Source organism: Bacteroides sp. RTP21281st1_H5_RTP21281_210402, assembly GCF_040918965.1.
GTDB classification, from domain to species: Bacteria; Bacteroidota; Bacteroidia; order Bacteroidales; family Bacteroidaceae; genus Bacteroides; species Bacteroides congonensis.
In genome coordinates, this window is the sequence record NZ_JBCOWR010000012.1 from 57672 (window position 1) to 173014 (window position 115343).

At 43.4% G+C, this 115343-nt stretch carries 97 protein-coding genes and 1 other RNA gene (1 of these 98 only partly in view); 24 read left to right on the plus strand and 74 right to left on the minus strand.

Going from position 1 to position 115343, the window contains the following annotated elements:
• Positions 1–28 carry the 3' portion of a site-specific integrase gene (locus AB5443_RS17160; RefSeq protein WP_117720571.1) on the plus strand. The gene continues 1139 nt to the left of window position 1, outside the view, so 28 of the gene's 1167 nt are visible here — the last part of the coding sequence; the start codon falls outside the window, past its left edge; the stop codon is at positions 26–28.
• 40 nt (positions 29–68) lie between these two features.
• Here the strand turns inward: AB5443_RS17160 and AB5443_RS17165 are convergent, their stop codons facing one another.
• The 45 genes from AB5443_RS17165 to AB5443_RS17385 all read right to left on the minus strand — a co-directional run bounded on the left by AB5443_RS17165 (position 69) and on the right by AB5443_RS17385 (position 43716).
• Positions 69–563 carry a hypothetical protein gene (locus AB5443_RS17165; RefSeq protein ID WP_347077358.1) on the minus strand — a complete coding sequence of 165 codons (495 nt, stop codon included), beginning with the start codon at positions 561–563 and terminating at the stop codon, positions 69–71.
• A 1-nt stretch (position 564) separates the two neighbouring features.
• Entirely contained in the window at positions 565–1860 is a 1296-nt protein-coding gene (locus AB5443_RS17170) for a reverse transcriptase domain-containing protein (protein ID WP_368113835.1), read from the minus strand.
• A 433-nt stretch (positions 1861–2293) separates the two neighbouring features.
• Positions 2294–9082, minus strand: coding sequence for a CotH kinase family protein (locus tag AB5443_RS17175; RefSeq protein ID WP_368113834.1), 6789 nt, complete (start codon positions 9080–9082; stop codon positions 2294–2296).
• A gap of 9 nt (positions 9083–9091) precedes the next feature.
• Positions 9092–10249: a hypothetical protein gene (locus tag AB5443_RS17180; RefSeq protein WP_368113832.1), complete on the minus strand. Its 1158-nt coding sequence runs from the start codon at positions 10247–10249 to the stop codon at positions 9092–9094.
• Positions 10250–10501: 252 nt separating this feature from the next.
• Positions 10502–12631: a hypothetical protein gene (locus AB5443_RS17185; protein ID WP_368113831.1), complete on the minus strand. Its 2130-nt coding sequence runs from the start codon at positions 12629–12631 to the stop codon at positions 10502–10504.
• Between the two features lie 9 nt (positions 12632–12640).
• Positions 12641–16942 carry a phage tail tape measure protein gene (locus AB5443_RS17190; protein ID WP_368113829.1) on the minus strand — a complete coding sequence of 1434 codons (4302 nt, stop codon included), beginning with the start codon at positions 16940–16942 and terminating at the stop codon, positions 12641–12643.
• A 505-nt stretch (positions 16943–17447) separates the two neighbouring features.
• On the minus strand, positions 17448–17843 hold the full coding sequence (locus AB5443_RS17195) for a pilus assembly protein HicB (RefSeq protein ID WP_195580787.1): 396 nt from the start codon (positions 17841–17843) through the stop codon (positions 17448–17450).
• Positions 17844–17931: 88 nt separating this feature from the next.
• On the minus strand, positions 17932–18114 hold the full coding sequence (locus tag AB5443_RS17200; RefSeq protein ID WP_007478400.1) for a type II toxin-antitoxin system HicA family toxin: 183 nt from the start codon (positions 18112–18114) through the stop codon (positions 17932–17934).
• Between the two features lie 124 nt (positions 18115–18238).
• Positions 18239–18649 carry a hypothetical protein gene (locus AB5443_RS17205; RefSeq protein WP_368113827.1) on the minus strand — a complete coding sequence of 137 codons (411 nt, stop codon included), beginning with the start codon at positions 18647–18649 and terminating at the stop codon, positions 18239–18241.
• A 4-nt stretch (positions 18650–18653) separates the two neighbouring features.
• On the minus strand, positions 18654–18830 hold the full coding sequence (locus tag AB5443_RS17210; protein ID WP_368113826.1) for a hypothetical protein: 177 nt from the start codon (positions 18828–18830) through the stop codon (positions 18654–18656).
• Positions 18831–18832: 2 nt separating this feature from the next.
• On the minus strand, positions 18833–19276 hold the full coding sequence (locus AB5443_RS17215) for a hypothetical protein (protein ID WP_368113824.1): 444 nt from the start codon (positions 19274–19276) through the stop codon (positions 18833–18835).
• Entirely contained in the window at positions 19273–19707 is a 435-nt protein-coding gene (locus AB5443_RS17220; protein WP_368113823.1) for a lysozyme, read from the minus strand. The genes AB5443_RS17215 and AB5443_RS17220 overlap by 4 nt, the downstream gene beginning before the upstream one ends.
• On the minus strand, positions 19704–20516 hold the full coding sequence (locus tag AB5443_RS17225; protein ID WP_368113821.1) for a hypothetical protein: 813 nt from the start codon (positions 20514–20516) through the stop codon (positions 19704–19706). Before AB5443_RS17225 ends, AB5443_RS17220 begins: the two co-directional genes overlap by 4 nt.
• A gap of 9 nt (positions 20517–20525) precedes the next feature.
• The gene (locus AB5443_RS17230; protein ID WP_368113820.1) at positions 20526–21476 is read right to left on the minus strand and encodes a hypothetical protein; all 951 of its coding nucleotides are present in this window, start codon (positions 21474–21476) and stop codon (positions 20526–20528) included.
• Positions 21460–22161 (minus strand): hypothetical protein, encoded by a 702-nt coding sequence (locus AB5443_RS17235; RefSeq protein ID WP_300916353.1) that lies wholly within the window; start codon positions 22159–22161, stop codon positions 21460–21462. Before AB5443_RS17235 ends, AB5443_RS17230 begins: the two co-directional genes overlap by 17 nt.
• Positions 22154–23518 (minus strand): hypothetical protein, encoded by a 1365-nt coding sequence (locus AB5443_RS17240; protein WP_368113818.1) that lies wholly within the window; start codon positions 23516–23518, stop codon positions 22154–22156. The genes AB5443_RS17235 and AB5443_RS17240 overlap by 8 nt, the downstream gene beginning before the upstream one ends.
• Before the next feature lie 4 nt (positions 23519–23522).
• A complete protein-coding gene (locus AB5443_RS17245) occupies positions 23523–23801 on the minus strand; it encodes a hypothetical protein (protein WP_117720252.1) in 279 nt (92 codons plus the stop codon).
• Between the two features lie 76 nt (positions 23802–23877).
• On the minus strand, positions 23878–24303 hold the full coding sequence (locus tag AB5443_RS17250) for a hypothetical protein (RefSeq protein ID WP_117720251.1): 426 nt from the start codon (positions 24301–24303) through the stop codon (positions 23878–23880).
• A gap of 20 nt (positions 24304–24323) precedes the next feature.
• Positions 24324–24671, minus strand: coding sequence for a hypothetical protein (locus AB5443_RS17255; RefSeq protein ID WP_055218043.1), 348 nt, complete (start codon positions 24669–24671; stop codon positions 24324–24326).
• 19 nt (positions 24672–24690) lie between these two features.
• Positions 24691–24918, minus strand: a complete 228-nt coding sequence (locus AB5443_RS17260) for a hypothetical protein (protein WP_070751260.1) — start codon at positions 24916–24918, stop codon at positions 24691–24693.
• Positions 24919–25072: 154 nt separating this feature from the next.
• Entirely contained in the window at positions 25073–25306 is a 234-nt protein-coding gene (locus AB5443_RS17265) for a hypothetical protein (protein WP_117720249.1), read from the minus strand.
• A 13-nt stretch (positions 25307–25319) separates the two neighbouring features.
• Positions 25320–25694 (minus strand): hypothetical protein, encoded by a 375-nt coding sequence (locus AB5443_RS17270; RefSeq protein ID WP_117720248.1) that lies wholly within the window; start codon positions 25692–25694, stop codon positions 25320–25322.
• Entirely contained in the window at positions 25691–26047 is a 357-nt protein-coding gene (locus AB5443_RS17275; protein ID WP_368113815.1) for a hypothetical protein, read from the minus strand. Before AB5443_RS17275 ends, AB5443_RS17270 begins: the two co-directional genes overlap by 4 nt.
• Complete coding sequence (locus tag AB5443_RS17280; protein WP_149942283.1) at positions 26044–26394, minus strand: hypothetical protein; 351 nt, start codon at positions 26392–26394, stop codon at positions 26044–26046. The genes AB5443_RS17275 and AB5443_RS17280 overlap by 4 nt, the downstream gene beginning before the upstream one ends.
• Positions 26391–26642, minus strand: a complete 252-nt coding sequence (locus tag AB5443_RS17285) for a hypothetical protein (RefSeq protein ID WP_368113814.1) — start codon at positions 26640–26642, stop codon at positions 26391–26393. Before AB5443_RS17285 ends, AB5443_RS17280 begins: the two co-directional genes overlap by 4 nt.
• A gap of 361 nt (positions 26643–27003) precedes the next feature.
• A complete protein-coding gene (locus AB5443_RS17290) occupies positions 27004–27522 on the minus strand; it encodes a hypothetical protein (RefSeq protein ID WP_368113812.1) in 519 nt (172 codons plus the stop codon).
• Between the two features lie 446 nt (positions 27523–27968).
• Positions 27969–29690: a hypothetical protein gene (locus AB5443_RS17295; RefSeq protein WP_055218027.1), complete on the minus strand. Its 1722-nt coding sequence runs from the start codon at positions 29688–29690 to the stop codon at positions 27969–27971.
• The gene (locus AB5443_RS17300) at positions 29650–30330 is read right to left on the minus strand and encodes a hypothetical protein (protein WP_004325866.1); all 681 of its coding nucleotides are present in this window, start codon (positions 30328–30330) and stop codon (positions 29650–29652) included. Before AB5443_RS17300 ends, AB5443_RS17295 begins: the two co-directional genes overlap by 41 nt.
• Positions 30311–30655: a helix-turn-helix domain containing protein gene (locus AB5443_RS17305; RefSeq protein WP_368113810.1), complete on the minus strand. Its 345-nt coding sequence runs from the start codon at positions 30653–30655 to the stop codon at positions 30311–30313. The genes AB5443_RS17300 and AB5443_RS17305 overlap by 20 nt, the downstream gene beginning before the upstream one ends.
• On the minus strand, positions 30630–31304 hold the full coding sequence (locus tag AB5443_RS17310) for a site-specific DNA-methyltransferase (protein WP_004303393.1): 675 nt from the start codon (positions 31302–31304) through the stop codon (positions 30630–30632). The genes AB5443_RS17305 and AB5443_RS17310 overlap by 26 nt, the downstream gene beginning before the upstream one ends.
• Before the next feature lie 156 nt (positions 31305–31460).
• Entirely contained in the window at positions 31461–32408 is a 948-nt protein-coding gene (locus AB5443_RS17315; RefSeq protein WP_149940044.1) for a hypothetical protein, read from the minus strand.
• A gap of 114 nt (positions 32409–32522) precedes the next feature.
• The gene (locus tag AB5443_RS17320) at positions 32523–33329 is read right to left on the minus strand and encodes a hypothetical protein (RefSeq protein WP_368113808.1); all 807 of its coding nucleotides are present in this window, start codon (positions 33327–33329) and stop codon (positions 32523–32525) included.
• A 58-nt stretch (positions 33330–33387) separates the two neighbouring features.
• The gene (locus tag AB5443_RS17325) at positions 33388–35592 is read right to left on the minus strand and encodes a hypothetical protein (RefSeq protein ID WP_368113806.1); all 2205 of its coding nucleotides are present in this window, start codon (positions 35590–35592) and stop codon (positions 33388–33390) included.
• Between the two features lie 24 nt (positions 35593–35616).
• Positions 35617–36483 carry a S49 family peptidase gene (locus AB5443_RS17330; RefSeq protein WP_070750866.1) on the minus strand — a complete coding sequence of 289 codons (867 nt, stop codon included), beginning with the start codon at positions 36481–36483 and terminating at the stop codon, positions 35617–35619.
• A gap of 61 nt (positions 36484–36544) precedes the next feature.
• Positions 36545–36979: a hypothetical protein gene (locus AB5443_RS17335; protein WP_182424848.1), complete on the minus strand. Its 435-nt coding sequence runs from the start codon at positions 36977–36979 to the stop codon at positions 36545–36547.
• An 87-nt stretch (positions 36980–37066) separates the two neighbouring features.
• A complete protein-coding gene (locus AB5443_RS17340; protein WP_070750864.1) occupies positions 37067–37555 on the minus strand; it encodes a hypothetical protein in 489 nt (162 codons plus the stop codon).
• A gap of 591 nt (positions 37556–38146) precedes the next feature.
• Positions 38147–38461, minus strand: a complete 315-nt coding sequence (locus AB5443_RS17345; RefSeq protein ID WP_070750862.1) for a hypothetical protein — start codon at positions 38459–38461, stop codon at positions 38147–38149.
• Entirely contained in the window at positions 38458–41361 is a 2904-nt protein-coding gene (locus AB5443_RS17350; RefSeq protein WP_368113804.1) for a hypothetical protein, read from the minus strand. Before AB5443_RS17350 ends, AB5443_RS17345 begins: the two co-directional genes overlap by 4 nt.
• Before the next feature lie 22 nt (positions 41362–41383).
• Positions 41384–41566 (minus strand): hypothetical protein, encoded by a 183-nt coding sequence (locus AB5443_RS17355; protein ID WP_070750858.1) that lies wholly within the window; start codon positions 41564–41566, stop codon positions 41384–41386.
• Positions 41563–41739, minus strand: coding sequence for a hypothetical protein (locus tag AB5443_RS17360; RefSeq protein WP_004325858.1), 177 nt, complete (start codon positions 41737–41739; stop codon positions 41563–41565). Before AB5443_RS17360 ends, AB5443_RS17355 begins: the two co-directional genes overlap by 4 nt.
• Before the next feature lie 25 nt (positions 41740–41764).
• Positions 41765–42031, minus strand: coding sequence for a hypothetical protein (locus tag AB5443_RS17365; RefSeq protein ID WP_007478431.1), 267 nt, complete (start codon positions 42029–42031; stop codon positions 41765–41767).
• Positions 42032–42055: 24 nt separating this feature from the next.
• Complete coding sequence (locus tag AB5443_RS17370; RefSeq protein ID WP_368113802.1) at positions 42056–42961, minus strand: phosphoadenosine phosphosulfate reductase family protein; 906 nt, start codon at positions 42959–42961, stop codon at positions 42056–42058.
• Positions 42958–43131 (minus strand): hypothetical protein, encoded by a 174-nt coding sequence (locus AB5443_RS17375; protein ID WP_368113801.1) that lies wholly within the window; start codon positions 43129–43131, stop codon positions 42958–42960. Before AB5443_RS17375 ends, AB5443_RS17370 begins: the two co-directional genes overlap by 4 nt.
• The gene (locus AB5443_RS17380; protein ID WP_368113799.1) at positions 43124–43339 is read right to left on the minus strand and encodes a hypothetical protein; all 216 of its coding nucleotides are present in this window, start codon (positions 43337–43339) and stop codon (positions 43124–43126) included. Before AB5443_RS17380 ends, AB5443_RS17375 begins: the two co-directional genes overlap by 8 nt.
• 125 nt (positions 43340–43464) lie before the next feature.
• The gene (locus AB5443_RS17385; RefSeq protein WP_117720234.1) at positions 43465–43716 is read right to left on the minus strand and encodes a hypothetical protein; all 252 of its coding nucleotides are present in this window, start codon (positions 43714–43716) and stop codon (positions 43465–43467) included.
• Between the two features lie 112 nt (positions 43717–43828).
• On the opposite strand from AB5443_RS17385, the gene AB5443_RS17390 reads away from it, so the two are divergent.
• From AB5443_RS17390 to AB5443_RS17420, 7 genes are all read left to right on the plus strand, one after another.
• Positions 43829–44131 (plus strand): helix-turn-helix domain-containing protein, encoded by a 303-nt coding sequence (locus AB5443_RS17390; RefSeq protein ID WP_117720233.1) that lies wholly within the window; start codon positions 43829–43831, stop codon positions 44129–44131.
• 450 nt (positions 44132–44581) lie between these two features.
• Complete coding sequence (locus tag AB5443_RS17395; RefSeq protein WP_022138773.1) at positions 44582–45145, plus strand: RNA polymerase sigma-70 factor; 564 nt, start codon at positions 44582–44584, stop codon at positions 45143–45145.
• 79 nt (positions 45146–45224) lie between these two features.
• The gene (locus AB5443_RS17400; protein WP_277132336.1) at positions 45225–46229 is read left to right on the plus strand and encodes a FecR family protein; all 1005 of its coding nucleotides are present in this window, start codon (positions 45225–45227) and stop codon (positions 46227–46229) included.
• A gap of 117 nt (positions 46230–46346) precedes the next feature.
• Positions 46347–49793: a TonB-dependent receptor gene (locus AB5443_RS17405; protein ID WP_277132338.1), complete on the plus strand. Its 3447-nt coding sequence runs from the start codon at positions 46347–46349 to the stop codon at positions 49791–49793.
• 13 nt (positions 49794–49806) lie between these two features.
• Positions 49807–51663: a RagB/SusD family nutrient uptake outer membrane protein gene (locus tag AB5443_RS17410; RefSeq protein WP_277132340.1), complete on the plus strand. Its 1857-nt coding sequence runs from the start codon at positions 49807–49809 to the stop codon at positions 51661–51663.
• Between the two features lie 94 nt (positions 51664–51757).
• Positions 51758–53317, plus strand: a complete 1560-nt coding sequence (locus AB5443_RS17415) for a beta-N-acetylhexosaminidase (RefSeq protein ID WP_277132342.1) — start codon at positions 51758–51760, stop codon at positions 53315–53317.
• Positions 53318–53329: 12 nt separating this feature from the next.
• Positions 53330–54820, plus strand: coding sequence for an arylsulfatase (locus tag AB5443_RS17420; RefSeq protein WP_277132344.1), 1491 nt, complete (start codon positions 53330–53332; stop codon positions 54818–54820).
• Positions 54821–54959: 139 nt separating this feature from the next.
• Here AB5443_RS17420 and AB5443_RS17425 read toward each other — a convergent pair whose 3' ends face one another.
• Positions 54960–56792 carry a von Willebrand factor type A domain-containing protein gene (locus AB5443_RS17425; RefSeq protein ID WP_277132346.1) on the minus strand — a complete coding sequence of 611 codons (1833 nt, stop codon included), beginning with the start codon at positions 56790–56792 and terminating at the stop codon, positions 54960–54962.
• A 191-nt stretch (positions 56793–56983) separates the two neighbouring features.
• Between AB5443_RS17425 and AB5443_RS17430 the strand changes: the two genes are divergently transcribed.
• The 5 genes from AB5443_RS17430 to AB5443_RS17450 are packed head-to-tail and all read left to right on the plus strand — an operon-like array spanning position 56984 to position 61021.
• Entirely contained in the window at positions 56984–57640 is a 657-nt protein-coding gene (locus tag AB5443_RS17430) for a CDP-alcohol phosphatidyltransferase family protein (RefSeq protein WP_277132348.1), read from the plus strand.
• The gene (locus AB5443_RS17435) at positions 57637–58593 is read left to right on the plus strand and encodes a phosphatidate cytidylyltransferase (RefSeq protein ID WP_195408334.1); all 957 of its coding nucleotides are present in this window, start codon (positions 57637–57639) and stop codon (positions 58591–58593) included. Before AB5443_RS17430 ends, AB5443_RS17435 begins: the two co-directional genes overlap by 4 nt.
• A gap of 26 nt (positions 58594–58619) precedes the next feature.
• Positions 58620–59276, plus strand: coding sequence for a lysophospholipid acyltransferase family protein (locus AB5443_RS17440; RefSeq protein ID WP_277132562.1), 657 nt, complete (start codon positions 58620–58622; stop codon positions 59274–59276).
• A complete protein-coding gene (locus tag AB5443_RS17445; RefSeq protein WP_277132351.1) occupies positions 59277–59849 on the plus strand; it encodes an RNA polymerase sigma factor in 573 nt (190 codons plus the stop codon).
• Positions 59846–61021, plus strand: a complete 1176-nt coding sequence (locus AB5443_RS17450) for an energy transducer TonB (RefSeq protein ID WP_277132353.1) — start codon at positions 59846–59848, stop codon at positions 61019–61021. Before AB5443_RS17445 ends, AB5443_RS17450 begins: the two co-directional genes overlap by 4 nt.
• A 4-nt stretch (positions 61022–61025) precedes the next feature.
• Here AB5443_RS17450 and AB5443_RS17455 read toward each other — a convergent pair whose 3' ends face one another.
• From AB5443_RS17455 to AB5443_RS17485, 7 genes are all read right to left on the minus strand, one after another.
• Complete coding sequence (locus AB5443_RS17455; RefSeq protein WP_022138762.1) at positions 61026–61898, minus strand: pyridoxamine kinase; 873 nt, start codon at positions 61896–61898, stop codon at positions 61026–61028.
• A 106-nt stretch (positions 61899–62004) separates the two neighbouring features.
• Positions 62005–62523, minus strand: a complete 519-nt coding sequence (locus AB5443_RS17460) for a methylated-DNA--[protein]-cysteine S-methyltransferase (RefSeq protein ID WP_044656500.1) — start codon at positions 62521–62523, stop codon at positions 62005–62007.
• A 68-nt stretch (positions 62524–62591) separates the two neighbouring features.
• On the minus strand, positions 62592–63173 hold the full coding sequence (locus AB5443_RS17465) for an LUD domain-containing protein (protein ID WP_022138760.1): 582 nt from the start codon (positions 63171–63173) through the stop codon (positions 62592–62594).
• A complete protein-coding gene (locus tag AB5443_RS17470; RefSeq protein WP_277132357.1) occupies positions 63170–64555 on the minus strand; it encodes a lactate utilization protein B in 1386 nt (461 codons plus the stop codon). The genes AB5443_RS17465 and AB5443_RS17470 overlap by 4 nt, the downstream gene beginning before the upstream one ends.
• The gene (locus AB5443_RS17475; protein ID WP_022138758.1) at positions 64552–65292 is read right to left on the minus strand and encodes a (Fe-S)-binding protein; all 741 of its coding nucleotides are present in this window, start codon (positions 65290–65292) and stop codon (positions 64552–64554) included. Before AB5443_RS17475 ends, AB5443_RS17470 begins: the two co-directional genes overlap by 4 nt.
• A gap of 49 nt (positions 65293–65341) precedes the next feature.
• The gene (locus AB5443_RS17480; RefSeq protein WP_073348490.1) at positions 65342–65887 is read right to left on the minus strand and encodes a radical SAM protein; all 546 of its coding nucleotides are present in this window, start codon (positions 65885–65887) and stop codon (positions 65342–65344) included.
• Positions 65888–65914: 27 nt separating this feature from the next.
• A complete protein-coding gene (locus AB5443_RS17485; protein WP_044655114.1) occupies positions 65915–66295 on the minus strand; it encodes a 6-carboxytetrahydropterin synthase in 381 nt (126 codons plus the stop codon).
• A gap of 128 nt (positions 66296–66423) precedes the next feature.
• On the opposite strand from AB5443_RS17485, the gene AB5443_RS17490 reads away from it, so the two are divergent.
• Positions 66424–66783 (plus strand): YbaN family protein, encoded by a 360-nt coding sequence (locus AB5443_RS17490; protein ID WP_008651167.1) that lies wholly within the window; start codon positions 66424–66426, stop codon positions 66781–66783.
• Here the strand turns inward: AB5443_RS17490 and AB5443_RS17495 are convergent.
• Positions 66753–67319 (minus strand): nucleosidase, encoded by a 567-nt coding sequence (locus AB5443_RS17495; RefSeq protein WP_277132361.1) that lies wholly within the window; start codon positions 67317–67319, stop codon positions 66753–66755. The two genes, AB5443_RS17490 and AB5443_RS17495, sit on opposite strands and share 31 nt — an antisense overlap.
• A 410-nt stretch (positions 67320–67729) precedes the next feature.
• On the opposite strand from AB5443_RS17495, the gene AB5443_RS17500 reads away from it, so the two are divergent.
• From AB5443_RS17500 to AB5443_RS17515, 4 genes are all read left to right on the plus strand, one after another.
• The gene (locus AB5443_RS17500; protein ID WP_277132363.1) at positions 67730–68023 is read left to right on the plus strand and encodes a hypothetical protein; all 294 of its coding nucleotides are present in this window, start codon (positions 67730–67732) and stop codon (positions 68021–68023) included.
• Positions 68024–68034: 11 nt separating this feature from the next.
• A complete protein-coding gene (locus tag AB5443_RS17505) occupies positions 68035–68325 on the plus strand; it encodes a cell division protein ZapA (protein ID WP_022138753.1) in 291 nt (96 codons plus the stop codon).
• 118 nt (positions 68326–68443) lie between these two features.
• Positions 68444–69979 (plus strand): ribonuclease Y, encoded by a 1536-nt coding sequence (gene rny / locus AB5443_RS17510; protein ID WP_022138752.1) that lies wholly within the window; start codon positions 68444–68446, stop codon positions 69977–69979.
• A 136-nt stretch (positions 69980–70115) separates the two neighbouring features.
• The gene (locus tag AB5443_RS17515; protein ID WP_277132365.1) at positions 70116–70865 is read left to right on the plus strand and encodes a copper homeostasis protein CutC; all 750 of its coding nucleotides are present in this window, start codon (positions 70116–70118) and stop codon (positions 70863–70865) included.
• A 14-nt stretch (positions 70866–70879) separates the two neighbouring features.
• Here AB5443_RS17515 and AB5443_RS17520 read toward each other — a convergent pair whose 3' ends face one another.
• The 4 genes from AB5443_RS17520 to AB5443_RS17535 all read right to left on the minus strand — a co-directional run bounded on the left by AB5443_RS17520 (position 70880) and on the right by AB5443_RS17535 (position 75875).
• Complete coding sequence (locus AB5443_RS17520) at positions 70880–72094, minus strand: sodium ion-translocating decarboxylase subunit beta (RefSeq protein WP_022138750.1); 1215 nt, start codon at positions 72092–72094, stop codon at positions 70880–70882.
• 17 nt (positions 72095–72111) lie between these two features.
• Positions 72112–72540, minus strand: a complete 429-nt coding sequence (locus AB5443_RS17525; RefSeq protein WP_277132367.1) for a LapA family protein — start codon at positions 72538–72540, stop codon at positions 72112–72114.
• Positions 72541–72667: 127 nt separating this feature from the next.
• Positions 72668–73048: a hypothetical protein gene (locus AB5443_RS17530; RefSeq protein WP_073347889.1), complete on the minus strand. Its 381-nt coding sequence runs from the start codon at positions 73046–73048 to the stop codon at positions 72668–72670.
• Between the two features lie 136 nt (positions 73049–73184).
• Positions 73185–75875, minus strand: coding sequence for a transglutaminase domain-containing protein (locus AB5443_RS17535; protein ID WP_277132370.1), 2691 nt, complete (start codon positions 75873–75875; stop codon positions 73185–73187).
• A 299-nt stretch (positions 75876–76174) separates the two neighbouring features.
• On the opposite strand from AB5443_RS17535, the gene AB5443_RS17540 reads away from it, so the two are divergent.
• Both AB5443_RS17540 and AB5443_RS17545 read left to right on the plus strand, forming a co-directional pair.
• A complete protein-coding gene (locus AB5443_RS17540) occupies positions 76175–76312 on the plus strand; it encodes a hypothetical protein (protein ID WP_004301914.1) in 138 nt (45 codons plus the stop codon).
• 97 nt (positions 76313–76409) lie between these two features.
• A complete protein-coding gene (locus AB5443_RS17545) occupies positions 76410–77588 on the plus strand; it encodes an aminopeptidase C (RefSeq protein WP_277132392.1) in 1179 nt (392 codons plus the stop codon).
• 91 nt (positions 77589–77679) lie between these two features.
• On the opposite strand, the gene AB5443_RS17550 is transcribed toward AB5443_RS17545, so the two are convergent.
• The 9 genes from AB5443_RS17550 to AB5443_RS17590 form a co-directional block, all read right to left on the minus strand.
• A complete protein-coding gene (locus AB5443_RS17550) occupies positions 77680–78381 on the minus strand; it encodes a DUF4627 domain-containing protein (protein WP_277132394.1) in 702 nt (233 codons plus the stop codon).
• Between the two features lie 50 nt (positions 78382–78431).
• The gene (locus AB5443_RS17555; RefSeq protein WP_044654922.1) at positions 78432–80366 is read right to left on the minus strand and encodes a heparinase II/III family protein; all 1935 of its coding nucleotides are present in this window, start codon (positions 80364–80366) and stop codon (positions 78432–78434) included.
• Between the two features lie 107 nt (positions 80367–80473).
• Entirely contained in the window at positions 80474–81565 is a 1092-nt protein-coding gene (gene dinB / locus AB5443_RS17560) for a DNA polymerase IV (RefSeq protein ID WP_277132397.1), read from the minus strand.
• A 246-nt stretch (positions 81566–81811) separates the two neighbouring features.
• A complete protein-coding gene (locus AB5443_RS17565) occupies positions 81812–84346 on the minus strand; it encodes a DUF5703 domain-containing protein (protein ID WP_277132399.1) in 2535 nt (844 codons plus the stop codon).
• Between the two features lie 34 nt (positions 84347–84380).
• Entirely contained in the window at positions 84381–86369 is a 1989-nt protein-coding gene (locus tag AB5443_RS17570) for a family 20 glycosylhydrolase (RefSeq protein WP_277132401.1), read from the minus strand.
• A 72-nt stretch (positions 86370–86441) separates the two neighbouring features.
• Positions 86442–88277 (minus strand): DUF4838 domain-containing protein, encoded by a 1836-nt coding sequence (locus tag AB5443_RS17575; RefSeq protein ID WP_277132403.1) that lies wholly within the window; start codon positions 88275–88277, stop codon positions 86442–86444.
• Positions 88278–88372: 95 nt separating this feature from the next.
• Entirely contained in the window at positions 88373–88852 is a 480-nt protein-coding gene (locus tag AB5443_RS17580) for a hypothetical protein (RefSeq protein WP_277132405.1), read from the minus strand.
• A 5-nt stretch (positions 88853–88857) separates the two neighbouring features.
• Positions 88858–90567, minus strand: coding sequence for a RagB/SusD family nutrient uptake outer membrane protein (locus AB5443_RS17585; protein ID WP_277132407.1), 1710 nt, complete (start codon positions 90565–90567; stop codon positions 88858–88860).
• 16 nt (positions 90568–90583) lie between these two features.
• Positions 90584–93784, minus strand: coding sequence for a TonB-dependent receptor (locus AB5443_RS17590; protein ID WP_366915943.1), 3201 nt, complete (start codon positions 93782–93784; stop codon positions 90584–90586).
• Positions 93785–94323: 539 nt separating this feature from the next.
• Here AB5443_RS17590 and AB5443_RS17595 point away from each other — a divergent pair.
• Complete coding sequence (locus AB5443_RS17595) at positions 94324–97281, plus strand: two-component regulator propeller domain-containing protein (protein WP_277132411.1); 2958 nt, start codon at positions 94324–94326, stop codon at positions 97279–97281.
• Between the two features lie 5 nt (positions 97282–97286).
• Here AB5443_RS17595 and AB5443_RS17600 read toward each other — a convergent pair whose 3' ends face one another.
• Together AB5443_RS17600 and ssrA are read right to left on the minus strand one after the other, a co-directional pair.
• A complete protein-coding gene (locus tag AB5443_RS17600) occupies positions 97287–98684 on the minus strand; it encodes an alpha-L-fucosidase (RefSeq protein ID WP_277132425.1) in 1398 nt (465 codons plus the stop codon).
• 113 nt (positions 98685–98797) lie between these two features.
• Positions 98798–99194: a transfer-messenger RNA gene (ssrA, locus tag AB5443_RS17605) on the minus strand.
• Positions 99195–99348: 154 nt separating this feature from the next.
• On the opposite strand from ssrA, the gene AB5443_RS17610 reads away from it, so the two are divergent.
• Together AB5443_RS17610 and AB5443_RS17615 are read left to right on the plus strand one after the other, a co-directional pair.
• Positions 99349–102189 carry a beta-glucosidase gene (locus AB5443_RS17610; RefSeq protein ID WP_277132427.1) on the plus strand — a complete coding sequence of 947 codons (2841 nt, stop codon included), beginning with the start codon at positions 99349–99351 and terminating at the stop codon, positions 102187–102189.
• A 23-nt stretch (positions 102190–102212) separates the two neighbouring features.
• Positions 102213–103364, plus strand: coding sequence for a lactonase family protein (locus tag AB5443_RS17615; RefSeq protein WP_277132429.1), 1152 nt, complete (start codon positions 102213–102215; stop codon positions 103362–103364).
• Between the two features lie 172 nt (positions 103365–103536).
• On the opposite strand, the gene AB5443_RS17620 is transcribed toward AB5443_RS17615, so the two are convergent.
• The 3 genes from AB5443_RS17620 to AB5443_RS17630 all read right to left on the minus strand — a co-directional run bounded on the left by AB5443_RS17620 (position 103537) and on the right by AB5443_RS17630 (position 111215).
• Entirely contained in the window at positions 103537–106818 is a 3282-nt protein-coding gene (locus AB5443_RS17620; RefSeq protein ID WP_277132431.1) for a DUF5107 domain-containing protein, read from the minus strand.
• Positions 106819–106975: 157 nt separating this feature from the next.
• Positions 106976–108358, minus strand: a complete 1383-nt coding sequence (locus AB5443_RS17625; RefSeq protein ID WP_277132433.1) for a sugar porter family MFS transporter — start codon at positions 108356–108358, stop codon at positions 106976–106978.
• A 40-nt stretch (positions 108359–108398) separates the two neighbouring features.
• On the minus strand, positions 108399–111215 hold the full coding sequence (locus AB5443_RS17630) for a sugar-binding domain-containing protein (protein ID WP_277132435.1): 2817 nt from the start codon (positions 111213–111215) through the stop codon (positions 108399–108401).
• A gap of 171 nt (positions 111216–111386) precedes the next feature.
• On the opposite strand from AB5443_RS17630, the gene AB5443_RS17635 reads away from it, so the two are divergent.
• The gene (locus tag AB5443_RS17635; protein ID WP_277132437.1) at positions 111387–112277 is read left to right on the plus strand and encodes an AraC family transcriptional regulator; all 891 of its coding nucleotides are present in this window, start codon (positions 111387–111389) and stop codon (positions 112275–112277) included.
• 102 nt (positions 112278–112379) lie between these two features.
• On the opposite strand, the gene AB5443_RS17640 is transcribed toward AB5443_RS17635, so the two are convergent.
• Together AB5443_RS17640 and AB5443_RS17645 are read right to left on the minus strand one after the other, a co-directional pair.
• Positions 112380–114602 (minus strand): beta-N-acetylglucosaminidase, encoded by a 2223-nt coding sequence (locus tag AB5443_RS17640; RefSeq protein WP_277132439.1) that lies wholly within the window; start codon positions 114600–114602, stop codon positions 112380–112382.
• 95 nt (positions 114603–114697) lie between these two features.
• Positions 114698–115336 carry a M23 family metallopeptidase gene (locus AB5443_RS17645; protein ID WP_277132441.1) on the minus strand — a complete coding sequence of 213 codons (639 nt, stop codon included), beginning with the start codon at positions 115334–115336 and terminating at the stop codon, positions 114698–114700.
• Positions 115337–115343 lie beyond the last annotated feature (7 nt).

Below are 115343 nucleotides of genomic sequence, written 5' to 3' on the forward strand. Positions count from 1 at the left end.
GACAAAACATTTTGAAGGACTTTTTTAAATCAGGGGAAACGTGTTTCCCGCTTCCCCCTTTCGCTTTTCTACTCCAACGTATAAACACTCCAGTCTATCGCCTTTTTAAGTTCCCAGCCTTCCTTTTGTGTCTCCTGTATATGTTTCACGGCACCGGTGTAAAACTCTTGTAGTTGCTGCATACTTGCAAACTCGTAAAACGTCGGATTGTCTTCTTCCCCGAGCTTGAAAGTAATAGGAAGGTTTTCCCCGCCTGTCTGCAAGGCAAGATCGTACGCCGTCTTATAATTTATCTGGTTCTCCATGGAAAGCCAGACTTTCAGGCCGTTCCATACGTACCCGCTCTCGATCGTGTCGGTTATCTGCCGGTTATACCATTCATTAATAACCGCCTTGATTTCTGCCAGTGCGGGTAGATGATCGAACGTTTCTTCCATGTAACTACGTTGCACTCCTTCGGGTGTCTCTGTTTCCTGGTAATCCCACGTAATACGCCAGATTCCCCGGCGGCGGTTGGTACATCTTACCGGTTCCGCCTTGCTGTCTGCATAAATCCGTATCATTTCAAGTAAAGTGTATAATTATCAATCCTTTTTCGCTTATTTCACCTTCGCAATGCGCTTCAAAAGGCAGTTCCCCGTCCCTTTCCGCTGATTCACAAATAAAAAGGGTTTCTTCCAGACTGGTAAAATACTTTCTCTCCTTGCCGTCGAGTTCCAGCTTTATAACAGTCCGGGGTCCGTTTTTCGTCTGAACGTCCTTTTCATAATCAAGTACGATCACATCCTTGTTCATCAGCTCCGGCGACTTAATCCTTGCTCCGGTAAATCTTTTCCGTCCGTCTTTAGGCTTATACTTGTAGCCCAAATCCTTTAATTTTTTCATTTTCTTTCCTGTTAGTTTATAAAATAAGTTCTTGCAATCAGCATGTTTTGTAAGCCCGTAAAATGAGGCGGTCAGCTCCTGCCTGCGTTTTCTGCTTCTAACCTTGTGCATCTTGCGGGCGAACTTTTGTTTGTTACGTTTCCTTAACCGCACATGATCCGGGCGGGTTACATATCCCAGAAAGTCGATACCTTCGGTGATCGGGAAAACGGTATCATTACTTTTAATCTCCAGGCGGGCCTTGCCGGCCTGTTCGTGAATGATATCCCTAACCTTCCAAAGATATTTCTTACTACCGGAAAGCACCAGACCGTCGTCACAATACCGGTAATAGTGTGCTACCGCCTCCTGATCCTTTAACCGGTGATCTAGGTAAATGGATAGAAGCAAATTACAAAGCCCCTGTGATGATCTTAGCCCAATACTCACGCCTTTAGGCATCATACGAATGCACTCTTCCAGGATTCCGATCAATATTTTATCCTTGAACATCTTTTTCACTGCATCCAGCAAAACGTCCTGGTCTACACTTTCATAGAATTTCGTTATATCGAACTGGTACCCGAACAGGGTTCCTTCGGGATCATCCTTTATATCTTTAACGATATACTGTAAAAGGTCATGCGTTCCCCTGTTTTTAATGGATGCGGAAGTAGTCCGGATAAAACGTACTTTCAAATGCCGGTCCACCACATTCATAACGGCGTTAAGAACGATCCTGTCTTCCAGGGAAACCGATTGTACGATCCTTACTTTCGGCCCGTCGTCTACGGTCATTTCCCGATATCCTCCGAGCTTGAACCGTCCACTCTTTATCCGCTGCCTGATCCTCTCTACTGCCTTCGGGACATCCGCCAGTATTCTACGCCCGGCAAAGCTGCGCTTTCGTCTTCTTTTGCGCAATACCGTTTTTATGGCGTCCTCTATATTGGAGTCCTCGACAATCTCTTCTATAATATTATCTTCTCTCCACATGATAATTAAATTAGCCTTCAATTCCCCGGGCCGGGCTTCTTCGAAAAAAGTTCCTACCAAACCCCATTGCCCTGCGCTTTATTTTTCCCCTTTCCAGTCGTAAACGGCTGCTGTTGGCGAGGCTCATTCCTCTTGGCTCCACGCCGGGGACACGTCCCCACTGTTGTACGCCAATTTTCAAGGCTTATGCGCTTTTTCTTTATTCTAATTGTTTGCAAGCCGAACACCGATGTTCGCATTCGTGTTCGATGAATCGTTATTCGCGTTCGCATACGAAACACCGCCTAACGCGTTCGCGTTGTTGTTCGACCGATACACCACACGAGTGTATATGAGGAAATCCGCCTTTGTACTTTTCGGAAGTACCGGCGCCCGTCTTACTTTCCGGACGCCCGCGCTACCCGCACAACGTTTTACGTTGCTGTTTTTTCTCTTAATCTGCCTGATTTATGGCTTTAAAGGCCGCGACGCTGCCCGCCCAGCGTATTATGCCCCTGAAGGCAAGCCGAACACCGATGAACGCAGGCGTGAACGATGAATCGTAACTCGCGACCGCATACGAAACACCGCCTAACGCGCTCGCGCTGCTGTACGACCGATACACCACACGAGAAAGACCGGTACCCACATAGAACCTATCGAACCAATGTGAGGAAGTGGAACCGCCTTCTTTAGCTGCAATCAAATCCATATACCGGCCCCAAACCATGTGGGTAGGATAAATATCCGCGTTATAAACAGTAATTCCCTGTACAATGCGTTCCGTTCCGTCCGGCATGGTAATAAACCACCTTCCGTCCGCCGCCGTCTTGTTTACTGTGACATACTGCAACCATTCCGCCTTGTTTCCCTGGAAATTCTCATATCCCAGCACATTGACGGACTGATAATTTACACCGTCCCGGTAAGCACCTTCCGCCTGTGGATTGGAACCGCCCTTTTCCTTATAATAAGAAACCGTATCACGCATCCCCAGCGCATTTGTAAGGCCTGTCACTTTCTGGTAATTGCTTGTTCCATATCCGCAAACTCCCTGCGAATCGGTATTACCGTATTTAAAGAAATGCAGATTACCCACATCCTTGTGCATCTCCCAGTCGAACAACTGGAAACCTTTACCCCGATTCTGGGCGTATTTGACGGCCTGGCTCTGTGAAATAGTTCCTACACTTGAAACACCACTGACAGAACGCAGCACATCATCAATCAGATAGGCTTCATAAGCACCGCCCAGGCATTCCGTATGCTCTACCCAGTCCGGCTCGATCGCTTCCACACTTTCCGATGTTGTGAGTAAAACGAAATCGAAGGCCGCCGAATTAAGGAAAGTAAAGGCCAGTTTCGTAGCCCCTACAGGAACAGCACAAAACAGATACATACCATTGATAAAACCGTTTGCATTTGAAATGCTGATCCGACTTACTATTTTCCCGGCATCATCTATAAATACAGCCCCGTAAAGAGTAGAAGCAAAACCGGGAAAACGAACCTGCTTGTAATTCCGGACGTCCACCAGGGCGAACGATCCGGATTCGTATTCATTCTTCGCCTCTTCAATGGTCGTGTAATCCGTATTCTTACGAATCCCGATCCCTTCCGTTACGTCCAGTTCCTCGCGGGTAAGTTTTACACTGGTGTACCCTGCCGCTGCCGGCGCATCCTCATTGCTTGAAATAAAACCGTAAAGACACTGATTCAGCACGTCCGTTACTCCCTTGTACCAGTAATGAGGCTCATATATGTAAACTTCACCTTCCGATCCGGTTAATACTGCATCCGTGGCGTTCTCCACGCTGTCACTATCCGCGTATTTATTCCGGTTCTCATCATGAAGCGGATAACAGGTCATTTCACCCTCCGCCGTCTTTTTAGCCAGAATACAACGTCTTTTCGACAACACTTCCAATATATGGGAAGACGGGGTAAATTCAGTATTATAGTCATATCCGGTAGAGTTATCCAGATTCGTAATCTTTTCCCCGTCTCCTACCGTCTGATCTATTTTTATACCGACAAACTGCGGCTGAATGATATTCAGTTCCGGGAAATGTGCACAAGTGGCGGCGTACTCTTCATCCGACATAGACTGGGTGAGCCGGTACGTACCTACCAGGCGGCACGTCTGCACGTTTCCCCCGTCTTCATCAACGCCGCCCATTGTCATAAGCCTGCGAAGCAAATTACCGTTCCCGTCCATATCTATACCGGTAATTCGTAGATAGCTGGTCGCACTGCATTGCTGTAATAACGTGTTCCAGTCGATCAGGCTACAGTTATCAATCACAAGGCGCGTGATATTTGCCGTACCTTCCAGCTGCAACCCTGCATTGGTTAATTTGTTCAGGTACCGGAGTTCGAGCGTCTGCAAAGTTCCGGGAAGGACGCAAACGGCCAGAGGCGCACCGCCGGCGAATGTCACACCGGTAAGGGATGTACCACCGGCCAGAAAGGTTTCAAGTTTGGTATTACTTGAAAGGTCCATACCGGTAAAGGAAGAAGATTTAAGCCCGGATATGTCGAGTTTTCGAAGATTACGGCAATTACCCACCAGAAGGGCGTTAAATGTCGTCTGTCCGGCCTCACAACTAACATTCAGATCACGCAAGGCCGTGCAGTTGTTCAGGTTCAACGTGCCGACAATGGCGTGGCTTACATCCGTCAGATCAAGCCCGCGAATACGGCTTGCACCGTAGAAATATTGCGGATCGTTTACAATCAAATCCGTGTCCATTGTCAGTTCCACCACAGCCCCGGCCATTTCTGCAAGTACCGCGCTTTGGTGCGGTGTTCCGGACGTGTACCCGTACCCATAATAATACCGTTCGGAGGCCGTAATCCGAATTTTCCGATTATCACTGCCGAACTTATACCCGAAATAAGCCGCGAAGCTGTCACGGCGGTAAGTACCGGCCACGTACTGACTGTCCAGAAGGGCAAAACGGTTCTGAATGGTATAAGTACGGTGTGCGTAACGGCTGCCCTGCAAGGCATACAGATAATTATAATAACTGGTTCCGCTGCTGGTTGTCACCCCTTCGGTAAGCGGAAGGATATATTTATATTCCGAATCCTTGTTATAAATCCGCTCGCACCAGTTACCCATTTGCTCCTCGTTAAATACTTGTAGAACATATTCAAGGCTCATATTGCTACGCAAGGTTTCCGCTACTTCACGCAATTTGTCCGGACAACCGCGTACCAGTTCCCATAAAACGGAATCATGTCCGGCAAACGAATAAGAACCTATACTGTCGTCAAAACTTTCGTGGGTAATGGTATATTCGTATTTCAGTACCGAATCATTACGCACACCGAACAAAGTGTCCATATCGTAAGGAAGGAAATACCAGATCAGAGAGTCCCAAGTTGCCAGCATCATATTTTTTGCCCGGTTATCCACGGCCATAAAGTAATCGGTAATCAGATACCATGCAAACGGGCTGTCATTACCGAAATACTGGTTATATTCCGCCAGGAACTTAGCAGAATTACCTTTACATGAATCTATCCAGTTCCAAAGCCTTGTAACTGCCGCCTTATCGTCCTCGTGTGCATCCGCCCAGGTAGTGTCCGCCTTGAAACGAAATTCCAGCGCATCATCAAAAGAAGACATGTCGGTAGTTCCGAACAAGCAAAGGGCCTCGGAGTTATTCAAGAACTCCAGACAGATACATTTGTTACGCTGCCCGTTCAGGGAGGCTTCGTCGTTGAATCCTTCAATTCCTTCAAAACCGTAAATAATCGCACTTTCCGATTTCTCATTATTGAAATTGTATTTTCCCAGATAAGTATTCGCACCGGTGCCGTCGTTGTCATAAAACAGGTCCATAGGGAAACCGTCTACGCCTATACGTACATCATATTCCCCCTTATATGCAGCCTGCGGCGGTGTCAGCCACCCGCACTTCTTCCAGATGTCATTCACAATACGCACCGCACCGGTATTATGTGTACCGGAAGAATCGGAAAAGTCCGCTTTCAGACAGAATATACTGATCGGTCGTGCTCCCGGTTTGAAACTGTATTCAAGAGACGGCACATCCACGCCGTTAACTTCCAGCGTGGTACCGTATTTCTCCAGGCGCAAGAAATAAAGACGGTAGTTCTTACGCGGATAAGTGGTGGATGATGTACCCTGTATTCTTAGACCGACATTCCTTGCTACAAAATCATACTCCTTACCGTACGGACTATAAAAATAGATATCGACCGGGACCTCGAATTTCTTGTTATTGGTGGCGTTGACAAGGTTCACATCGCCGACAATTCGCATAACCGCCTTTCCTTGGGCGCGTAGCTTGTCTATGTCGATATCCGTACCGTTGTCCCCCGTAACATCGTTCTTTTCAAATAACAGGACCATTTCATCCGATGTAGTCCGGTCTACCATATAATTGTTTAATTCTTCATCATCCGTAAGCGCACGGTTATAAATACGGAAATTCCTGATTTCCACATCCGCCGTATCACTGAACAAACGGATGTTCACCGGCTGTGCCTGCAGCAGTCCTTCGGTAGCTCCGTACTGCACCGCCCCGCAACGGATTCCGTTCACATAAAGTTCCAGCAACCGTTTGCCGGCCTTGGCCCCGACAATAAAGGCTATTTTCAGGTTCATATCACTTGCAAACTTCGTACTTACTTCCGTACCGCCGGAAACACGCATAAGTGCCTGCTCCGTTGTCATCTGGAAACCGATATCGCCGGCCATACAGTCCAGTATCACCCCCTGCCGATCCGTTACCGACGAACAAAGAATTTCCATTTCATAGGTAGCCCCGGTAGTGGTTGCATCCGTGGAGAAAGGCTGGTACCCGATTTCAATCTTCGCGCCTCCTGTAAGTTTCAGGGCGTCGCCCGTCCAGCCGTTGCTGTTCCAGTCGAAACCTGCAAACGTTGTGTGTATGTCGCCATAATCCCAGGCTCCCGGATCGGATTCACTGTTACTCCGACCGGCTGCCGAAAGTTTCAATACAAGCCCGGCAGTAGTTTCCTGCAAATCGATGTCACTTTCTCTCACGTCGATATAAAACGGGTATTCCGTGGCTCCCGTCTTAAATTTCATACAGATTTCGCCCTGCTGCGTGAAACGGTTGGTATATGTCTGCGTAGTACGGGCCACACTGACAGACTGCGTTTGCACCCCGTCCCGGTAAACGTCCACTTTGGCCGGCGTCGCGGCGGGATCATAAGCCACAAAATCAAATTTCACCTGTTCGTACTGCCCCGCTTCCAGGCGCGGAACAAGATGATCCTCCGGAAAAATACGGCCGTCCGGAAAACTCATCATTGTGCCGATAAACGGTGCCGATCCTCCGGATTTCAGGATGTCGATGTAGATACTTTCGGATTTTAACACGAGATCGGCGGAAGCCTCCATTTCGGCAACCATTTGAACGGTATTCCGGCCGGTTACAAGCGAAGAAGGGGACAAACTGAAACTGCCGTTTGTTGTTCCCGATCTTGTAATGGTGTGCGCGTTCTGTTGCTGGCCGTTCAGATACAGCGTGACGACCTTTGTTCCGGAACCGCTCACGGCATAAGGAATATTAATCGTATCGGCCAGCGTATAACCGCCGGCGGCTATGGCCCCGGCCAGATTGTAAGAGCTGGTAAGGGAAAGGCTGACAACCTTCACGGATGTAAACGCCTGCCGGGTTTGTTTCTTGCCGGTAGTCGGATCAGTAGTGGTTGCCACTACGTAAATATCCGTGTTTCCCACAAGCAAGTAACTTGAAAGGTCCAGTTCGTAACTACCTTTAGAAACATCGCTGACTGTTTGGGAATACATGGTAGTCGTTCCGCGCCTGATCGTAACGGTGATATCTGCCTTTTGCCCGGTGGATTCCCCTTTTTCGTCCCCCGTGGTGTACTGGTGATCGTACGTATAAGTAAGACGGGCGTTTCCGCCTTCCTTGATGATCGCATTATCTACAGCCGCATTTAATACAATTTTAGTAGCCACCGTTTCGCCGGAACCTCCACCAGAACCGGCCGGGATATCCACAGCGGTAATTTCCGCGCCGCTTTTGTTCTGGAAAGACAGGCGGACGGACGTTTCATCCTCGCTTACCTCCGCATTCACATTAAACAACGTGGAAGCGTCCACCTCGTTAAAACGGGCGGTTACAACCTTGTTTTCTACCGGATTGGTGGAATCTAAGGACAAAGTTTCGTCCACTTCCAGGATATCCACGTTTACATTCACATTACCGGTCGCGTCCGGCGTCTGCTTCTCGCCGTTTACCGTTACACTCTTTACCGTTCCTTTGCCGCCGAACTCTTCCCAGCTCGCCTCCTGATCCCAGACAGCCGGGTCGGTTCCGGTAAATTGCCACGTCTCCCATTTGCCGAGTGATGTTTCAAAGGTGATAACACGCCCCCGGCCGCGCCACTTCTCCGGTACCGCGGCAATGGCGGAAGCAAGAGTATAGAAACCTTCCGTTAGTGGCATGTTACCGGTTACGTTATAGGTATTTCCGCCGGCCGAACCGCCGCTGCCGAAATCCTCCCACTTTTCGGCATTCTCAAAATCTGTGTCCGGATTGCCTCTAAATTGCTTCGTCACCCAGCCGTCGGCAGTAAGGAAAGAAAGGATTATACCGTTTTTCCGGACATTGTTAATCTTTCCCGCCGTTTTCAATGCTGCAAATACCCCCGACAGATCACTATAAACGGTACCAGCGTTCAAAAGGTTGTTCACGTTGGTAAAAGTTGAAACCTGGAGTCCGGCCGTCTGCTGCAACTCCTGTTTTATTTTGTCACGGTCTACCTGCAATGTGCTTATGTCATCGGAACAACTGGTTATATCCTGAGACAAACTTTTCAGTTTTCCCCAAAGGGAACCGTCTTCACTCTCCGAACTGTCTTCGCTGCCGATACGGGCGTTGATATCGGCCAGCAATGCGGCAAGCGAATCACTGTCTTTAAGCCCGTTTAAGAAATTAAGAATCTCGTTAAAGTTGTCGATTGCCTGCGAAGCGTTGTTACCGACAAGTCGGTCGATACGTAAAGAAACGGCGTCTATAGCCTTCTGTAATGCTGCATCGGCGGCAATGCGGGCGGCTTCCTCCGCCTCGACTTCCTTACCCTGGGAAACCAGTTTCAGGTGTTCGTTCAAGAAGTCAAGAACCGCCGCCACCATTTGGTTAGTAACGCTTTCTGCGTCCTCTGCGGTTTCAATGACTATAATAAGATCATCGATATACTCCTGTGTTGCCATATAGATACATTAATTAAATTGTTTACTAAATTCTTTGGAATGAACCTTCGGTTTCCGGTAGCCGCTTTCCGTAATTTCTCCCGTCCAGTTGGACTCTTTGTCGGCAAACGTGAGTTTTAACGTCACGTTCTGCGGTGCGTCCGGACGGACACGGTAAGAAAACTCTTCCGCCGAAGGAATTACTTTTATCTCTTCCCGACCGTAACCGGACAGGTAGACATCATCAGAGGAAAGCAGATCAAGAAGAAAGCGTATTTCCTGCGGGCGTTTGAATCCCGTCTTAATCGTTACGGCTTCCTGTATCTCCGTCCGTATGCGATCCGAATAATAATCATCGGTAATTTCATCGTAACGCCGGAAAACAGCGTCTTCGTCTTCATCCATGCCGGGAGTTACGCTCGCCTCGCCTTCCAGGGAAAACACTTCGTAAGTCCCGTAACTGTTCAGGAACCGGAGCCGGTAACGCTCGCGGACCGTCGGGCTTTGCTCGATCCCGATCCGGAGAGCAAACGTATCACCGCTATACACGTCAAAAAGGTTGGCCAGTACCCCGTAATCGGTAAAGAATTTAAGTCTTACGGCCTCCAGGTTCAAGGCGTAGAAATTCCCTGCCGTGCCTGGTACTGTAAGGCTTTGACCGGTAAGAAGTTCCGTTATTTTCAGTTCGTGTCCCGGATAGATGAAACAAAGCGGGTAAAGTTCCGTCTCGCGCATCATTATACGCCAGTCGTTGCTCCGCGTAGTAAAAAAGAAATTGCAGGATTCATTCAAGAACTTCAAAGAAAATATATCAGTCCCCATATTTCGAAGACGTTTAAACTCCTTCTTGGAAATTCCCCCTTTCCAGGCGGTAAAAGATAGGTTATCCTCTTCCTCACCCTCATTTACCACATGTATAGTTACTTCTGCCGACAAACCGGAAACGGCAAGTATATGATCCGTGTTATCCGGTAAAATCCGTGCGCCTGTTATTCCGGTTTCGACAATCTCGGCTATATTAACACGAAATTCCCCGATTCCGTTTCCTTTGAAGATTTCTTCATTATTCATCCTGATACTGTATGTAGCCATAGAACAGGATGATACAGACAAAAAAATAGGATTACGTGTAAAAGCGTTTCCCGTCGGATATATATTCACCTTTAAAGCTTCGTCGCTGGCGCTCATTGTATTGCTATTTTAGTTACGATAAAACTGCCTGTTAACTCATTCTGAATCTCCAGAGAGGATATAAAGCGATCCCTGGCAGCCGAAGGATTTACCATAAACTTATAAAAGTCCGTAAGTCGGCCCGAATGGTTTTCCCTCCAGAGGTTATAAAGCTCCGTTACTTGTGACGTGGACGGAGCAAGTATGATATTATTCTGCTTTTCCATGGTGCAAAAGTTGGGGTTATGAAAGGAAGAATAAAGGACGGGATTAACCGGAATACACTATCGATATAAATTCCCCTATATAAGTAAGGGTAAATGTATCATTGTAAGTTCCAGTAGTAGCTTCCGGATCATTTTGTATATAATTTATATTCACTCTTAACTGAAACTGATAGTATCTTGTTAGGGTGTCATTTTCAGAAGTTGGTGGATTATCTATTATATAATCATCTGTATCGGGATTAATAAAACCGTCTGTTATGGTCCAGAAACGATCATTAACAATGGTAAAGCCTAAACCTGTCAAGTAGTTTAATACCTCTTGCTTTTTATTTTCTTGTACTTCCGCCTGGGTATTACGAACCAATTTCCAGACATATAAAATACTTCCAAAATCTTTAATATAATGTTCTTCATCAAGATTATAGGGGGCTATTAACCGAAGCGTTCTTAATGTCAGCTCGACAGGTACAATCTTATTTGCCGGAAGTGAATAAGAAAGCCCGTCAAAAAGCAAGTACTGCCCCCGAAGTGCTACAGGTGTCAATATATCCATACTCATAAGCTGGTGGACCGGTAACATGACATTCGTTTCTACCTGGTTGAAAGAGTGTCTTATTATAGCATCATATTTTTTCCAGAAGTTTATAAACAGACCGTTTTTATATTGAAACAAAAGTGATATCGTATGTTTACTTCCGTCTTTTAATACGACTTCCTCACCCTCGGAAGTATAGGGCAGTACGGAACCGAAAGGATATTTACTATTCTGTGAGGATGTAAAAGCAAACACAAACGATAAAGGCGTTTCTACTTTTTCCGAATCTTCATCATCATTATTAGAGGATGTTTTAAGATATGTATAACGGTGAACGTAATCGGCCAGATATTGAGGGGAAAGAATATCATTCGGGGCAAAATCCATTGGAACGCATTCGTCGTCGCTGGATAATTCGTTATCTTCGATATTGTCGGTTTTCCGATCCCAGGAAAAGAAACTCGATGAAGAATAAGTAAGGCGTTTGTTGTCTTCATCCCATTTGAACCACCGCCCCGTCGTTTCCTCATAATTTAGATGTATCACCCTTTTGGTAATGTCAACTTTCGCCAGTCTGGCCACTTCCTGATCCTTTAAATAGTCTTCAAACCGTTCAACGGAAGGAGCGGCTCCGGTAAAGGAAGTTTTAGCCGATAACTTCATTTGCCGGGCCGTTTCGTAAGTTATTAAAGGTTCGTCCGTCAGGCTACGGGACAAATCAATGTCCGGAACATCATCCACAATATCCCGAATCAGTCTTAACGTGGCTGTTTTCGTATCGGAAGAAACATTATAAACCAGCCCGAAACGCACATGCAAGGCATTTAAAAAGTCCTCTACTGTGCAATCCGGCATCAAATCGGCATAAGAAAGTTTCCCTTTAACACAACAGTCGGCAGCATTATTCAATATTACCAGGTTAGAAAGTTCCTTGTTCGTCTTAAAAGGATTTTCGGTTATGGTATATCCAAATTCGGAAAAAACAAGTTCCAGCACACGCCATACATATAAAAAAGCCGTTACGCCGTAACCTTCCGGAAGTGTTACTGCAGTCGGAGTACCATTTACTAAAAAAGTTTCTGTTCTTGCTTGATAACGTAAACGATATACTTTACTTCCTTCTGATACAGGTGTGATATAGTTCAAGTATTTAGGGTAAAGCTGATTATCTTTCGAATCGTTACCAGTCATAATCTGAAATACGGCATAATCAGTCTGATAACCTCCTAAAACTTGCTGCAAATGTGCGCAAAGAGAATTAACGCTGCTATACTCCTTCACCGGTAACGTAATAGCATTTAATTTTTTTGCTTTCCATGCGCTGTAGGCTTCCGAATTGTCAAAGCCGATATTAAGGGTAATACCTTCTTTTTTACCGGCGGAAACAATATTTATCTTCCCGGTACGTTTATATGCTCCGTCCAATACCGTACATGCCTGATCTTCATTCATCGGCTTTATACCCATGTCCAGACGGTGAGCAAAACCGGTTATTTTAGCATTATTGCCAGTACATGGAACCGTAACCGGTACGGTTTGCGATCCCCGGTCGTTCATGACAGGGGATTTTTCATCAATCTGTACGGTAAAGTCACCCCCTAAATCCAGATAACCTTTGTTCGTCTTAATCTTTAGCATAATGATTACTTATTTTCCGCGTGTAAAGGTGTCGCGGGCGTTATCTATAGTTTCTTTGGCCTTCTCCAAATCCTGATAAACGATATAGGCCTTTATCAATTTGATAGCCTCACAGGAGGCGCGAAGCTCCTTTGCCGCTTCCAGGAACTCCCGGTAGGAAGAATCACCTGCAGGGGAAGTAACGTAACCGCCTTCATAATATTCACCCGGATTCTGTGGTAACGGGTTGGCATTGGTGCGCTGCCGCCTGATCGCTTCGATAGTGCTGACGGCGTCGATCACTTTAGGATTGTTCATTTCCGGCTGTGGTACCACATATTCCCCCTTATGAACTACGCCGGCCACTTCATAGCGTCCACCCGGACCGGTGTAACCGCCTTCATACCACCCGCCACCGGAAGAACCGGAAACAACACGTTCAGCCGTGGCGGTCTTGCTGCCGGTAGTGTTTTTCAGGGACATGTTTTTAATTCTGTCCCGTTCTGCTTTGGCCGATGCAAGCTGGGCCACACCAGTAGCCGCAAGCATTGCTGCAGCAACGGTTCCGGCGATCGGTCCTAAGTCCGCGTACGCCTTCATAATCGAAACGGCTGTATCTGCTATGATCTGGGAACACTTGATAGCAAAGTTCACATCCGCATACTTCTTTTGAATCTCCAGTTTCTTATTTTCCTTCTCTTCTTCCAGGGCGGCAGTATCTTCCCCGTTGTTCTCGGCTTCTTGTATGAGAACATCGTATTTTGCTTCCACCTGGTCGATTTCGGCCTGCTGAATAGCTTCCACCATGGAAGAGGAAAGGCCGGAATAATAGTCAAAATATTTTTTAGCGTTATTCATCTGCATTTGCAGTTTTTTACGCTGGTATGTCTTTTCGTCTATTAATTCCTGATCGTGCAGATTCTTTAACAGGGCCAGTTCATTCTGGTATTCCTGCGCCCATGATACGCCGATCTGGGATTGAATCTGGTATAAACTATTCTGGTATTCAAATTCAAGCTGGCTAATTTCCTGCTGTTTCTGTTTCTCCAAACCAACGGTAGAAATTCCCGCCTGTCTCGCTATCTCAATTATGGCATTATAAGTCGTTTCTACATCCTGAACCTGCTTCCGGTGTACTTCCTGCATACCGGTTATTCCTACCGGAACGGAAGTTATTTCACGTACTTTTTGAGCAATGGCCGCCCGGTCACGTAATAGTTGCATCTCGGTTTCACGTACGGCATCGGCCGCTTCCGTAACGGTATCTATACGTTTTTGTCTGCTGGTGATCTCCAAGGCGTTTACATCATCCAGATAGGTACGGTTTATCTCCAGAAGTTCCGCCGTATGTGCCTGTTCAACTTCCAGCATATAGGCGTCGGCTGCTTCCTGCGTTATACTCTGGTTTAATACCGCTTTTTCCATGGTGTCCTTCTGGACATTGTAATAGGCGGTTTCAATCTTTATCCGTTCGTCCCGTTTCTCCTGTACCTGTTTTATACGGGCGTCTTCCTGCTTACCGGTTTCCGTAAAAATAGTTGCCTGGGCTTCCGTTTCGAGCTTGTGGATTTCATCGAGTAACTTCTTCTTTTTGGCCGGGGTCTTTGCTTCCAGCTTCTGGAGTGCGTCGATACGTTCCCGGTAATAGCGAAGATTTTCCGCCGTCCCTTCGAGAATGTACTGGGCTTCCGTCTTATTTTCCTTCTCCCGGTTCTGTTTGATAAAAAGCATACGTTTTTCGTGCTCGATCTCCAGAGGTTTTAATGTGGCGCCCGTTTCTGTATTTTTATACTCTCCGGCTTCCGCTTTCTTTTTGACTTTACCTAATTCATTCAAACGTTTTATTTCGGTGTCGATACGTTCTATTTCCTTGTTCTTCTTGGCGATATTCGCTTCGCTGTCTTCTGCCCATTGCTCCTGAACCTTTTTCTTTTCCGCCTCCAGTTTCTTTATGAGGGATGTTTCAGTATTTATATTTTCTTTATTGGTCCCGGTTAATGAAGTGGCCGTTGCCTCTGTTTTTAATATATCATTATTGATCTGGGCGATTGCTGATTCTATACCGGCCAAATCCTTCTGTGTTGTTTGTAGGGCTTTTAACTGGTTGGCCTCTTTTTCCGTACCAAATAAACGGCTTATTTTAGCGGTAAGGTTGTTCCGGTTATATCCTGACAGTGTATTTTGCTGGCGAGTGTCCCAGTAAGCATCGTTTTGCTCTGATTCCTGGCTTTCAAGGTTCCTTTTTTTCTTGTACAATTCTTCCAGTTCCTCCTGGTAAGCCTTCAACTTGATTTGTTTTTCCAAGGAAACCAAATATTGATCTATAGCCTCTTTGTTATTGTTAATGAGCCTGCCTTCTTCATTCAATTCCGCATTATAATCCGGTATCAGTTCTTTTAATTCCGCAAGCCTTTGTTTACGGGTGTAGTTGGAAAGATTTTCGTCATTGATAGCAGCTACAAGAGTTTTTATTTTTGCTTCCTGGCTGGAATATTCTTCATTCACTTTCTTTACGACTTCCTGGTGGGCCTTCATCGCGGCCGAAGCCTGTTCCGTCTTCTTTGCAAGCTGATAGATAGTAACCCCGGCTGCCACGAGTAATGCGAGCAGGGCCGTATATGGATTCTTTAAAAGTTCGATCCGCATTAACCGAAGAGCGGCGGTACATCTTTTAATATTCAGGTGCAGCAATGCCTGGCCCGCCGCATAAGCCAAAGTAGCCGCCCGGCTGATATAAAGCTGTACGGCGTGCGCTTTCTCTGTAACAACCGAAGCAAGGGTCGCCGCTTTAAAACGGGCGTGCCACATGGTAGCGATTTTCAATGCTCCGTAATAGCCAATCAAATAGGCCGTAACGGTATAAGTGACAACACCCCATTTATTAAACATGTCGATCATACCTCCCACACCTTCCACCATAAGCGTAACAAGATCTATTAAATCCCGGAGAATACCCTTTGATTCATAGAAACGTAAAACTACTCCTTCAATAGTTGAACTTAGCCGGTTTAATGCACCCTGAACGTTATCACCCATTTCTTCGGACATGGCGTTAAAATCGTCTTCCGCACCTGTTACCGCGTCGCAAAGTGCCAGCACGGTATCGGTACCGTTAAGGAAAGTATTAAACGCTGCAACGGAACGTTTATCGGTCAGTTCAAGGGCCTTGTTCAAGTCTATTCCTTCGCTGTTTAATTTTTTAAGTCCCTTTACCAGATCATCCAGGTTATCAACCGGACCGCCAAGAGCAAGCGCGAGTTTGCCGCTACTGTCAGCCAGGTTAAGCAAAATATTACGTGTTGCCGTTGCTGCCGATGAAGCGTCGAAACCACTGTTTGCCAAAGCTCCCAAAAGGGCGGTCGTTTCCTCGATCGTGAATCCGAAAGAATTAGCTACCGGGCCGACGGTAGACATTGCACTATTCAGGTATTCAAAATTCAGGGCCGAAGACGTTGTACCTATTGCCATGGTAGAAAGTGCCCGTTCCGTATCTTCCGCATCAAGGTTGAAAATACGCAATGTTGCACCGGCAAGCGTAGCAGCCGAGGCAAGATCCGTGTCCACCGCCTTAGCGAATTTCAGCACGGAAGGCGTCATCGCTTTAATATCCTCCTTGAAAAATCCCAGCTTGGCAAGCTCTATCTGAAGTGCCGTTACTTGTGCGGCCGTATAAGAAGTAGTGGCACCCAGCCGGCGCGCTTCATCCGTTAAATCTTTGATACTCTTTTTCGTGGTTCCCAGGATAGCCGCCAAAGTACTATTTTTCTTCTCAAACTCTATAATAGTACTGATCGCATCCCTTAGCCCCCCGACAATCTGCCCGGTTATCATTGCGCCAATAGTGACAAACACACCAGCCAGAACCGTTTTTATCTTATTCAGGGAAAGAAGGGAACCGCCGAAACCTTCCGCCTTTTTCGTGGCCTGCCCGTACGCCTTTTCAACTTCTTTCAGTTCCTTCTCCAGGGCGGCATACTTTTCCGGTTGCAAGGATTTCACCGTATCGCGAAGCTCTTTCCGCAAGGCGTTTGCTTTCCTTGCCAGCTGGTTGGCACTCATGGTGGTTTTATCCAGCCGTTTCTCACATTCGGCAATCTTCTTGTTATTCTCGGATATAGCCTTATTATTGGCATTTAATCTATCCGTAAGATTCTTCCACTGTTTACCGCCAGCCTTACCGGTAGCAATAAGTTCGGTCATTTTCTTTTTAAGGTCCTTATTGCTGTCCCGGAGTTCTTTGTTCTTTTCCGAAAGATTATGTATTTCTTTCTGTGCATCGGTGGCGTTCAGAGTTAACACCCATTCGATATAGTCAGGTTTTAATTTTGCCATAAGAGTAAATTTTATAAGGCAAAATTATCCTGGTGTAAAGTGGCGGAAAAGGACATTAAAAAAGCCCGTAGAATCATTCTACAGGCTTATTATACAAGAAGAGAACTATTTTTATTTCTTGAAGGTAAGGTCCGAAGGATCAAAATATCCTTTATCCTTAATTGTTACCCGATCAAGCCTCCGGCAAACGTACCAGGTTAAAGGAACCGATATAAGAGGCGTCACGGTAAAGGAAAGAAAGGCAAAAGCAAGCCACCCGGATAAAGTAGTCGGTTTATGCTTACATCCAACGAAAAAGGCTATTACCAGGAAAAAGCCGATCAGAAATAAAATATCTTCGTATATCATACAATTACTATAAGATACAAATAATAAATAATCGGAAATAAGCCCGCCCGAATTGGGCCGGGCTTAATTGATATATCATTTCTCACGAAATAATACATCGGGTGTATTAAGTTCTTTTTTATGAAATATAATAGAAACCTTATAACAGGTTGTATTATCAAAATTGAGCGGAAACTAATTCATTTCCTATTTTATTTATTGCTATCCTTATTTTATCATACTGTTTTTCACCGACATTCGCCACTCCAGACGCATACTGACGCATAAGAGACGGATTTATACCAGCAACCTCTGCTATTTTTGAAATATTGAGAAACGAAAAATAATTAAAGAATGATTGTAGATCATATTTATAAGAAAATTCCAATACTGGAACCTCCTTACCTTCTTCCGCTAACATCTCTTTTATTTCCTCGTATGATTTCAGAAAATCAGCCTTAGCCGCTTCCGCTGTATCTCCGTAGCCGGCCAATCCAAAATCCGGTAACTCTTCTTCCATAAAACAGGAATAATAACCGTCTTTCGCACGTTCAAACAAAACATTCACTTTCATACTATTTATTTTTTAAATGTGGCAGGCAATATTACCTGCCACTATCGTACCTAAAAGTCTTAAATTATGAAGTAAAGAAGTGCGGGGATTAAATCCCCAGCACTTTTCTTGCGTTACGTTCTATGTGAAGAGAAACCTCTTTAGACCCGTGACGGGGTATCGAAAACTTTTTGCCAGTCTTGGGACTGAACCAAACATCGTGTTCTCCGCCATGTCTCACAACGTAACAACCTGCCGCCTTTAATTCGGCGTAAAGTTGATTGTACTTCATAAAATAAAAGAACTTTTAAATACAATGCAAATATAGCAAATATGCTACAATTATACAAGCAATATAAATATATTTATTGCGATTTTGCTATATTTTAACATCGTTTTGGAAGGTAGCAATACGATTATTTTAGCGAACTGGCAAACATTTCTTTTACTCTTTCCCTTATATAGTCCTGATATTCATATTTAACCTTTCCAAGTGTATCATGATACAGAATCCCGTATATCTGCCGGTTATAAATCTGGTAATTACCGTGTCTCTTCATATCAAGGAAGCGAGTATATAATGGAAGGTTAGAACGGGCGATTACCCCCTCGCCGTCTGGAATGACCGAATAATTCGGGTTCTGCAATGCGGCCATTAATGCACCGGACCGCCCTTGTACAAGTGTTCCATATCCTTGTACCTTCTTCCGCGCACGGCCTTTCTGGTAAATCCGTTTGGTAGCGATATCCAGTTGGGCCTGAAATATATCCTGTATTCCACGCCCGATCCGATCGGTAAAGAAATCCGTTTTAAAATTCTCGGCCATTCAGTTATTCATTTTTTGAAAATCCGGAAATAATGTGCCTTTTCCCGGATTCGTCCTTAACAGTTTCATTTTTCTTGTTTGAGGTATATTTATATTTCCAATAGGTGCATAACGCATCATTTACACCTATTGTAATAATACCTGCTATGACAGCTAACCAAAACCACGCAAAAGCATCCATTATCATCTTGTTTTAAATGAGAAAGCCAGGCTCCACCCTGCAAACGTCCGGTAAAAGCCGGATTCCGGAAGAGTGGAAAGACTGGTTAAATCCAGTTCCTTAGTGACAGGGCAACCGGTCGCAGAATCTTCTATCAGCATTTGTTTGATACGCTCCATAATCGGCTGCACCTCTTCGATAGTCTCATAAGCTCCTTTACGTTGGGGATCGTACTTGCTCATAAGGAAAATAACGCATAAATTATTTTCCCTCACATTATCAGCCGAAAGGCTGGCACCCGTTCCCGACGGGATCAGAATAAAGAGCACCGGACATTCTCCTTTAGATAGTCCCTGTATCGTCTTACTCATTTCCTCATCAATGGTAACGGGCAGCACCTTCTTTATTTCAGGAATACGTTTTTGCACGCCTTCCCAGTATTCGCGGTAAACCTTTATATCTATCATATCGTCAATCCCTGATAACGTTTCGCCTCCCATTCACGGCGGGTGACAAGCCCCGGAAGAATCTTACCACCCCCGTATATCCATTTTTTAAACTCTGCCGGTATGGATGAATCGTACGCATCCGCTCTAATCTTCTTATAAAGCGTTGATTTTTTGAATTTTCCGATACCTACATTAAAGCAAAAGCTTACTACTGCGTCAAACTGGTACTGCCCCAGATGAAGGGGAAGCGCGTTCACCTGGTTTTCTACTGCCCTGATATCCGATTCAAAGAAGGCGTCGGCCTGGTCCTCGGTTATAACATCACCCGGTTTTACGCCGGTCGTGTGACCGTAACCGATCGTACATACTCCCGCGGCACATACATACGCTTTCAGGCGTAACCCCTCAAATTTCTTAATCTTGTTTTTTGTTCCTGTTGTCGTTCTCATTTCTTGTTACGTTTTTGGTGTAAATACTCAAACTTACATTTATACAGATAAAGCAATACATCCCAAAAGGGTGTATCGTCCACCTCCTTCTTATTGCCGAACACGCCGGAAGCCGCTACCTCAAAGACTATCCCGGTCCAACCGGTTTTATCGTCTGCCTTCCGGTCCTCGGATGCCAGCTTCTGAAACAATATCCGAAAGTCGATAGCTTCACCACCGATATAAACCGGTCCGGAAAGAACCATTTCCCAAACAGCGGAAAAGAAGTTTACCGCATGAATGGCAAGCAAGGAAGGAACGGCCGGCATCTTCTCCGGGTCCTTGTACCGGTAAAGCTTTAATGTAATATCCTGGAAGATTTCATTTATAGCCGGATCGTCCTTTTCTGCCGCCGCCTGCTTGCTTTGCTGCAACAAATCCAGGCAATCACAAAAGTTACCGAAAGTAAGACCGTTCAGCATATCACCGACACCATGCCAGCCCCCGAAATCCTGCATCAGGTTACGCCCGGTTTTCAGAATGGGCGTAACGATCCGCTCGCCCTCCTTACCGGTTGTATAAGAGAAAAAGCCGTCCAGCTTTTCCAGTTGACAGTCCAGCTCCCGGATGATCTCACGCCGGTACATGGTGTAATCCGCTTTCATGCCCAGAAGGAAAGAAAGCCATTTTACGCGGAACTGTCCGGGGCTGATCGTACCGCGGTTCATCAGTACCGACAATATAAGAAACTGTTGGTACTGCTCACTGCTGACTTCATCCAGGCAGGAAGGAACCTCCGCCGTCTTACTATTATATGTAAACTTCTCCATGTCCGGACATTAAAAGGTTATTCCTTTGGATTGTACGGTGACACCCGGTATATAGTAATCCACCGTTTCCGACTGCGCATCCAGTTCCCTGATGATATCCTGTAATACATCCAGGTAAGCCGCCGCGTCCTGCTCCAAACTGTTAGCAACCGATTGCCGGGCCTCTTTTTCCGCCCGCAATTTATCCCGTACGGTTGTACTCTGCTGTACCTGTACGATTCCATTGGGTAGAACTTCCACCGGTAAACGTTCAACGGCCTTTTTTATGGTGAGAAGTGCAAGCGGGCGGCGTACATACTCCAGCAATTTCTCCGTTAAAACGGTATCGCCTTCAATCAGTTTATTATAACGGTTCCGGGTGATAACAGGTATTATCTGCCCGTCCTGGACTTCCCGGATCATAGGAATAAGCACCAGGAAAAGCCGGTGACTGCCGATATTATAATATTCATCGAACGTTTCCTTATTCTGAATAAGAAGCCGGTTTATAGCCTTTTTCTTAATGCCGTTCATCCAGAAATCAAACTTTTCGCGATCCAGTAGCTCCACCAACGCGTCTACGGCTTCATAAGCCAGGTTCCGGATATTCTCTTCATCCTTGAACTCCTGTAAGGCAGTCATGCCCGTTTCATTCTCTCCAAGATGTTTGCCACGTCCGGCCGTTCCGTGTTGTGCGTCCAAAGTGGGAATAACCTTTAACCAGGTAAACATCGCCACCGCCTGCTGCATCAGCCGCAAAGTTTCCGCCATGCCGTCCGATTCCGTGCCGTCCGCATGATCTTCACGGTAATACTTATCTACCGCGTCTATGGGTTCCGTTCCGATGATAGCCTGTAAATCCCGAATACCCAGCGGTAAGATAGGTTCCCACTTGGTAAAATCAAGATCATTATCGATCAATCCCAGAACACGGACTATTTCACCGGCACCGTCACCGCCTTTATTAAATAACTTCGTCATTTGCTCGATCTCTTTTTAGTGTATATGGTTTCCAATTATCAAAATCCTTTGTGAAATTGTTTATTTCATCGTAGAACTCCTTATAAAAGCGGGCCAGCCCGGTATCTATCGTTATACAGGTCTGCTCCGTGCGCGGATTGGTGTTTATATTGGCCGAACTTTCTATTACAAAATCAAAAGCGTTACCAAAACCAGCCATTACTTTAGCATGGTTACGGAAAATACAGACACGTGATCCGAAACGTTCCGCCACCTTCTTTAGGTATAAATAAACATCCGCGTAGGAACCTTGAAAGATTTCACCTACATAAAAATCCGCGTACCCTATGTCTTTCCTCTCCAGCCATTTCTCCACCTCCTTAACATCGGTAATTGCCATACACCAGGTAGAAATCAGAACATATTCCACCGGTTGTTGCTTCACGATCACACGAAGATAAGTAAGGCTGTCAACGTCCCCATGACTGATACAGTGATAAGCCGCCCCTTTCTCAAAATGCCAGGGCAAACACTCTTCCAGGTGCAGCTCCGATTTTATCCGCCGGTCAAAATGAACGTTTTTCGTCCGGCGGGCCTTTATATGCTTGTCCGGGGTGTTATCGGCACGGTTCTCTTCCGGTTGCCGGTCGCTTACCGGTTCTTCCGGTACATCTTCCGGTTTCGATGTAAAAAACAGACTACGCATTTTCTTTCATACGGTTAGAGGGTGAAACGTTCTGTTCCGCTTCCACTATGGTACGATAAAGCCCTACTTTCGTTGCGGTACCCGGAAAGTTGGCATTAATATACTGCTGTAACGGCTTACAAAGGATCATGTCCGGAATAGCCGTTTCAGAAGCGTTATACACTTTCAGGCTGTATAATTTCTCCGATCCGGAAGAAAGTTTGTTTTCTATAATCAGGTTTGAAAGTACCGGATCAAGACCGAAGCCGGAAGTGGCGGCAGCGTCCGCCTTATTGGATATTTTAATCTGGGCGTCCACATAATCCTTTATCTTCTTATCCAGTGGTTCCACCGTCCAGCCCTCAAAGTTATTCGCTTCCGGATTCCAGAATTTGGTCGTGTGCATGTATTTCCCGGCGTTCTGCCTTCCGGTAATGTTGGAGGCGAATTTCTCCATAGCTTCGTCCTTGAAATCTTCCAGCATTTGGGCCGTGTATTTCTCGCCCGTACGGTCGCAAACCTGTTTAATACGCGCTTCCGCACGGTCCCAGTAAGACTGCGGCGATTCGATGTGTAGGGAAATAGCCGAGGCGTTCTCGTTATAGGCGATAAGGATAGCGGCCAGACCGCCGGCAAGTTCCAGCCAGTCAAGCGCACCCAGAAAACGCGGTGTACTCATGAAATCCTTGCAAAAGGAATAGATATTATAGTATTTCACGGAAACCGGATATTTGAACGGGTGGGCCGGATCAAAGACCGGGTAACGGTAAGTATAAGCCGGATCAGGATAAGGAAAGTCGCCCACAAGTACTTCCTGCGGTTCATCCTCGCCCTCGGGCGGATATACCAGGCGGGCTTTCTGGTAGGGAATGTGTTCCAGCCGTACCAAACGCCCGGGATTGCCCACACGCGGCGCACGGTTCCGGACAAACTTTATAAAAAAGCCCTGCATGTGTGTCAGGTCTACGAGTGAGCGGTGAAGAACCGTCGTGTAATCCCATGACTCCAGGTCGGCGGTTATTTCCGGATCGAGTTTCCAACGCCGGTAAAAACGGTTATTCTCTTCGTCGATCGCATCCTCATACAGCCGCGGGCCTTCTCCCCACTGTAAACCGGCTATTTTACCCATAATGCCTTCACCGGCATAGAATTTATCCAGTAAGCGCATGACCTCGCCCGGCATGTCGTTATTGTCACCCATGGGAACGATAAAGGTACCGTTTACGCTGATCTTACGTGAAAAAAAGGCACCCCGCCGGTTCAACTGGATGCTGGAGGGCTCCCAACCTTTACCGCGGCCACCGATAGAAAAGGAGATCAGACCCTTATCACTGCCGGTATCTATAATTCCAAAGTTGCCACTTCGTCTTATTTCCATACTCTTAAATCGTTATTCTTTTCCCGTTGAACTCCATTACCAGGCATTCCCAGCAATTCAGGGGACGGCCCGTTGTGGTGTCCGTCAGGAATAGTTTATAGCTTGAATTTTCTATTTTTTCATCCGTCGCCTTTTTCCTCAAACGGGCGGCCGTGAGTATTACCATGTCGCCGCCGTCCCGTGTCTGCCGGTTCCATTTCCGGAACTTGATAGAAAAGGTTCCTCCGGAAATGGTAATCCGCTTCATCTGTTCTACCGCTACATAAAGGTTTATTTTTTCCATAGCCGGCGGATAAAATTTTTAATCCTGCCCCAGTTATCATGTACCAGGCAGAAGGATAGAAAGAAAAACATGAATTTTAGGAACGTCCATAAGCTACACCCGTTTGTAGTCTTTTCTTTTTCCTGGCTTTGTTGCTTAACGTCGGATTTACGGGTAACGGTTGTTTCCTGCTGACTGGTAACTTCCTTATGATCCTGGAAGGAGCTGCTTTGATTCTTTCCAGTTCTTTTTTCAGTTTTTCGGTTGCTGAAATCAATTTCTTTAATCCGTCCAAGGCTGTCATAGTTGATTCGGATATGCGTGCTATCTTCCCGGTGAACGTGAAGTGTGTGTTTGTCATTGCTTGAATCTCTTCGCGCAAGTACGATAACTCCGCCAGTAGTAGTTTGTTTTTCTTCTCCAATTGCTTCTGTAACCGTCTCTCGTATAACAGAGCGAGAAGAACGACAACCGTAAAAACAAGCTGCAAAACAAATAAAAATAAGTAAGTGTATGATTCCATGTTTCATGTTTATTAAGTCGTTAATTATTAGTAGTATCAAAAGTGATTGATTTACGGTTCAGGCAATTTTTCACCCCGCAAAGGAATGGCTTCATAATATCCATTACACGGGCGTTCTGCCTGATATCCTTTTCCATTTCGTTACATTTCTGCTGGAGTTCCCGGTACTGGTTCTCTACATCGTCGATCCGCTGTTTCAATTCTTTACGGTCATTCTTCATGTCTTCGATCAGTTCCTGGTAAACCTCCTGTACTGACTTCATGGCGTCAGCTTCCGCCTGTTTACGGGTATATCGGAGGGTGAACAGCCAGGTCAGACCACCCGTACAAAGAGCCGTAATAATCGCTGTAATTATCGTTTCCGTCATATTGATAGAGTTGAAAATTTTACATTATAATCCGGAAGATACATACATGCGTCAAATAACCCGCCACGATCCCGGCCAGGTCTGCCAGAATATCCTTCCAGTCCCATTTATTGCAGGGTGACATTTCATCCCCGTATTCTTTACCCAGTGAAACACCCAGGGCAAAGGGAACACCATAATCACCCAACAGGGCACATATAGCGTAATTAATTCCGAAATGCTTCCATTTGTCTGTTCCTATTTTCATAACTTGAATAATTGGTTACTGCAAAGGTGGGAAGAACGGACACCGACGAAAAGGACATAAAAAAGAGTGCCGGGAACCACCCCGGCACAAACAAACCCTAACCTGGGACTTAAACCCAACGGCTGCCTTTTCAGCCGGTATATTAAAATTAATATTAAGGATTAGACAACTTTTCGATGTCTTTTTTCATCATGCGTAAAGTTCTGATTCTTTCTACTATTTTTTCAGCGGAAAGCGGTTCCCCCCCTTCATCGGTCAAATCGTCGATAGTTTCCTCTATTACCCGTATGTAACAAGCGGAAACCGCTTCCGTCTTAACTTGCCACTGTTTCAATATTTCGGCACTTTCATCTGTGATATGTGCGCCGTTTACTTCTATATCTTTCATAATAATTCTTTCTTTAGACGTTTTTAATCGGTGTAGTCTCTAAGGTAGTGAAATCAATTATTCCGGCCTGCCGGTATATTCCGAGGGCGACTTTTCTAAACCGTTCGTAATTACGTCTGTCAATGGGTGATAACTGCCACCTCTTCATGTCTTTCATCAAATCCGGTATATTATTAGCACTATTATACAAACAGTTGTTTTTACCGTATTCGTGATGAAGTGATACAGACTGAAAATCACCGGAAAAAACAACCAGCCGTAAACGTTCAAGTTCGAGGAAAGCAAATTCTTCGTTTACCTTCTCCACCTTATAGGCTCTTAATTCAATGGAAGGCGCACCGTATTCACGTCTAACGAAAAATAGGATATCAGGATTATTTGTATTCATTTGGCACCTCCTTTTAAATCTTCTAATTTAATATGTGAAATGCTTGTTATATTTTCCAGTACCCCGTCACATATACTTTTAACCCTTAATCCGCGGGAACCGTCTTTCTTGGGTAAATTCAGGTGATAATACGGACAATTCTTCCAGAATGTAATCCGGGAAATCCAGCCACGAACTTTAAAAGTAGCATTGCTTATTTTATAATCAACCTGTATCAGATCACCCGGTTTAAATTTACTTTCCTGTAGAAACATATTCTGTATTTCTTCCTGCTCTTTCTTTATTTCCTCAATCCTTTTATCATTGTTTTGTAATTGGGTAAGTAACACTTGCTGATATTCAGTATATATCATTCGGCACCTCCTTTCTTTTCTATTTGGGGACGCTCTGAAAACCTATATATTCTTTTAACCCGGTAAATGAAAAAATAGGCTACCGGCTTGTCACAGCCGTTATTATGTGTTTTAGTGTCCTGGTCTATGTGAATAAACCCGCTACCGGAAGATATCTTCAGCGGCATTGTTTTAGGGTATTTCTCGTTCAACTCCTTTACTTTTGCTTCCAGTTCAGTTTTAAAAGCATCAAAGGAAATTTTATCAGGGCAAAGCGTACTACCAAACTGGTTTGCAAACTCTGCCATTTCAGCACATTTTCGATTCTGTGGCTTATACTCGTTAAGCTCTATAAAATAAGATGTCATTTTCGGCCTCCTTTCTTTACTTTTTTGGCACGACACACACAAATGACTGCACCAACGACGGCCGGTGGAAAAATAAAGGTTAAACAGAACCATGCGATAGCAGATAAGTAATAGGCATCAGAAGTCGAATTTACGGAACAATCTTTTTCCAGTTTCTGAAAATAACGATGTTGGATCGTGTTTACGTCCGTGCTACCAGTACGGAACGAAGGTACATAGCTTGTACCAGTTTGAAATTCATTTTTCATAACAGTGTGTTTTTGACTATTTTAAAATGAGAAAGGCGGCTACCATTTCCCTGTTCTGTCAAAAACACACTGCTAACCGTCCGAAAAGCCGGGTAATAGTATAGGGAAAGGCAACCGCCTTATATTATATAAATATCAATCGGGCATAAAAAAAGCCCATTGTTTATTTGAGCCAATATCCATGACTCACGGAACTGTATTAACAGCATGTTTTTGACAGGGGCAAATGTCGGTATTAAAATCTGAACAAAAAAAAAAAAACGTTAATAAAAGTTTATCAGAAAAAGAAAATTTATCGACTCTATAATTCGTTACTTCGTAGCAAAAACGCCCGCCAGAATTGGCGAGCGTTAATCTATTCTTATGGTTCATATCTCTTTTGAGTTTCACCCTCTTCATCACTTTCCTTTTTCATATTTCGCATAAATAAAGGAACTTTCTTTTCAACCTCTTCATTTTTATTCTCTTTATCTTCCATGACCGCTTTCTCCATGTCTTCAAAATCTTTCTGTGTTATAATACCTTCGCGTATTTCATCATCAGAAACTATATCTTTACTTAATAACCAATGATATACATTTTGATTCGTGCTCTCATTTGTAACAACATACGCTTGCTCAAATTTCCACCGAAATTTTGCTAAATAATTCATGGCGTCTACCATAGAATTAAATTCAATTTTTTTTCCGGAATCATCTACCATAAACGTTTTGTATTTTCCGAAATAAGATGTTTTTTGTCCGAAGTCTATTTGTATTTTGACTTTAGAACTCAAAACTTTCCCGGTACCTACAATTTCACAAAACGTTTTTCGAGTTTCTTGTGCTGCAGCTGCTACTACTAAAACAGCCAACACGATAGTTAATAATAATTGCTTCATATCAGTAACTTAAAATTAGTGTGTACTTTCGTGTGTACCACCCGTAAGTTCTGACGGTTATATATGCAGTGTAATTTTGACAGTTGCAAAAATACTTAAATATGTACATTTATAAAGAATATTATCCCCAAAAATGAAAGGCAACCGCCCAAAAATACACGGTAATTCACCCAAAAACGGGCAAAAAACGAGTAAAAACGCATAAAAAACACGCTTTTTCGCGTAAAATTTTGGTCTAAATGCAGATAAACGACTGAAAAACAATCAAAAACCGGAGAAAATTTCAAAAACTTAAAAAATGACACCTTCCGAAGACCGAGCCGCTCAGAAGTCGGAAAGCAGTTGCCCTCCCCCTAAAAGGTGAAATATGACCTTTTGGACGGGGTACCCGTAACCTGGTAACACAAAAAACGCCGGAAAACCGAATTTCCAGCGTTACAAGGCAATTACCTTTTGTGCCTGTTCTCTATCCATTGATCTACAAACGAATCGGCCTGCAGCGTCCGCTTGCCTCGTACTAAAGCTATCCAGCCGGGGCGCATCAGTAAGTATTTGAAAGCGTCGGAGAAGTTGGTGGATAACATCGGTAGTTTTTTCGGTGCCAGCTTTTCGGACTTCTTCACTTTGAACACTACTTTAGAGTTACCCCGGTATTTGATTTCTGCCTTTGCCTTTTCTACGGAACTAACCATTTCTTTACAGTTCAACGCATCAACCAACAGGATAGGCAGGTTCTTGTTGGTACCGCCCATAAGTTCCTGCATAAAGTCGTATTCCGCATCCTGCCGGATAACTGCCTGTTTACGGCTTTTCAGGTTTACGATCCAGCCGGTACGGTTCCCGCTGCCGTCTTTTTCTATGGCGTCTTTTATCTTACCCGCGTAATCTTCCTTTTGCTTCTCAAAGTTATTACCTGCACGGTCATAATACAAATCAAGTTCTTTATACTCATGGTTCTGGAAGAAAGTAAGGAACTGGTCGGCGATCTCCCGGAACCAGCCCGGCGGTATCTCAAAAAAGTTCTTATGTACCCGGTAATAAGCACCGTCCGGCTGACCGATCACCAAAGAAAGCATATTACCAAAGTCCATACCGCCTTCAATCGCTTTATCATGGTGCAAGTACCGGAGTTCCCGCGAGCTGTAAGCGGCTTCCCCGGACATGGTACCGTTATAATACTTATGTCCTTCACCGAACAACACATAGAAACGTAAATCCCTGCGAAGACCGGGACGCATACCAACCACCGACTTTTTAAATTCGTGAAGCTCCAGCGTACCATTATACAACCGCTTTAAATACTCTATCGTAAGTATCTCAACATTAGCGAATGAAGAAGCGTTAAGAAAGAACGTCTGCCCTTTTCTCAACTTCAACAAAGCACGATCGTAATATTCAATATCCCGCTTCAAACGTTTCAGTTTCAAGGGGGAAGGCCTGTTCTTTCTTTGTTCCCGTAAAAGGGAAATTATCAAGTCATTACGTACACTTGCCGCCTGCACTATCTTAATGATCCGTTCCGGGTCCATTTGCTTGACATACCGGAAAAACCAGTCGTACTCGTTTTCGTCGATATCCGGCATATCGGTAGTAATGGTTATTCCCAGGAACAAATGGGAATGTCCGTAAGTGATCGCATCACCGCGAAGAATAGGCATAGCGCGGTTTACTTTCATTTCCTTATCGTACTTCGCTTCATCATAAAACAGATGTATTACAGACTTTCCGGCAAGCAATGAAGGGTTATCCAGTGATCCCATGAAAATAACACATCCGTTCCAAAAGCTATAAACATGCTTGTAATCATCTACGATAACCGAACATTTACGCCGCCAGGATTCAGGCGGGCGGGTATCTTTTACATAGTGTACCCCTTCGATCAGGCCCATAAGTTGCCAGCCCTTCTGTACGGCCGGCATTATATTATCTTCCAGGTTACTGTAGGTATTGGCAACAAAAGCGAACGCACCGCCGGGCATTTCTTCCACACACCGGGCGGAACGCCTGGCTTGTATAACGGTAGATTTAGCCATACCGCGGCCGTCAATAGATACAAGGATAGTAGTATCGATCCAGTCCGTCAGAACCTGGATTATATGACCGTATTTTATTTCTACATCATCGGCGTTACTCACCTTCGTTATCTTCCCCGAACTCTTTGATATCATACAACATACGTTTTTTCAGATCAAAAGCTTTAATACGCGCATCCTCTTTTATATTATCACGTACAATAACAGGAATTTCCGGTATCGCGTCGATAAACTCTTCCAATTCCTTACGGTCGATTTCAGGAACACCCAGATCCTTACGGCTGGTAGTATAAATAACCGTGCTTTTCTGTGAAAGTAGTTCCTCCGGTATTTCGGTCTGTTGGTCCTTATAACATCCGCGAAGTTCCGCCGCCAGTTTCAGAAGGTTCTTAGCCTCCTTTACATTACCCATAAGAAAGACGGTATTCGCCCAATTTTCGGCCTTTTCCGCATACAGGTTGGCGAAAGCCTGCGGGCGTACGTTATCCTGTGTATAAAAGAAATTGAGACTGTCGGCGTACACCTGGCGGGCCATCCAGTCCGAAAGGCCGTAAGGCTCCGACTTTAAAAGGCGGATGATACCGGCCTTTGTCACCAACTTGCCATTTATACGCATACGGGCACGAAGGCCCCGTACCATTTCCATAAGGCTGTAATATTCCCTTTCATCGGGCGCGAGTGCTTCCAGCGTACCGGTAGAAAGAATCCTTTGAATCTGGTTGATATCCACCTTGTCAAAGTCTATTCGTGAGGGCTTAATTAAATTCGTCGTCATCCATTTGTTCGATTAAACGTTCAAAAGTATGTCTTTTCCGTACGGCCTCCAGCTGTTTTATAGCTTCCACGTTTCCACCTTCCGCCGCTTCATGGAGTTTTATTTCAGGGGCGGCACGTGCTACGAGAATCCCTTCCCGGATCAGGAAGTTAACAGAAGTTCCCACCGTTTCCGCATCCTGGACAAAAAGCCCGGCATTTTCCGGAGAAAGCCCCAGGGAAACGGCTATGTCTTTCGGGGAATACCCTAAAGAAGACAAACGCCGTACATCCTCTTTTTGCTGCGCATCCAGGTAAATACTATCCACCACCGTTAAATCGTTCATACGCATCTTTTATTCGTTTCTGTGCCGTGAAATAATAAATTTCGTCCTGTTCCATTAAAACAAAGTTCCGGCCGCTTTCAATGGATGCCACGGCCGTAGTACCGGAACCGCCGAAAGTGTCCAGGATCAGATCGCCCGGCTTTGTACTGTCTTCAATCAGTTTACGGATCAACGCTACCGGTTTTTGCGTGGGATGAACCTTTTCACCTTCTACCAGTTTAGCACCGGACGCAAAAGAACGGATATTATCTATTATGTTTGTGGCACCAATAGAAACACCCTTTCCACAATGAAACAAAATAAGTTCATGTATAAAGGCGTAATGATTACCCGGCCCCGACTGTTTATTCCAAACGAGCATGTTTGACGCGCCTAAATACAAGTCAAACAACGGATAATAAAAAGCATATCCGCGCCAGTCCGTAAAAAAATACACGCAAGCACCGGGTTTCTTCACCCGGTTAAACTCCTGAAACAAATCCCGGTAAAAGGGTTTACAGATAGACAAATCTTTAAAACTGCCTTTCTGCCCGTTATGTGTCATTCCCAGGAAATAAGGCGGATCGGTTATTATACAATCTACAGAATTGTCCGGAACACGTTTCAACGCCTCCAGGCAATCCTCGTTATAAATTTGGTTTGTTATCATTGGAAAGTTGTTTAAGCCGGCTTTCTTCTTTTTCTATCCGGAGGGTTAATGTCTTGAGCTGGTGCCCCAGCTCCGAGCGGTCGCAAGGGTGAGAAAAACGGCCCCGGTCCTTCATGAGCCGCTGCCGTTTTCCTGTCAAAGTGGCAATAAGTTCAACTACTTTTTTTTTCGCGCCTCGATTTCTTCCTCTATGGCCTTTTGTGTAGTCTCCCACTTTTGGATCAGTGCAAGGGCACTCGCTTTCTTCTTCTCATCATCTCCGGCCTGTTCCAACTTCGCCTTGTTCTTTGAAAGGTTGGCACGGGCGTTATTCAGTGCCTTTTGTATGTCGATATCCGAAAGGTTCTCGACACCCTTACGGACGGACAAACTTTTTACCTTCTCACATTTACCCAGAATCTTTCCGTTTTCCCGGTAATATTCCAGCTCGTCCCACATTTCGCGGTTAGCAATGAAGTTTTCCACAACCGCCTGCGCTTCCTGTGCTGTAGAAAGTGAACTGACATCATCCGGCGTAGCCTCCAGACAGGCGAAAGCCTCCTTATACTTCCCGTATGCGGTGAACATGTCGGAAACAAGTATTTTCAGAATGTCGGGGCAATCCGAAGAGTTCAGGAAGGTAAATTTCTCGCGGAAACGTATCATTTTGGTTACGGTTTCCGGAGCCGCCTTGTATCGTTTCTCCGCCTCTTCCAGTTCCTCTTCCAGCTCTTCCACACGGTCGGCATTTTCATCCATGGAAAGAACCTTATCCCGGAAATCGGACGAAACGAGTTCTTCCACGCTGACACCGAAAGATTCGGCAAGTTCCAGCAGCAAATCATCGCTGTATTTTACCGGCATTTTTGGGGGTTCCTGTCGGACGGGTTCCATTTTTACCGCGGCCGGCTGTTTGGAGTTGCGCCGGATCGTCTTAAATTCACGTTCGGAAAGCCCGGCCAGCTTCCGTAGTTCCTCTAAAAGAATGGCCTTCATCGTTTCCGTTTCTCCCTGCCGGCGAAATGACTTCTTTAGCATACGGTTGATACCGTATTTCTCGTACAGTTCCACGCCTTGAATAAAGTTACGCGGACCGGCCAGATAGGTAATAATTTCCTGTTTCATACTATATAAAATTTGATGATACAAAGAAAAAAAAGGCAATTACCCCCAAAAAGGACAAAGGGTGGCCGGGCATGTGCTGCCGGTCACCCTTTGAATGATATGAAAGCCGTTTACTTACGCCTCATAACGGCTTTGTTCAATCCATTTCATAGCCTCCGAACCGTCGTTAAACGCCCGCAATGTCAGTTGGGAACCTTCGGAAGCGGTAAACGTCTTACCGCCTTTCAGAAGGAAATTACCGCCTTTTTCCACTGTTGGCGCAACGCCCGAACATCCCATAAGGGTAATTACCGATCCATGACTTCCACCGGTAACACCGGCTATTTTGGCCGCACCTGCGGAAAGCTGGTACTGCCCGTCTGTCTGGTAATCTATATCTGTGGCCCCGGCTTCCACTACGGCCACCGGTTCTTCCAGGGTGTCAGTACCCCGGTAAATGGCGATATCATCCCCCTTGCTGATCTGGGTGAAAGTAAGTTCGTTCGTATTCGATTCATTGGAACCGGTATAAGAAACGGATAACTTACACGGGTTACAGGGCGTTCCGATTAGATCGGCAGGCTTTCCGCTACAATAACGGAGAACAACGATACATTTCTTAGACAGCCAGTTTGTCTTAAACTCACGGATTTCCTGTTCGTTACCGGGATGATTGAACTTAACGGAAGGCGTATAACCTTCGGCGTCGGTTTCCCCGTCACTGTTGGAACTGATTTCAGCGGTACCGGGTGTCAGGTAAATACCGATCGCATAACGTCCCGCCTTCATTACGATATCCTCCTCGATAACCACGCCGGCCTCGTTTCTTGGCGGAAAAGAAAGAATATCGTCAACGTCGTAAATTACGAGCTGATCCTTGGGCTGAATACCATTACCGGGATTGCCGGCCGGCCTTCTTACGCTTGCTTTTACGTATGTCATAACTTAATGATTTATAAGGTTATAAAATGGAAGGGATAAAGTACCCCTTCCGATTAATTTAGCCTCTTGCCACTTCGTAGAATTTACCGTCAGCGGCTTTCGCCAATTTGATGAACTTGCCTTCGGAAAGCGTTATAGCTTCGGTTAAAACAAAGTTTCCACCGCTGGCAATGGTAGAAGCATTTTCAGAACCGTTTCCGTAAATCGTGTAAACGATTCCGGCTTCTGCATCGGTAAAGTTAGTGATTGCCGTTGCTTTTGTATTTACACCGGTAACGAATACTTCACCGTCAAGCAAGGAAGGTGTCGTTTCATCCGGCGCAAACTGCAACGCATCGGAAGAAGCGTTTTCGCGACCAATCTCGATAAATTTACCGTCGGCACGTTTCATCAGTTTGATAACGTCCCCCTTACCGGGCTGCCAGGCATCGGAAATAAGTTCAAAGTTTCCGCTTTTCTCGATCTTAACACCCTTATCCACGCTTCCGCATTTCAGGGAAATAACCGCACCTACCGGAGCGTCTTCAATATCGGTAATAGCAAATTCGGCTGCATTGGCTACGGTAACAATGGATGTATGAAGTTTGGCCGACGGGTTCTTGTCCTTGTCAGCATCCACGAAGTAAGACGCCGGGCGGTCATACTCATTACAGAAGATCATCTGGCGCGTATAGTCCATATCCTCTTTCTTGGTGTACTTGAATCCCACGGCAATAGCCCAGATACTTTCACGCCAGTTACTCCAGACTTTCAGGCTCCAGTCTTCCTGCTCCAGGTTGAAAGCCGTCATTTCACCCGGCTTATCCTCGTAGGTTTTAATGTTGCCTTCAAACGTCCAGAAGATACGGTGGTGGTTGTCAGCATTGGGAACCGGGATAATCTTCACTGCCGGATATTCCTTTACATACATGATATTAGCCTTGTAATCCTGGTTCTGCCCGTAATGCAGTTCATTGTATTTATGATACAATACAATAAAGTGCGAAGGCATATAAAGTGCCAGGTTACCGCTGTCACGAAGAACCGCCGGGATCATGGAAGTACCCTTGTACACTTTTTCACCGATGTTTGCTTCGGTAATTTCCCCCAATTCGAACGGCTTGATCTGGTAAACGAGTTTTCCGTTATTGATATCGGTATGTCCGTTCACTTTCTTGCTGATGAACTCATACAGTCCGTCAGCTGCAGCAAGTGCTTTGCCGGGTTCGTTCAGATTCGGGTCCTTACGGATTCCGTTAATACGGCGTTGTTCACGCTCGTTATGCAACTTCTTGGCGGTTTCGGCCAGGATATACTCGATAAAAGACCACTTGATAGGGTTTGAACCTTCCTTGTTCAAAGTGCCGATCCAAGTTTTCTCCAGGGCCTTTAAATTTTTGAAACGGTGTGCAAACATCACGTTGAACATGCGCAGGGTTTCATCGTCGAACTCGTAGGAACCTTTAGTCACCTTATCGAAGTCGGATTCCTCATTACCGGCCTGTGAAAACTCACCCAGCCAGATATTAACCAGCGTAGCCAAATCCTGATAACCGGATTCAAGCGGGAAAATACTTTCAATGGAAGGAAGTTCCATTAAAAACGACTGCAAACGCTGCTGCCAGGGAATACGGTAAAAGGCCCCGAGGTCCTCCTTCAAACGGCTGTAGTCAATGGAACTTGCTTTCGGAAGAGCGATCATTTCAAAACCGGCAGCCTCCATTAACGCAGCTTTAGCGCGAAGGTTATACGGGCGGTCCTCCAGTGAGAACATTTCACCCTGCAAGCCCCCCAGCTGCTTTTCGTCCTGGAGATTGAATTTCCCTTTACCGTCCGCCTGGGCGTTGTGTTGTTTCCCTTTGCCCGGATCATCTTCCGCAGCGGCCGAAAGTTGAGCGATAATACCGGAAAGCTTTGTTATTTCGGCGTCCTTCTTGGCAATTAACGCGGTGTTGTTCCGGTTCTCGTCACGCTGTTGCGTCTGCAAGGCTTCAAGCTGTTCCTGCGCTTGTGTCAGACGTGCCGCAGTGTCACCCAACAAACCACGAAGGAAAGCGGTAGTTTTAGGTTCCTCGGTTTCCTCTCCCTGGTTCCCGTCTTCGGATTCGTCCTGGAAATCGTTTTCGAGGGACGCTTTAAAGTCCGTGAGGAATTTTTCGGTAAAACCGTAATTTTTCAGTTTTGCCACTTCCTCGACCGTGATAGAGTTTTTGTTCTCTACCTTGCTCCATTCCGACAGACCCAGCAGGGCCAGAATGTGAGCGGAAAAGCTCTTAAATTTCATATATACAAAATTTTGAAGTTAATACTATATGTTATACATCTCATTTACTTTTCTGACGGTGGCCTGTGCCAGTACCCACTTTACAGCGTCTTCCAGCGTACCGAACTGGTCTATATAACCGTTTGCCACGGCTACGTCGCCGGTGAATATCTGTCCCCGGAAAAGGGGAAGTTCCGGATCGTAGGCAATACCCAGATTCCGACTGATCGCATCACAGAAAATACGGTGCATGACTGCCAGACGTTGTTTTATAGGCTCTTCGTTGTTCTCTTTTTCAATCGCGCGGGTTTCATAGTTTTTCAGATCGGCACTATCCGGATAGATTTCCCGGTAATCAATGCCCTGTTTCCTAAAATATTCCTTAAAAGATTGGTAAGTAAGCATGATCCCGACGGAACCGACTTCACACATAGGGGAAGCGATAAAGGTTCTACCGGCGGCGGTTCCCAGCCAGAAATGGGCACTCCCCATGGTACCGGCCACATAGGTAGCTATAGGCTTGGAAGATTCGGCAATCATTTTAGCCGCCAGGTCCACATGTGCGACCATGCCGCCCGGCCCATTGATCCAGAGTACCGCACCGCAAATCTTAGGATTATCGAAAACATCCCGGAGCTGCTTTTCCAGGCGGTAAGTCTCCCAGGAATACAAGGTGCCTTCCAGGATAATGACGGCCACGCTGTCAACCGGCAGCGTGTCGTCGTCCAGTTCCCACCGGTTGGCAAGGTAAGGCGTAGTAGCGTAAGCGGTTATTTTATTATTGTTAAGCCGTTTTTCGATCGCATCCAGGTTGCCAGCTGCAACACACGGCACAAGTAAAGAAAGCAACCGGTAATAATCATTATCAGCGATTGCCCAAGGTGCTGTAAAAATCTCCTGTATTTTGTCCACGTTCTCTTTTTTACGGCAAAGAAAACGCCTATATAATAGGTAGAGAAGGACTGAAAGGAACCTACAGGAACGCATCAACGCCCGGACCCGTACCGGACAGGGTACAATTATACAGCCCCCCGCCGATTTCAAAAGAAAAGGTAAGCGGGTAATCGGGAGAACCGGAAACACGGGTATTACCCGTTTCGTCAATATAAAGAGCGACAAAGGGTGTCGCTTTCAGGTTTTCCAGATAAAGCGTCTTATTTTGGGACACGTCGGCAAGTTTGAAGGTATGTTTTTTAGTATAGACGTCTTCGTTTTTGCTGTCACCTGGTTTTAAGGTTCCCGGTACGATCGTAAGAATATCAGGTTTTCCGATTGAGCGGATAACGACTTTCGAACGCACGACGCCAAAATGAATAATGTCGTAAACGGGAACCAGTTGCAGGCTATGAGCGGCGGATATTAACTTTCTTGACATAATTACAGATATAAAGTATTGATAATCAAACATTCAGCATTTTTCGGACGTTTTTCAGCCAAAAACCGGACAAAAAAGGACAAACAGATACAGTTGGTAGGTAAAAAATAACTTGCTTTTTTACATTTTTTTTCGGTTATAAGCCCTTTTCTTCTTACGCCTGAAACTGTCCCGCCACCGCTGGTAGTTTTTCAGTAACCCGTCTTCCTGAATGGAAGATATATCATACTTTTTCAGGAAGGTAAAAACGGTTTCCTTAAACTCGATTCCGCGCAGATGCTTGTTTTCGTCCATGAGTTCGTGCAGCTCGGCCCACATCAGGGCACGCAAACGCTTTTCAAGAATGACGGTACCACGTACGGAAATGTAATTAAACTGTTCCGGAGACTTGCCGCCGGCAAAATTGGCCTCCCGGCGGTCAGGCAGCATAAACTCCAGATTGCCGCGGTCAGCCGAACAATTAACCGGCCGTTTCTCCATAAGATCGTAAATAGTCACATAGATATCGGACGAAGAAGGAAAACGGACGGTACCGACCGTTTCGTCGTAATATTTGCCCCGGACGTACTCGGCCAGGTAGGATTCAATCTGTATTCGGGTGGTAATCATAACAATAACATTCCTTTTTAAAGACAAAGATATCCCTTTATACGCTGTTGTTCTGATATTTACAGAAAAATGTAGGCTTTCGGCCGTCATTTTGATAAATATACTCCGGGAGAATAATTATAATGTGCCTTTCCTTGCCACCACGCCTCCGACATTTTCTCCGCCAGGCTGTTCTAATATAATCCGGTACTAAATTTTTGTAATTTCGTAACCGGGCAACCGTTAAAGATAAGATATTGTATCTTAGCAACTTAGCAACGTTACTAATTCCCGTTACAAAAAAATGGCAGGAAAACAGTTTGTAACCGGGCTTACCGGTAGAAGATAAAAAGGCCGGTGTTACAAACCGGAAAAGTTTGTAACCGTTTTGTAACTGCAACTTCGTAACCTTTATTTCCTATTTATTTATTTGATTTTCAGACTTTTTTCTTTCAAGCAAACAAAGGTTACAAGGTTACTAAAATTTTGTATGAAATAGAGGTGGGGTATGGGGAGGGAAGACGAACGGGCACCTTTGTTTCCATACGAAAAGAGGGACCGACACTTTCGTATCTGGTCCCTCTTTTCGTAGTTTACCGGCTTCGGTTCGTCTTATACACGGTGTTTGCATCTGCTTAAAATCCATTTCTTTACGTCCGGGTCCACATGGCGGTGCACGACGGCCGTATAGTCTTCGTTAAATTCATACTCCAGGGAGTTGTTGCCCTCCAGGATAAAAACACAGGCCGTTTTGATGATCCATTCGAGCTGCTCGCCCGAATAGCGTTCCAGCACCAGGACGGTACCGGGTTTCATACGCTCCAGATAGCGGTAGACCTGTTCGGCGAATTTCCGGAACCTCTCGCCACTGTTCCAGAGCGCGGTAAACTCGGACATGCTGTTTAATTTCAAATGCGCGTTATTCATTCCTCCGGTCGTTCATCAGGTACAAACATGAGTGTCGGATCGGTCGGTTCCGTTTCACCACCGACAGCCGGTTCCGCCGTACTACACGAACGTAGATAAATCATGTCGGCGGCCTTGCCGTCGTTATCCTTGCGGACGATGCGCCCCTGGGAGTTACAAAGGTCCTTCGGGTTGAGTTCGTCAATGTAAGGGCAAAGGGCCACAAAGCCTTTGAGGGCTTTTGTAAAACGCTGCATCGTAATTTTATTCACACCGGAAAAACTTTTGTAATCGGCGAAGGCCTTTTCACGGACGATAAAACTGTCCAGGTGCTCGCTGTCCGGAGAGAAATAAGAGTTCGCCCAGTCCTCGAAATTATTTCCCATATCGGCCTTGTATTTACGCCTGATAATGTTTTCCATGGGCGGAAGTAATTTAACGGATTCCTCACAAAGAGAAAGATAAAAACGGCAGCACTGCAAGAAGAAATTTATATCGGCGTTCCACTCGTTTTCGGAATACGTCTTAGAAAACAAATCCTTACCGAAATCGTCCCGGATAGAACGCGTTTCCCGATAGTCGTTATCTTCCGTACGCTGGTGGTAGTAGTCGGAGAATACCAGGTACAGCAAACGGGCTTCCGTAGACGGATCAAAATCAATAGGAACGTAATTGGTTGTAAATCCCAGCTTGGCCGATTCCTCGAAAGGTATAGTAAACGACTGGTTGTTCTTCGGGTTCACGGTCATATCTGACGTGATGATATCGTAAAACAGGCCCGTATTAAGATACCGGTCGCAATCATCCACCAGAATAAAGTCGGTATGCTGGTTCACCTGGTCGAACACGTGCGGGTTATCCATTAATTTAGGATTACGGCCGGAAAGCTTGACGGTCTTCATAAAGTAGGAAAGGGCCTTGAACATGAATGATTTGCCCGAACGTCCGTTACATTCCCCGTCTTCACCGATCTTGTTATCCATGGCCTGCGGTGCCCAGGCACGGGAAGGGGATTTATACCGGTGCAACATATAACCGATAGTAAATATCTTATTGATAAGGTTCTTTTTCTGTTCGGCCACTTCTTCCGCCGTGAGGCCTTCCCCCTCGATATCGAATTTATGTTTTTCCCGGTAAGATTCCGCTTCTCCTACGCTCTTATCATCGAAATTATATTCCAGCTCCTTACGCCAGTAAACACGGCTCGAATTGATTACATAACCGAAAAAGTTAGACGGAACGGCATTTATCTGGATATCAAACACATCGTTGCCCTCTATGTCTTTTTTACGGGAAATAGTGAACATGTCTTCCATAAGACGAACTTTGTGTTTCAGTACGTTTTCTTCCCAAACGTAGTGGGATAATGTGCTGCCGTTGGCCGGATGTTCCTTTATACCGGTACCGCTTACCTCCATGCTGCAACCGGGAAAGAAGAACATCTGTGTATTATGGGTATAATTGGTAAAGTCCAGTTCTATTTCCTGCAAATTGTCCAGGGCTGTATCTGATAGTTTGGGGCTGTTCAAAATAAGGTTTCTTATATCGCGGGATAAAAAACTATCCTGGGCCCAACCGCGGATAAACTTCCGGATATCCTTTGCCTTTATCAGTTTTACGATATTGCCGGTAATACGGATGTATTTCGTTGAACTGGAATTTTCATCATGAAGCGAATAGAAACCGTTAAGACGTAAAAAGTAGTGAAGGCAGTCCGCGTCGATGTTGTGATCCCATTGCCGAGATTTCTCGTTAAACTTGGAATACCAGAATTTGGCGGGCATGGCAAGCGTCATAAGGTTACGAAAATCTTCGTTCTTGCTTCTTAATTCCATAAAGTCCCGGAAATCTTTACGGGGTTTGCCCCGCTGGTCCCGGTAAGTGTTAAGCCAGGCCGGTAGCCAGATCGTGTGGATATCAATAAAGCGTAGTGCAAGTTCCGTACCCTTCACCATGCCCGTCGTGTCGATATCAGGTATGTTATACAGAACTTCAACGTATTTCATGATCTCTTTATAGTCCTGTTCGGAAAGTTTGTACGATTCCGAATTAAACCAGACCGGAGAAAAGCCCAGCGATTTAACGCACAGGGCGTCGCGCTCTCCGGAACATATAAACGCCTCCTGCAGCTTCTGCTCCTTATAGGGCTTTTCTGCATTGGCCGGATTCTTTTTAAAGGCGGCTTCTTCCCTGGAATTAAATTCACGGTATAAGGCTTTCAGTTCGGAAAGGCCGTTTATATAGTCCTTCGGCTTGACACCTTCCGGGGTGTAGGAAAAACGCCACTGCTTGTCTGGATTCAAAGGCTCGTATATTTTATAGAACTTCACTTCGGGCGTGTCACCTTCGGCCGGTTTTACCAGACATTCGCGCATAAAGATAGGGTATGTCGCAGTCGCGTATTTATAAGTTACTTCGCGATTTTTTACATACCCTATATATTTGGCCGAATACCAGTGCAGGGCCTCGGCGTTCTCTTGGGTGACACGGGGGCCGAGTATGCGTAACTGCTCCGGGGTAAGATGATCGGCAAGCTCGAAAATTTTAGTACCGTCTTTCTGATCCTGGGAGGCCGGAACCTTACGGATATCCGGCTTGTTTACGTTACGATTAAGTTCATCGGTTACGTTGTACATGGACGCAAGTTTAAGAATAGCCTCATTAAACCGGAGGCCTTCCTCATACATGCAGATATCGACAGGGCTTTGAGCCGTTCCGGTATCGCCGAAATCCGTTACCTTATAAACCTGCTGGGAACCTTCCTTTCCGAATAGCTTGATACAGGCCGACGCGTCGTCTTCTGACGGCCGGCGTTTGAAATGGCGGTTGGTTCCGACACAATCCCGGGCTTGCGGATAATAATGTAGAATTATATCCAGCCCGTTGTTGGTTACTTTGTAGATGTCTTCTGCCTTTATCATCGTTATAAAGTTACGTAGTTACTTATTTTTCGTTATTTTCCTTCTGTTCTGTTTTCAAGTCTCCCCAAGGTTGATACAGGAAAACGAATAATAACAGCCAAAGAAAAGCGGTTTTACCCGTATAATAAATGACAAAGGCAATCAGCCCCATAAAGGCAACCACGATTATAGCGTGGGCGATGTATTTTAAATTTTTATCTTTCATTGTTCAAACATGTTATACTGAATTGAAAAACCGAATTTGCTTAATCTCCTTTCCTGGAGAAGGGAACGTTTGTCATGTGAAGGCATAATGGCCACCAGGTTCTTCGTATCGAACTGGTAACCTTTCTTCCGCATCTGATAACGTAGGTTTCTTAGGCGTCTGTCTTCTTTCATGGCATTTCGTTAAAATTGTCTTAGTTTACAGAAGACACGGTACACTATCGCAAAGTATAGCGTTTAAATCCTCCTGTATGGTTTCCTGCTGCTCTCTGTTCAAGTGTACCAGGAAATAACCTTTTCCGCCGGAAAGATTCTTAATCTCCGCCAGATTATACTTCCTGTCTACCGCATCCACGAACGCAGGGGATTCCATGGGGCGGAAACTGCTGAATATTTTATAGGTTCCACTACTACCTTCTATTCGTAGCGTGGTTAATTCATCGGGGGTAGTAATTGTTGATTTCATTTCTAATTTGATTTGAATTAAACTTCATTCGCAAAGCCCGTGATAAAGGCTCATGCAACTATATCCGCCTTCCGGCTCAAACATATCATCCATACCGACATTGTTACGGTTCACATACTCGAAAACTTCCTGTACTGTTGGATAAACCCTATTCTTACAGAATCGACCAGGAATGTAGCCGGGCGAGAAGAAGGACGAACCTTTCGGAGTTTCTTCTTTCATCCTTTGTTCTGCATCTATCAAACGGTTACGCCCGAACTCTTCTTGCGAGATGAGTTTGATTTCCTGTTTCCGGCACATAATACAGGGATAGCAACCAACACGGGAGAACCCACGAGAATACAAAGGATTTGGTTTCTGTCCGACTGATAGAATATGGTCTATAACTTCTTGTGCCGACCATTGAAAAATAGGGCGGGAAACACTGGCGTCGTATCGCTCGCACCATTGAATAACATCTTTCCTACGATAATCTTGCTTCCAAACATCTACCGTCTTTCCTTTACGATTCTTTTTTATGCACTCGAAATACTCCCCGAAATAGTTGCATTCATAAGGAAGTTTAGCTCGTTCTTCGCTTTCTTTTGCCCGGATGCCTTGAATTATCAAACAAGGTTCGGTTAAGGAGAGAATGTAATCAATCATCGGTTTTATTTTTAATTCAGAGGTGCAAAACCTCCGTTGAGAGGACGGGAACCGTGAACGCTTGATAGACATATCCACAAAATCCGTATACTTCTTGCTTCTCAATACTACTAGTTTTACATTAAGCTGCTGACATACATCCGCTATATGCTGATATGTGTCGGGGTGTTCCCAACCAGTATCGCAAAACACCGCTTCTACATTATCGGCACCGTATTGGTTGACGGCTTGAATAAGGCAGGCTTGTGAATCCTTGCCGCCGGAGAAACTTACTATTATTTTCATAATTTATGTACCTTTTTATTTTCATCTTCAAAATAGACTGTCTCACACTTACGACGGTTATAAGCAATAGGCAGGTTTTCAATCGGGCAATATCCAAGGAATTCATACGTCACTCCGTTTTTGCGAAGAGAGAATAAATCACCTATTTTTAGATTTTTGATTTCACTCATTTTTCAATTGTTTATAACTAAATGTTGGTAATTTCTTAGGCCGCGGACACTCTTTTACATAGGTTCTATCTACTGTAATAATATCCTGCAAAATACTTTTCTTTAATGCTTTCTTTTGCTTTCGAGGAAGTCTTATTAATTCTTTATATCCGTAAACACCGCCTACAATATGCCATAACCAAAAATTTACTTTTAACCCTTCATACATAATTATTTATGCTTTTTTGTGCCGGAGGATAGCATCGAACTACCAATAACACCCGCTTTCGCCCTTCGGGGTTATCTCCATACTCCGGCGGTTATTCTATGGAGCGACAAAAGCCGCCCCAGTTTTTATTCGCTTTTCTTTTGGAGAATATTTTCACTATGGAAAATTTTCACGCCTGTTACTTCCTCGATCTTATCTTTTGCAAGTTCGGGAATACGACACAATCCACCCCGCCAATTATGAACGGTATGCAATGGAACTTTACATGCTTCTGCCAACTTTACCACCATTTTAGAAGAATCTTTCAGCGGTAAAGTCAAAAGATACATTCTTAGTTTCTCACCGTCTTGATTTCTTTTTAAAGTTTTTTTTGCCATAACATCACATTAAATCTATTATTTATTTCTATATTTATATCACAAATATAGATTTATTTAGCATAATATGCTATATAATTCCTGTTAATTATTGTAAACACTGTATTGTATTATGGCTAATTTATTACTTATAAGGGATTTATGCGAAACAAATAAAATTAAAATTCGGGAATTAGCTTCCCGAATCGGTAAAGATGAAAGTACTATTCAGTCTATGATAAGAGCGGGGTCAACTAATACTAAAACTCTTGAAGCCATAGCAGAGGTATTTAATGTTTCTCCTGGTATTTTCTTTGATAATCCTTCGGAAAGTAATACAGGCAATGCTCTCGATAAAGAAGAAGAAATCGCTTATTTAAAGAAGATTCTTGAAGAGAAGGAACGGCTAATACAAGTTTTATTAAACAAAAAATAGTTATTCAAAAATACATCAATGCCACAATATACAAAAATATTTACCCATGATTCAAAAATAATAATATTCAACAATAAAAAACAGATAAATATTACATGTCTACGGACATATTTCGGACAAATCAACTTATAATAATAATGCTTAACCAGAAACATAGTTATTTGACATTCAATAAAGGGAGAAGCCAAAAATGTCATTAGAGTTCGAGCCTCTCCTCCCGTGCAAAATAAAAGCCGCAGGTAATCGTTGATTTTCTGCGGCTTTTCCTTTCTATAAAAATCAAGTCCATCCAATTTATTCACATAGGGAGTACTTTTTGGAGCACTTCACTCCTATACACGTCGGAACTTTCATTTCACTGTAAAAAGTGTTTTTTTGTTAATAGCCGGATATAGATATAAAAATTACTTATTTTTGCACGATTGATAGTATTCACCCAACCTCAACTGCATGCAACCTTTTAATGAAAAACAACTTTTAGAGGCTATCAGTAAAGGAGACGAGAAGGCTTTTGAAACCTTCTTCCTGCACTATTATCCACAAGTCAAAGGATTTATCACCGGATTATTGCAATCACCGGAAGAAGCGGAAGATATATCGCAGGATATATTTCTAATGCTGTGGGGCAACCGCTCATCCCTCAATACAATCAACAATTTCAAATCTTATCTTTTCCGTGTCTGCAAAAATGCGGTATACCGGCATATCGAACGTGCGTTATTATTCAAAAACTACCAGCAAAAACAAGCCGAGAAGATTGTTTCCACACCGGAAAGCAACGAAACTGACGACAATATACAACTCAGGGAACTCGAACTACTGGTAGCAATGGTTGTGGAAAAAATGCCTCCGCAACGGAAGAAAATATATAAGATGAGCCGGGAATCAGGAATGAGCAGTGACGAAATAGCCCAAGCGTTAGGCATCAATAAACGGACTGTCGAGAACCATCTTTCACAAGCCCTCACAGACATACGGAAAGTGCTATTTATTGCCTTTATTCTATTTTTCTAAAAAAAATATGAATTCAGACCGTGCGTAGTTGACCAGCTACGTATCTTATATAAGAAACCATCACCATAAAAACATTAATATGTCGAATACCTATAAAATAATTAAAAATTTTATTTCCGACAAGTTCAGTCCCGAACTTAAGGAAAAGATGTGGAGATGGATCATTGACTCCGCAGGACAGGACGAGAAGGAAGAAGCAATGATGCAGGTATGGGAAGAACAGGAATTCAAAACCGATGCAAGCACCATACGCTCTTATCAGGATTTCCGCAAGAAGCTGCCGCATTCACAAAAAACAGCCATTTCTTATACGTTGCGCAAATGGGGACAAGTAGCGGCAGCATTACTCATCCCTCTGCTGTCCATATGGATAGCTTACTTATATATGCAACCCGATGAAAAACCTGTAGAATTGGTAGAATACTTTGTGCCTAAGGGAGAACAGAGGCAAATCACTTTGCCCGACGGTTCCATAGCGCATCTCAATTCAGGGACATTGTTAATATATCCACAGAAATTTGCCAATGACATGCGTTCCGTATATCTGATGGGAGAAGCTAATTTCGATGTAAAGAAAGATAGCCAACATCCGTTCATTGTCAAGACCAGCCATCTGAAAGTTAAAGTTTTAGGAACCAAGTTCAACGTACACGCCTATCCGGAAGATGAAAAAACAATCGCCACTCTTGAATCAGGCTCAATTGTTGTTCAGAAATCGAACGATGAGGACATCATTACCCTGACACCCGATGAGCAACTTGAATATGACAATCCAACCGGAGAATTCAATAAAAAAATCATTGACGCTTCATTATACTCCGGTTGGACCAAAGGTGAATTAAACTTTGCCGGAATGACCCTCAAGGACGTTTTCACTACAATAGAAAGAATATATAATATACATATCATCGTTCCACCACATCTAGCCACTACGGATGTATATACGATCAAATTCAAACATAAAGCTCCTATCAAAGATATCATGAATATTGTAACAAAAACGATAGGAAGCATCGATTATAAAGTAGAGGACGAGAACGTGCTTTTAATTTATTCACCTCAAAACAAGAAAGGAGGCAGATAGGCAGAAAAAAGGGAGCCGGTACTTCGCGGATACCAACTCCCCTAAATCAATCAAAATTACTTCATTCAAATTTGTAGCATACACTTAAATTAGTATTAATGATTAACTCACAAAAGTATGAAACTTTATAAGTTATCGGGTAAGAATTACCCCGTAAAAATTCATAAATTTTATATATTGTTATTTGCTTTATGTTTTTATAACACAGCCTTCGGGCAAAATCAGCAGATAACGGTATCTATGAAAAACCAATCTCTATTAAAAGTATTTGAAAGTATTGAAGCCCAGACTGATTTAAGCATTGCTTATAATCAGACGAAACTGGACGTCAAACAAAAGGTAACCGTCAATTTCACCAAAGAAACGGTTTCTTCTGTTCTGGACTCGGTATTAAAAGGAACCGGATTCACTTACAGACCGGAAGGGAAACATATCATCATAGTCCCTGTTCCGCCAAAAGCAGAAATGCCTTCCAATAATACAACCCAACAGAATATAAAAATAAGGGGAATCGTCACAGATATGCAGGGCGAGCCCTTGATAGGAGCTAATGTCCTTGTAGAGGGCAGTAAACAAGCTACTATCACCGATGTGAAAGGAGAGTTTTCATTGGAGGTTCCGGCAAACAGCAAACTGCGGATTACTTACATCGGATATATGCCGCAAGAAGTTTCCGTCAAAAATAAAACATCCTTCAATATACAGTTGCAGGAAGATACACAAACGATGGACGAAGTGGTAGTCATAGGGTTCGGTACACAGAAAAAAGTGAATATGACCGGAGCGGTAGCAGCCGTCAATGTCAAAGAGTCACTGGGCGACCGTCCGATAACCAACGTTTCGGCAGCTTTGCAAGGGGTAGTTCCCGGATTAAAAATTGAATCAGCCACCGGCACTCCCGGTGATGACATGACGTACAATATTCGTGGAACAACGTCTATCAACGGTGGTGAACCTCTGGTATTAGTCAATAATGTACCGATGGATATCAATATGATTGATCCGCAGGATATTGAGTCTGTATCCATTTTGAAAGATGCCGCTTCCGCAGCTATTTATGGGGCACGTGCCGCTTTCGGCGTTATCCTGATTACAACAAAGCAAGGCAAGAAAGACATGGCTCCCAGATTCAATTATAACAATAACTTCTCTTTCTCCAAAGCTTCGGAATTACCGCAAAAAGCCAACCCGTTGGAGTCGGTGCTAGCCTATAAGGAAATGGGATGGGCCAATGACACTTATGTGGACGGGAAAAATATTACCCAGTGGGAAGGATATATACGCGATTATCAAAGTAATCCTTCCAAATATCCGAACGGGTATATATTTGACGAACAAGGCAATTTGTTCTTAATGCGGGAAAATGACATGTTTGCCGATATGATGGATAACTTCGGGTTCATGCAGAACCATAGTTTCTCCGTATCAGGAGGTAGTGAACGTACGAGTTATCGTTTAAGTTTAGGATATACCGGTGAAGACGGAATTCTGGTAACGGACAAAGACAAGTTCGACCGCATAAATATGTCCAGCTTCATCAGTGTGGACGTCAACAAATGGCTTACCACCCAATTGGACATCAGGTATGCGAATTCAACCCAAAACAAAGTAGAGCAAGGTGGCCGCAACGGCGTGTGGGGAAGTGCCATGACACTGCCATCCTACCATAATATATTACCGTATGAAGAAGATGGTGTCGTATATCCGGCAGAAACTTCGGCTACTTATGTACGTTATGGGGAACCGAGGATTATCAAGAAAACCAACCTGCGCACATTGGGCCGTGTTATCATATCCCCGCTGAAAGGATTGAAGATTACAGGTGAATATACATATAACCGGACTACCGAATATAACCGCATGTACGTCAACAAGTATAAATATATGGGATTCAACTTTACGGGGGTCATGAACAATGTAGAAAACTCACGTTATGCCCTGACACAAGGGTTTACCAATTATAACGCTGTCAATGTATTTGCCAATTACGACTTTTCCATAGGCAAACATGACATTGCCGTTATGGGAGGATATAACCAGGAAGAAAGCCATAAAGAATCGCAATGGTCACAACGTACGGACGTACTGTTGGAGAATCTGCCGTCCCTTTCAGGTTCAACCGGCACGACTTCCGTTACCGACAGTTTCGATGAATATGCTATCAGAGGTTTATTCTACCGTGTCAATTATGCATACAATGGCAAATATATGTTTGAAGCAAACGGGCGTTATGACGGTACTTCCCGGTTCCCGAAGAACAATCGTTTCGGTTTCTTTCCTTCTTTCTCCGCCGGATGGAGAATCTCGGAAGAAGCATTTATGAGTAATACCAGGACTATCCTCTCAAACCTGAAGTTGCGTGCTTCATGGGGTTCCATCGGAAACCAAATTATCATGAAGCCGGATAACACTCCTGACAACTATCCATACATCCCGTCCATGTCACCTTATCTTACGACATGGTTGGTAGACGGACAAAAGGCAACCTCACTGAATGCCCCCGCAATGGTCAGCAGCAGTTTCTCATGGGAGAAAGTTTATACGCTGGACTTCGGCATTGACTTCGGATTCTTCAATAACCGCCTTAACGGAACTTTCGACTGGTATCGCCGCGACACCAAAGGAATGCTGGCGCCCGGCATGGATCTTCCATGGGTAGTGGGCGCTACTGCCGCCAAACAGAATGCCGCTGACCTGAAGACTTACGGATGGGAACTGGAATTGAACTGGAGAGACCGGATTAATAAAGACTGGAGTTACCGGATTGGCTTTAACCTGTACGACTCACAAAGTGAAATCACGAAATATAACAACGATACAAACCTGTTAGGTGATAAAATCTATCGCAAAGGAATGAAAATGGGAGAAATTTGGGGATACGTTACCGACCGTTTCTACACCGAAGACGACTTCAACGCAGACGGGACACTAAAAGCAGGAATCCCTATACCGAAAGGAGCCGGAAAAGTTAATCCGGGAGATGTACTATATAAAAACTTCGACGACGATACAGAAACCATCTGGAGCGGTGAAGGAACGGCAGACAACCCGGGCGACCAACGTATCATCGGTAATTCAACTCCACGTTTCCATTATGGTATTACTGCAGGAGTGAGTTGGAAAGGGCTCGACTTATCCATCTTCTTACGCGGAGTAGGCAAGCGAGATTACTGGCGTACCGACCAGATTGCATGGCCTACCGGAAACTGGGGAAGTTTGTTCAAAGAAACACTTGACTTTTGGACTCCGGAAAATACCAATGCTTATTATCCGCGCGTATATTCCAACGACGGAGTAACCACAAGTTACAATCGCTGGAAACAGACAAAGTATCTGGCAAATGCCTCTTACTTGAAATTACAGAATATCACGCTCTCGTACACTTTACCCAAGACATGGTCGAAGCGTATATATTTTGACGAAATGAAAGTATTCTTCAGTGGAGAAAATCTATATACCTGGGATCACCTGCCGGAAGGATTGGAAACCGATATGTTGACAAAAGGCGCATGGGAATATCCATTTATGAGAAAATTCTCCTTCGGTATCAATGTTACATTCTAATAACCAAAGCATTATGAGAAAATATCTATATTTAATATGTACAGTTTTATTAGCCGGTTGTCTTAATAATGATTTTCTGGAAAGATATCCTCTGGGAGACCCGACCGCCGAGACCGCTTTTAAAACATACGATAACTTCAAGGCTTATGCCTGGGGACTATATGAAACTTTGCCCTCATTGGGATATGGTTCGGAAAACGCTACGGATGACATCTCGTACAACCAGACAAGAGGAACCAGTGAAAGCAACTGGATCAGGAAGCTGGTGACTATCCCCGACAAAAAAGATAACACTACCTGGGATTATTATAGTTTCATCCGCCGTACCAACTTGATGCTCGACCACATCGAAGGCAGTGAGATGACAGATACAGAGAAAGCGAACTGGCGTTCTGTAGGCTATTTCTTCCGTGGTTATCGTTACTTTTCTCTCCTGTCGAGTTATGGCGGCGTACCTTGGATTGACCATGTATTAAGCGATGACGAAACAGAACTAATCAAAGGGCCGAGGGCTTCCAGAGACGAAATAGCAAAACATATCCTGGAAGACTTGCAATATGCAGAAAAGAACATCAACGTAAATGGAGAAGGTAAAAATACCATCAACAAAGCATGTGTACAGGCCCTGCTGTCACGTTTCTGTTTGTTTGAAGGTACATGGCGCAAATATCATGGTTTGAATGATGCGGAAACCTATCTGCGGGAATGTAAAAGGGTGTCTGCCGAATTAATGCAAACTTATCCGAACGTAGCTGACTGCTACGATGATTTATTCTGCTCGCTGGAACTGAAAGACGTTGCAGGCGTGATTTTATACAGAGAATACTCGGATGCCGTAAACGTAGTACACGCCGTCAGTATCGGTGGAACTACTGCCACATCCTTCTATAATCCGACCCGGGATTTGGTGGACAGCTATCTCTGCTCGGACGGCAAGCCACGCTGGACTAGCGGACTATTTTCAGGTGATGAAGATTTATATAATGAGTTCAGTAATCGCGATCACCGTTTATGGTTGCATATCACCCCACCTTACAAGGTAGACCGTTCAAAATCAACCACCGCATGGGACAATAAATGGGAATTTACAGATACTCCAAAAGATAGGAGTTTTATCGACAGTCTCAGCACCCGTATGGGAATAGGATATGGCACAACCAAAGAGCGACAGAAGTTATTGCCGTTCCGTCAAGGGTATGACGGTGGTATTCTGGGAGCATCCCCCCACTTTGATTTCTATCTGGAAAACCAACCGTGGTATAAATCAGCTTTCGGATATAATAACTGGAAATACTATTGCTGTTATTTGAGCATGGGCAGCCAGCGAAATGAAGAGACAGACATGCCCATTTTCCGCATTGAGGAAGTAATGCTGAATTATGCGGAAGCGATGTGTGAACTGGACGAGTTCGACCAGTCCATAGCAGATGCCACTATCAACAAGCTGCGTCCGCGCGCTAACGTAGGCTTGATGAAAGTTTCGGAAATCAATACAGCTTTCGACCCGAAGCGTGATATGGGAAATTCCGATTATCCCGGCGACTACGAAGTAAACCCATTACTGTGGGAAATACGACGTGAACGACGCATTGAACTTTTCTCTGAAGGCTTCCGTTTTGATGACTTGAGAAGATGGAAGAAATGCCACTATGCATTGAAAAAGAAACTTGGACAATATGTACGGGCATCTGACTTCCCGGCAGGAACCAATGTGACAATTGATGGCGGCGCTACCGAAGGATATCTTGAGTTCCATCCCAAACAGAATCATTTATGGCCGGATTATTATTACCTCAACCCCATTCCACGTAACGAACGAGTGCTGAACCCCCAACTCGAACAAAATCCGGGATGGGAAAACGGAAATTAATAGATAGACTTTAATCAATTAGAACTGTCCGAAGTGTTTAGCACGACGGACAGTTCACTCTTAACCTCTCATAGAAATAAACAATATGCATCCCATGAAATATCTATTCCCAACTATCATTCTGCTGGTATCATATACAACTATTGCTTGCGGGCAGATTGTATTCCCGTCCCCCAACCAAGTGGAAATGCAAAAAGGCAATCTGACTCTTAAAAAAAGTATTTCTATATATGCTGAAGATACCACCGCTTTTTATTTAAGCCTTTTCCGTACCGAAGTACTCCGCGACACTCCCGTCAAATGGCAAAAAAAAGAATCTGGTGCTGAAATCTGCTGGATTAGTGATTCATCACTACCGCCTGAAGGGTATCAGATTAATATCAATCCACGCCAAATGATAATAACCGCTTCCGACCAAAGAGGATTTACCCATGCAGTACAAACCTTGCGTCAATGGGTTACCAGTCCTACGGGAAGTCTTACTTTTGCTTGTGCAGATATTACCGACTATCCTCGTACGCAATGGCGTTGCTTCCTGTTGGATTCCGGACGTCAATATCAGAAAATATCCACCATCAAGAAGTATATTGACATGGCTTCATTGTTAAAAATGAACTATTTCCATTGGCATTTGACAGAAGGACTGGGATGGCGGATAGAAATCAGGCAATATCCGCGTCTTGCGCAAATAGGAGGAGCGGTAGGCAAGGGAGAAGAACAACAGGGATTTTATACACAGGAAGAGATACGGGAAGTTATCAAATATGCCAGTCAACGGAATATCACTGTCGTTCCCGAGATAGACATGCCGGGGCATGCTGAAGCTGCTCTTTCCGCCTATCCCGAACTCGGTTGTTTCGGGCTGCCCGTTGAAGTGCCGCAGCATGGATTTACCCAAAATATATTTTGTGCAGGAAAGGAAGAAGTACTGGTTTTTCTGAAAAACGTATTGGACGAGGTATGTTCCCTCTTCCCTTCCCCCTACATCCATTTAGGGGGAGATGAGGCGCCGAAAGGAAACTGGGACGAATGCCGGGATTGCCGGAAGAGAATTTCCACACTGAAACTGAAGGACAGTCATGACCTTCAGTTATGGTTCTCGGCACAGATGGCAGACTATTTGAAGCAAAAAGGGCGGAAAGCCATATTCTGGGGCGACGTAGTTTATCACGACGGCTATCCATTGCCGGATAACACGGTGATTCAGTGGTGGAACTATCGCGGGCACAAAGACCTGGCACTCCGGAATGCAATCAAGCACCACTATCCGGTCATTTGCAGTTCCAACTACTATACATATCTGAACTTCCCGCTAACTCCCTGGAGAGGATATAATGAAGCACGTACTTTCGATTTGAAAGACGTATATCTGGACAATCCCTCCAACAAAGCCCTCAAGGAAAAGAACTCTTTGATTCTCGGTATGACTTGTGCATTGTGGACCGATGACGGAGTTACTGAACGTATGATAGACCGGCGTCTATTTCCCCGTATTCTTGCGCTGGCAGAACAAATGTGGTATCAGGGGGAAGCGCTTGACTTCACCCGGTTCCACCAAAATATACTTCAGAGAAAAGAATGGTTCGAACAAATGGGGTTTAAATTCGGCCCGGCTTTAAAGAGTGAAGTGAAGGAAGATTATAAATGGGATTAAAAAAAGAATATCATGAATAAAAGGAACTTATTTATCGGTGTTTCCGCCCTATGCGGCAGTTATCTGCAAGGGCAGACTTTACATACACAACCCAACATTATTTATATTTTAATGGACGATCTGGGATATGGGGATATCGGTTGTTTCGGACAACAAAAAATAGAAACGCCCAACATCGATCGTTTATGCAAAGAAGGTATCAAACTGACACAGCATTATTCCGGTTCGCCTGTATCTGCTCCGGCACGTTGTGTATTAATGACGGGCATGCACTCCGGACACGCACAAATCCGTTTCAATAATGAGATGACTGAACGCGGAGCCGTCAACAACTATGATTCCGTATATGCACATAAAGAACTGGAAGGACAGTTCCCCTTGCAAGCCAACACGATGACTATCGGGCGAATGATGCAACAGGCAGGGTATGCTACCGGATGTTTCGGAAAATGGGGACTTGGTTACCCGGGATCCGAAGGGACGCCCGGCAAGCAGGGCTTCGATCAGTTTTATGGATATAACTGCCAGCGCCAGGCACATACGTATTACCCACCATTTTTATATAAGAATGAAGAACGTATCTATTTATCCAACAAGGTGACCGACCCTCACCGAAGTCCCTTGGACAAAGATGCTGACCCGAATGATCCGGCCAATTATGCCAAATATACGCAAAAAGAATATGCCAACGACTTAATCTTTGATGAACTTCTAAAATTCGTCAGTACCAATCAATCCACTCCTTTCTTCCTGATGTGGACCACTCCCCTACCGCATGTATCCCTGCAGGCTCCAGAACGTTGGGTGAAGTATTATGTAGAAAAGTTCGGTGACGAAGAGCCCTATACAGGCAAGGCAGGTTATCTGCCCTGTCGTTATCCACACGCCACTTATGCAGCAATGATCAGCTATTTTGATGAACAAATAGGCGGATTGATAGAAAAATTGAAAAAAGAAAACCTATATGAGAATACACTTATTGTTTTCACTTCCGACAACGGAGCCACATTCAACGGTGGAAGTGATTCGCCCTGGTTCAACAGTGGCGGCCTTTTCAAGTCGGAATATGGATGGGGCAAATGTTTCCTGCATGAGGGCGGAATCCGGGTTCCGGCAATCATGACATGGCCGGGACACATCAAACCGGGTACGGAAAGTGATCATATTTGTGCTTTCCAGGATGTAATGCCCACCTTGGCTGAGATAGCAGGTATTTCTTGTCCGCCGACAGACGGTATCAGTTTCCTACCTACATTACTCGGCAAAAAGGAAGAGCAAAAGCAACACGAATACTTATATTGGGAATATCCCGATCCCAGAATCGGAAACAAAGCAATCCGTATGGGAAAATGGAAGGGAATCATTACGAATATACGGAAAGGCAATACACAGATGCAACTCTATAACCTGGAGGATGACATCAGGGAAGAACATGATGTAGCTGCACAGCACCCCGATATCGTGAAGCATTTCGAACAATTAATGAAAGAGGCTACCAACTAAATCAGTTTTGGCAATTCAACCTTTCTCCCAAAAGAAACAGTGAACATCAAGCGGAGCATATTCCCACGATATTCACTGTTCCTTTATTAATCAAGTTGGAAACTTGAAAATGGACATCATACAGACAATCAGTCCAGTTTTACTCTCCTATTCCCCTAGCAGCCTCAACCAGACGGACAAATTCTCTCCTATACCCTTTATCATCATTATTCAGCCCTTGTTTTGCCAGGCTTATTACTTTATCATAACTGGCATTTCCTTTGAAATCAGAATTCCGAAGCAATTGTCCGAACATCGCTACGGCAGAAGCAAAGCGGAAATCGGAAGATACATTATTTCCTTTGCTGTCAACGAAAGGAAGCTCCATTTTCTTGCTGACGTCTTTATCCGGGGCTTTATAGCGCAGCTTCACGGTCAGGAGTTCACTGGAACCTGTCGGTTTCACGCTCACTTTTTCTTTCTTCTGATATTTCAAATCATCTACCTTGCCTACATAGTCATTCTTCACGCCTGTGGGAATTACTTCGTAGAAAGCGGTCACTGTATGTCCTGCCCCCATATCTCCGGCATCCTTCGCGTCGTTATTGAAATCTTCATCTTTCAGCAGACGGCTTTCGTAACCTATCAAACGGTATGCCTGTACTTGTGAAGGATTAAACTCTACCTGCAATTTTACATCTTTCGCAACAGTATGGAGAGTAGCACCAAATTCACCGACCAGTACGCGGTTGGCTTCTTGCAGATTATCTATATAAGCATAGTTTCCATTCCCCTTTTCTGCCAAAACCTGCATCTTTTTATCTTTATAATTTCCCATTCCATAGCCCAATACGGTAAGGAATACTCCATTCTTCCGTTCTTTCTCTATCAGTTGCTCCAATCCTTCGGCCGAAGAAACGCCCACATTAAAATCACCGTCGGAGCAGAGAATGATACGGTTATTACCATTAGAGATAAAATTCTTCTTTGCTATTTTGTATGCCAGCAGGATACCGGCACCACCTGCGGTAGAGCCGCCTGCCGTCAGTTCGTCTATCGCTTCGCGAATCTTCTGTTTGTCGCTGCCCGGAGTTGCTTCCAGTTTCACGCCTGCACTGCCTGCATAAGTCACGATAGCTACTTTATCTTTATCACGTAAGTTATTGACCAGTAATTTGAGAGACGACTTCACCAATTCCAAGCGATTGGCTCCCCACATAGAACCGGAGACATCAATCAGAAAGACTAAATTGGATGCAGGCAGATTATCCGTAGGAATCTCTTTGGCCTTTAATCCGATACGCACCAGGCGGTGAGAAGCATTCCAGGGACATTCTCCGGATTCCATGGTAATCTTCACAGGGTCACTGCCTGCCGGTTTCGGATAATCGTATGAGAAGTAATTTACAAGTTCTTCCGTGCGGACAGCGTCAGCAGGCGGCAGTTCTCCTTTATTGATAAAACGACGCATATTACTGTAGGAAGCAGCATCCACATCAATGGAGAAAGTTGAAAGTGCGGCATCCGATACATTCTTGAAACCGTTCTCTTGAATCTGGCCGTATTCTTCCGTATTCACCCTATCGTACATGACTGCCGGTACCGGACAGATTGCCATATAAGAGCCGGTCATTGCTTTTGTTTTCATCGTACCGTAGCCTGTTACCACACACTCTTCCAATGCAACATTATCCGTTTTCAACTTCACATCCAGTTGCGCTGATTTAACTACTCTTCGCTCCTGCTTATACCCGACAAACTGGAACAACAACGTATCACCCTTTTTAACCAGAATAGAATACTGACCATTCATATTGGTTATCACACCATTCTTGTTTCCCTTTACCACGACCGAACAACCGACAACCGGTGTTCCGTCTACCGCATCCGTCACAGTACCCGTCACGGTAATTACTTGCGCACTCACTGTACCTAAAGAAACAACTGCCATCAGCAGTACGAGCATCATCGCTCTGAATTGATTTGTTCTCATGACTTCATTATTTAAAAATATGACAATTAATTCGCTTTTACTATAGAGATGCAGATTTCACATAGATTCCACAAAACCACTCAAACTTTTTTTTATTTTATTGAAAAACAGATGTATTTCAAAATTCTTCCTCATTCCTTTGCAACTCTTAATATGATGTGTATATTTGCGAATCATAAACACTTGCAAATATGGAAAACGAAGTAGATGGAAGGCGGGAAATAGCCTCACGAAACACCGCTTGGGCTAACAGTATCGCCCGTAAACTCACTCGTTGGGGTATTACCCCCAATCAAATTTCCATGATGAGCGTATTTTTTGCTCTGATTGGTTGTCTCCTACTGATTAGTACAGTTATCTATCCCGATTTCAGTAAATATGTAGCCTATATATTATTTATTGTTTGTATGCAGTCACGATTGCTTTGCAATCTGTTTGATGGAATGGTAGCCATCGAAGGGGGAAAGAAAAGTGCTAACGGTGACCTTTATAATGATATGCCCGACCGCTTTGCCGATGCCCTGTTCATCATTCCGGTGGGTTATGTAGCAGGCGGGTTCGGGATAGAACTGGGATGGATGGCTGCCCTGCTTGCCGTGATGACCGCTTATTTCCGCTGGATAGGCGCTTATAAGACACAACAACATTTCTTTAACGGGCCGATGGCGAAACAACACCGCATGGCATTACTGACTTTCGCTTTTGTTGTCGCCACCTGCACCCTGCATTGGGGACACGAACAGACGGTATGTCTTATTACCCTTATAGTTATGAATATCGGTCTTATCGCCACACTTATCCATCGGCTGTACCTCATGTCGCACACTACAAACCATGAAATAAAATGAAAGAACTACTCGACAAAATCTTCCCTACGCTAAGCGATGAACTAATCATCGTCATCTCTCTTATTATCGGATTACTTATCACGGCAAGTATTCTTCTTTTTCTTGTAAAGAAGCTGTCTCCGAAAACAAATATCAGTGAACTCACCGCCCGCACCCGTTCCTGGTGGATTATGGCTGCCATGTTTATCGGCGCCGTGTTTATCAGCTATGATATTTCTTATTTCTTCCTCGCCTTCCTCTCTTTTATAGCCTTCAGAGAACTTTATTCTGTGTTAGGATTCAGGGAAGCAGACCGCGGGGCACTATTTTGGGGGATACTGGCTATTCCTATCCAATATTATCTTGCCTATATAGCGTGGTATGGAGCATATATCATCTTCATTCCGGTAGTCATGTTTCTCGTACTTCCTTTCCGGCTCGTCCTGAAAGGAGAAACTCACGGCATCACCAAGTCAATGGCACTACTGCAATGGATACTGATGCTTTCCGTATTCGGTATCAGCCACCTCGCCTATCTCCTCTCGCTTCCCGAACTGCCGGGCTTCAATGCGGGCGGACGCGGATTATTGCTATTCCTTGTATTCCTTACGGAAATCAATGACATCATGCAGTTCGTATGGGGAAAACTTTTCGGACGACATAAGATTCTGCCTAAAGTAAGCCCCAACAAGACATGGGAAGGTTTCCTGGGCGGTGTAATCAGCACTACCATTATCGGCTATTTCCTGGGATTCCTCACTCCGCTTTCCGGCCCTAATGTAATCCTAGTAAGCGCACTCATTGCCATTGCCGGATTCTCGGGAGATGTCGTTATCTCAGCCATCAAGCGGGATAAAGGAATCAAGGACATGGGGAACAGCATCCCCGGACACGGCGGTGTATTCGACCGCATAGACTCCTTGTCCTACACTGCTCCTGTATTTTTTCATTTAGTTTATTACATTGCTTATTAGACGGAGAAATGATGAAAAAGAGATTCATGCAATCTGCCATTATGCAGATTATATATAAAGGTATTTGCCACTGGTTCCTGAAGTTAATCGTAGGAGTCCAGTTCACCGACTGCCGCTTTCTCAGAAAGGAAAAGCAATTTATTATTCTTGCCAACCACAACAGTCACCTGGATACTTTGAGTCTGCTATCCTCCCTGCCCGGCGACCTTCTGTGGAAGGTCAAGCCCGTAGCCGCAGAGGACTATTTCGGAAGAACCCGTTTCCAGGCTTCCATGAGCAATTATTTTATCAATACGCTTTTAATCAGAAGAAAAGGAGAAAAAGATTCGGAGCATGACCCTATCCGTAAAATGCTTGAAGCGATTGATGCCGGATATTCACTCATCCTTTTTCCCGAAGGAACAAGAGGGAAACCGGAACAAATGGGAAAGATTAAATCAGGTATAGCCCGTATCCTGTCCCTACGCCCTGAACTGAAATATGTACCTGTATTTATGACTGGTATGGGACGTTCCCTACCCAAAGGCGAACTACTACTGTTACCTTATAAGGCATCCATCCATTACGGTATGCCCGCATTGGTAAAGAGTACGGATACGCACGAAATTCTAAATCAGGTAACAGAAGATTTTGAAGAAATGAAAGAGAAATATCAGGTTATTATAGAAGAAGACGAAGAATAGATGCTGTTTTTCAAAAGAAACATATCGAAGCTATCGGACGAAGAGTTACTTACACACTATATAAAGTCCGGGAATACGGAATATTTCGGTGAATTGTATAACCGTTATATCCCGTTACTGTATGGACTTTGCCTGAAATACCTGCAAGATGAAGACCGTGCGCAGGAAGCCGTGATGCAGTTGTTTGAAGACTTATTGCCGAAAATGGGTAATTATGAGATAAAAGTCTTCAAGCCGTGGCTCTACCGCGTAGGCAAGAATCATTGCTTGCAGCTTTTACGAAAAGAAAACAAAGAGATTTCGTTAGATTATAGCATTAATGTTATGGAATCCGACGAATTTCTGCATCTATTAAGTGAAGAGGAAAGTTCGGAAGAACAATTGAAGGCGTTGCATCACTGCTTCGAAAAGTTGCCCGAAGAACAGCGGCTCAGCATTACGCGTTTCTTTCTGGAAGAGATGTCCTATGCTGACGTTGCCGAACAAACCGGATTTACTCTGAACAATGTGAAAAGCTATATCCAGAACGGAAAGCGAAACTTAAAAAATTGCATTAAGAAACAGACCCTATGAAACTATTGGACTACATACGAGGACTCCGCAAAGGAAAAGAGGCACACCGACTGGAAAAAGAGTCGATGAAAGACCCGTTCCTGGCTGATGCTATGGATGGATACAGCCAGGTAGAAGGGAATCACGAAGAACGGATAGAGAAGCTGCGAATGCAGATTTCAGCCCATACTGTAAAGCATACGAACTCTTCAAAAAGAAAGAATTCGTATGCCATCACTTGGAGCATTGCTGCGTGCCTGGTGATTGGAATCGGCATCAGCACTTATTTCCTGTTTCTTAAAAAGAGTATGACAGATAATGTGTTTATCGCTAAAGAAGATATTCCTTCGGCAGTGTTCGAGCCTGTCACCCCGAAAGAGGAGATTTCCTCTTTGGCTGAAGCAAAGATGAAACAAGATTCTACTCATGAAGTTATCGTAAAGCAAGTGGATAAAAAGAATATAGTAGCCAAAAGCAAAACGACTCCTAAACCGCAAAGTGTACCGATAGCAGCAACACCGGTTATAGAAGAAGCTACCGGAGAGGAAACTGCCGGACAAGCGATAATGCTGGAAGAAACAATAGTAGCGGATACAAATACTTCTCACTCCGAAGTCCCTGAAATGAAAGTGGCAAAAGTAGCCGCTCCCAACAGGAATCTGATTAAAGGCAAAGTGACGGATGAAAAGGGTGAGCCTATCATTGGAGCCAGTGTAGCATATACCGGAACGAATACAGGTACAATCACAGACCTCAACGGTGAATTTACATTGAAAAAAGAAGAAGGCAACCAAGAACTGACAGCGCAGTTTATCGGTTACGAACCAGTAGAAATACCGGTAGATACCAGTCGGACAATGTTGATTGCCATGAATGAAGATAAACAAACGCTTGATGAAGTGGTAGTAGTGGGAACAAAAGATAAATACCAGACTCCGCAGCCGGTAATAGGTAAACGTAAGTATAAGAAGTATTTGGAAGAAAACCTTATCCGTCCGGATGATGACAAATGCAAGGATGTGAAAGGTGAGGTTATTCTTGTTTTCTTTGTTGACAAAGAAGGAAACCCACAAAACATCACTATCGTTCATGGGTTATGTGAATCTGCCGACAAGGAAGCAGTCCGACTTGTCAAAGAAGGCCCGAAATGGACGTTCGGAAACCTTCCGGCAAGGGTAACGGTACAATTCTGATTTCTTATATTAGTTCGTAACTCGCCATTTGTATCGGCATATCCAGATTATGAAGTACTTTCTCCAACAGGATACCTTCGCGGTTGTCATATTCATAGCCGAATGTGGCACGGATGCCTTGCAGGATAAACTGCGTGGCACGGTCTAATGCCATCGGAAGACTGTCTCCCTGCATTAAAGAACCAGTGATGACACTGGTAAAAGTATCTCCCGTGCCTGGATAATGGGCGGGCAGATAAGGACAGGTCACTTTCCAGTAGCGGTTTCCTTGACGATTATAGGCATAAACGGACGTTTTATGTGGTTCATCATGTACGGGGACACTGGTAATGATAACAACTTCCGGGCCTTTATCAGATAAAAGACGGAGATATTCTTTCAATTCTTCATCCGTATTATCTGCCTTATAAGGTCTGTCCAGCAAATAGAACAGTTCCGTCAGATTAGGAGTAATCACGTCCGCTTTGGTTATCAGGTGACGCATCTCTTTTACCATCTCCATATCAAAGTTGGTATATAGGCGGCCGTTATCTCCCAACACCGGGTCGGCTACTATCAGGCCGTCCGGCTGGCGGAAGTCTTTGATAAAATCGGAAACAATCTGTATCTGTTTCGGCGAACCGAGGTATCCGGTGTAAATGGCGTCGAATTGTACTTCCAGTTTTTTCCATCCGGCTATAATCTTCGGCATTTCATCGGTGAGGTCTAAAAAGGAGAAGCCGGGATATTGCGTATGGTTGGACAGTACCGCCGTAGGAAGCGGACAAACCTGAAAGCCCATTGATGAAAGAATAGGAATAACGACAGTCAGAGATACGCGCCCCATCCCCGAAAGGTCATGGACGGCAGCTATTTTCTTTACTTTATTGGCATACATATTATTTATATTTAAACAGTTTATTATTCTTCTGAATCAACGGGATGAAACAAACGCTCTATTTACACCAAACAGAGCCTCTATTTCGGGTAAACAGAAGCTCTGTTTATTCATTATTCGCTTCCAGTTCCAAGAGGTATTTTTTCGCTGGAAGTCCCCCAGCATAGCCCGTCAGCGAACGGTCACTGCCGATTATCCGATGACAGGGTGCGAAAATCGACATGGAGTTCGCCCCGTTGGCATTGGCTACCGCACGGACAGCCTTGGACATACCGATACGCTGTGCCATTTCACCATAGGAAATCGTCTGACCGAAAGGAATCTTCAGTAGTTCATTCCATACAAGCTTTTGAAACTCCGTGCCGACGAAAAGGAGCGGGACAGTGAATTCTTTGCGTTTTCCTGCAAAGAATTCGTCGAGTTGTCTTGCGGCCTCTCCAATCACGTCCGACATTCCTTCCTCAAATTCGGCACGTAAGAGCCGTTTCAATCGTTTATCCACATGTTCCCGATGTTTTTCTACCTGCCAGTCACATAGACAGAGCTTGTCGCCGAACGAACCGAGCATCAATATACCGCACGGCGATTCATAACGTTTAATCTTGATTATATTCTTCTCTTTCATACAAATTTCGCACGGTCTGTAACCGCTTTTATGTCATTCACGTTGCAATATATATTAATAAACAGATACTACATTAATATGACCAATACATCCCGTGCACCATGCGCCCCCATCACTAATGCCTGCTCGATATCGGCAGTCTTTGAAGGGCCGGAGATGAACGTACCGAACTTATATTCCTGTCCATCCAATTCACGGTAGGCATCGTACATCGTATTCACAATCTTATTCCGGTCGAGCAGAATGACTAACTTCTCCGAGATAAAATAAACAGCTTTATACTTTACTGTCTGCGGAATCCAGATAGCTCCGTTCTCGGCTACGCCGATTTCTCCTTTCACCACTGCTACATCCGTACCATCCAATTCTTGCGGGTCGTCCAGATTATCGGGATTGAAAGTGGCACAGGAAATATCCGGCAATACGGAAGCAATGCGCATAGCGTCGGGATACGTCCGGCGAATCACGGCATTTACATCTTCCCCTTTACCCAATACCACTGCTGTGCCGCCGACCGCACGGCTGATAGCACAAAATTGCTCTATCTTGTCGGGATATGACAATCGTTTCATATCCGCTATATCCGGCTTATCATAACGTACTTGCGTATTCCTGCGAATACTGGCTAATATTTCTTCCCTGCTACTCATTTGGATTCCTCCTTTCCCTGTACTTTATTTTTCTTCCACATTTCATTAAACGACTCCTTGGCAAATTCCGGTAGTTCACGTCCCTTGCCCCATTCATCCAAATCATTGTATTTCATAAAACGCGGCAGGCCGTTTATCACCGGGGCTGCCCACAAAGCAGCGTTGAACAACGCCGGACGTTCCATCAGGAACTTCATACCGCCGGACATTATCTTCTTTCCCGTATTTGCCTTTCCAAGACCATCCAAATCCTGACGCCATTTATAAATCTGTTCGGCCAAATCGACTTTCACCGGACAGACATCGGAACAGGACATGCACAATGAACAGGCAGAAAGATTATCGTAATATTTCTCCGGGTCATGAGCCATCCCTAAATTGATTCCGATAGGGCCGGGAATGAAATATGTATAAGAGTATCCCCCACTCCGGCGATATACAGGACAGGTATTCATGCAGGCACCACAGCGGATACAGTTCAGTGTCTTGATATGGTCGGGCTTGGAAAGCAGGGAACTTCGCCCATTGTCTACAATAATGATATGATATTCGCCACCTTCACGCGGACGACGGTAATGAGAGGTGTATGTTGTCACTGGTTGTCCGGTAGCCGAGCGCGCCAGTAGCCGTGTGAATACACCCAGCGAATCCAAATCCGGTACAATCTTTTCCATACCGAAAGCGGCAATATTCAGTTTCGGGTAAGAAGTTCCCATGTCGGCATTGCCTTCATTGGTGCAGACCACGATGTCTCCGGTTGAAGCCACGGCAAAATTGGCTCCTGTCATGGCTGCTTCGGCATTCAGGAATAGATGTCGCAGATTCTTGCGGGCGGCATGAGTCAGGTAAGTAGGGTCGAAGTTTCCTTTTTCCGTTCCCATCTCTTTTTCAAAAAGTTCTCCTACCTGTTCCCGTTTGATGTGGATGGCAGGCAGTACGATATGGCTTGGTTCGAGATGCATCAGTTGCAGGATACGTTCACCCAAATCGGATTCTACGACATCAATGCCACGTTCCATCAGGAAAGGATTCAAGCCACATTCTTCGGCAAGCATCGACTTACTTTTGATGAAATGGTGCACATTATGTTCGTTCAGTATCTCATAGACGATGGCGCAGTATTCATCGGCATCCTTCGCCCAATGAACGATGGCACCGTTGGCGGTAGCGTTCTTCTCGAACTCCAGCAGCAGCTCTTCGAGATGGCTGTTGGAATACAGTTTCAGTTCGCAAGCCTTGTTGCGCAACTCTTCCCATTCGGGAACTTCCTTACTCATCTTATCCCTTTTGGCGCGAACCATCCAAAGGGTTTCGTTATGCCATGCTGCCATCTTGCTGTCCTGCAAGAACTTTTCGGCAGCCTTTGAATGTTTGGTACTCATGATTGCGACGCTAGAATTTCTACAATATGGATAATCTGAATCGGCAGGTGCTCCCGTTTGATTACACCTTGCATGTGCATCAGGCAGGAACTGTCAGCTCCGACGATATATTCGGCTCCGGTAGCCATGTGGTCTTTCACCTTATCACGTCCCATGCAGACGGATACAGCCTGTTCTTCTACGGCAAACATACCGCCAAAGCCACAACATTCGTCGATATGGCTAGGTTCGAAAACTTCGATGCCTTCGACCATGTCGAGCAAATCACGTAATTTATTATAATAAGGAATATTTAACTCCGTAGGAGCGGAAATAAACAGTTCGCGTACCCCATGACAGCTATTGTGAATACTGACTTTATGCGGAAAGCGTGCCGGGATTTTCGAAGGCTTCAACACATCGTGAATAAACTCGCAAAGGTCATAAATTTTCCCTGCACTCTGGCAGACATGACCTTCTTTCTCCAAGATACCGGGGTGGTTCTCTTTCACGAAGGCCACACAACTGGCGGATGGGCCGACAATGTAATCGTACTCTTGAAACAAATCACCAAAACGGAGTGCTAACTTCACCGATTCATCTTCAAAACCGGCATTTGCCATCGGTTGTCCGCAACAAGTCTGATCCAACGGATAATCGACGTCTACTCCCAAACTTTTCAATAGTTTATACGATGCCACTCCCACATTGGGATAGATAGCATTGATATAACAAGGAATAAACAAACCTACTTTCATACTATATTTTGTAATAAATTAAGCTCTTCCGCTACATCCGCCTTTCAGGCTATCGGATGTCGATTAATTTGTGTGTTTGCAGGCTTAGTCTCCATTTGGGATGTCGCATTACACAGTCCACTGTTGAAGCAGTGTTATTACAAGAACAAGGCTGAAGGAAAAAATGTTCGGCAGGAAGTAGTTCATAAATACTTATATCTTGTCCTTCATAGACTACTTTTACTTCATCCATCCGGTCGATACCCAGTTTCACGCCCTGCTTGGGCGAGCAGGTCACCCAGTCGATGGCTTCGGGCAGGGGGCGTGTACCGTTTGTTTCGATACAAACATATTTACCTGCCCGGTGCAGGCGGTCGATAAATTCGTCATCAATCCATAAAGAAGGTTCGCCACCCGTCAGGATAACGGTAACGGCGGGATATTTCTCCACTTCGGCGATAATTTCGTCATCGGTCATCATTCTTCCTTCCTCGTGGCGGGTGTCGCAAAAGTCACATTTCAGGTTGCAGCCGGAGAAACGGATAAAAGTGGCGGGGGTTCCGGTATGGTATCCTTCGCCCTGCAAACTGTAGAAGATTTCATTAATCTTTCTCATCGTCATATGTATTTTGTCTGCTACTCTTTACTCCTGTTCTTCTCCTGCCGTGTGGTCTTTTTCTCCTCCTGATGCGTGGTCTTTTTCGTAGATGACGATGTTTCCTTCCGATTCCTGCACCTCTACTTTATAGCATTGCGGAATCTGCTTGCAAACCCATCGGGCGATATTCTCGGCTGTGGGATTAAAGGGAAGTACTTCATTCAGATTCTGGTGGTCGAGTTTCTCCGTGACCACTTCTTTGATGCGGGTGAAATCAACTACCATTCCTTCGGAGTTGAGCCGTGTGGAACGACAATAGACGGTGATAATCCAGTTGTGACCGTGTAAACTGGCGCATTTACTGCGATACGGGAGCACCAGCTTATGGGAAGCCGAAATCTCCATGCGTTTGATTACTGTAAACATTGCTGTATGTATTTTAATAGTTACATGCATCTAATGTCACCTCGATGCAACGGCAAAGGTAATACAAAATAGAGTTTTCATTCAGCAAAGACAGTTATTTTTTCCTATTTTCGTACTATCTTTGTCGCATGAAAACTCTGTATATTGTTTTAGGAAGCATTTCCCTGGCACTCGGCATTCTCGGCATTTTTCTGCCGCTATTGCCTACCACCCCTTTTTTACTACTCACCGCCGCCCTTTATTTCAAAGGGTCGCCCCGACTATACAACTGGCTGCTCAATCATCGTCACTTCGGCCCTTATATCCGCAATTTCCGCGAAAACAAGGCGATCCCTCTCCGCGCCAAAATTATTTCTCTTGTATTAATGTGGGGAACGATGCTTTATTGCATTTTCTTCCTGATTCCTTTTATATGGGTAAAGATTCTCCTGGGACTGATAGCCGCAGGAGTCACTTATCATATTCTTTCTTTCAAAACATTGAGGTAGTCGGAAAGCCCCTGGCGGGCATCTGCCAGCTTATCCTCCCAATGTTTCACGGAATTCTGACCGATAATGTCAGTCACATATTTCACGGAGATAAACGGTATCTCCTTCGAGCGGCAGACAAATGCCTGCGCATAGGCTTCCATATCTACCACGTCTCCGGTGACATGAGTCAGCTCCGTCAAGAAGCCATCTCCTGTATTGCAGGTTCCATCTTCCGTCCAATGCTTGCAATAGCCTTTTTCTTCGAGCAAGGCCGACGAGTCAACTTCGCATTCCAACCCGAACTCTTTCATCTTCTGCATATCACGGTCTACAAACTTACGGCAGACGAAGATGTCTCCCACCTGATGATTGACAGTCCCCGCACTTCCGATATTGAGTACCAAGTCCGGTTGTACCTGACGAATCGCCTCTGCTAAATGAAAGGCTGATTTCACTTTACCAATGCCTGTACGAATGTAATAAGGTTCTATATCCGGCCATTTAATCTCTACAAATTCGCCTTGAACGGCATAGGTTACTAATATTTTCAACATGAGTTTCTTTTAAATATATTGCATGCAAAGATATAGTTTTTCCCTAATAATACCATAAAGTAATCCGCACCTATACTATAAATAATAACTTCAGATACATAAATTAATTCGTCTGCCTATAGGCGGACGAAACATTGCCTATAGCCAACCTTTCGTTCGTCTATAGGCAAACGAAAAGTAAGCTATAGGCAGACGAACTAATCCATGCACTTGCAGAAGTTATTCTATGAAGAGGAAAGAACCAATTTCTTCTCTACAAAATGTTAGCAGTTTAATAAGGTTATTATCCCCCGAAACCTATCTCTTTCCCCCGTCAACCCGCTAATTTGGGCTAAAATGCACATTTTCTTCCGAAAAGTTTTTGTAATATCAGAGTTAATCGTATTTTTGTGTACAATTTTGGTGTAGTAATGACAGAAGAAGAAAAAAAGTTATTGAATACCTTTGAGACGCAGCTACGGCATTTGATCTATTTGCACGATGAGTTAAAGCGTGAAAATACGGAGCTGAAGAAACTTCTCGATATTGAAAAATTAAAAAATGAGAAGGTACAGGCGCAATACGATGAATTGGAAGTCAACTACACAAACCTAAAAACAGCTACGGCAATCAGCCTTAACGGCAGCGACGTAAAAGAGACGAAGCTGCGATTGTCCAAATTAGTGCGTGAAGTCGATAAATGCATCGCTTTGTTGAATGAATAAGAAGAAGATGTATGAACGATAAAATAAAGATAAACCTGCAGATAGCAGACTCAAACTACCCGTTAACCATCAACCGTGAGGAAGAAGAAATGGTACGGGAAGCCGCCAAGCAGGTAAATATCAGGCTTAATAAGTACCGGGAAGTTTACAAGAACCTCGAACCGGAAAAGATTATTGCCATGGTAGCCTATCAGTTCTCGTTAGAGAGACTGCAATTATTGCAACGTAATGATACCAGCCCCTATACGGAGAAGGTAAAAGAACTAAATGAATTGTTGGAAGATTATTTCAAAGAGGAATAAACCTGACCGGCTATTCGCTGATAAGAGAAAAACAACCACGCACTGCACAATATCCGGGCAAGAACCTGCCCAGATATTTGGCGGTGCGTTTTTATTTATATATTAAATTAAATGTAGAATGATAGCAATAATAGCAACAGCAATTGCTTGCTTCATCGTAGGTGGAGTCTTTTCATACATACTATTCCGGTATGCACTGAAGTCCAGATACGAGAATATCCTGAAAGAAGCAGAGACAGAAGCGGAAGTAATTAAGAAAAACAAGCTGCTGGAAGTGAAGGAGAAGTTCCTGAATAAGAAAGCAGACCTTGAAAAGGAAGTAGCACTGCGGAATCAGAAGATTCAACAGGCGGAAAACAAACTGAAACAACGTGAAATGGTGCTCGGACAGCGCCAGGAAGAAATCCAGCGCAAAAAGATGGAAGCCGAAGCTGTCAAAGAGAACCTGGAAGCGCAACTGGTGATTGTCGACAAGAAGAAAGAGGAACTGGACAGACTGCAACAGCAGGAAATTGACAAGTTGGAAGCAATCTCCGGACTGTCTGCCGATGAAGCAAAAGAACGTTTGGTGGAATCCTTGAAAGAGGAAGCTAAAACGCAGGCTCAGTCATTCATCAACGACATCATGGATGATGCCAAGCTGACTGCCAACAAGGAAGCGAAACGTATTGTCGTTCAGTCTATCCAACGGGTAGCTACGGAAACTGCCATTGAAAACTCTGTTACGGTATTCCATATCGAATCTGACGAAATCAAAGGACGTATTATCGGACGCGAAGGACGTAATATCCGTGCACTGGAAGCAGCCACAGGTGTTGAAATCGTTGTAGACGATACTCCTGAAGCTATTGTGCTTTCAGCTTTCGACCCGGTTCGCCGTGAAATCGCACGTTTGGCACTGCATCAGCTTGTTACTGACGGACGTATTCATCCGGCACGTATTGAGGAAGTGGTAGCTAAGGTACGCAAACAGGTAGAGGAAGAAATCATCGAAACTGGTAAACGTACTACGATCGACCTTGGTATCCACGGTTTGCATCCTGAATTGATCCGTATTATCGGTAAGATGAAATATCGCTCTTCTTACGGTCAGAACTTGTTGCAACACGCTCGTGAAACAGCCAATCTTTGTGCTGTAATGGCATCGGAACTGGGACTGAACCCGAAGAAAGCAAAACGCGCAGGTTTGCTGCATGATATAGGTAAAGTGCCTGATGAAGAACCGGAATTGCCACACGCTTTGCTGGGTATGAAGCTCGCAGAGAAATATAAGGAAAAACCGGATATCTGCAACGCTATCGGTGCTCACCATGACGAAACGGAAATGACCAGTTTGCTCGCTCCTATCGTACAGGTATGTGACGCTATTTCAGGTGCACGTCCGGGCGCACGCCGCGAAATCGTTGAGGCTTATATCAAGCGCTTGAATGACCTCGAACAATTGGCGATGGCTTATCCGGGTGTAACAAAGACTTATGCAATCCAGGCAGGACGCGAACTCCGCGTTATCGTTGGTGCGGATAAGATTGATGATAAGCAAACTGAAAACCTGTCGGGCGAAATCGCCAAGAAGATTCAGGATGAAATGACTTATCCGGGACAAGTGAAGATTACCGTAATCCGTGAGACACGTGCGGTTAGCTTCGCTAAATAAGACCAAATCAAAAAAGAAAACAAAGATAAAAGGGCGAAGCAATTCGCCCTTTTTTAATAAATGCCCGTTTCCTTTTTAAAGATACTCATTGCTTTTTAAATACATAAATCACTTTTTATCCCTTACTCATCAACCTATGAAAAAGTTTCAATTCGAAGTTTGTGCCAATTCTGTAGAAAGTTGTCTCGCCGCCCAGGCAGGCGGAGCCAATCGGGTAGAATTATGTGCCGGTATACCGGAAGGCGGAACGACACCGTCTTACGGAGAAATATCCATGGCGCATGAAGTGCTGGACACTACCCGGCTGCACGTTATTATCCGTCCCCGGGGTGGAGACTTTCTCTACTCACCTATAGAAGTCAAGACAATGCTGAAAGATATAGAGATGGCTAAGCAACTCGAAGTTGACGGGGTGGTTTTCGGATGCCTGACTGCTAATGGGGAGATTGACTCCGTCGTCATGCAAGAGTTAATGAAAGCCTCACAAGGGTTATCCGTCACTTTCCACCGGGCTTTCGACGTTTGCCGCAATCCTGAAGAGGCACTCGAACAAATTATAGAACTCGGTTGTAACCGGATTCTTACTTCCGGACAGCAGGCTACTGCCGAACAAGGTATTCCTCTACTTAAAGCACTACAAAAACAGGCAGCGGGAAGAATTATCTTACTTGCCGGATGCGGTGTGAATGAAAAGAATATTGCCCGAATCTCCTATGAAACAGGGATACGGGAGTTTCACTTCTCTGCCCGTGAAAGCATAAAAAGTGGCATGGAGTACAAAAACAAATCGGTATCTATGGGCGGTACTGTACATATCGACGAATATGAACGAAACGTAACGACCGCCCGGAGAGTCATGGATACGGTTCAGGCTATATCTTCATAATTCAGATCATATCCTTATAAATAAGGTATGATTGTGATATAAATACCCGTGATAATGGCCGAGGTGATTACGCCGGATATATTAGCTCCCAAGGCATCGCCTAAAACGAATGAGTCGGGATTGTCCTTGCTGACAATCTTCTGGGCAACTTTTGCGGTAGTAGGTACACAACTTACCGCGGCTATGCCAATCACCGGATTATAGTTTCCCCGTTTGATAAAGTACATGATATAACCGCCCAAGATTCCACCGATACCGGAAAGTAACAAAGCTACGATACCCAAAACCAATAATTTAAGAATCTTCGGATCGAGCAATAAGTGTGCGTCGCAGAGTACGCCCAACAATACCCCTAACATAAAGGTAGAGCCATAAAGCAATGGGCCGCTTACAAAATCATAAATATGTTTCATACCGGACTCACGGACGGCAACTCCGAGGAACAAGGAGAAGAATAAGGGCGAAGCAACCGGGAACAGGAAACAAAGAACGGCACAAAGAATAGCGGAGAAGGCCAACTTTACTTTTGCATCATAGTTTTTCGGAGCTTTCTTCGTTACCATCTTGATTGCACGGAGACGTTTGGGAACCAGGAGTTTTACCAGGTAAGGATAGCCACCGTATGTTAATCCTAAATAAAGATAGGCAACTACCGTGATAGGGACAAACAGATGTTTTGCCAAAGCCAGCGAAGTAAACAGCACCATCGGGCCATCAGCACCGCCTACCATAGCCACAGAGGCGCTTTCTTTCAAAGTTAGTCCGAGAGCGGCGGCGATAGGCACTGTCAGGAAAGTTCCTAGCTCCGCACACAGTGCAAGGAAGATACTTGCAAATGGTTTCTGAAGCAGGAAGCCGACATCCAGAAGTGTCCCGATGCCCATAAAGACAAAACAGGCTATCAGTCCGTTACTGAATGTAAGCGTGTAGACAGGTTGCAGGAAGTCTATCTGCATTGTATTCATCAATGCGTCCGTATCCGAAAGCATCGGGTCGAGAAAGAGATTACCCAGTGTACCGTCGGGCATAATCAGTGTTCCACAGTTGATAGCTACCATTCCCAGCCCCATCGGAATCATAACCATGGGCTCGAGCACGCCTTTCCAACCTAAATAAATAAGTAACAAACCGAGAAGTACCAAAAAGATTCTGGCAGAAGCGAGGAACCAACCGCTTGCCATCATTGTACCAATACCTTGAAATAAGGTCGCAAAATCTATATTTTCCATAATGAATGTCTTTTTTATTATTTGTCAGAAGCTGATTTCTTGAAGTTTTTCTTGTTGATATGCGCCCGTTCTTCCTCTTTAAGAAAGAATTCGCGGGTATCCCGTGGATAATAATAATCCATCAGGGTTTCGTCCGAAGCCCCCGGACTCACACCATGATAATAACCCGCATAACCGGTAAAGTTACGGTTGATGCCACGGCTGAAGTCTTCACGGTAATCTCCCATGGATTCTTCCGTCTCAAGCGGTATCTGCCTGACGAGCTTTTCCACTTTCTGACGATGTTGCCGCCAGCGATGCAGACGAAGTAACTCCAACCGGTGGGAACTGTAAAAGTCAAATGAATCGGCAGCATAAGCTATTAACTTAATCACTGTCGCAACGAAAAAGCCTATGAGAAAGGTCAACCCCATCATAGCCAACGTAGATAGTAATAAATGAATCATAGTAGTATAAAAAAATAGGTTGTATAATCATTTATGCACAAACACGGCATGCCCGGAAATGAATATTATCCGGACTTATAAAACATATTTGCACAAATTCCCAGGAATAGTTATGGCAAAAGAAAGGCTAAATCAAGATATGTGCCAAGGTATAAATGTAATACCTATTAGAATATTTCAGATAATTAGTGTCGGAAAGAAGAATTTTCCTTTTGTCCTCGGGCAAACGGAAAGAGCGGGAACTTAATAACTGGACAATGACGGGAATATCATTAAACTTCAATGTCCTGACGGGAGTTATGTTTCGTGGAAGTGAGAAAGTAGTCAGGATTCCTAAGGAATGGCTCTCTGCCGGAGTTGAAGTGAATGTCGTAGCAGTGACTGCGTCATTCTCCAAAGAGATTACGGTTGTTTCCCGAAATCCCCGGACATCTTCTTTATGGGTAGACAGACTACCTCCAATAAGTAAGAATGCAAGTGACAATATGCACAAAAGATACTTTATCATAACTCTCTACAAACGTAACAATTAATTCGCATAAAAGTGCGCTCTATACAGAGAATTAACGATTATTGCATACTGTCACACTGCATTACTACTTTCTGTCCCTTCTTCGCTCTGTTCTTTCTACAATCCGTTCTTTCTACAATCCGTGAATGGTTTTCATCAATTGCTCGCCCAGGCCGATGGTATATCCTTGAGAAACAAAGACCACACGGTTGAATGTATCGGCAATGATAAACATGGGCAGAACATTCTGATTGGAGAGATTCATGGATTTAGCAATTTGCTGCTGAATGCTATTATCCATATCTACGCCATAAGTAATGGTAGACGGCAACCCCTGAAACTCTACAGGATGGAATTTCTTATATTGTTCTTCGGACGGGAAAAGGAGGACTATTTTCCGACCCCATTTCTCGAACTCGCTGCCTAAAGCGGCTATATCCCGCAATGCATGATTAGTAGGCTCCTGCCCTACTCCCAACACACCAACCACAAAATAACCTCTTCCACAAGTTTGAAGAAGGCTCTGCGTTGCAGATGAGTTACCGCCCGATACAGGAATATACAATGATTCCGAGTTGAAATTTCCAATTACCTGTACTTGTTCGTCACTTTCTCTCATAATCAAATCAATGGTTGTCGTCTTGTCCGGTTCTATGGTAAAGAAAGTAACTTTGGAAAGTACCGCTCCGCTTGCCATACGCGTTCCGGTGACCAGCATATAATAACCGGCATCCAGTGGAGTGCCATTCTTCAACAGATTTGACCATGTAGTACCTGCACCCATATCGGCATCCCCTTCGTCATAGTTCAACAGTTGGAATACACCGTCCTTGAATTTGGAAAGAGTAAAATGGGAATAATACTTCGGATCGGGTAATGAACGGATTGGTTTGTATGTGGCACGCAACAGTCCGGTAGCAGCCTGCACCGGTGTACTTTCCGCAAAATCCACATCTATAGTACGTCCTTCTTTATTCACATACTGCACTTTTCCCGTCACCTTATCTATTTGGGCAGGTATGCCGAAAGCACGAGCCATTGCCACAAAGAAAATATCACGTGACTTTTCATCCGCAACACGAGCTCTCCACACTCCTACCGGAGAAATAGGGATACGCTGGGAATTCAGTTCATTGTTAATCTTAATCTCTTTCTTACACCATTCAACCAAACGGGATGGTTCTTCCACAAAGGCTTCTTTCTCTTTTCGCGAAAATGCAGCATTGAGATTATAGCAATAAGGCGTCAACATTTCGTTTTCCACACGCGGGTTGACCATCTCGGCACTTTCATGCTCAGTGGTAATCTGTAGATAATCAACCAGGCAATAAATAGATACATCCCTCCAATCTTTGGCAGAAAGTTGCTGCAATAGTGCCAAAGCAAAGTCAAAACGTTCTTCGGTCAGATTTGAAGCTATTTTTATGAAATGAAGCAACGTCTTATAGTTTCCCCGGGAAGCAACCAATATCTTTACCATTTTCTCTTTATCTTCATCGCTTATATTGAATCTGGCAAGAGCTTCCTGGTCAAGTGCTTCTCTAGCACGTTCTTCAGTCATCATCGTTGCTACATAAGCATTGCGAATAGAATCTTCCTTAGCCAGCCGGAAATCATTTTCCTTACGTTGTTCCGGAGTTACTTCCGGCAGATTCGCTCCTTCCGCGGGTGGAACAATGTCCAAATCGAATGCATATGCTTCTCCCTCTTTCTTATCCAAAGCAAGAACCAGCTTATCATCTTTGCCAAAAGACAGTTTACCATAACCGAATTTACCGTCTTTGGAAACCCATACCAACATATCTCCCTGTCCGGCTGTCAACGAAGCCTGACCGTCCGCACCGGTATATTTAGTGGCAACCGTATAAAACTCGGCGTAATTATAAACTTTGAAATCCACCTTCGCACCAATGACAGGCTGACCGTCAGCATCAGTCACCATGACCACTGCCTTTCCCGTAGGAGCATAATTATCTATCACATTAATCTCGGTATAATTCGGAGTCTCAAGCATAATCTCCTCCGGCCCGTTATAACGACCGAAAACCTTTGTATGCATCAACATTCCACGACTTGCGGGCGCATTGAACCAACCGAGGTTCAGCACCGGTTCGGGCTCGCAAGCACCAAAGAAATACCACTTGCCATCCGCCCAGGCTTCTACCCAGGCATGATTATCATCCGTATGCGCCCAACGGGGAGTATATACCTGACGGGCAGGAATTCCGACCGAGCGCAATGCGGCAACAGTAAAAGTAGACTCTTCCCCGCAACGTCCATAGGCCGTTTGCACCGAAGCTAGCGGCGAACTGGTACGGGCATCACTCGGACGATATACCACTTTCTCATGGCACCAGTGATTTACCTCTAAAATCGCATCCTTCATCGAAAGACCTTTCACCCGTTCTTTCAGTTCTTCATAAAATACTTCCCGGGATTCATCCAAATTCTCATTATTCACACGGACAGGCAATACAAAGTGCCGGAATAACTCATCGGTTACACTCTTTCCCCAAGGCATCTCACTGCGAGCCTGTTCGGAAAGACGAATATTTTTCAGATAATATACCCCGGGATAGTCTGTTATATCCCCTATCGGCATATAGGCATAAAGAAACATCAGCGCTTCACGCTCGGAGAGAGTCAAAGTACTATCCGAAAGGATGGTAAACAGATTCCCATCGGGAAGAGCCTGTTGTTTTTGCTCAAAATCCTGAAGTACCTGATTACGATAAGCTTCTTCTTTCAAAAAATGGGATTCACTGCATGAAAATAATAATACAGAGAAATACGGGACAAGCAAAAGACGGACGAGTGTTTTCATATTTATGTGTTAATTAAATAAACGATAGTCAAATAAATATGCATACCAAAGTACACATCCACAAAATTACAAGTTTTTTTCTGAAAGACAGCACAAGTAGCTGTAAATGTATGTAATAGGTTTGTAACATCTACCGTGTCCGAACCTCCTTTAAAAAGAAAAATCAAAATAAAAAGAAGATTTTTATGTTTTACAGCATATATTTCAAAAACATTTTGTACCTTTGCAGTGTTAATAAAGAAAACAAGATGTAAAACCGCTCTTCAAAACGTGGGGGGCAAAAAAAGAGGAAACAAATTATGAAAAAGAATGCAAATGAAAAAATTATGATGTTACAGTACCGTATTAAGCGCTATCAAGCAATGGGAAATGGTGCAATGTGCCAAACCTTGAACGGTAAACTTCAAAAACTGCTGTCACAGCAGGTTGCCATGTAAATAAACACACTAATTATATGAATTTGGGCGAGGAACTTTCGAGTATCCTCGCTTTTTTTATACTTTTGTACTCAAAAGATAATAAAACACATATATCATGAAGAAATTATTAATGTCGGTTGCGTTGCTTCTTTTAGCTGCAACTTCTTTTGCACAAACACCCGGTTATGAATTCACAACCGTTGTGTCCCACAAAGCGACTCCCGTCAAGGATCAAGGTTCCACAGGTACTTGCTGGTGCTTTGCCACCGTCTCTTTCATGGAATCCGAACTGCTCCGCATGGGAAAGGGAGAATATAATCTGTCGGAGATGTATATCGTCCGCCAGAAGTACATGAATCAGATGGAAGACAATTATCTCCGTCGCGGAAAGGGAAACATTGGAGAAGGGAGTTTGGCTCATACATTCACAAATGCCTATAAACAAGTGGGTATCGTTCCCGAGGAAGCTTATTCCGGTTTGCTTAACGATAAAAAAGACCATAATCATGGAGCATTGACACGCTATTTCAAGGCTTTGGTGGACGCTAACATCGCTTCCAAAAAGCGGACTCCTGAATTTTACGCCCTCATCAATAATCTGTTTGATACTTACTTGGGAAAACTCCCTGAAAAATTCACCTACAAAGGAAAGGAATATACTCCCCAATCTTTCACAGAAAGTCTGGGACTGAACATGAATGACTATATAGAGCTGACCAGTTTTACCCATAAACCTTATTACGAGACTTTCTCACCCGAAGTTCCTGACAACTGGGAAAACCAACAGATGTATAATCTTCCGTTGGATGAACTGATGAGCGCCATCGACCACGCACTGAACAATGGATATACCGTATGCTGGGACGGTGATGTCAGCGAACAAGGTTTCTCTTATAAAAACGGAGTAGCTATCAACCCGCAAGTGGAAGATGTGAAAGACTACTCTACTACCGACCGTGCACGTTTCGAAGCAATGCCCAAGTACCAGCGTATGGAAGAAGTGTTCAAATTTGAGCATCCTTATCCGGAAATCAATGTAACGCCTGAAATCCGCCAGGAAGGATATGAAAAGTTTGTGACAACTGATGACCATCTGATGCATATCACCGGTATCGTAAAAGACCAGAATGGTACCAAATATTACATTACCAAGAATTCCTGGGGAGCAGACGGCAATAAATTCGGAGGATACCAGAATATGTCTGAAAGCTACGTACGCGCAAAGACAATAAGCATCATGGTACACAAAGATTCTTTGCCCAAAGAACTGAGAAAGAAACTCGGAATTAAATAAAAGAGATTATTTCCCAATAAAACAGGGCGACAAAGTATCACTACTTGATCGCCCTGTTTTCTATTAACCTACTATTAAAAACCTCATCCTTTTATTTCTTTTTCAGCGTTACATCACTGATTTCTACAACACCACCTTTGTTCTGAGCAAGAATAGCTATACAGCAATCTTTCAAGATAGCAGCGTCATCGTCCGTATCGGACACTTCCAAATCAGCATTGGCTTTCTTACTACTCATAGTATTTACCACTTGTCCCATATCGTAATAAACCACTACTTTAGTCCACTTATCAGCATCTTTAATCTTGAAGTTGTATTGTGCGCCCGAAGCATTCGGCTGAGAATCGGCATCGTAATCCCGACGCATAAAGAATGTAGTATTGTACTTGCCATTGTCATTCTTTTCTTCGTTGGTCTGCTTGATATACACACTTACCGGAGTACCTGCTTCTTTGGCTTTCGCATAGAAAGTGAGAACGTAGATGCCTTTCTCCAATCCATCTGTCACACGCTGTCCCAGAAAAGCTTTATACCAGGACGTATTTTTTGCAGCACCCGAATTATCTATCTTCATGGCATTCGGATACTTGGCATCACCAGTTTGCTCCCACGTAATGGTAGTCACTCCGTCCGCTTCATTATTCAGGATAAACCATTCGCCTGCGGTAGCTTTGTTGACATTAGTCACCTTATTGGTCACTTCTGTAGCGAACTTCTCATTTTTAATCAGATTCTGAGCGCTTACGCTAACTCCTGCAATAGCCAAAAGGCCGGCAAATAATACTTTTTTCATCTTACTGTAATTTAATTAATTATATCTATATTTCTTCTAACTTTCAATATCTACTTCACTTGTTGTATAACAAATCCATATTTCCCAGTCTCTTTCTTTTCTTCTGTCTTTAGTGTAATGCGGTAAATCTCCTTACCCCATACATTGGACAGGCGCGGATCATCCAACTTGATTGTTTCCAATCCGGCCTTAAAATGAGGCGGATAGTGCATTTCCACCTTCTGTCCCTTTACTTCAATCCGAATCTTTCCGGCTGATGGGAAAGTGACATTCCCCCAAGTTAGGAAATTCACCTGATTAGGGGCAATAACTTCGTCCAATGTATAAACATCACCGATCATAAGTTTATTATTATCAAGTGCATAAGAACGAACCCAACTCTTCACTTTCGCTTCCACCGGATAAGCAGCGGCTATATCCGTAGAGAAAAGATTTTTCTTCTCATTGCAAACCGTATTTGTAGCCTTGTACTGTTGCCCGTATTTCTGCGGCACCCCATTAATCATCGGTAAATTATGATAATTGCTTTGCATTGTCCAAATCGTATAGCGGTCTTTGCCGAATGTCTGTTTCGTATAAGTACCTACACCGGCATCAATAATCACAGGAATCGTATTAACATACAAGGAGAAAGTTCCTACATCATTATGGTTATGACTTTCATTATTGAATCCGCCTTTAGCAGCAACAAACATACCACTTTTATTCTTCATATAACAGAATTCCGTTTCGGGATACCATGTGACGTCCGGCATATCATGTATCGGAGTGGCTTTTGCCAAATCATTACAGCAAAGCAGGGATTGAAGCGAACGAAAAGCATCATTACCCATTGTAGCATACGGTTTCCTGCCATTCAGCAAATATGCTGCAAAATGCATCATTTCATCGCTGTTTACAGCTTTACCAAAGCGGTAAATCAGCAAAGGATCGCCACCGCCTTTTGCTGAAGCATCGGCAAAATTCACTACCCATCCATCGCCAACGTAAGAACGCGACATATATTCTCCCATCCGACGAATCATCGGTTCGTTGAAAAGAGATATTTTACCACCTGTACCATCAGAAAGAATTTGAAGATAGTCATAGAGTTTTCCTGCAGCATGTCCCCAGTAGGACGTCCCTTCTTCGCAAGCCCCGTCGGATTTCACGAAATTGATGAACTTATCTACGGATTTCATGGAGCGATAAACGGCTTTTGCCAACTTTTCCTTGTTGTTTTCCATCAGGAAGAAACATTGCAGCGCGTTGGAGTTACACCAGGGATTCCAGTTGTTGATAATCTCTCCCGGCTGCCAGTTGAAGGCCATCCACCACATATCATCATCATTCATATACGGGTCGAGGATGCGTTCTTTGATTGCCTTGCGCATTTGCAAAGATACGACAGGATTGATTTTATCGAATGGCTTGCGGAAGAAATAGTGTACCCAAGCCATCAAAGCTCCGTAGCCGCCTGAACCAAGGTCGATAATCTGTTCACGGAAATCAGGAAGTGAACGTTTACTGCTCTGGCGGGGCAAGTGTGCGGATAAAACCCATGAATTCATTTCACAACTCATATAAGCTCCGTTCAGCAGTTGGTCGATAAAGCGGCCTTTACCTTCGGCTAATTCTGCAAGCATCAGCGTATTGAGTGCCTGACGGTTGGCGTCATAAGGAACTTCCATCACTTTCCGGTTACCGGTACGTTCGTATTCCAAATAAGCGGTGGCAGGGATCAGTTGCCATTTGTAGTTGAGGAGTTTCTCACCAGCTTCGATGAGACGTTGTTTGTTGGGCCCCATCAGTGAGTCCCAGGCGGCGCGGTCTGTATAAGCAGGATATGGCACCCAAGCTTGTTTCATTACTAACACGTTTTTCAACGTAGCTTCGTCTGCCGCTTTTTGCAGCATGTTGCGTTCAGTGTAAGCGTTAGCTTTGAAAGAGAAGCTTCCCAAAGCTGCTACCAGAAGAACACAAAGCAAATGTTTCATTCGATTCATGGTATTTTGTTCATTTAAGCAGGACAAAGATAGCGCATCTCTATAAAAGTAAGGTGAGCAAATCATACGAACCTGATGACAAAAAAGTACATACTTCAAAAATCGTACTATTCCCAGTCACTAAATTCAAAACTCAACTGCTCCCAGACACCATGTTGCTCATCCGCTTCTTCTTTCGGATTGGATACGGAAAGTCCGATAAGCCGGATCGGGTGCTGTTCATATTCCACACTTTTAAGTAATTCCTTGGCTAGTGGAAGCACCCTGTCCAAAGTTGTCAGTTCCTGTGACTGTGTGACGCTTCGGGTTATCTGACTAAAATCATGAAACTTGATTTTCAGTGTCAGTGTATTCCCTTTAAAATCTTTACGGTTCAGGCGTTCAATCAATTCTACCGCCACGTGATACAGTTCGATAATAACAGAAGAATGAGCCGAAATATCCCGTTCCAACGTACGTTCACACCCGATGGATTTACGGATACGGACTGCTTCCACCGGACGTTCGTCAATACCGCGTGCACATTCATAGTAAAGAGCTCCCACTTTACCAAAGTGCGCTGTCAACATCTCAAGGGAACATTTCCGTAATTGGAATCCATTACTGATACCAAGCAAATGCATCTTTTTGGCAGTTACAGGACCTACTCCCCAAAAAGATTCGATGGGAAGACGGGCTATAAAATCAAGTGCCTGTTCCGGATGGATGGTGCATAATCCATCTGGTTTGCGATAATCAGAAGCTATTTTAGCCAGGAATTTATTATAAGATATTCCGGCAGACGCTATTAGATTCAGTTGTTCGCGAATCTTCTGTTTAATCTCTTTCGCTATATCCACAGCCAAGGAAATGCCTTTCTTGTTTTCTGTTACATCGAGAAAAGCCTCATCCAAAGAAAGAGGTTCAATAATGTCGGTATATTCATGGAAAATCTCATGTATCTGCCGGGAAACAGACTTATAGACATCCATCCTGCCGGATACAAAAATAAGTTGGGGACAAAGATGCTTCGCTTTTAGTGAAGACATAGCAGAACGGACTCCGTAACGCCGGGCTTCGTAACTGGCAGCAGCCACGACTCCCCTCTCTTCAGCATGCCCCACCGCCAAAGGTTTGCCGCGAAGTTCAGGATTATCACGCTGTTCTACAGAGGCATAGAAGGCGTCCATGTCGATATGTATAATCTTTCTCTGACTCATTTTAGGGAATTAGCAGAGCAAACTTACTATAAATTCCCGAATAATTCCCGCTTATCGGTTCAAGAAATAATATGGTTATGATTTTTATAGATATTTAGAGCACTGAGACATTTTAAAGTCATTTAGATAACATCTCTACTATAAGATAAGGAATTGCAAAAACCATAAGAAGAATGGAAAGCATAACTTCAGAGAAATTAAGGCTATGCTTTCCATTCTATCAACAAGTATATTATAAGCTATAATTTAGCGGTCTATAAATGTACATTCTTTACCCAACATGGCCTCTCCGTATTTCTTTGGTAGCATATTACGTGTAGCATGATATGTTTCAGGTATGGGAAGTGTATTACTACTCTTTTTCTTTATTATATAAGATTCTCCAATAGTAGTTTTAAAAGAAATCATGTTGTCTTTATTGACCTCAATATTGACATTCTGGTTGCTGGACGTTACAACCTGAACAGGCTCATTTCCCCAAGGATTCTGTATTCTGCATTCTTTTCCCGCCAGACTTTTGATTTCGACAAAAGAAATGGTTTCTAAACTATCTATAGCCGAAGATACGATAAAAGCTCCCTCAGAACGCAACGTAAAAGCAGCTGCAAATTTAGATGGAATAGCCGGAAAAACTCTTATCTTCCCCTCATGACTTTGAAGTAGCATCTCATTGATAGCCGTCCCCACAATGCCCATTGTTTCCATACCGCATTGAACAAAAGGTTTCGTCCGAAAACCCGATTTTCCGGCTTCGGGACGATTATAAGTCAATCTCGAATCATACATATAGTCGCGCTGAGTATATAACTCGGCATCAGGAATCTGATCAACGTAACGAGAAAAATAATGCCAATGGTCTAAATTGTAAAATAACCCTTGATTGAAATGCTGCAGATAGTTAACACTGCATTGTAACCGCTCCAATACTTTATCTCCTAATCCCAACCGTGCGGAAACAATTGCTCCGGGAGTAATGGCATTCCGATTCTTTGGATGATGTAAAGCTATGTTTCGGGCTATCTCAAAATAGTCAGTCCCTTTATGGTTCAACCCAAGCACACCTGCCGGAAAAACAGCTGTAGTATGTGCGTCAAAATGATAACCTTGTATATTTGATTTCGCATCCGGATACACTTCATTATTTTCTGTAAACGCCAATCCAAAAACCTTTCCTTTTTCGGGTACATCCAAAATCGGAGGAGCCCATAAATGCGATATGACATGTTTCCATTGTTTTATCTTTGACTTGTCCACATTCAGGTCTTGAGCAGCTTTAATACAATTTTTAAATAATGACTCAATCATGTATCTGTCTGTTATTGTATTCTTCAATTTACTACTCCATTCATGTTCGTAAGGTTGTGCCGGATAAATATAAAATTCTTTTCGGACATCATCCCACTGGAGGAAATTCAAGTAGAAATCTGCTGCCTCTTTCATAAATGGATAAATTGTATTCTTAAGATAATCGATATCTTGAGTATAGGCATAATACTCCCACATTATTTTACTTATCTGACTGGCCGGAGTATAATTCGTTGTCATATTTCCCCAGTTTGCACTAACCATGTTACCTGAAAAGTCGTGCGCCTCAGTTATTAACAGCCCACCTTTTGTCCCTTTCTTTCTGGCCAATGCTTTTCCTTGAGGAATCATATTGACATAAGTTTCAATATAAGGTCGCAATAGTTCACAATCGTTTTGAACGGCAAGTCCCCAATAAGATTCTTGAGTATTCCAGTGATGGGGTGTAGTCCACTGACGATGATCATAATTAGTAGTCCATAACCCGCCATTGAATGGTACCGGATATTTTCCCCGTGAAGAACTCCCCATGAGATAACGGCGAATGTAATAAATGTTCTCCAGATAATTGTCTGACAGATGAACGAACGACTTCGACCAAAAGTGACTCCACCAATTGATATGTTCTTTTTGAAGGGCTGCAAGCGTTTTTACTTCCGCTTTATCCAGTAATGAAATCGCCTCTTGAGTCGGATTGTCCGAATCGTTAGAACTGGCAACTGATATCAAAATCTTATATTTCTGCTTAGAAGACAAAGGTGTAATCATTGAATTCTCCCGGTCACTGACACGCAAAATCTCTGTCGGAGTCTCAAGTACCCGACACGCAATAGTAAAACAAAGACCACCTTCAAACTTTTCTTCCAAAATAATGTCATTTTCTTGTTTATTCACCTTTGCAGTACCTAACCCATTGGTCACATCCCGGTCACGTGAACCGTACCAGCCACCAAAGTCACGACTGCCCCATCGCTCCAAAGAAATTCGATTTACAGCTCCTGAAGGCAACGTTTTCTTATAATCAGCCTGACAATCTATCACCCAGACATTAGAGTTGGCATCTACCCAAGATGTTATCTCCGTATCGGCAAATGCTGTCGAACTCTTAATCTTTAAATCTGCATTTTGCAAAGATAAACGAGCTTCAAAATCAGCTAGATGCATATAGCTATAACACGGTACGCCTAAATTAACTTTCAACCGTCCCGCCGAACGTAAAGTCATCCTCCCATTAGCAGGTTTATCATATAAATCTATTTTATTAATTTGTAAGGTAATACCCTCGTCGGTAAACCACAACATACCTCCGAGATCACCATTACCTAAAGGAAAACCATTGAAACTGTCGAACTCCGGTTCCAAATAGACAATATCATGCTGACTCAGATAGTTATCGTCAATTTTTAAAAGCGAAGAGGCTTGTATAATATATATATTACAAAACAAAACAATTAAAACTGAAACAATATTTTTCATTTTACAAACTTTTCTTTAATAGTAATTTACCCATTTACTTCTGTACACAAGTTACATCCTGTATCTTTCCTTTGAATCCATTCAGCAGGTCACCTATTTGGCGTAAAGGAAAAACCAGTGTTTCCTGATAAGACATATAATCCATACGCTTGTATTTCTCATAATACACTTTCTTCTTACGCCCTTCCAAACGTTCTTGCAATTGACCATTAACGTATAAAGAAGTTCCTCTATAATCTCCTTCAATACGAATATCTGTCCATTCCTCTGTCGGAAGGCGATAAGAACTGAAAAGAAAAACATAGCCGTCACGACTAAAAGCAATCCGTCCGGTATTTTCCCAATTAGTATAGACTTTGGAATGGGGACCTTCAAATAGAGTACCACTAATATTAGTATCTTTATCCGGCCAAATTTTAAACGATACTGCATAGGGATAGCCAACTTCCTGTAAAATAGTATGAATAGTATCTGTACCATTCAATGAACACATCTTTCCCGAAGGAGTCAGACGTGTTTCTTCAGGAATCCGTGCCAGTAAATTTACTCCCGGAGCTTCCGGCATCACATGACACAAAGCTTCAAAGGTTTCATAAGGAACAGTCTTTTCATCCCCTTTCCAAAGCTTTTCCGCCAATACCTGAACGGCCGGGAAAGAACGGAAATGTACATCCTGTTCAGAAATACCATTGCCACACATGTCATTCCATACAGCGAACATTCCACCTAATACTCCAGGAGTCCCTTCAGGAAGTGTCTGATTTCTGTTCATCAACCACGGACTCCATGATTCATAAATCCACTTATGATCCAAAAACTCACGATAATAACCTGCTCCCGGCACAATATAAAGATATGTGTCACATGTGTTTATCAGCTGATACCCATCCTTTAAAGATGCTTCAGGATCTATCCAGTCATACGACCATGCATTAACAGTCACTCCTTCTGCCTTTACGGGAGTCTTACCGGGAAGCCATTTCAAACCTCCCCACATACGGGGATTCTTACCATATTTTTCAATATATTTCAGATAACGATCTGTGAAATAACGGTATTGTTCTGCCTCCTTCTTATTATATTCATCCGTACCGATATGTACATCGGTCCCGATGAATACAGGATGTTCACCGGAAAGATATTCATCAAACAAAGTATCGAGGAAATAATAAGTTTCATCTTTGTAAAGATCAAGGTGATCCATTCCGTATTCTTTGCTGCCAATTTCCGGTTTGTAGTGCGTAAAAGCAAGAGAGTGTGCAGGAACATCTATTTCGGGAATGACGTTCACTCCATAGTCCATTCCCATGCGTTGCAAATCCGAAAATTCCTGTTTGGTATACGAACCGTCCTTGGCTGTCAATCCGGGGAAACGTTCACTTTCCAAACGAAAAGCAGCATAAGTCATATTCCAATCATTATTAAAGAACTGAGGAAAGCCATTATCATTCAAATGAATTTGAAACTCGTTCATCTTGTAAAACGAAAGTATCTTGACATATTTCCTCAAATAGTCTAATGTGAAGAATTTACGGGCTACATCCAGCATAAATCCACGATTAGGAAATTTTGGAAAGTCACGCGCTGTCCCTTTCGGCAATTTACCTTGCTGATTATACAAAATCTGTAAAAGACTACGTGTTCCCCAAAAAAGTCCTTTCGCAGTAGGCGCTTTAATACTTGCATAATGATTGGTAACCAATACATACCCTTCATCCCCCAACTCTTTATCGGTGTTGATCAGCGAGAGATAAATGTCATTTTTCCGGGGCTTTCCTATTTTTATAGTGTAGTTCCAGTCCATTAATTCTTTCAAGTCATCGACCAATATCCGGGCAGTGGATAAAAGTTGCACTTCATTATCAGGATTTACAACGATACGCCCTTCAGCAGGCAAGAAAAGTTTTCCATTCCCCCCCTTCCATTGTTGCAAAGCAGGAATAACACTTGGACAAGGTTCTTGTGCAGAAACAATAAAACATGCCACTGACAAACAATATAAAGTAAACAGTAGTTTTCTCATAAATTCAAGATTATCAAAATTAATATTATTCGCATCTAAGGGAAAATAACCTATAAATATATAACTTTTATATTAGTTGACGGATACATTGTTCAGTTTATTCATGTATTTTTGGTAGAACATCTCTCTATTTCCACTTTGATCCTCACGATTATCCACTTCACTGAACATCCAAACATCATTTTCTTGAGCCAATTGGATTAATTGAGCAAGCAGTTGCTTCCGTTCTTCTCTCGTGCCATATTCCAAACGAATTTGAGCGTACATTATAGCCATTCGCTCTTTCCGAACCCGTTTCAATACATCCGGTTGGTCTGCTACAGCATTTTCAGCCAAATCAAACCAATGTTTGTAACGCTCTATGCATTCTTTTGACAGGTAACCTTCACGATGAGCTTCAGGATCACCATCCATAGAAAGTATGGCTCTTGATTTTTTTAATGCTTGTTCCATATCTGCAATATATTGCTTGATATAAACTCCTGCTTTACCATAATATCCTGTTAAAAAATCATCCATTTCCTGTTTCATATCGCATTGTGGATTCCACAATAATTTAGCTAGCAAATAACCACGTAACTCTGCAAACTCTCCTCCTTTCTCTCTGTTTCCTTGACAAAAAATAGCTGATACATTATGAGCTGTATAGAAATTGATATTATCCTGCATAGTACTGAAATTAGGAAATGGAGAAATTAAGTTTTGGAATTGGACAACATAATCCCAAACCAATATCTCATTACAAATTTTTCCCCAATCCACCAAATCCTTTCTGAATGCAGCATGAATATTAGAAGTAGCAATAGGAAAATTAATACCTTGTCGGGCTGTTTCTATTGCACACATTTGAATTACAACATTAGATGCCGGTTTAGTATATAACGGTGCCTTTCTGGTGTAAGTATAAGCTAAAGTAGCTATTTTCTTGTGCGGAAAGTGCTCAGCTATTTGATTTACAAATTTCAACATCGTTCCGCTAGGACTTCCATCATACAAATCAGATGTTTGACATTGCCGGCAAGTACAGTTCCCTTTTCCGTCCATTTGACTCACACTCCAATAATGTGCTAATGAATCAGCCCATACAGGGACTTCTGTCTGTGCTGTTTGAATCAGTCGATTTAAAGAATTTACAGCATGAAAAGGAAGGTCGGGATTAGTCAGGCATAACTGCGTTCCCTCCGAACGCGGCTGAATTCTTTTTCCCTCAATTTCAGAAAAATACTCAGGATGAGTATCATAAAGACTGGGAGAAACTACATCATAAAGTGAATGACACCATAGTCCCCAATCTGCATGATGCCCACCTTTTATAGCCCATCTATCAGGAGCTGTCAACCCCTTTCGAAGCGTATTCCCATTCAGTTTCAGTTGTGCGGCAATAACAGGATCACATAAATCATAATAATAGACTTCTCGCCATTTCACAATTGGTGTATAGCTTTCTTCTATAAAAGGCAATTGCTTTTTATTTAATAAAGGAATGAAAGAAACTTCAGAACTATACCATCGACATCCTACATATTTTTCTAAAAATGAATATACTCCATATAGAACACCTCTACCATTCTGTCCACCAATGACAATAGCATCTTTTTGTATGGACAAATAATATCCATCTTCACCAAGTTTTGTATTTGTCGGTAGAATGCTGTTTATATCGCATGTTTCTTGGGCAAGTACCAACATTTCAGATTGTTTCAATGAAACAGACCGTTGAATACATGAAGCTTTAAATACTTGAATGATATACTTGCTCAATTCTTCAGCTGCATGAATTACAACTTCAGGTGCATCAGGACAAGTATAAACATAATAAGTTCTTCCACTTTCCAAAACCATCTTTCCATTTTTAGCATGTAAAGATATTGCCATCAATAGCACAAGGACAACATATATATATTTCATGAAACTTTCATCATTTATAAAATTAAAGAAAAAAAGAGGGGACAGGACACTCAAATAATGTTTTATCCCCTCTATATACTAACTGCCTATTAAAGTTACTTTTTCAACGTACATTGTATAACCCATTCTTTGGTTGTTCTACCATCGGCCGCAACAACCTTATATTTACACGCTTTGGAAAAATCCCCCCATTTACCTAAAACAGGTGCACCATCCAACGGATAAATAGTAGAGGCAGTAGAAATAGTAGCAATACCTACAATCTTCTCCAATTTTACACTATTACGTATTTCTTCTGTGAAAAAACTTGGATTTCCCGCTTCAGGCACAGTGATTGTACAAGAAATAGTATTCCCCTCTATTTTCACATCAGTAGGCAATGAAACAACTCCCAATTGAGTATTATTTCCACCATTCATCGCTTGTTCCCAACGATGTTCAAACTTAAATCCTGTGATTTCCGCATCATCATAAGATTCCAGTTCGTCCAGTCCTGCCTCCAGACAAGAAGACAGCGTCAACAACATACAGACCATAAAGGCACTTAGCCTCCAAATATTTATAAATTTATTCATATTCATTACCAATATTTATTTTGTTGCAAATTAGGATTAGACATAGTCTCCGACTCAGGTAACGGGAAATACATACGTTTGGGCCAAGAGAATACCCGATCACTCCCTGTTGAACTTCCGTGACTGGTATCAATTAAGGTAAACGTATCATCATCACCATCAATAATAATGCAGTGTGTACGTTTGTTAAACTCAGGTACAGAAGTGGCATTTTCCACTTTTGCCCAACGAATAACTGAAAAATAACGATCACCCTCCAAAGCCAGTTCTACCCGACGTTCTATCTTATAAAATTTCCAGAAGTCTGCCGCTGAAGAACTTTCCGACAAAGCGGGTAATCCACCGTGTTGAGTACGAGTCATATTCATCACTTTGATAGCTTTTTCTATTTCACCCTTACGACCAAGTGCCTCAGCATAATTAAGACTAGCTTCTCCTAATCTGAGAAGAATATAACGAAAATCATAAAGAACCTGATATCCGGGAAGTGCATCTGTACCATCCAATTCATAAACGTATTTGCGCCACATATATCCGCTTTGAGTCATAAAACCGTGGTTCTGTGTATTTTCCCAATAACAATTGCCTTTAGTATCCATTTCAATAGAAGTAGTGAAATAAGTGGTACCATCATAACAAATAGTAGCATCCAAACGTTTGTCTCTATTACTATACATAATGGCAGCAGTCTTTACAGGAGCATTTTTCCATCTGGCAGTTTCCGTATAATGCTTTGCTGTCTGATCACCGTCCACATCAATAGCCAGATAGGCTTCTGTCAATTCATGAGAAGGCCAATTAGCACACCATACATCTATTTTATCTTTAATCTCAGGTCCCATGGTATTTCGTCCGGGTGATAATGTACCAGCGACATACATAGGAAGTAAATTGTCACAAACCTGTTTTTTATCTCCTTGTGTAAAATAGAACTGAATTTCCGGGCTCGTTTCCGGATAAGAAAAACTACCAAACATTTTACGATATTCAGGATCTATGTTCCAATTGGCGGCCTCTTCTCCTTCAAACAGCTGCTCTCCGGCAGCAATGGTTTCATCATAAAGCCCCCCCTCCAAGGATACACGTGTCAGTAAGGTGAGTGCAGCTCCCTTAGTGAAGCGCTCTTTATTGGCAGTTGAAGGTAGATCGGGAATGGCCAATTTCAATTCATTTACCATAAACTTATACATATCCTCTTCTGAAGCACGGGACATTAACATCTCATCACTTGGAGTCATCAGCTTATCAACAAGCATCACTCCTCCCCAACGACGTACCATCCAGTCATATACCATTACACGCAGACAGCGAGCTTCGGCTATAAACTGTTTACAACTTTGTTCGTCAATGTCGGAATTGCCAGTCAATTTTTCTATGATAAGACTCGCCTTTCGAATATAAGAATATCTGTTAAAGTCCCCTATGTTGTCTTTTATATTTGTGGGAGAAATAGCCTCTGCTGCAACTGAATTATTATCCTTATTCCAAACATTATCAGTCCACGAATCTGTACGCAAACACTCTGTATTATTATCTCCCGAACAATACAAATCTTTAAGAATTGTCCAATAAGCTTCTTTCAATACATTTTCGGCCAGTTCTTTATTACGCCATATTAAAAGTTCGTTGTATGAGTCCATTGGTTCTGTATCAAGTACATCACAAGATGCCAATCCACATACCATCATCAATGCTATATATAAATATTTTTTCATATATTTTCCCTTTTATTTAAAATGTTAGGTTAACTCCAAACTGGATTATCTTCTGTACCGGATAACCTACTTGTCCCATAGACTCATCATCTCTACCGTCTTCTGGATCAATGTGATACTTTTTAACCGGAGAGAAAGTCAACAAGTTATTCCCACTTACATAGAATTCAAATTGAGAGATAAAGTTCAGTTTTTTTAGCAGGCTGTACTTCAGGTCATAACTCAATTTTACATTCTTCAATCGAAGATAGGAAGCATCCAGTAGCCAATAAGTTGATTCCATATTATTGTTTCCTCCATTATCTTGTTGATTATTAGTTAAACGAGGATAGAGGATTTCGCCTGTATTACCTGGATAATAGAATTTTTCACTACCAGCCAAACCAATCTGATTTGTATTAAATCTCCGGTTGAATGATTCTAACATCATATTCCGGGCACCTGTACCTTGCAACAATACGTCAAGTGTAACTCCTTTATAAGACGCTCCTAAAGTGATACCATAAGTTAAATGCGGGAATCGGGGAGCACCTTGGCGTATCCGGTCATTGGTATCTATCACACCGTCACCGTTGATATCCTGATAAGCTATATCACCCGGTCGTAATAAAGTAGATGCCTGAGGCCGTGGATTGTCCAAGATTTGTTCCATGTTTTGATAAAGTCCGTTTGAAACATACAGCAAGTCAAAATATGACTTCTGATGTGTAAGACGACGATATGGATTCTTCAAATCAGATTCTTGTTCATCATATTTCCTTTCCCATAGTTCGTTATAATATGATAAATTAAGTCCAACATTGTACTTGAAATCACGGGCAATCTTGTCTCTCCATGCCAGATTCAACTCATAACCGGCTCTACGATGAGCGGAATTTGTTTTAATCATAGGCATAGCAGTACCCAACGGTGTAGTATAAGAATCCTTTGGATTAGCTAAATAATTGGTCGTACGATAATAGAAATACTCAAAGTTGGCAGATAAACGTTGTTTAAAAAACTCTGCATCAACGGCAAGGTTAATGGTATTTCTACTGTACCACGTCAAGTCCTGGCTAACCAAGTCGCCTTCGCGTAAAGTCGAATTCCATTTACCACCTTCATAAAAATCATTTCCCTTATTATATACTGACAAATACTTAAAATTACCCACATCATCCAAACCGATTTTCCCCCATGAGAAACGGAATTTCAAGGCGCTAAACCAATTATTGTTCAACAAAGGTTGCATGAAAGGTTCCTTGTCTACATTCCAGCCGACAGATACTGACGGGAAGAATCCCCAACGCTGACCTTTTGGGAACTTGTCAGAACCATCATAACGGAAGTTGGCTTCTACAATATAGCGCATCTTATAGTCGTACTTTAAACGACCTACCAATCCCATACGGCCATTTTCTTTTGCAGTACCTTCATTTTCTGCCGTAGAACTCGGTCCACCATTAATCTGTTCGATGAAGCTTGTCTCATATTGTTTTCTTGATGCTTTCATTTCATTATAATTATACTTCCATGAATTGAAAACAGCAGTCGCTCCAATTGTATGAGCCTCTTTGAACGTTCTGTTATAATCTACCCGTGCTTCAAAAGTCACTTCATTGGAACGATACATATCTTCCTTCAATTGGGCTTTTCCAAGATTAGTTGGCTGATCATTCCATTCCCAAACAGGACCAACACCCGCTACGTTAGCACGCCAGTCTTTGTAAAAGCTATCATACAGATTATAATTCATAAGTGCTCCAAAACTCAGTCCAGAAACTTTAGGTACATCCCACTGCATTGACAAACTCATATTGGTATAATGAGTGTCATTTTTCCTATATCCAGCATCGGGGTCGATTTCCACATATGGATTCTCTTGCCCTCCCGTCGGGTGACCTGCACTATTAAAACACCTAGTTAAAGAATTCAAGCGTGCTACATGTGTCCAAATAGACCACAAGCCATTAGGTGGGTATTGTGTTTTGTTCTGACTGAAAGAAACGTCTCCATTAAGTCGCAATCCGATTTGATCGAAATAGTGATCCACATGCATTCTCATATTTAAACGATCATTCTTTGAAATGTCCGTTTTATAAATCCCCCCTAGGGTGTAATAACGCGCAGACATAAAGTAATGAGTATTTTTACTTCCTCCATTCAACGACAGGTTATGTGACTGCATAGGAGCATATTTATGAAACAGCAGACTATTCCAATCCGTGTTTCCTGTCACATCATTAAAAGTGCCATTTTTCAGCGCATCCAACACACCTTCCGGCCAATATAAATTCCCTTTCTCATCCACTTTCATAAAAGTAGGCATTCCGTTGTTATAGACTGCGGCTCTGTCTGACAATTCGGCCACCACATAGTTATCAAGGAATTCAATGGGCTGCGTAGGAGAACTCAAAGAATAAGAACCATTGTAGCTGATTGTCATCTTTTCGTTTGCACCCTTTTTAGTTGTGACCATTACAATACCATTACCGGCACGTGCACCGTATACAGCCGCTGCCGCAGCATCTTTCAGGATAGAAAAAGACTCTATATCACTTGGTGAAAGTACTGAGAATTCTTGTTTTGTACTAGGAATACCATCAATTACATACAATGGCTCACCACCTCCACGGATGGAAATACTAGGTAACGCTCCAGGCTCACCACCTGCCGATTGAATGAAAACTCCGGTTGCTCTACCTTCCAAAGAACTAATTATATTAGTATTAGGCATATTTACCAAATCATCTCCTTTAACACTAGATATAGAACTAGTCAGTCTTTTTACAGAGCTTTTCCCATATCCTACTACAACAACTTCATCTATAAGTTTACTATCTTCTTGAAGCTTAATAGTTAGCGAAGTACGATTTCCAACTTTGATAGTTCTAGTCAAGTACCCCACATAAGATATTTCAATCACTGGGGAAGCACCAGATACATTGACGGAAAATCTTCCGTTTACATCAGAGACTGTCGCATTTGAAGTATTTTTTTGTAAAACTGTAGCCCCAATTAAAGGCTCTCCATTCTCGTCTGTTATTACACCGTTCAGTTTACGACTCTGCTGTTGTTCCAACACATTAAAATTATTTTCGTCTATCGTTGTATCAGCTGATATTTCCAAAGCGAATAAGGACATAAATACAATAAGTAGCCCTTTCTTAAATAATCGAGATAGACAATAATGGTGATAATTATTACTTTGCATCATTAGTCTTAATTTTTTAATCATAAATACTTTTTATATTACTAGAATTAAAGCCGCATGGCTTAAGGGCTGGATTTGTTTTTCATAGGCAATTATTTTTTTATTAATAGCTTTATTAGAATTAAGTTCTTGGGCACAAAATTAGTAAAGCTCCCTATTGTCCACCACACGTAATTTTATCAATCTCCCCCCTTTTTTCTATCAATAATACCTCTACAGCCACTTTTAGCAAGAAAAAATCAGATCCCTCTTCTACTTTTTATTGATAGAATGAACATAGGATTAATATAATTCAAAAGTTTTTTATCCCTATCAATAGCAATATCAACAGTAATAGTTGATTTTTTAGAGCTTCAATATGCCTATGTCATGATTTCCTTCACACTCTGTCCTACATTCATTTTCCTATTGAAACTATTTTTTCAATAAAAAGCATTCATTATAAAATAAAATTTCGTAATTTTAGTCTCGAAAAACATAGTTGTGATTATAATAATCACAAAAGAAACACTTTTTGTTACTATTTTTTTCTTTTAGAAAACAAACATTAATTGAAGTGGAAAATGAAAGTAATAAAAATATACGCATTAATCATTTTAGGATTACTATTAGGAAATTTGAATAGTAAAGCGATATCCCCGTTTTATACAAATCATATAAATTTCAAGCAATTAACTATTCAAGACGGGCTTAAAGACAACACTGTCTTATCCATTCATAAAGATGCAAAAGGAATTATGTGGCTAGGTACAAGCACCGGATTAAGCAAATATGACGGCAATCGCTTTACTAATTACACACTAGACCAATATTTCAGCATGAATGTGAGAAAAATAGAAGAGGATAGTCGCCATATATTATATTTACAGACTAACGATTGGCTCACGTACATGGATTGTAAGGATGAGAACACGGGAAAGCTCCAAACGTTTGTAAAAAACAAGGATTATCAGATAACAGATTTTCTTCTGCTTAATGACTCTACTCTTCTAGCTTGTGACAATCAAACGTTAAGCAGTTTCAGAATAATATTAGACCCCAATGGTCATCCTTTATCAAAATTAGAAAAGGTTTATCCGTTCGAAATGGCAGAAGGAGAGCGATTTATGAAATTTTGTATAACTAATAACCATAAAGAGGTTTATTTGGTAACCAACAGTGCACGCTTACTTTTATTAGATATCAATACTGGCCGCGTTTTAAAACAGAAACGTTTGTTAACCACAAAACATGAGTTTGGTGCTTCCACAATGGTATATCATAATGGAAAACTCTTTATTTCTTCAATGTTACATGGTATATTTATTATAGACACTTCATTGGATAATCTTAATCATATTGCCAACCAACAAAATATACTTCCCACCCATTTGTCTCATAACGACGTTTATAATATCACCCCTATCTCGAGTTCTTCTATCCTCGCTACTACATGGTATGGATACACCATACTTTTGGCCGATAATAATATTTCAGGAGGATGGACTACGGAAATAAGTACCAGAGAACCAACCTGGCAATCATTTGACTTTGAAGCACGCATGATATCTTCTTATTATGATCCTCATGGTTTCTTATGGATTGGGACACATGGCGGAGGCGTATTGGTTTCCGATTGGAAATGGAATTTTATCAAACAATACAATTTCAAAGAAGATAATGAAGTAGAAAGCATTATTGTTGATGACGATACAAGGCTCTATTTATCCACTTATGAACAAGGCATTTTTTACAGTACTCCATTTGACAATCTGAAAAATTTGAATTTATGTGAGTTACCCCAAACAGATAGAAAGACAGCACTATGTAGCATAAAAGACAAGGAGGGGAATCTATGGTTCGGCTACAAGGATGGAATGTTAATTTGTCACTCTCCATTAAAAAAGAAAATACAAAAGTATAATGTAATCAACGCACCTATCAATGTTCTATTCATAGATTCCAAGAAAAATTTCTGGATTGGAACTGATAATGGACTGTTTTTGTACAATCGTGATAAAAAAGAGAAAAAAGAAGTAGCATTGAAACAAGCTATCAATTGCGTACTTGATATAGATGAAGATAACGAAGGTAATTTATGGATAGCCACCAGTTTAGGATTGCTGAAACTTAATTATACCAAGAGTCGGCAAAATATACAATTTTTCCCGACAGACAAGCATACATATACGGCTCAAGCAGTATTGACTGCTAAAGACGGAACCGTATATGTAGGTTATCAAAATGGATTAGGCATTATACCTCATGGAGAAACAGCTGTAAAACATGTGTTTACCACAATGGACGGTTTGGGAAGTAATTGGATAAATTGTCTATTGGAAGATAAACAAGGTTACATATGGATTGGAACTAATTCAGGGTTCAGTTGCTATGACAAATCCATAAACCAGTTTTATAATTATTATGCTTCCGGTAGCAGCCGTTCTGTGGCCTTTTGGGGAGACATGCTTTGTTGGGGAGGCAACAAGCACCTACTTTTCTTCTCACCCCAACAGGCTATAAATACCTTTAAGGCAAATACTAAAAACCCAATAATCATTACAGGTATTGAAGTTAATAACAAGCCGCTGATTCCAGGAAATACCGTCAATGGACAAATGATATTAACGAAAACAGCCGAGTATACAGATTACATTTCTTTATCACACAAAAACAGAGACTTTGCATTATCATTCAGCAACAGTCCTTATCCCACTGAGCAAAAATATGTATACAGGTTGATACCTTATCAAAATGAATGGATAGAATGTAATAGTAAGGAGAAAATTTCTTATGCCAACCTATTACCGGGAAACTATACATTTCAGATAAAAAACCAAAAAGCAGTCAAGGAGGAAGATATAACCTCCTTAAAAATCAACATACAACCACATTGGACACAAACTTGGATGTTTCGGATCTGTGTAGTGTTAGTTATCATTGGAGGTATTTATTACTCAATATTCACAATTAAAAGAAAACATCAACGTGACCAACTAATTGCTGAATTAGAGCATGGCATTGCTATCTACAAACTACAACATCAACAAGCAACTCCATCATCACACGACACACAAGAGACAAAAACAGATTATAACCAGGAAAGCAAAAATAATAATACTGATAACTCGCCCAATGAAAAGAATCATCCTCTTTCCAATTATCCGGAACTAGCTATTTTACAAGATTCTAATATCAACGACGAATCCAAACAATCCAGCCAATACATATTCATGCGAAAAGTGATCAATGTGATAGAAGATAATATAGCAAATGAAAACTTCAACGTAAAAATATTAGCTGATACACTTTGTATGAGCCAACCTACATTATACAGAAAAGTAAAAGAGCATTTCCAACTGACCGTTACAGAATTAATACGAAAGATTCGTATGAACAGAGCCGCTTCTTTATTGGCAATGCGCAAGTATACAATATTAGAGATTACTGAAATGGTAGGATATAATGATTATGAAACCTTCAGGAAACATTTCAAGAGCCAATTTGGTGTATCAGCTTCCAAATATGTGAATTGTGAATAAACGCACTATTTATCAGAGATTTCCAATCGAAAGGCGAGCGGTTCCGTACCGCCTACGTATTTATCAGGAACAGTAAGGATGACCTTATTATCCTTTATCGCCCATTTCACCTTCTGACCGGAAGCCAGCAACTTAATCCGGCTATTTTTTGTAGGGATATTCCCTTCCCATTCTATACTTGCCGGTATTTTTTCACCTTCCGGCAGAGCATAAAGTGCATACAGTGTTTTCCCGTTCTTACTTGCAGTAAACCACACATTGTTAGAATGATAATTGGAAGTAATACGCGTATTGTATATGGCTTCTCCATTCTTTTGCATCCAGCGCCCCACCTCGGCAAGACGTTCTACAGCTGGTTGTTCAATAATACCGTCCGCAGTAGGTCCTACTCCGAGAAGCAAGCTTCCACCTTTGGCAACGACCTCCATCAGCATGGAAATTATCTGATTGGGAGTCTTGTATTTGGCGTTCTTTACCCATCCCCAATCTGTGGTCAAGGTGATACAACTCTCCCACGGAAAAGGAAGTTGAGTTTCGGGTATCGACCGTTCTGGAGTCTGATAATTCTCATACCGGCCACTTATGGTACGGTCTACTACCAGTATGCCGGGTTGCCTTTCTCGTGCCATATTGGCTATCCGTGGCATATCAATATCCTGCTTATTACGGACAGATACCCAACCGCCGTCCAACCAAAGGATATCTATCGGTCCATAACCGCTCATAAGCTCTTCAATCTGGTTATAAGTAAAGTTCTTAAAAGCTTCCCATTTCTCGGGATGACGTTCGATTTTGTAATTCACATTTCTATTAGGAGTCGCAAAATAATCCCACCAATAATCTTGATTGTGCCAATCGGGTTTAGAAAAGTAAGCACCTGTCATGAAACCAGCCTTGCGAAAAGCCTCAAACACATGGCAGGCTACATCGGATTTCGGATTTTCCTTAAAAGGTCCCTGTGCGATAGAAAAACCGGTATATTTACTGTCGAACATACAGAAACCGTCATGGTGTTTAGTAGTAAACACCATATATTTCATCCCTGCCTGTTTCATGACATCGGCCCATTGTGTCGGGTTGAAATTGACAGGATTGAACTGCCGGCTCAGTCCGTTCCAATACCAATTCTTAAACTCTTGATAGTTAGTATGTCCATAGCGGCTGATCCAATCCACATCTTCGGAACAGAGAGCCCACGATTCGACAATACCGGGTACACTATACATCCCCCAATGGAAGATAACCCCGAATTTCTGATCCTGCCATTGATCTAACTTTTTCAATACCAATGAGTCTGTAGGCCATTCATAATTATGCGAACGTTCATGTACGAAGGTATTTTGACTTTTTGCGCCTGCTACCCCCAATAATAAAATGACAAGTGTTATAAGTTTGTTTTTCATATTACATAATGTTTTTCAGAATTAAATTTCTCCGCCAAATTATGTTTTATCTGTGAGAATTGACTACAAAAAAGAAGAGGATGTCTTTCTAAAACATCCTCCATTTCTAATAATTGTGGAGCTGGAGGGAATCGAACCCTCGTCCAAACGAGGAAATCATAAGCTTTCTACATGCTTATCTTTGCCTAAGTTTTCGAGTAGGAACAGAACCAAAGCCATCAATTCCTGCCTTATCCTCTAAAGTTTCATCAAAAGTGCGAGGCCGCCTTTGACTATCCCCGATGTGACTGCACCACTGAACCGGAACGCTTCGGAGCAACAGCTTCCGAGTGATGTCTCGTCCTGGCACCTTGTGCCTGGATTAAGCTAATCTACTATGATTCGATTAAGCAGCAAGAGCGTAATTAGTTTCGCCAGATAAAATTTTGATAACTGAGATTTAAGTGGAAATTACCGACCCACTGCATGCTTACCTACCATTTCTGCCCGCTGTCAAATCCAGTCAACCCCAAATTATCATTCGTACAGAATAGCGATTGTCCAGAACGCTTTCCAAGGGTACAAAGATAGGAAATGTTTTCGAAATTACGAAAAGACGTTAGCAAATATTATATCAAAGCACTATCTTTACGGGGTAAATTTATTCTTAACACAAAAAAATATTATGAAGAAACCTTTACTTACCAGCTTATTTCTAGGAAGTTGTGCACTCCTCCCAGCACAGAAAACGACTAGAATACCTGATGTTTATAAACCCGTCCGTACGGAAATGTACAAGAAAGGATGGATAGATTTCAACAAGAACGGTGTCAAAGATATCTACGAAGACCCGACGGCACCTATCGATGCACGTATAGAAGATTTGCTCAGCCGGATGACATTGGAAGAGAAAACCTGCCAGATGGTGACTCTATACGGATATAAACGGGTGTTGAAAGATGATTTGCCTACTCCCGAATGGAAAAGCCTACTCTGGAAAGACGGCATCGGTGCCATCGACGAACATCTGAACGGCTTCCAACAATGGGGGCTTCCACCGTCGGACAACGAATATGTATGGCCGGCTTCCAAACATGCCTGGGCGCTGAATGAAGTACAACGTTTCTTCGTTGAAGAAACACGGCTCGGGATTCCTACGGACTTTACCAACGAGGGAATTCGCGGAGTGGAGAGTTATAAGGCTACCAATTTTCCGACCCAACTGGGATTGGGACATACATGGAACCGGCAACTTATTCACCAGGTAGGAATGATTACCGGACGTGAAGCCCGCATGCTGGGATATACCAATGTATATGCCCCGATACTCGATGTAGGACGCGACCAGCGGTGGGGACGCTATGAAGAAGTATATGGGGAATCTCCTTATCTGGTTGCGGAATTAGGAATAGAAATGGTGAAAGGCATGCAGCACAATCACCAGGTAGCAGCTACCGGAAAACACTTTATCGCTTATAGCAACAACAAAGGAGCACGCGAAGGAATGGCTCGTGTAGACCCGCAGATGTCACCGCGCGAAGTGGAGATGCTCCATGCCTATCCTTTCAAAAGAGTTATCCGTGAAGCGGGATTGCTTGGTGTGATGAGTTCTTATAATGACTATGACGGCTTTCCGATTCAGAGCAGCTATTACTGGCTGACTACCCGCTTGCGCGGTGAAATGGGATTCCGTGGGTATGTAGTTTCGGACAGTGATGCCGTAGAATATCTTTATACCAAACACGGGACTGCCAAAGATATGAAAGAAGCTGTTCGCCAAAGTGTGGAAGCCGGACTGAATGTGCGTTGTACGTTCCGCTCGCCGGATTCGTATGTATTGCCGTTGAGGGAGCTGGTGAAAGAAGGCGGATTGAGCGAAGAAGTCATCAATGACCGTGTACGTGATATTCTGAGAGTGAAGTTCCTTGTCGGCTTGTTCGATAATCCTTATCAGACTGATTTGAAAGGAGCGGATGAAGAAGTAGAAAAGAAAGAAAACGAGGAAGTCGCTCTGCAAGCCTCCCGTGAATCTATCGTACTCTTGAAAAATGATAAGAATGTGTTGCCACTAGATGCTTCTAGTATCCGAAAGATAGCAGTCTGCGGGCCGAATGCGGATGAACGTTCGTATGCGCTGACTCATTACGGTCCTTTAGCAGTAGAGGTTACTTCTGTCCTAAAAGGTATTCAGGAAAAGATGAAAGGCAAAGCGGATGTACTTTATACGAAAGGCTGCGACCTGGTAGATGCCAACTGGCCGGAATCCGAATTGATTGACTATCCTCTGACGGATGAAGAGCAAAAAGAAATAGATAAAGCTGTCAGTCAGGCAAAACAGGCAGATGTAGCTGTCGTAGTGTTAGGTGGCGGACAACGCACGTGCGGGGAAAACAAATCCCGCAGCAGTCTCGACTTACCCGGCCGCCAACTCGATTTACTAAAAGCGGTAGTGGCTACCGGCAAGCCTGTCGTGCTGGTTCTTATCAACGGACGTCCCTTATCTATCAATTGGGCGAACAAGTTTGTCCCGGCTATTCTTGAAGCATGGTATCCGGGGGCTAAAGGTGGGATAGCAGTAGCAGATATACTCTTTGGAGATTATAATCCCGGTGGTAAACTGACTGTAACTTTCCCCAAAACCGTAGGTCAAATACCCTTCAACTTCCCTTGCAAACCCTCTTCCCAGATTGACGGCGGTAAAAATCCGGGAGCGGACGGCAATATGTCTCGCGCCAACGGTGCATTATATCCTTTCGGATACGGGCTAAGTTATACCACTTTCGAATATTCCGACTTGAAAATCTCTCCGGCCATTATCACTCCCAACCAAAAGACTTATGTCTCTTGTAAAGTGACCAATACCGGAAAACGGGCAGGAGACGAAGTAGTGCAACTGTATGTGCGTGATGTACTGAGCAGCGTCACTACTTATGAGAAGAACCTCGCCGGATTTGAACGGGTACATCTGAAACCGGGCGAGACAAAAGAAATCACTTTCCCCGTCGACCGCAAGGCACTGGAGTTATTGAATGCAGATATGCATTGGGTAGTAGAACCGGGTGATTTCACACTGATGGCAGGAGCCTCTTCTACGGATATTCGCCTGAACGGAACGCTGACTGTTGTTGAACGGGGGCAAACACCTGCTGCAAACACTACCAAAGACAGTAGTCCTGTCAGCGCCAGCACCAACGCAGAAACAGCCGATAAGGTAATTGATAATAATTTAACTACGTCCTGGAAAGGCAATAAAGGAGATTACATTACCTTTGCCTTGCAGAACGGAGCCAAAATAGACGGGGTATCCATTGCCTTCTCCCGCGAGAACGGACTGGAGACAGACTTCGAGATACAACTATCCGGTGGCGGCGGGCAATTCCTCACTGTATATTCCGGCACTGTGAAAGAGTACAACAAACTGTTGGACTTCCGTTTCAAAGGTACTACCGCCAGCGATTTACGCATTGTATTAGGTAGTGACCGGGTAGGGATAGCAGAGGTAAAACTACCTCAATTAAAAAAGTAATAATCAATACAAAAACAACCCATATGATAAAATTTATCGCCACTATCTGTATAATCAGTATGACCACTATCAGTTGCACATCAAAAAAAGCTGCCCGGACGGAAAGTTCCGAACCAGTGAATCAAGAGTTAACAATGCTCGTAGGTACATATACCGCAGGAGACAGTAAAGGAATTTACAGTTTCCGTTTCGATGAAGAAACCGGGACAGCCACTGCACTCAGTGAAGCAGAAGTAGAAAATCCCTCTTATCTCGTACCTTCTGCCGACGGAAAATTTGTGTATGCAGTCAGTGAGTTCAATAATGAACAGGCTGCCGCCAACGCATTTGCCTTCGATAAAGAAAAAGGGACTTTCAAATTACTGAACTCACAGAAGACCGGCGGTGAAGACCCTTGCTATATCATTACGAATGGAAAGAATGTGATAACCGCCAATTATAGTGGCGGGAGTATCTCCGTTTTTCCCATTGCAAAAGATGGTACACTCCTGCCCGCTTCCGATATTATAAAATTCGAAGGTTCGGGAGCTGACAAAGAACGGCAGGAAAAGTCACACTTGCATTGTGTCCGTATCACGCCGGATGGTAAATACCTATTTGCCGATAATTTAGGGACAGACCAGATACATAAGTTTATCATTCACCCGGAAGCGGATGCAGAGAACAAAGAAAGCTTCCTCAAAGAAGGCTCTCCTGCCGCCTTTGAAGTGAAAGCAGGTTCAGGCCCCCGGCATCTGACATTTGCCCCGAATGGCAACTATGCTTATCTGATAAACGAACTTTCGGGCACGGTAATCGCTTTCGAATATAAGGATGGAAACTTGAAAGAGATTCAGACAATAGCCGCCGACACAGTCGGAGCAAAAGGAAGCGGCGATATTCATATCAGCCCGGACGGAAAGTTTCTATATGCCAGTAACCGGTTGAAGGCGGACGGTATCGCTATCTTCCGTATCGACTCCGAAAACGGGAAGTTAACGAAAACAGGTTATCAACTGACAGGGGTTCATCCGCGCAACTTCATCATTACACCGAATGGAAAATATCTGTTGGTGGCTTGCAGGGATAGTAATGCGATTCAGGTTTATGAAAGGGATGCGGATACGGGATTATTGACCGATATACAGAAGGATATTAAAGTAGACAAGCCTGTGTACATAAAGTTCGTGCCGTAACTTACGGATAACTAACGAAAAAAAGCTAGCCACAGCCTACTCAGACAAGGGATTATTCTCACCACGATGGGAAAAAATTCTCATTGCAATGAGAAAAAGTTCTCACTACTATGAGTATTTTTTCTCATAGTAGTGAGAATACTCGAGAATTTGTACTTCCCTAATAATGTTCCTATCCTATCAGGTTCCGGAAAGCCTGAATCCCCTGATGATTAATATCCAATCTTTCTATCTCACTTAATAACCGGACGGATTTCTCCTTCTGGTTCAGTCCCCAATATCCTAATGCCATCATATATTTGCAGTGAATTACGTTCCTTATCGTCAAGTCATCCTCCCAAATCAACAAGTCGGGTAGAGATACTGCAAAATAATCCATTTTAATCTTGTCAAACAAGTGTTTTTCGCCGTAAGAGGTCAATTTATGAAAGCGACCGTTAGCCTCATCCATACGCCCGAGCTTCAATAATGCCAGACCCTGATAGAATATTTTATCGGGTTTTGCATCGTTGTAGTACATGGCGGCAGCCGGTTCGGTAGGTCCAATGATTGCCTGTTCCCAACATTCCGCAGCCTTGTCCTGTTGTCCCAATCCTTCGTAGGCACAACCCAGAAAGTAGTAAAAATCGTTTTCCTGTGCACTATACAATTTGCCTTCACCAAGATGATGCGGATATTCCAGGCATTCTTCCAATAATGATATTGCTTCTTTATTATCACCGGCAGCTAATGCTTTCTTTGCCAATTCCACACGAGCCAGTTGATATTGGGCAGGCACTTTTCCTTCACCACCCTCCCAAGGGTGGAAGTTATGTGCATCCAATACCGATTTCGCCTTTTCGTACTCTCCTGTCTGATTCAACAAGGTGATTTCTTCCAGTATCAGGTCATCACGCTGCTTAATCAAATCAGGATATAGTTGTAGGAAAGCAAGACGCTCTTTGTGTGAACGACGGACACGTTTGTAAAGTTGGTCGAGTTCCATCAAGATACGTGCGTCGGTTGGGTCAAGACAAAAAGCTCGTTCCATACACTCGATGGCTTTTGCTTCCTCATTTTTCTTATTGAAGAATACCAGAGCCAGGTTACGCCATACAGTCGGGAAGCTATCGTCCAGTCTTGCGGAAGTTTCCCATGCCTTCATAGCCAAGTCGTACTGGCGCTTGTCGTAGTAAAGATTGCCCAAATAGTAAGGAGCTCTTGCATCGTCCGGGTTTTGTTCCATGGCACATTGCAAGGCAAGAATTGCTTCCAACCGGTTGGGGAAACAGTAATCGGGACATGCCTTGACTGCGTCGTCAAATGCTTGTTTCACTCCGGGCAGCCCTCCCTGGTGCAGACACCAACCCAGATAATAGTAAGTCATCGGAGTAACGATACCTTCGGCAATGGCTATATTCCATAAGGAAGCAGCTTCCTGCCAACAACCTGCGGCACAATAGTCGAGAGCTATTTCATCATAGTTGTGAGGTTCGCCACGCATCATCTCTTTCATAACAGCCAGTTCATCGGCTACGTTCGTAATCAGGTACTTCTCATAACGACAGCCAAAGTTGAATTTATCAATAGCCAATGAATCTTCAATCAGTTGCAGGGCTTCTTCGGTTTTGTCCATCCGGCGGAGAATAGCAGTTTTCAGAGCACGGGCTTTATGATTATGCCAGTTGCGGATAAGCGAACGGTCTATTTCGTCCAGTGCATCCTCCAAACGATTCTGTAGGATAGAAATCTGCGCGCAGGCAAAGTATCCCGCATCCTGCCAGGCGGCATTCCAACAAGATTTATAAAAACGGTCGTAAGCGTCATTGTAACGTCCCTGATATTTCAGGGCAAGACCGAGATTATAAATCGGTTCTCCATCGTATGGATTCGGATTACGTTTCTGTAAAGTCTTTACGGCTGTAAGCAAGTATTGCTCCGCTTTATGGAAACGGCCTTTACGGATATACCACAGACCAAGCGCGTTATTATTACGCACATCAATCGGGTCACGGCGCAATGCTTCTTCGTAGTATTCTACGGGATTGTATGTGGCGTGTCTGTACTGTTCCAAATGCAAGCCGGTCAGATAAAGCTGTTCGGTAGTCTTTATTTCTTCCGGTAGCAGGGCTGCTTCAGCAGCGTCGGGAATCGGCTTCACTTCTTCCGGTTCCGCATGCCAATAAAGTAATTCCTTTCCGTTTGCCGTGATTTCAAGAATCAGTTTGTTGAGTTTCTCACCTTTCACATTTACTGTTTCATCCAGTAGTTCTTCCGGGGTGATAGTCACTTTCTTACTATAATATATTTTCCCGTCTTCACCTTTCAAGACGACGTTTACCGTCTGGCGTGAAGTAGCAAATATCTTGAAACGAACGCTGTCCTCCCCTTCCGGTTCAATATTCATCAACAAATCCCTGCTGGCATTCTTCACTACTCCCAATTCCCGGTAAGGCAGGAAATATTGAACGAAGCTCTTTTCTTCGTAAGGTTGGAGCCAGGTAAAGTCCGGTTGATTTTCGGTATATACGCCTGCCATCAGTTCAATGTACGGCCCGTCTTCGTCTGTCAGGTTGCGGTCCCATGCGCGGCCAAAATCACCGTTCCCCCAAGTCCACTGTTTCTTGCCCGGAGAAATGTGGTGGTTGGCTACATGAAGCATGCCGGCACGGGTATCGTTCTCATATCCACCCTCGAAGTTAAAACGGGAGTTGACGGCCATATAGGAAGTAGGAACCTTGATATTCTTATAGTTCGAGATATCCACTCCGGCAGAATAATCCATCTTGTAGTAAGTACCCGTTGCGATGGGGAAACTGGATACGGCACGCTTTCCATGGTCGAAAACAGCATTGATATCGGGCGGGAATACGCTCTGATAGTAGTCGTTCACCGCTACGGCAGGGTTTGCCCACCACAGGAAGGTCTGCGGCACTTCGGTACGGTTGTAAAGCACCCCTTTGATTTCAAGAAACGCATGACCGGGACGAAGCGTAAAACCTGCCATTCCTTTCTGATGGAACATACGTTCCATTTCATTCACCCATACCGTGACACTACCGTCGGTATTCTCTTCAATAGTCGTATCTACGGGCATGTAGGTGCTGGGACGGTGATGTTGAGGCCAGTTAAACTCAATGCCGCCTGAAATCCACGGTCCGGCAAGCCCTACCAAAGCCGGCTTTATCACATGATTATAATAAATGAAATGACGTTCCCTGATTTTATCATATGCCATCTGTACACGTCCGCCCAGTTCGGGCAGAATCATGACCTTAATGTATTCGTTTTCGATAAAAATAGCATTGTATTCCTTATCCACTTTCTCATCGGACATCGATTCAATCACAGGATAAGGATAAACTACCCCGCTGCTGCCTTGATACACGCGCTTCTCCAAGAAAATTGGATTCTTCTCCGGTTTGCCTACTTCATATGTAGGAATAACCACCTTTTCTTTCCATGCTTTTACCATCGTATTATTGATTATAAATTTGTTTTTTTATTCATTGACAAAGAAATCAAGAGATAAAGAGGGTCAGGGACAGGGAGATTTTACATTCTCCCTGCCTGATTGATGATGGTATCCAATACCTATTTACTTACTTGTTAATTTGCCAACCTGTTATTTTTTATTTGATTAAATCCTTTTCCAATGCTTCCAGTGATTTGCCTTTCGTTTCGGGCAACGCACGAAAGAAGAACAGGTAGCCGACAGCACAAATGGCTGCATAAATCCAGAATGTACCGCTGCTTCCCAATAAATCATTCAGTAACGGGAAAGTATATGTCAGCGTGAAACTACCTACCCACAAAGCAAACGTACAGGTTGCCATCGCAACGGCACGCACCCGGTTAGGGAAGATTTCGGCAAGCAATACCCAAGTGATAGGCCCTAGAGACATCGCATAGCAAGCGATAGCCAAAACGACGAGTACCACCATAAAGAATCCGCTTACTTCGAAGAAATAGCAAGTGCCAAGAATGAGATAAATGCCTGACAGCCCTCCGGCTCCCAACAGCATCAAGACGCGACGTCCCAAACGTTCAACTGTATAGATAGCCACAAAAGTAAAGATTACATTCGCCACACCTGTCACTACAATATTAAAGAGAACATCTCCCAACGAATATCCTGCAGACTGGAATATCTCCTGCGCATAATTAAAGATAACATTCGTACCGCACCATTGCTGGAACACCGCCACAATAATGCCAAGAACAAGTACTTTGCGGAACGGGCGACTGAATAATAACCGCAATCCTCCTTCCGACTTCGAAGAACCGGTTTCTTCCACCAGACGAAGTTCCTGTTCGGCATAATCGTCACCGCCTATTTTACTAAGCACATTCCATGCTTTCTCTTCTTTTCCTTTCATCGCCAGCCAGCGGGGACTTTCGGGGATGAAGCATGCCAACAACAAGAATATCGCCGCAGGAAAGGCAGCCGCCCAGAACATCCATCGCCATCCCATCTGCCCGTTCCATGAAGCACAAATATCCACAGGAGAAAACTCTGTAGGAATAGGTTCTGCAATCAGCCAGTTAGTGATTTGAGCGCCCAGGATACCGAGTACAATCGTCAATTGATTCAGCGAAACGAGTTTTCCCCTAATTGACGTAGGAGCTACTTCGGCAATATACATGGGAGAAAGTCCCGAAGCGATTCCGATTCCGATACCGCCCATGAAACGGGCTGCCAAAAACCAACTAAATACGGAAAACGCTCCGGTAGCATAAGCTGAAGACAAGAATATGAAAGCAGAAATTATCAGGAGAGGCTTACGTCCATAACGGTCTGCCATCATGCCTGACACCATAGCGCCAATCAAACAACCGAGCAAAGCCACGCTCATGGCAAGTCCCTGCATGGCGGGTACATCGGCAATATCGAAATAGAGTTCGTAGAAAGGCTTCGCTCCCCCTATCACCACCCAGTCGTAGCCGAAGAGAAGTCCGCCCATCGCAGAGACTAAACATATAAAATAGACAAACTTTTTATTATAACTTTTCATATCATAAGAAGATTAATTAACACCCGACATTCCTTTGTTTCTAGTCCAATCCCCTATAAATGGACGTCGCTTTTGTTTCTATTACTTCACCTTCATTCTTTAGTATCAGGCTTCTGATATCATTCTCACCAAGCACCGTCCGGGGAGCAAAACTTTCTGAATTCATATATGTAACCAGACTGTAAAGCATCTGTTGTATTTCAGGCTTGTCACTTCCCTCGGAAAGAATATCCATAGCACTCACTATCAGTTTGCCCTTTCCACATCTGGTTTCAAAGACAGACACCAGCTTTCTGTTATTCGTAAAATTATCAACAGATTCCACAATCGGCTCAACCGGTGGCAACGAATCGGCAACGAGCACCTTCGATCTTTTCACCAAATTCCACCATTGCCAGTTACTATGCATTTCCGTAGGGAAGTGTCGCAAAGCTGCATGCCGAGGATTGCACAGAAGTCCCATTGTTCCTGCCTGCTTTGGAAAATGAACAGGACTCCAGAAGACGGGAAGAAATTTCCCTTCCAATCCTTTCAGATAATTTACTTTGGGAGAAAGCAATACTTTTCTTCCTTGATTTAATGCTGCCAGAGCTTCTTCTACATTCTGCGTCAGCAGGACATCTCCGACATTCAATGACTCGATATGAGGATATACCCAAACCGACCATGTATTTTTCCATTGAGTGCCTTCGATGGATACTGTGAAATACAACCTTGAAGCTTTACGCACACTTTTAAGTTCAGCACGAATGTCCCCGCATTGTGTCACGTTTCCTTTGGATATACTTTCAACATCCAGTCTGCCGTTTGAAATTTGCGTCCCTGCTTCATCGACCAACTGCCACAATATCCGTTTATTGTCGATAGCCGTATCCGAATAATTGGCAACTTCAATAGATGCAGCGAATGTCTCATCTCCCGAATAAGTGGCTTTGGCGAAACGAGCCAGCGGAACAACCGGCGCACAGAACTGCCTGAAAACAGATGGTTCAATCAGCCCTTTTGAATCCCAGAAAGCATCTAAAAGTCCGACCAATGCAGTTCCCTGCCCCGGGAAGTCATGCAAATCCAACAACTGAAAACCACTGAACTTTTTAGTCTTCATCGCTCTTTCTATCTCTTCCTTGTATAACAAGACCGCCAATTTTCCCGATGCTTCCAAAAAGTCTCCCGCTTTCGAATATAATCCTTTCCTCTGCAAATCCTGTTTAACAGCCTTAAAATTCAGAGGTTCCAATACTCCCGTGTATTTTTCTATTTCTTTCAGATCCGGAAACACCGCATACTGCCCAATCTCGTGAGAGATAAGAGGCACATTCATATCCTGCATGGCAGCACTGTAATCTTTATAGAAACAAGGCGGCTCTTGGTCGAAAATACCTTGTCCCCTCACCCAGCCTTTATCCGTCCATTGCGTAACAAAGAAGTCATCTTCCGGCTCCGGTTTCGCTCCATGTCCTTTTTCAAAAGTAAAAGTAGAAGTTGTGTATAAGCGCCTGCTATCTCGCCCTTTCATGTATCTGACCATGTCATTCAGCAGTTTAAAGTCATACTGAAGCTCATTACCGACACTCATCATACAAAATGACGGATGATTTCCATAGGTTTCGATAATCCGGTCAAATTCGTCATAAAGAAACTTGGTCATAGCCTCATCCTTGCCGATAGTATAAGACCAGTTCGGTAGTTCCACCTGCAAATAGAAGCCTAACTTGTCCGCAACACTAAATGCCGCTTCCGGCGGACACCAGGAGTGAAATCTCAAATGGTTCAGTCCCCACTCCTTAGCCGTAGTAAAGACTTTCATCCAACCTTCTTCAGTCATCGGCGGAGTGCCCGTCAGAGGAAAAATGCAACATTCCAATGTTCCGCGCAGGAAAATTCGATTGCCGTTGATTGTCAGGATACCTTGACCGTTATCTATCTCACGCATCCCGAAAGAAACATCTTTCCGTTCGGTTTTCTTCCTGTCAAAACGGCAAACAACAGACAAGTTATATAACTCAGGAGTAAACTCATTCCATTTCTTTATATCCATACCCAACTGACAGTCATATTCAAGCTTCTGCCTGCCTCCTTTCAGTGTAACCTGAAATTCTTTTTCTTCAAATTTCTGTCCAACAGTGGGTTGCCCGACCTGCAAAGTAAGTTTCACTTTCTCCGGTTTGTGTCCGCTATTCTCCAAGGCAACAGCCACGCGTATCTTCCCGTTCCTGACATCAGGATAAACATTCACATGCTCAATACTGATTTTCTGCCGGGTGGTCAGTTTCATTTTACCCAACACTCCATTCCACATAATCTGAGTGTCATTGGTATAGGCATGCGCCAAGTCGTTCGCAGAAATATCATATCGCTTTCGATTGTCAATACGCAAAGTTATCATATGTTTACCTGCCGGCAGACCTTTCGGTAAGACAAACCGGTGGGGAGCAATCAAGCTTTCCTGCGCACCCGCCACTTCTTCTCCGTCAATCCACAGGCGGCTCTGCCACAGAACCCTTTCGAAAGAGAACTCCAACGGTTGTCCCGCCATACTTTTGGGAATATCAATCTCACGGTTATACCAGGCAACTCCTACATAAGAGTTCTTACGAGTCAGACGAAGCAACTGCGGTTTTTCCAGCTTGGGGACAAGCTGGTTGGGATTCCCCTTTTGAGCCAAGTCCGTAGTTCCGGGCAGGCTTATACTCTCAGAGAAGGATTTCAGATACCATTCTTCTTTTTCTCCCACATTCATACTATCTAAAGCCAATCCCCAGTTTCCACTCAAGTCCAACAAACTTTGGGCAGTAGAAATACTGGAAATTCCTAATAATACTATAAACAAGAAAGATTTCATATTATAACTTTTCATACCATTAGAAGATTGATTAATTAATATTGCAAAGATAGGAGTGGTTGAGTAGACAAAAAATAGAATTTCATTTTATAAAGATGGACAATCTTATTTTTAATGTATTATTTGACAGATAACATACATTGTTATATATTTGCGCAGAACAGTCGAATCAAATACTATGAGATTATGGTAAAGTTGAAAGATGGATTTACCGGGGAAAGAGCTTTAGTGCTTCCCCGCATTATCGTTGACAAAATGGAAGAAGATCCTCTTACTTCCATGCTACACATCACCGACATCGGATATTATCCGAAAGCCAAACATCATTTTCGGGAACGGAAAGAGCCCATTAACCAATATGTATTTATCTATTGTATAGACGGAGCCGGATGGTACCGCATCGGCGAACAGGAATATACGGTATCCGCCAACCAATATTTTATTCTCCCTGCGGGAGTTCCTCATGCCTATGCTTCCGACAAATCGTGTCCATGGACTATTTACTGGATACACTTCAAAGGTATCCTTGCACCGTTTTATGCACAGGAAGCCGGCAGACCGATGGATATCCAGCCCGAACTACATTCGCGTATCAGTACCCGGATTAACCTGTTCGAAGAAATATTTAACACACTGAAGAATGGATATAGCAATGAAAACTTGCGCTATGCATTCTCCATGTTCCACTTCTACCTGGGAACATTACGATATATACAGCAATACCGCAACGCCGCAAACAATGATTCGCAGGAAGACGAAAATGTAAGCGAACTGGCGATTCATTATATGAAAGAAAACATGGAGAAACATCTCACCTTGCAGGATATAGCCGACCAAATCGGGTATTCCCCTTCCCATTTCTCCATGTTGTTCAAAAAGAAAACGGGGCATAGCCCACTGACTTACTTCAATCTATTAAAGATACAACAAGCCTGTCTGCTGCTCGACACAACAGACATGAAAATTAACCAGATATGCTATAAGATAGGTATAGAAGACACTTATTACTTCTCCCGCCTATTCAGCAAAATCATGGGACTGTCGCCACGGGAATACCGCAAGTCGAAAAAAGGGTAATATACTTTTCGGAAAGAATTGAAAAAAGAAAGCTGTGTCAACGGAATCTTTTCAAAACCGGACACAGCTTTTTTATTTAATAATGCTCTCTATATAACAGGATTATTTCTTTTCAACAGTCAGAATGAACTGGCGCAAATAGACTTGTTGCTCTTCATTGCTGATATTAGTAAACCGGACAAACTTGACAGGAGTTTTTTGCAGACTTGCACTCAGGCGGGCATCCTTCTGTGCTAATTCTATTGCTTTCCATTCCTTGCCATTTGCGGAAACTTCAAGACGTCCCCATGTGCAGGGTTCTTTTTTACCAAAGTTAATGTCGATATTTTCTCCGGGATAAACATTATCCAGTTCTATTTCCACAGTATTTCCCGCTGCCCATCTCACCACTTCATTGGACGGCGAGATAAGTATCCGGCTAGCTTTAACCTGCAATGGCAGATTCTTTATCTGTTCCACATTGCTAACTAACTTATGGGGCATGTAATTTGTGGTAGCATCCAGTTGGCTTCCAGTCTTTTGATTATAGCGGTTCACAGCCGTTACAAACAGTTCATCAATCAACGGTTTGATAATCTTTGAAGCAACCTTCACTCCCGGCTGATAAGGATTCTGATTGTAGTTCTGATCGGTATGGAACATTTGCTGCTGCAAAGACTTGACATGATTATATTTACGTAAAAAATAAGGTTGTGAATCTTGTTGTTGGGCTACCACCAGCTTCAAGACTTCTTCACCTAGTTCTCCCATCAGCTTGAACTGATATAGCCAGGGAGTAATTTCTTTAATAAGCGGTTCGTTCTCCGTATTTGTCAGCAGAATATCGCTCGCTTCTTCCATGCGTTCAAACGTATTCTGCAAAGTTTCAAAATCGGCCTTTTCATAACTGCCGTCTTTGACATAACCCTTGAGGAAACGTTCTACAGCCGGTTGGATATCCATAGATTCTTCCCGACGGTAACCGTGTCCGTTAGGGCCCAGGTCGGAATTGTGCATGGCAAAACATTCCAGTTCGGCAGCCGCTCCGGGCAGGATGTTACGGATAGCGTCTTTCCATGTTTTCCACGTATCGTATTTAGTCGGATTCCATGCGTAACTTGCTACACTGAAAATGGCAATCTTCGATGCTTCCGCATGTTCCATCGGATTGGTGACAAATCCCGCCATCTCGTTGGCTATTGAAGTATCATTGCCGTAAACTTGTCCGAGCAACAAATGATCGCGTACATAATCGGACACAGGGAAGTTCCACCAAATATAGGCCGGGCGCTTGATACGTTCGTTAATCCAGTTGATGCCGTCACGGGTAATATCCGAAACAACACGGTCGCCTGTCCACATTATTTGGATGGAAGGATTCAGTTTCTCACCAAGCGTAGTGAGATAATTGCCTTTCGGGTTAGACCAGCTTTTGTTATATTCCGTAGGACACATGATAAGGGGAGTCACGTCCGACTTTACTTTCACGAAATTATCATCAATATAGTTCAGTAGTTCCGCTTGTTTCTGAGGATTCGTCCCTTCGCCCGAAATGTCATCAAAGAATACGGCAAACGAACGTACACCAAGCTGATACATCTTCTCAAATTTAGCAAGCAGCAAATCCCGGTCTTCCTGGTTCCATTTGATGTCCTGTCCCGGATGGATAGCCCATACAAAATCGACTTCGTTCTCGCCGGCTACTTTTACCAGTTCCCGCAACTGCACAGCTTCCTTTTCAGGATAAGGCAGACGCCAGTTGGGGGCACTATGATACGGATCGTCTTTCGGGCCGTATATATAAGTATTCATCTTATTCTCTCCATAAAACTTCAATTGGCGAAGACGTGCCTGATGACTCCAGGGAGTTCCATAGAATCCTTCTACTACACCACGGTTACGGATGGAAGGATAATCCTTTATTTCTATTTCTGCCAGTTTTCCATTTTTCAATAGTCGGGCAAAAGTCTGCAAGGCATAGTAGGTGCCCCGCTCGTCATTTCCTGCCAGGACAATTTCTTTATCATTGATGGCAAGATAGTATCCTTCATCGTGTTTGGGAATCAGATGTTTGTATTTACGCACACTCTTATCGTCTTTTTCGCCGATATAAATACGAAGCCCATTCTTGCCGCTCTGTTTGTCCGAAAGTAATTCTTGCAGGGCTTTTACCGCATGAGGATTAGCTTCTTCTTCACCGGTCAGCAGATAGGTGGAAGGTAAGTCTATATTCTTATCCTGAACAGTAAATTGTTGGGGAACAGGTTGTAAATTAATATTTTGTGAGAATACGGTTGTAACGCACAGAAGACAAGCTCCTAAAAAATAAATCTTGTTGTTCTTCATAAGTAGTCATATATGGGGGTTAGTTATTAGTGTTTGAACAATCACACAAAGAAATGCAAATTAATCAAAAATTGCAAGTTTATCGAATATAGATGTTACTTTTTATTCTGTGCAACGCGATTATCGGGTATGTGTGTTTTCACTACAATCCCATTCCCGTTTTTCGTACACTTGACGCATCCTTTACGCAAGGTCTTTTCCTTCATATCGAAGATAAGGTTCGGGTTGAAGTGCTGTCCGTTGATACGGGTTTCGAAGTGTAGATGCTCCGTCGTGGCACGGCCGGTACGTCCCGTCAGTCCGACAGGCTGTCCGGCTTTTACGGTATCGCCGCTTTGGACGAGGTTCTTGAAGTTATGGCTGTAAAGAGTTTCCAGTCCGTTGGGGTGGCGTATGACAACCAGGTTTCCATACGCATAATAGGGTTTGGACATACGCACTATGCCGTCGAAAGCAGCACGAATCGTATCTTTCGCGCAAGTCTTGATATCTGCGCCCGAATGTCCCCCACGAGTTCCGTAGGCAGAGATTACTTTACCTCCGGGCAATGGAAAGGCATATTCATGTTCCTGCAAAGAATCCAGATGCAAGTAAAGATGATTGCTTTTAGCAAATAATCCGGGAGTAGCCACCCGGACATCTTTTATCTCCCTGGCAGAAAAAGGAGATTTATTCTGCGCGTTGATGATAACAGGCAATAATAAAACTGTAAGTGAAATAAGTATGTTCTTCATGTATTTT

Excerpts from the sequence above, each read along its gene's own strand:
- AB5443_RS17165 (WP_347077358.1), bottom strand. The coding sequence starts at position 563 with ATGATACGGATTTATGCAGACAGCAAGGCGGAACCGGTAAGATGTACC.
- AB5443_RS17170 (WP_368113835.1), bottom strand. The coding sequence starts at position 1,860 with ATGTGGAGAGAAGATAATATTATAGAAGAGATTGTCGAGGACTCCAAT.
- AB5443_RS17175 (WP_368113834.1), bottom strand. The coding sequence starts at position 9,082 with ATGGCAACACAGGAGTATATCGATGATCTTATTATAGTCATTGAAACC.
- AB5443_RS17180 (WP_368113832.1), bottom strand. The coding sequence starts at position 10,249 with ATGAGCGCCAGCGACGAAGCTTTAAAGGTGAATATATATCCGACGGGA.
- AB5443_RS17185 (WP_368113831.1), bottom strand. The coding sequence starts at position 12,631 with ATGCTAAAGATTAAGACGAACAAAGGTTATCTGGATTTAGGGGGTGAC.
- AB5443_RS17190 (WP_368113829.1), bottom strand. The coding sequence starts at position 16,942 with ATGGCAAAATTAAAACCTGACTATATCGAATGGGTGTTAACTCTGAAC.
- AB5443_RS17195 (WP_195580787.1), bottom strand. The coding sequence starts at position 17,843 with ATGAAAGTGAATGTTTTGTTTGAACGTGCGAAAGACGGTTATTATTCC.
- AB5443_RS17200 (WP_007478400.1), bottom strand. The coding sequence starts at position 18,114 with ATGAAGTACAATCAACTTTACGCCGAATTAAAGGCGGCAGGTTGTTAC.
- AB5443_RS17205 (WP_368113827.1), bottom strand. The coding sequence starts at position 18,649 with ATGGCCGAGAATTTTAAAACGGATTTCTTTACCGATCGGATCGGGCGT.
- AB5443_RS17210 (WP_368113826.1), bottom strand. The coding sequence starts at position 18,830 with ATGGATGCTTTTGCGTGGTTTTGGTTAGCTGTCATAGCAGGTATTATT.
- AB5443_RS17215 (WP_368113824.1), bottom strand. The coding sequence starts at position 19,276 with ATGATAGATATAAAGGTTTACCGCGAATACTGGGAAGGCGTGCAAAAA.
- AB5443_RS17220 (WP_368113823.1), bottom strand. The coding sequence starts at position 19,707 with ATGAGAACGACAACAGGAACAAAAAACAAGATTAAGAAATTTGAGGGG.
- AB5443_RS17225 (WP_368113821.1), bottom strand. The coding sequence starts at position 20,516 with ATGGAGAAGTTTACATATAATAGTAAGACGGCGGAGGTTCCTTCCTGC.
- AB5443_RS17230 (WP_368113820.1), bottom strand. The coding sequence starts at position 21,476 with ATGACGAAGTTATTTAATAAAGGCGGTGACGGTGCCGGTGAAATAGTC.
- AB5443_RS17235 (WP_300916353.1), bottom strand. The coding sequence starts at position 22,161 with ATGCGTAGTCTGTTTTTTACATCGAAACCGGAAGATGTACCGGAAGAA.
- AB5443_RS17240 (WP_368113818.1), bottom strand. The coding sequence starts at position 23,518 with ATGGAAATAAGACGAAGTGGCAACTTTGGAATTATAGATACCGGCAGT.
- AB5443_RS17245 (WP_117720252.1), bottom strand. The coding sequence starts at position 23,801 with ATGGAAAAAATAAACCTTTATGTAGCGGTAGAACAGATGAAGCGGATT.
- AB5443_RS17250 (WP_117720251.1), bottom strand. The coding sequence starts at position 24,303 with ATGGAATCATACACTTACTTATTTTTATTTGTTTTGCAGCTTGTTTTT.
- AB5443_RS17255 (WP_055218043.1), bottom strand. The coding sequence starts at position 24,671 with ATGACGGAAACGATAATTACAGCGATTATTACGGCTCTTTGTACGGGT.
- AB5443_RS17260 (WP_070751260.1), bottom strand. The coding sequence starts at position 24,918 with ATGAAAATAGGAACAGACAAATGGAAGCATTTCGGAATTAATTACGCT.
- AB5443_RS17265 (WP_117720249.1), bottom strand. The coding sequence starts at position 25,306 with ATGAAAGATATAGAAGTAAACGGCGCACATATCACAGATGAAAGTGCC.
- AB5443_RS17270 (WP_117720248.1), bottom strand. The coding sequence starts at position 25,694 with ATGAATACAAATAATCCTGATATCCTATTTTTCGTTAGACGTGAATAC.
- AB5443_RS17275 (WP_368113815.1), bottom strand. The coding sequence starts at position 26,047 with ATGATATATACTGAATATCAGCAAGTGTTACTTACCCAATTACAAAAC.
- AB5443_RS17280 (WP_149942283.1), bottom strand. The coding sequence starts at position 26,394 with ATGACATCTTATTTTATAGAGCTTAACGAGTATAAGCCACAGAATCGA.
- AB5443_RS17285 (WP_368113814.1), bottom strand. The coding sequence starts at position 26,642 with ATGAAAAATGAATTTCAAACTGGTACAAGCTATGTACCTTCGTTCCGT.
- AB5443_RS17290 (WP_368113812.1), bottom strand. The coding sequence starts at position 27,522 with ATGAAGCAATTATTATTAACTATCGTGTTGGCTGTTTTAGTAGTAGCA.
- AB5443_RS17295 (WP_055218027.1), bottom strand. The coding sequence starts at position 29,690 with ATGATATCAAAGAGTTCGGGGAAGATAACGAAGGTGAGTAACGCCGAT.
- AB5443_RS17300 (WP_004325866.1), bottom strand. The coding sequence starts at position 30,330 with ATGACGACGAATTTAATTAAGCCCTCACGAATAGACTTTGACAAGGTG.
- AB5443_RS17305 (WP_368113810.1), bottom strand. The coding sequence starts at position 30,655 with ATGAACGATTTAACGGTGGTGGATAGTATTTACCTGGATGCGCAGCAA.
- AB5443_RS17310 (WP_004303393.1), bottom strand. The coding sequence starts at position 31,304 with ATGATAACAAACCAAATTTATAACGAGGATTGCCTGGAGGCGTTGAAA.
- AB5443_RS17315 (WP_149940044.1), bottom strand. The coding sequence starts at position 32,408 with ATGAAACAGGAAATTATTACCTATCTGGCCGGTCCGCGTAACTTTATT.
- AB5443_RS17320 (WP_368113808.1), bottom strand. The coding sequence starts at position 33,329 with ATGACATACGTAAAAGCAAGCGTAAGAAGGCCGGCCGGCAATCCCGGT.
- AB5443_RS17325 (WP_368113806.1), bottom strand. The coding sequence starts at position 35,592 with ATGAAATTTAAGAGCTTTTCCGCTCACATTCTGGCCCTGCTGGGTCTG.
- AB5443_RS17335 (WP_182424848.1), bottom strand. The coding sequence starts at position 36,979 with ATGTTTGATTATCAATACTTTATATCTGTAATTATGTCAAGAAAGTTA.
- AB5443_RS17340 (WP_070750864.1), bottom strand. The coding sequence starts at position 37,555 with ATGATTACCACCCGAATACAGATTGAATCCTACCTGGCCGAGTACGTC.
- AB5443_RS17345 (WP_070750862.1), bottom strand. The coding sequence starts at position 38,461 with ATGAATAACGCGCATTTGAAATTAAACAGCATGTCCGAGTTTACCGCG.
- AB5443_RS17350 (WP_368113804.1), bottom strand. The coding sequence starts at position 41,361 with ATGATAAAGGCAGAAGACATCTACAAAGTAACCAACAACGGGCTGGAT.
- AB5443_RS17355 (WP_070750858.1), bottom strand. The coding sequence starts at position 41,566 with ATGAAAGATAAAAATTTAAAATACATCGCCCACGCTATAATCGTGGTT.
- AB5443_RS17360 (WP_004325858.1), bottom strand. The coding sequence starts at position 41,739 with ATGAAAGAAGACAGACGCCTAAGAAACCTACGTTATCAGATGCGGAAG.
- AB5443_RS17365 (WP_007478431.1), bottom strand. The coding sequence starts at position 42,031 with ATGAAATCAACAATTACTACCCCCGATGAATTAACCACGCTACGAATA.
- AB5443_RS17370 (WP_368113802.1), bottom strand. The coding sequence starts at position 42,961 with ATGAAAATAATAGTAAGTTTCTCCGGCGGCAAGGATTCACAAGCCTGC.
- AB5443_RS17375 (WP_368113801.1), bottom strand. The coding sequence starts at position 43,131 with ATGAGTGAAATCAAAAATCTAAAAATAGGTGATTTATTCTCTCTTCGC.
- AB5443_RS17380 (WP_368113799.1), bottom strand. The coding sequence starts at position 43,339 with ATGTATGAAGGGTTAAAAGTAAATTTTTGGTTATGGCATATTGTAGGC.
- AB5443_RS17385 (WP_117720234.1), bottom strand. The coding sequence starts at position 43,716 with ATGGCAAAAAAAACTTTAAAAAGAAATCAAGACGGTGAGAAACTAAGA.
- AB5443_RS17390 (WP_117720233.1), top strand. The coding sequence starts at position 43,829 with ATGGCTAATTTATTACTTATAAGGGATTTATGCGAAACAAATAAAATT.
- AB5443_RS17395 (WP_022138773.1), top strand. The coding sequence starts at position 44,582 with ATGCAACCTTTTAATGAAAAACAACTTTTAGAGGCTATCAGTAAAGGA.
- AB5443_RS17400 (WP_277132336.1), top strand. The coding sequence starts at position 45,225 with ATGTCGAATACCTATAAAATAATTAAAAATTTTATTTCCGACAAGTTC.
- AB5443_RS17405 (WP_277132338.1), top strand. The coding sequence starts at position 46,347 with ATGAAACTTTATAAGTTATCGGGTAAGAATTACCCCGTAAAAATTCAT.
- AB5443_RS17410 (WP_277132340.1), top strand. The coding sequence starts at position 49,807 with ATGAGAAAATATCTATATTTAATATGTACAGTTTTATTAGCCGGTTGT.
- AB5443_RS17415 (WP_277132342.1), top strand. The coding sequence starts at position 51,758 with ATGAAATATCTATTCCCAACTATCATTCTGCTGGTATCATATACAACT.
- AB5443_RS17420 (WP_277132344.1), top strand. The coding sequence starts at position 53,330 with ATGAATAAAAGGAACTTATTTATCGGTGTTTCCGCCCTATGCGGCAGT.
- AB5443_RS17425 (WP_277132346.1), bottom strand. The coding sequence starts at position 56,792 with ATGAGAACAAATCAATTCAGAGCGATGATGCTCGTACTGCTGATGGCA.
- AB5443_RS17430 (WP_277132348.1), top strand. The coding sequence starts at position 56,984 with ATGGAAAACGAAGTAGATGGAAGGCGGGAAATAGCCTCACGAAACACC.
- AB5443_RS17435 (WP_195408334.1), top strand. The coding sequence starts at position 57,637 with ATGAAAGAACTACTCGACAAAATCTTCCCTACGCTAAGCGATGAACTA.
- AB5443_RS17440 (WP_277132562.1), top strand. The coding sequence starts at position 58,620 with ATGCAATCTGCCATTATGCAGATTATATATAAAGGTATTTGCCACTGG.
- AB5443_RS17445 (WP_277132351.1), top strand. The coding sequence starts at position 59,277 with ATGCTGTTTTTCAAAAGAAACATATCGAAGCTATCGGACGAAGAGTTA.
- AB5443_RS17450 (WP_277132353.1), top strand. The coding sequence starts at position 59,846 with ATGAAACTATTGGACTACATACGAGGACTCCGCAAAGGAAAAGAGGCA.
- AB5443_RS17455 (WP_022138762.1), bottom strand. The coding sequence starts at position 61,898 with ATGTATGCCAATAAAGTAAAGAAAATAGCTGCCGTCCATGACCTTTCG.
- AB5443_RS17460 (WP_044656500.1), bottom strand. The coding sequence starts at position 62,523 with ATGAAAGAGAAGAATATAATCAAGATTAAACGTTATGAATCGCCGTGC.
- AB5443_RS17465 (WP_022138760.1), bottom strand. The coding sequence starts at position 63,173 with ATGAGTAGCAGGGAAGAAATATTAGCCAGTATTCGCAGGAATACGCAA.
- AB5443_RS17470 (WP_277132357.1), bottom strand. The coding sequence starts at position 64,555 with ATGAGTACCAAACATTCAAAGGCTGCCGAAAAGTTCTTGCAGGACAGC.
- AB5443_RS17475 (WP_022138758.1), bottom strand. The coding sequence starts at position 65,292 with ATGAAAGTAGGTTTGTTTATTCCTTGTTATATCAATGCTATCTATCCC.
- AB5443_RS17480 (WP_073348490.1), bottom strand. The coding sequence starts at position 65,887 with ATGAGAAAGATTAATGAAATCTTCTACAGTTTGCAGGGCGAAGGATAC.
- AB5443_RS17485 (WP_044655114.1), bottom strand. The coding sequence starts at position 66,295 with ATGTTTACAGTAATCAAACGCATGGAGATTTCGGCTTCCCATAAGCTG.
- AB5443_RS17490 (WP_008651167.1), top strand. The coding sequence starts at position 66,424 with ATGAAAACTCTGTATATTGTTTTAGGAAGCATTTCCCTGGCACTCGGC.
- AB5443_RS17495 (WP_277132361.1), bottom strand. The coding sequence starts at position 67,319 with ATGTTGAAAATATTAGTAACCTATGCCGTTCAAGGCGAATTTGTAGAG.
- AB5443_RS17500 (WP_277132363.1), top strand. The coding sequence starts at position 67,730 with ATGACAGAAGAAGAAAAAAAGTTATTGAATACCTTTGAGACGCAGCTA.
- AB5443_RS17505 (WP_022138753.1), top strand. The coding sequence starts at position 68,035 with ATGAACGATAAAATAAAGATAAACCTGCAGATAGCAGACTCAAACTAC.
- rny (WP_022138752.1), top strand. The coding sequence starts at position 68,444 with ATGATAGCAATAATAGCAACAGCAATTGCTTGCTTCATCGTAGGTGGA.
- AB5443_RS17515 (WP_277132365.1), top strand. The coding sequence starts at position 70,116 with ATGAAAAAGTTTCAATTCGAAGTTTGTGCCAATTCTGTAGAAAGTTGT.
- AB5443_RS17520 (WP_022138750.1), bottom strand. The coding sequence starts at position 72,094 with ATGGAAAATATAGATTTTGCGACCTTATTTCAAGGTATTGGTACAATG.
- AB5443_RS17525 (WP_277132367.1), bottom strand. The coding sequence starts at position 72,540 with ATGATTCATTTATTACTATCTACGTTGGCTATGATGGGGTTGACCTTT.
- AB5443_RS17530 (WP_073347889.1), bottom strand. The coding sequence starts at position 73,048 with ATGATAAAGTATCTTTTGTGCATATTGTCACTTGCATTCTTACTTATT.
- AB5443_RS17535 (WP_277132370.1), bottom strand. The coding sequence starts at position 75,875 with ATGAAAACACTCGTCCGTCTTTTGCTTGTCCCGTATTTCTCTGTATTA.
- AB5443_RS17540 (WP_004301914.1), top strand. The coding sequence starts at position 76,175 with ATGAAAAAGAATGCAAATGAAAAAATTATGATGTTACAGTACCGTATT.
- AB5443_RS17545 (WP_277132392.1), top strand. The coding sequence starts at position 76,410 with ATGAAGAAATTATTAATGTCGGTTGCGTTGCTTCTTTTAGCTGCAACT.
- AB5443_RS17550 (WP_277132394.1), bottom strand. The coding sequence starts at position 78,381 with ATGAAAAAAGTATTATTTGCCGGCCTTTTGGCTATTGCAGGAGTTAGC.
- AB5443_RS17555 (WP_044654922.1), bottom strand. The coding sequence starts at position 80,366 with ATGAATCGAATGAAACATTTGCTTTGTGTTCTTCTGGTAGCAGCTTTG.
- dinB (WP_277132397.1), bottom strand. The coding sequence starts at position 81,565 with ATGAGTCAGAGAAAGATTATACATATCGACATGGACGCCTTCTATGCC.
- AB5443_RS17565 (WP_277132399.1), bottom strand. The coding sequence starts at position 84,346 with ATGAAAAATATTGTTTCAGTTTTAATTGTTTTGTTTTGTAATATATAT.
- AB5443_RS17570 (WP_277132401.1), bottom strand. The coding sequence starts at position 86,369 with ATGAGAAAACTACTGTTTACTTTATATTGTTTGTCAGTGGCATGTTTT.
- AB5443_RS17575 (WP_277132403.1), bottom strand. The coding sequence starts at position 88,277 with ATGAAATATATATATGTTGTCCTTGTGCTATTGATGGCAATATCTTTA.
- AB5443_RS17580 (WP_277132405.1), bottom strand. The coding sequence starts at position 88,852 with ATGAATAAATTTATAAATATTTGGAGGCTAAGTGCCTTTATGGTCTGT.
- AB5443_RS17585 (WP_277132407.1), bottom strand. The coding sequence starts at position 90,567 with ATGAAAAAATATTTATATATAGCATTGATGATGGTATGTGGATTGGCA.
- AB5443_RS17590 (WP_366915943.1), bottom strand. The coding sequence starts at position 93,784 with ATGATTAAAAAATTAAGACTAATGATGCAAAGTAATAATTATCACCAT.
- AB5443_RS17595 (WP_277132411.1), top strand. The coding sequence starts at position 94,324 with ATGAAAGTAATAAAAATATACGCATTAATCATTTTAGGATTACTATTA.
- AB5443_RS17600 (WP_277132425.1), bottom strand. The coding sequence starts at position 98,684 with ATGAAAAACAAACTTATAACACTTGTCATTTTATTATTGGGGGTAGCA.
- AB5443_RS17610 (WP_277132427.1), top strand. The coding sequence starts at position 99,349 with ATGAAGAAACCTTTACTTACCAGCTTATTTCTAGGAAGTTGTGCACTC.
- AB5443_RS17615 (WP_277132429.1), top strand. The coding sequence starts at position 102,213 with ATGATAAAATTTATCGCCACTATCTGTATAATCAGTATGACCACTATC.
- AB5443_RS17620 (WP_277132431.1), bottom strand. The coding sequence starts at position 106,818 with ATGGTAAAAGCATGGAAAGAAAAGGTGGTTATTCCTACATATGAAGTA.
- AB5443_RS17625 (WP_277132433.1), bottom strand. The coding sequence starts at position 108,358 with ATGAAAAGTTATAATAAAAAGTTTGTCTATTTTATATGTTTAGTCTCT.
- AB5443_RS17630 (WP_277132435.1), bottom strand. The coding sequence starts at position 111,215 with ATGAAAAGTTATAATATGAAATCTTTCTTGTTTATAGTATTATTAGGA.
- AB5443_RS17635 (WP_277132437.1), top strand. The coding sequence starts at position 111,387 with ATGGTAAAGTTGAAAGATGGATTTACCGGGGAAAGAGCTTTAGTGCTT.
- AB5443_RS17640 (WP_277132439.1), bottom strand. The coding sequence starts at position 114,602 with ATGAAGAACAACAAGATTTATTTTTTAGGAGCTTGTCTTCTGTGCGTT.
- AB5443_RS17645 (WP_277132441.1), bottom strand. The coding sequence starts at position 115,336 with ATGAAGAACATACTTATTTCACTTACAGTTTTATTATTGCCTGTTATC.